This is a genomic window from Acidovorax lacteus, from assembly GCF_039540375.1.
Lineage (GTDB): Bacteria > Pseudomonadota > Gammaproteobacteria > Burkholderiales > Burkholderiaceae_C > Acidovorax_G > Acidovorax_G lacteus.
In genome coordinates, this window is sequence record NZ_BAABEX010000029.1 from 56815 (window position 1) to 169705 (window position 112891).

Genomic DNA, 112891 nt, shown 5'->3' on the forward strand with positions numbered 1-112891 from the left:
TGGCACCTGTGCGGGCCAGCACCTGCTGCACCTCGCTGCGCAAGAACTCCATATGCTCTTGCGCCGAGGTGCGGCCGGCCTGCGGCTTGGCGTCTTCGTCGCGCGCCAGCGGGTAGGGCAGGTCGATGGCATGCAGGCGTTCGCGCGGCCAGCCGTTGCTTTCAAAGCGCCACAGGGTGGTCTGCCACAGCGCGGCGGTGTCGCCATTGCCGTGCACGAACACGATGGGCGGATAGGCGTCGGCTGAGGGCAGGCCGGACGTGCCCAAGTGGCCACAGCCCGAAAGAGCGAGGCCCGTGGCCGCGGTGGCCGCAAAAAGCCAGCGGCGGCGGGACAGGTGCAAGGTCATGAAAGTCTCCTGGTTCGGGCACCGGGACGGTGCGGGGGAAGGACGCTCTTGGGCGGCGCCTGAACAGAAAACGCCCGTGAACCTCACGATCCACGAGCGTTGCATGCGGGTGTGACCTGCGGATATCAGGTCAGTGGGTCAGGCGAACACGCCTGCGGTGTCCTGCATGCGGGCCGACACTTCGCCCAGGTGGTGCAGGGTGTCGCCGAAGACCATTTCCATCTGCGTGAGCTTCTTGAAGTAGTGGCTCACGATGTACTCGTCCGTCACACCGATGCCGCCATGCAGTTGCACGGCCTGCTGGCCCACATAGCGCATCGACTGGCCGAGTTGCACCTTGGCGCGAGCCAGGGCGGCGCGGCGTTCCTCGGGTTCTGCGCCGAGCTTGAGGCTCGCGTAGTAGCTCATCGAGCGGGCCAGCTCCAGTTGCATCTTCATGTCGGCCACGCGGTGGCGCAGGGCCTGGAAGTTGGCAATTGCTACCCCGAATTGCTTGCGCTGGTTCATGTAGTCCACGGTGATGGCCAGGGTCTGGTCCATCACGCCCACGGCTTCGGCGCAGGTGGCGGCAATGCCGGTGTCCACGGCCAGCTCCAGCGCGCTCTGGCCCTCGGTGGTCACAAGCGTGGCCGGGGCGTTGTCGAACCGCACCTCGGCCGCGCGGCTGCCGTCCTGCGTGACGTAGCCGCGCGTTTGCACGCCCGCAGCCGTACGCTCCACCAGGAACAGCGCCGTGGCACCGCCCAGGCGGGCGGGCACCAGAAAGGCGTCGGCCTGGTCGCCCGCGGGCACCACGCTTTTCAGGCCGCTCACAGTGTGGCTGCCGCCATTGGCTATGGCGGTGGCCTGGCAGCGGTCCAGGTGGTAGCGGGCGCTGCGCTCCTGGTGGGCGAGCACCACCAGCACCTCGCCCGAGGCGATGCGTGGCAGCCAGGCCGCCTGCACCGACGCCGGGGCATGGGTGCTGAGCACGGCGCTGGCGATGAAGGTGTGCGCCAGCGGCTCCAGCACGATGCCGCGGCCCAGCTCTTCCATCGCCACCATGGCGCTCACAGCACCTTGGCCCAGGCCATCGTGGGCTTCGGGCACCATCAGTGCGGTCAGGCCGAGTTCGGCCAGTTCGTTGTAGGCGGCGCGGTCAAAACCGCCGGCCGCCACGGCCGCACGGCGGCGGTCAAAGCTGTAGCCCTTGTCCACCCAGCGGCGCACGGCGTCGCGCAGTTGTTCCTGGTCGTCAGAAAAATCGAAATCCATGTGTCTCTCCTGGTGCGGGCTTGTCGCGCCGAGGCGTATTCAGACAAGCCGCGAAGCTCTTGTTGGCCCCCCTCGCGCAGACGCACGGGAAGCCGTCCTGTTGCGCAGCGCGCAGGCGGCGGTCGGCGTCAGCCGAGAACCGTCTGCGCGACGATGTTGCGCTGCACCTCGTTGGAGCCGCCGTAGATCGTCGTCTTGCGCAGGTTGAAGTAGGTCGAGGCCAGCGGGGCGTTGCCCACCACGCCACCCGGGAAGCCCCCGAGCGCACCGGCGGCGGCATCGCCCTGCCAGCCAGCCTCCATGGCTTCTTCAATGAAGGGCAGGGCGTAGGGCCCGGCGGCCAGCATCATCAGCTCGGAATAGCGCTGCTGGATTTCGCTGCCGCGGATCTTGAGCAGGCCGGCGATGTCCAGCGAGTTCTTGCCGCTCTTTTCGGCCGACAGCACGCGCAGCACGAGCATTTCGAGCGCAACGATGTCCACTTCGAGCAGCGCGATCTGGTCACGGAAGCGCAGGTCGTCCCACACGCCTTCGGCCTTGGCGATGCGCTTGAGGCGTTCGAGCTCGCGCTTGGCGCGGTTCACGTCGGCGATGTTGGTGCGCTCGTGGCTCAGCAGGTGCTTGGCGTAGGTCCAGCCCTTGTTCTCTTCGCCGATCAGGTTCTCGGCCGGCACCTCGACGTTATCGAAGAACACTTCGTTGACTTCGTGGTCGCCATCAAGCAGCTTGATGGGCCGCACCGTCACGCCGGGCGACTTCATGTCGATCAGCAGGAAGCTGATGCCCGTCTGCGGCTTGCCTTCGTTGCTGGTGCGCACCAGACAGAAGATCCATTCGCCGTACTGGCCGAGCGTGGTCCAGGTCTTCTGGCCGTTGACGATGTACTTGTTGCCCACGCGCTCGGCACGGGTCTTGAGCGAGGCCAGATCCGACCCCGAGCCCGGTTCGCTGTAGCCCTGGCTCCACCACACTTCGCCGCTGGCGATGCCGGGCAGAAAGCGCTGCTGCTGCTCGGCGTTGCCGAAGGCCATGATGACCGGGGCCACCATCACGGGGCCGAAGGGCACGACGCGCGGCGCACCGGCCAGCGCACATTCTTCTTCGAACAGGTGCTTTTGCACCGCGTTCCAGCCCGGGCCGCCAAATTCCTTGGGCCAAGCGTGGCCCAGCCAGCCTTTTTTGCCCAGGATCTTGGCCCAGCGCTGCATGTCGTCACGCGACAGGCGCAGGGCGTTGTGCACCTTGTGCGCGATGTCCTGGGGGAGGTTGCTGCGGACCCATGCGCGAATCTCTTCGCGAAAGGCCTGCTCTTCGGGGGTGAATGCGAGGTCCATGCGGTGCGTCTCCTGTGAATGCACAGGTTGTAGCACGGTCGTGCTTTTTACGCCTGTCCGGGTGGCGACAAGCCCCGCCGGGCCTCGGGTTGCCGCGCTTTCAGGCCGCAGGCAGACGGGCTTCGAGCGCCTGCACCCGTGCCTCCAGGGCCTCGATGCGGGCGATCAGTTCGGCCTCGCGCGGGGCGGTGTGGCTGGCGCTGGCTGCGGATGCACTGGCCATTGCTTCGGCCTGCGCAGCCGCGGCCTGCGGGCCGCAGAGCAAGTGGGCCCAGCGCGCCTCGCGGGCGCCCGGGGCGCGCGGCAGCAGCACGACCAGCGGGCCGCCCTTGTCGGCGGGGCGGTCGCGCAGTTCTTCCAGGAAGGCCTCGACCGACGAAATGTCGGCAAAACGGTGCCAGCGCTCGGCGTTGATGCGCAGCTCGCCCGCCGTTTGCGGGCCGCGCAGCATCAGCAGGCCCAGCAGCGCGGCCGACTGGTCCGGCACGGCCAGTACGCGCTGGGCGTTGTGCTCCCAGCGCGCGGCGCGGCCGCCGCTGGTTTCAAACACCAGGGCGCGGTGGCGCAGCGCATCCAGGGCCTCTTGCACCTCGGCTTCGCTGAGCTGCATCACCGGGTCCCGGCTGGTTTTCTGGTTGCAGCCGGTGACCAGACCGTTGAGCGTCATGGGGTAGCTGTCGGGCACGGTGCGGGCTTTTTCCATGAGCGTGGCGAGCACGCGGGCTTCGGTGGCGGCAAGGGGCTGCAGGGCGGGATCGAAGGGCATGGGAAAATTCGTGGCAATGAAAAACATCGTCATTCTCATCTCGGGCGGTGGCTCGAACATGGCCGCCATCGTGCGCACTGCCGAGCGCGAGGACTGGGCGCGCCGCCTGGGCGCACGCGTGGCCGCGGTGGTGAGCAACAAGGCCGACGCGGGCGGGCTGGCGTTTGCGCGCGAGCACGGCATTGCCACCGAGGTGCTGGACCACAAGGCCTACCCCTCGCGCGAGGCGTTTGACGAGGCGCTGGCAGCGGTCATCGACCGCCATGCGCCCACACTGGTGGTGCTGGCGGGCTTCATGCGCATCCTCACGCCGGGGTTTGTGCAGCGCTACGCGGGGCGGCTGCTCAACATCCATCCCTCGCTGCTGCCGGCCTTCAATGGCCTGCACACGCACCAGCGCGCCATCGAGGCCGGTTGCCGCTACGCCGGGGCTACGGTGCACCAGGTGACGGCCGAGCTGGACGTGGGTCCCATCCTCGATCAGGCCGTGGTGCCGGTGCTGCCGGGCGACACGGCCGATACGCTGGCGGCCCGGGTGCTGACGCAGGAGCACCTGATCTACCCGCGTGCCGTGCGCCGCTGGCTCGAATCCCAGGCGTAGGCTTTGGGCATGGGCCCCGGGCGTGGGCCTTGTCAGCGAACGGGTCGCAGGCGCGGGCGGAGGGCGCTCCTGGCCCTTGTTCCATGCACCCCGTGCGTCATCCAGTTGCTATTAAATTAATAGCTGGTCGTGCTCTACTTTGCTAGGCTTGGGCCCAAAAGCACTATGAATCGGCAGCCCCGGTGCCCAGCGCTGCGAACTCAGGCGCGATGCGCTGCCGGGTCAGCCGCGGTGCCGGGCGGCAGCCGCTCGAAACGCGGGCGCTGCACGCCATCGATCTCCACCGTTTCGGCAAACATGGCAGCCGGGCGCACCCACAGCCCGCGCTCGCCATACAGGGCGCGGTACACGGTCATGGGCTCCAGGCTTTCGCTGTGGCGGGCGGTGTCCACCACCTCGTACAGCCCGCCTTTGTAATGGCGGTACAGGCCGGGCGGGGTGGGGTGCAGCGGGGGCAGGTCGGACACGGTGGGTTCCTCAGTGGGTAGGATGCGCGGCGGAGAGGGCAGTATGCGCCACGCGCTGCCGCAGGCGAACACCAGTCTGCGCTGTGGACGCGGGCGAACCTTGGGCACGGGCACGCATCCCGGCCCCCGGGAGGAACCACACGGTGGAACACGCGGATTTCGTACATCTGGTGCGGCTGAGCGAATTGGCCAGCGCCGACAACAGCCGCGCCTACCGGCGCAAGGTGGCCGCCTTTGCTGCGCTGGGCTACGCCTGGGTGCTGGGCTGTGCCGCGCTGGCGGTGGCGCTGCTGGCCTGGGCGCTGCCGCCGCTGCTGCAAGGGCGCTTTCGCTTCGTCTGGTTCGGCGTGGCGCTGGGCGGTGCGGCGTTGCTGTGGTCCAGCTTGCGTGCGCTGTGGCTGCGCTTGGAGCCACCCGCGGGCCTTGAGATCACTGCCGCCGACGCGCCGGAGCTGTTCGAGGCTCTGGAGCGCATCCGCCGCAAGGTCAAAGGCCCGCCGCTGCATCGGGTGGTGCTCGACGGCGAGTTCAACGCCAGCATCCAGCAATTGCCCCGGTGGGGGCTGCTCGGCGGATCGATCAACCATCTGAGCCTGGGCTTGCCGCTGGTGCTGGCGCTCGACCGCGCGCGGCTGCTGGCGGTGCTGGCACACGAGTACGGCCACCTGCGCGGCGACCACGGCCGCTTTGCCGCCTGGATCTACCGCACCCGCCTGGCCTGGATGCGCCTGCACGACAGCATGGAGGGCGACGCCGGGCTCACGGCCGTGGCCACGCAGGCGTTTTTCCGCTGGTACTTTCCGCGCTTTGCTGCGCGCAGCTTCGCTGTGGCCCGGCAGGACGAATACGAGGCCGACCGCATTGCGGGCAAGCTGGTGGGCCGTGACACCGTGGCCGCCGCCCTGGCCGAGATCGAGGTGCGCGGCCGCTGGCTCGACACCGTGTATTGGCGCGACCACTGGGCCCGTGCCGCCACTGAGGCGCTGCCCGTGGGGCCGTACCGCGCCATGCGCCGCGCGCTGGCGCAGCCACCCGAGCCGGCCTTCGCCAACGACGCCCTGCGCCAGGCCATGAAGCGCCTGAGCCAGTTCGATGACACCCATCCGGGGCTGCGCGACCGGCTCGAAGCGCTGGAGGCGGGGCCGCCGCTGCCCACCTGGTCGCGTGGCTCGGCCTTCGTGCTGTTGGGCGAGGGCGCACGCAAGTTCATCGAACGCCTGGACGCCGACTGGTGCCGCGACCACGCCAGCGGATGGAAGCAGCAGCACCTGCGGTTGCAGCGGGTGCGTGAACGGGTGGACGTGCTGGCACAGCGCCTGCCCCAAGCGTCGGCCGACGAGTGCGTGGAGCTGGCGCAGCTGCAGCGGCAGATCGACCCGCGTGCCGACGTGCGCGCACTGTACGAGAAGGCGCTCGCGGCCAGCGCCGAGCATCCAGACGCCCTGCGCGGCCTGGCGGGCACCCTGCCCGATGAGGACCGCGCAGGCAAACTCGCCTGCCTGGATCGCTTGTGGGACGCGGGCAGCGACCACCGCTGGTGGGCTGCGCGCGCCGCGCTGGCCGAGCTGGAGACCCCTCGCCCTGGCATGGAGCATGACGCCGCGACCTTCAAGCAGTGGCGCAAGCGCCTGGAACGCGCGCAGGAAAGCGAGGAGCGCGCGTGGGAGGAACTGTCGGGAACGCCGTTCTTCAGCCAGATCGGGCGGCATGGCCTGGGGCCGCTGGCACTGACGCTGCTGCAAGACGACCTGCAGCGCTGCCGACCGGTGACCCGCGCCTGGCTGGTGCGCAAGCAGCTGCGCGAGGTGCCCCGCCGTCGGGCGTATCTGCTGTTTCTGGAACTGCCCGACCTGGACGACGCCGAGCGATTCCGGCTGTGCCGCTGGATCGAGCGCCAGATCGATCTGCCCGGGCCTGTGCTGGCGCTGTGGGCAGGCGAGTCGCCCACGCTGCGGGACATTGAGCGCCATGCGCAGGAGCCGGTGTACCGGCGGGGTGAACCGGCAACGGCGCCGTGACGGCGTGCGCGGCGGGCCAGCCGAGACCGCGACGGCGGGGCGAGGTGGGACAATCGGGGCCATGCATCCCAAAGCCCTTCTCGATTCCTGTGCCGAACTGGTGCGGCTGACACTGACCTTTGAACACCCGGCCGACGCCGTGGTGTCGCGTTACTTCCGCGACCACCGAGGCCTGGGGCCGCGCGAGCGGGCCACGCTGGCCGAAACCGTGTACACGGTGCTGCGCAAGAAACTGTTGTTTGACCACCTTGCCCCATCGGGCAGCGGCCCGCGCGAGCGGCGCATGGCCATCCTGGGCTTTGCCCACAGCCAGGACGAGGCCGCGCGCCGCCAGGGGCAATCCCGTGCGTCCCGCGACTTCCTCAAAAGCGCGCTGACGGACGCCGAGAAGAACTGGCTCGACCAGTGCGACGCCATCGACCCGGCGGATCTGCTGGACCGCCATCGCCACAACCTGCCGGAGTGGATTGCCGAGCCCCTGCGCGTCCAACTGGGCGCGGGCTTTGCCGCGCTGGCGGAAAGTCTCACGCAATCGGCACCGCTGGACTTGCGCGTGAACCAGTTGCAAGCCAAGCGCGAAGACATCCGCAAGGAGCTCAAGCAGTCAGGCATCGACAGTGCGCCCACGCCGTATTCGCCCTGGGGGCTGCGCCTGGCAGGCAAGCCTGCGCTCACCCGCCATGAGGCTTTTGTGCGTGGCGCCATCGAGGTGCAGGACGAAGGCTCGCAACTGCTGGCCCTGTTGCTGGACGCGCGGCGCGGCGAAATGGTCACCGACTTCTGCGCGGGTGCGGGCGGCAAGACGCTGGCCATCGGCGCCAGCATGCGCAGCACCGGTCGGCTGTATGCGTTTGACGTCTCGGCGCACCGGCTGGATGCGCTCAAGCCCCGGCTGGCCCGCAGCGGCTTGTCGAACGTGCACCCCGCGGCCATTGCGCATGAGCGCGACGACCGCATCAAACGCCTGGCGGGCAAGATGGACCGCGTGCTGGTCGATGCCCCGTGCTCCGGTCTGGGCACGCTGCGCCGCAACCCCGACCTGAAATGGCGGCAGTCGCCCGAGGCGATTTGGGAACTGGTGGCCAAGCAGACGGCCATCCTGGAAAGCGCGGCGCGCCTGGTCAAACCCGGGGGACGACTGGTGTACGCCACCTGCAGCATCCTGCCCGCCGAAAACGAAGGCATTGCCGAGGCCTTTGCCGCGGCGCACCCTGACTTTGAGGCGCTGGACGCGGGTGAGCTGCTGGAGCAGGCCCGCGTGCCCGAGGCGCGCAGCCTGTGCGCGGGCGCTGCCAGCGGCACTGGCTATCTGCGTCTGTGGCCCCACCTGCACCAGACCGACGGTTTTTTTGCCGCCGTCTGGACGCGCAAGCGCTGACTTGCTGACATTGGTCAAACCTGCCTAAAAACTGTGGTTACCCCTGTGGTGCAACCCGGGGTGCGTCCTAGAATCGTTCCACGGGAACGAATGCGCAGGGGCGTGCTCTCCCGCTTCTTGTAAGGCTTTCCGAATATGTTGTTACCCGATTGGGCGATCCTCAACGCTGCCATTGACTGGCTGGGCCATGGTCTGTGGAACCTCGCCTGGTGGCAGATCGTCCTGTACACGCTCGCGACCACGCACATCACCATCGCGGCCGTGACCATCTTCCTGCACCGCTCTCAGGCCCACCGGGCGCTCGATCTGGGACCGGTTCCCTCGCACTTCTTCCGCTTCTGGCTGTGGATCGGCACGGGCATGGTCACCAAGGAATGGGTGGCCATTCATCGCAAGCACCACGCCAAGTGCGAAACGGCGGACGACCCGCACAGCCCGCAAACGCGGGGCCTCGACACCGTGATGTGGAAGGGCGCCGAGCTTTATCGCGCCGAGGCCAAGAATGCCGAGACCATCAAAAAGTTTGGCCACGGCACGCCCGACGACTGGATGGAGCGCAACGTGTACAGCCGCTTCACCTGGCAAGGTGTGGGTCTGATGCTGGTGCTGAACCTTGCGCTGTTCGGAGCTGCGGGCGCCGCCGTATGGGCCGTGCAGATGCTCTGGATTCCGTTCTGGGCCGCCGGTGTCGTGAACGGTGTGGGTCACTACTGGGGCTACCGCAACTTTGAAGCCCAGGATGCGAGCACCAATCTGGTGCCCTGGGGCCTGATCATTGGCGGCGAAGAACTGCACAACAACCACCACACCTACCCGACAGCGGCCAAGTTTTCGGTGAAGCCCTACGAGTTTGATGTGGGCTGGGTCTACATTCGGCTGTTGAGCAAGCTGGGCTGGGCCCATGTCAAGAAGGTGCCGCCCAAGCTGCGTTTGGGCGAAGTCAAGCCGGTGGCCGACGAGCACACGCTGGAAGCGCTGATCGCCAACCGCTATGAGGTCATGGCAGGGTATGCCCGCGGTGTCCGCGCGGCCTGCAAGCAGGAGCTGGCCGCGCTCAAGGCCCGCAATGCCGATGTTTCTGTGCTGCAAACAGCCAAGCGCTGGTTGCACCGCGATGCTGAGAAGGTGCCCGCACGCGCCCAGTTACAACTGGCCGAAGCCCGCGCAGCCTTCCCGACGCTCGACACCATGGTGGTGATGCGCGAGGAACTGCGCCAGCTGTGGATGAATACGCACCAGTCCCGTGAGCAACTCACGGCCGATTTGCAGGCCTGGTGCCGTCGCGCCGAAGAAAGTGGCATTGCTGCGCTGCGCGACTTCTCGATCCGCCTGCGCGCCGCTCGCGCCTGAAGCGTACCTCGGTCTGGCGTCCCGCGCCCAAAGCGGGGCCGCTCGTCCACCACGGCCACCCTCCCGGGTGGCTTTTTTCATGGCGTGTCGTACAGGGCTGTCCTTTGCCGCAATGCGTAGTCGTTATAGGGTGGTCATCGCCCGGATGGTGGAAGGCCTGCGCGGGGCTGATCGTGCGGGGGGGCGGCAATGTCTGTCCGCAGTGGACGCATGGCCCGGCGAGGGGGATGCCGCAACGCCTGGCGTGGTCAGCGGGTGGATGGCCCGCCCGGAGGGGGCAAGCCTGTGATACCCCCAAAAGAAAACCGCCCGGCGCGAAAGCGCGGGGCGGTTCAGGCCTCCGTGGCGGAGGCGGAAACGGCTGCTGAAGGATTACTTCAGCTTGGTTTCCTTGTATTCGACGTGCTTGCGAGCCTTGGGATCAAATTTCATGATCAGCATTTTCTCGGGCATCGTCTTCTTGTTCTTGGTCGTCGTATAGAAGTGGCCGGTGCCTGCAGTGGACTCCAGCTTGATCTTGTCGCGTCCGCCTTTGCTTGCCATGGTGCTACTCCTTAAGCCTGGCCACGTGCACGCAGGTCGGCGAGCACAGAGTCGATGCCGTTCTTGTCGATCAGGCGCAGTGCAGCGCTCGAGACGCGCAGGCGCACCCAGCGGTTCTCGCTTTCGACCCAGAAACGGCGGTATTGCAGGTTCGGCAGGAACCGGCGCTTGGTTTTGTTGTTGGCGTGGGAAACGTTGTTCCCGACCATGGGCTTCTTGCCCGTGACGTCGCAGACGCGTGCCATGAGGACACTCCGATATCAAATAACAGCGGCCCGTCAGGGAACCCATGGTGCATGGGGTGGCGGACCGCCTCACCTCGCCAGAAAGGGTGGCGGTAACCCAATTGGTGCGCCCGCGACATCAGGGCGTTGCCTGAAGGCCTGCGCAGCAAAGCTCGCCATTGTAGCCGATCGCTGCCCAGCCTGTCGAGCGCGGTGTCCTTCAGGCTTCCTGTTCCAGAAAGCGCTGGGCATCCAGCGCCGCCATACAGCCCGTTCCGGCGCTGGTGATCGCCTGGCGGTACACATGGTCTTGCACGTCGCCCGCGGCAAACACGCCGGGCACGCTGGTCTGCGTGGCAAAGCCCTTGAGCCCGCCCTGGGTGACGATGTAGCCGTTCTCCATGCTGAGCTGGCCCTGGAAGATGTCGGTATTGGGGGCGTGCCCAATGGCGATGAAGCAACCCTGCAGCGCGATGTCCTGCGTGCTGCCATCTTGCGTGCTCTGGATGCGGATGCCCGTGACGCCGCTCTGGTCGCCCAGTACCTCGGCCAGGGTATGGAACAGCTTGAGCTCGATCTTGCCTGCGGCCACTTTCTCCATGAGCTTGTCCACGAGGATGGGCTCGGCCTTGAACTTGTCACGGCGGTGCACCAGCGTGACCTTGCGCGCGATGTTCGACAGATACAGCGCCTCTTCCACGGCGGTATTGCCGCCTCCGATCACGCACACGTCCTGGTCACGGTAGAAGAATCCGTCGCAGGTGGCGCAGCCCGACACACCGCGGCCCATGAAGGATTGCTCCGACGGCAGGCCCAGGTACTTGGCCGATGCGCCGGTGGCGATGATCAGCGCATCACAGGTGTAGGTGCCACTGTCGCCCGTGAGCGTGAACGGGCGCTGCTTCAGGTCTACGGTGTGGATGTGGTCGAACACGATCTGGGTATTGAAGCGCTCGGCGTGCTGAAGAAAGCGCTGCATCAGGTCAGGGCCCTGCACACCGTGCACGTCGGCCGGCCAGTTGTCCACTTCGGTCGTGGTCATGAGCTGGCCACCCTGCGCCATGCCGGTGATCAGCACCGGCTTGAGGTTGGCACGTGCGGCATACACGGCCGCGGTGTAGCCAGCCGGTCCGGAGCCGAGGATCAGAACTTTCGCGTGAAGAGAGGTCGCCATGGTAAAAGCCTGTGTGGGCATGCGCCGCGGGCGGCGCGTGTGCGATTGCAAGTGGAGAATGGAACAGCCCTTGAGTATCCTCCGCAGTGGGAGGCGAGGGGAGGCCCCGGCATCAATCGCAGCGATTGTAAGAACCCATGAAAAGCCTGCCCGCCCACGGGCTGTCCACCGGAGGAGAACTTGTCCACCACCATGCTCACCAACCTTGACCTGCTGCGCCGTGTGCCGCTGTTCTCACCTCTGACGGCCGCGCAGGCCGAGGCCCTGCAAGGCGCAGTGGTCAAGCAGCGCTTGCGGCGTGGGGAGGTGCTGGTGCAAGAGGGCCACAAGTCGCAGGCCCTGTTCATCCTGCTCAACGGCCGGGCGCGCGTGGTCAAGGCCGACGCACGCGGTCGCGAAGTCATCCTGGCCACGCTGGGGCCTGGGGACCACATCGGTGAGATGAGCATCATCGACAACGAGCCGCATTCGGCCACGGTGCGCGCCGAGGTGCAGACCGATGTGCTGCTGCTCGGCCGGGCCGAGTTTGCGCGATGCCTGTCCGAAAACACATCTATGGCGCTGGTGCTGATGCGTGGCCTGGTCAAACGGCTGCGCCACGCCGACCGGAAGATCGAGTCTCTCGCCCTGCTGGACGTCTACGGACGGGTTGCGCACGCGTTGCTCGACATGGCCGCCGAAGACGCCCAAGGGCGCCCCTGGATCCGCGAGCGCATCTCGCGCCAGGACCTGGCCAAGATGGTGGGCGCCTCGCGCGAGATGGTTAGCCGCGTGATGAAAGACCTGGAGGACAGGGGCTTCATTGAGGTGGCACCCAGTGGCGGTACGCTCCTCAAAGATCGGCTGGGTGCGCTAGGCTTATAGCAGGCGGAGAGCGTTTGGTTGTTTAACTGGTGCGTGTTTGCCACATGCCCTCGATGGCAGCCTCCAGATGGCGGGCAAATCTTGAGGCATTGAAAAGAGGCGACTGCTGAACCTGCTGACGAAGCTCGCTGCGCAACTGGGAGAGTCCAGGGAGATCTCGGGCGAACGCGGCCGCTTTAGAAACATAGTCCTCCGGCGTTTGGGCTACCCAGTCGCGCAGCCCTGCTGCATGCAGCAGCCCTGCCCCCTGGCGTGATAGCAGGGTCGAGCCCTCTAGGGTCAGAACCGGTACCCCCATCCAAAGACTCTCGGCTGTAGTTGTACCTCCGGGATAGGGAAAGGGGTCGAGGCAAAAGTCGACTCGGTGGTAGGTCCTGAGATAGTCCTGCCGAGACTGTGGTGGTTCGATGATCAGACGGTCTGCGGTAATGCCCTGCCTCGCGAACCTGTCACGCAATCGTGCCGCTGCGACGGGGTCCTTCAGCTGTTTGGCCTGTACCAGCAGCTTGCTGTCAGGGATCGCATTGAGAACGCGAGTCCAAAGCGCAATCACGCCGTCATTGACCTTAAGCAGATTGCTCAAGCAGCCCAGCGTCAATGGCTGTCCACTCAGAGCAGGAAGCGGCTGTACAGGATCGGATGGTTCCGGGGCTGTGAAGCAAAGCCTGGTCTCTGGCAAGCGCCAAATGCGTTCCGTGAACTGCCATTCGATCTCAGGGGGTACTGTTACCGGATCGGCGATCAAGTAATCCATTTCGGCCAATCCGGTGGTTGCAAAATAGCCCAGCCATGATGTCTGTACGGCTGCCACCCGATGGGCGAACAAAGACAAACGATTTCCGGCGGTGTGACCCGATAGGTCTATTGCGACATCCAGCCGCAACAACCGTATCGTTTCGAGCGCTCGCAGGTCAGGGGCCGCGGCGACGCAAATCCATTCGTGAAAGTAAGGGCGGATGCGTTGGGTCAAATCGTCTTCGAACTGCTGCGTACTGATTGCGATCAGTTCTATGCGGTTGCGGTCAATCTCCTTCAGGACGGCTTCCAGGAAATGCCCCACAGGGTGTTGGCGTAAGTCGCCTGATACCAGTCCGACGCGAAGTCGGCGCTGCGCAAGCGCTCTCGCTGGGAGCGGGCGTGTTTCTCCGGCTTCTTTAGCGCAGACGGCACCAAATGCGCGTGCACAGTCGAGCGTCTCCCGCGGCGATACGGTCGGCAGATAGCTCGACACCATCAGCAGGCTGCTGTACAGCTCCAAGCGCGTTGGCGCCAACGTCAGCGCTTGCTTGTAGCAAGCTACAGCCGCGGCAGGATCGTCTTGAGCCAGGCGAATCTCTGCCAGCTTGGCATGTGCTTCGGCCATTTGAGGCTCGCGCTCGAGCACTCTGCGCACGGACGCCTCGGCCTCTTCTAGCTGGCCCAAATCGACGAGTACATCAGCACGGTTGTAGTGCAGGCCAGGATGCGAAGGGCTCAGTGCCAACGCACTGTCGTACAGCGTCAGCGCCTCCTCAGGACGCCCCATATCGTGCAGCAAGTGAGCCAGATTGCTCATGGTTTCTACATGGGTCGGTTCAAGCTCGAGCGCTCTCCGGAAGCTCTTTTCCGCCAGTGAGTGCTGCCCAGCTTCGTGCTGCATATTGGCCAAGTGGAAGAACCCATGCGGTAAATCGGCCCGAATTTTCAAGGCCCGCCGGTAGTACTGAGCTGCCTCCTCGGGGTAAAACAGATCGCGAAGTGCATTGGCCAAATTGAATTGGATTGCAGCATCGCGTGGCGCGAGTTCTGCTGCTTTGCGCAGGTAAGGCAGTGCCTCCTCGTGTTGCTGGCGCGCCCGCAGCACCGCGCCAGCAATGCGCCATCCCAACGGATGCTGCGGAAAACGTTGCGTCAAGGACTTGGCTTTGCCAAGGGCCGACGCAAAGTCGCCAGCCTGAAAAGCCTCTAACGTATCTTGGCTTTCTGCCGGTGAAGGGGAGAGAGCGCCGAACAGCTTTACGGCCATAGTCGCGAAGGGGTGGGTGAAAACAAGAGGGACCGCAAGAGGCTGTGAGCGCAACCCATGCCGTGATTCCGAGCCGCCGCCAAAGTTGCTTCGTGGCGCACCCGATTATCTCGTCGAGCACGGCCTGGATGACGTGGCGTGAGTGCAGTCCCAGCACCAGAATGGGTTGCGTTAAGCTTGCGTGTGCATTTATGAGCTATTCCCTCCACACCCTCCAGGGGTCAGACTCTCCCAAGCCTAGCAATCGGCTCACTGTCACACGAATAGGCTACGAAATCGGCCTTGTCCTTGGGCTCGTGGCGCTGTTGTTCTGGCTGCTGGCCCTGCTCAGCCATTCACTGCAAGACCCCGCCTGGTCCACCTCGGGCGCGGTAGACCGCATGCGCGCGGCCAACTGGGCCGGGCGGGTGGGGGCCTGGCTGGCCGATGTGAGCTATTTCGGGCTGGGCTTTTCGGTCTGGTGGTGTGTGGCGGCGGCAGTCCGGGCCTGGCTGGCGTCGCTGGCGCGCTGGCTGGGTGGAGGGGAGGCGGTCCCGGTCGCTGCCGCGCCCTCCCGGGTGCCTCCGCGACTGATCTTCTGGCTGGGACTTGCGCTGTTGCTGGTGGCCAGCACCATGCTCGAATGGTCGCGTCTGTACCGCTTTGAGTCGGCCCTGCCTGGCCATGCGGGCGGCGTGCTGGGCTACCTGCTGGGGCCTCTGGCCATGCAGTGGCTGGGCTTTACGGGCTCGGGGCTGTTGGGCATTGTGCTGCTGGTGCTGGGCGCTGGCTGGGTGTTCCGTTTCTCCTGGGGCCGTGTGGCGGAGTCGCTGGGAGCGCGCATTGACGGGCTGGTGCAGTCCCGCCGCGCGCAGCGCGAGGCCGCCAAGGATGTAGCGGCGGGTCGCCGCGCCGCCCGCGAGCGCGAGGTGGTGCTGCAGGAGGAGCGCGTCGAAACCGAAGAGCATCCACCGCAGCCGGTTCAGATCATCGAGCCGGCCAAGCCCGAGGTTCCACAGAGCGCGCGTGTGGTGAAGGAGCGCCAGAAGCCCTTGTTCACCGAATTGCCCGACAGCAAGCTACCGCAGGTGGATCTACTCGACGGCGCACTGCAGCGCCAGGAAACCGTCTCGCCCGAGACGCTGGAGATGACCAGCCGCTTGATCGAGAAGAAGCTCAAGGACTTTGGCGTGGAAGTGCGCGTGGTGGCGGCCATGCCGGGCCCGGTGATCACGCGCTACGAGATCGAGCCCGCCACAGGCGTCAAGGGCTCGCAGGTCGTGAACCTGGCCAAGGACCTGGCACGTTCGCTGTCGCTGGTGTCCATTCGCGTGGTGGAGACCATTCCGGGCAAGAACTACATGGCGCTGGAGTTGCCCAATGCCAAGCGGCAGACCATCAAGCTCTCGGAAATCCTGGGCTCGCAGGTCTACCACGAGGCCAAGAGCCTGTTGACCATGGGCCTGGGCAAGGACATCGTGGGCAATCCGGTCGTGGCCGATCTGGCCAAGATGCCGCATGTGCTGGTGGCCGGCACCACGGGGTCGGGCAAGTCGGTGGGCATCAACGCGATGATCCTGTCGCTGCTCTACAAGGCCGAGGCGCGCGACGTGCGGCTCTTGATGATCGACCCCAAGATGCTGGAAATGTCGGTGTACGAAGGCATTCCTCACTTGTTGGCTCCGGTGGTCACGGACATGAAACAGGCGGCGCACGGCCTGAACTGGTGCGTAGCCGAGATGGAGCGGCGCTACAAGCTCATGAGCAAGATGGGCGTGCGCAATCTTGCGGGCTTCAACGCCAAGATCGACGAGGCCAAAGGCCGCGGCGAATTCGTCTACAACCCGTTCAGTCTCACGCCCGAATCGCCCGAGCCGCTGGAGCGCCTGCCCCACATCGTGGTGGTGATCGACGAGTTGGCCGACCTGATGATGGTCGTGGGCAAGAAGATCGAGGAACTGATCGCGCGCCTGGCGCAAAAGGCGCGTGCAGCCGGTATTCACCTGATTCTGGCCACGCAGCGGCCCAGCGTGGACGTGATCACCGGCCTGATCAAGGCCAACATTCCGACGCGCATTGCGTTCCAGGTCAGCAGCAAGATCGACAGCCGCACCATCCTCGACCAGATGGGGGCCGAAGCGCTGCTGGGTATGGGCGACATGCTCTACATGGCCAGTGGCACCGGGTTGCCGATCCGCGTGCACGGTGCGTTTGTCAGCGATGACGAGGTGCACCGCGTCGTCAGTTACCTCAAGAGCCAGGGCGAGCCCGACTACATCGAGGGCGTGCTCGAAGGCGGAACTGTGGACGGCGACGGCGATCTGTCCATGGACGGCCTGGGTGGCGGCGAAGGGGGTGGCGAGAAAGACCCGATGTACGACCAGGCCGTGGAAGTGGTGCTCAAGGACCGCAAGGCCAGCATCTCGTATGTGCAGCGCAAGCTGCGCATTGGCTACAACCGCTCGGCGCGGCTGCTGGAAGACATGGAAAAAGCCGGCCTGGTGAGCGCGCTCACCACCAGCGGCCAGCGCGAAGTACTGGTGCCCGCTCGGCCCGAATGACACGGCCCGCGGCCCCTGGCCGCGGCGCGCCCTGCGCCCGGCTCCAACCGCTGCAAGGCTTGATGATGAAACACTGGATTGCTACGTTTTTAATAGCTGGTTGTGCTTGTTCTGCCTGGGCGGACGGCCTGAAAAGCCTGGAATCTTTCATGAAGGGCGCGCAGGCGGGGCGGGCCGAGTTCACGCAGGTCGTGACCTCGCCCGCGCGTGAGGGCCAGGCTGAGCGCACCCGCCAGTCCAGCGGCGTGTTCGAGTTCCAGCGTCCCGGGCGCTTCAAGTTCAGCTACCGCAAGCCCTTTGAGCAGACCATCGTGGCCGACGGGCAAACGCTGTGGCTGCACGACCCCGATCTGAACCAGGTCACCCAGCGCACCCAGGCGCAGGCGCTGGGCAGCACGCCCGCGGCGCTGCTTGCGTCGGCGGCCGATTTGTCGGCCCTGCGTGCCGACTTCACGCTGGAGAACGCGCCCGACCAGGATGGCCTTCAATGGGTGCTGGCCACGCCCAAGGCGCGCGACGGGCAACTGCGCAGCGTGCGTGTGGGCTTTGCGGGCGACCGCCTAGCCGTACTCGACATCGTGGACGGCTTCGGCCAGCGTTCGGTGCTGCGCTTTCAGGCCATGCAGGTGCAAGCGTCGCTGCCGGCCTCGACCTTCCAGTTCCGGCCGCCGGCCGGGGCCGACGTTCTCAAGCAATGAACGCGTGGCCCCTCAGGCCAGCGCCACCAGAGCCAGGCCGATGCTGGCCGGCACCGCCTGGATGAACAGGATCTTGCGGCTGGCGGTCGCCGCACCGTACAGACCGGCCACCAGCACGCATAGCAGAAAGAACACTTGCACCGCACGGCCTGCATCGCCCAGCCACACGCCCCACAGCAGCCCCGCCGCCAGAAAACCGTTGTACAAGCCCTGGTTGGCTGCCAGCGTGCGGGTGGCCGCGGCAAACTCAGGCGTGAGGCCGAACGCCTTGCGACCGGCTGGTTTGTCCCACAGGAACATCTCCAGCACGAGGATGTAGATGTGCAGCAGGCCGATCAGGCCGATGACGATGTGCGCCGCTAGACTCATGGTGATACTCCCGGTTTCAAGAAGCATCGCACGATAGCAGGGGCTTGCCGGGGGGTGTCTGTCGGGCAGGCGACTTGCGCGCGTCGGGCCCACGATTTCTCCAGCGATGGCCAGCCACCGCGGCGGCTTGTTGTCCACTCGTTTCGGTGTGTTTCGGGCCTCGACAGCCCTTCATGGCCCGCGCGGTGTGCGGTGTCCGACCTGGAATCTTCTGATGGCCGACCTTTTCTTCACAGAACCCATGCCGCCCCTGGCCGAAGCACTGCGGCCGCGTCACCTGGACGAGGTCATTGGCCAGTCGCACCTGCTGGGCGAGGGCAAACCGCTGCGCCTGGCCTTCCAGTCGCGCAAGCCACATTCGATGATCTTTTGGGGCCCACCGGGTGTGGGAAAGACCACGCTGGCGCGGCTCACGGCCCAGGCCTTCGATGCCGAGTTCATCGCGCTGTCGGCCGTTTTTTCGGGAGTCAAGGACATCCGCGCGGCCATGGAGCAGGCGCAGCACAACTTGGCGCGGGGGCGGCACACGCTGTTGTTTGTGGACGAGATCCACCGATTCAACAAGTCGCAGCAGGATGCGCTGCTGCCGTACGCCGAGTCCGGGCTGGTCACCTTCATCGGCGCGACGACGGAGAACCCATCCTTCGAAGTCAACGCGGCGCTGATGTCGCGCGCCCAGGTGTATGTGCTGCAGCCGCTGAGCGACGACGAACTGCGCCAGCTGCTCGAACGTGCGCGTGCCCATGGGGTGGGCGATCTGCAGTTCGACGAAGCCGCCGTTGCCACGCTGGTGGGCTATGCCGACGGCGATGCGCGCCGGTTCCTCAACCTGCTGGAGCAATGCCGCAATGCGGCGCAAGCCGCAGGGCGTACGCAGATCGATGGCGACTTCATGCGCGATGCGCTCACGCTCAACGCCCGGCGCTTCGACAAAGGGGGCGACCATTTCTACGACCAGATTTCGGCCCTGCACAAGTCGGTGCGCGGCTCGCATCCGGATGCGGCGCTGTATTGGCTGTGCCGCATGCTCGACGGCGGGGCCGATCCGCGCTACCTGGCCCGGCGCATCGTACGCATGGCCTGGGAGGACATCGGCCTGGCCGACCCGCGAGCCCTGCAGTTGGCCAACGACGCTGCCACGACGTATGAACGCCTGGGCAGCCCTGAAGGTGAACTCGCGCTGGCGCAGGCGGTGCTCTACCTGGCTGCTGCGCCCAAGAGCAACGCGGGCTACAACGCCTACAACCGGGCCCGGGCGTTTGTGAAGCAGGACAAGAGCCGGGAGGTCCCGGTGCATCTGCGCAATGCCCCCACACAGCTCATGAAGGAGCTGGGCCATGGCCGCGCCTACCGCTATGCGCACGATGAGCCCGAGGCCTATGCCGCCGGAGAAACCTATTTGCCCGAGGGCATGGAGGAGCCGGGCTGGTACCAGCCGGTGGAGCGCGGGCTGGAGCTCAAGATCGGCGCCAAGCTGGCGCATCTGCGCACGCTGGATGCGCAGGCCCCTGGCCGCTTGCCTGCAGACGACTGAGGCGTGCCCCGGCGTCCATCGGGGGTGGGGGGAGGGCTCCGCACGCGTCGCAACCCCGCGATCCCCGGGCGCTGCAATCGAGCCGACGGAATGGGTTATGCTGATTTTGCATGTGTCAGGTAATAAGCAATCAAAGCATTAATCCTGCATCTATCAAAAGGCCTAATGCGATGTGCGGCTCTCTGATGCAGCGCGAATCCTCGGGAAAACCCCGCCAGACGCGGCAAAGGCGATTTCAGGCGACTCGCTACAATCCGTGACGCAAACCCGCACAGCAGTTTTCTGGCGGGTTTTTTGCTAGATGGCAGTCGGGCCCACAAGGCTGCACCGATCCCGGTGCCTGCTGGTGGGCGCGTTACAAACGAAGGACTTCTCTTATGGACATCTTGCTGCAGCAGATCATCAACGGTCTGGTTCTCGGCAGCATGTACGCCTTGATAGCCTTGGGCTACACCATGGTGTACGGCATCATTCAACTGATCAACTTCGCCCACGGTGAAGTGCTGATGATCGGCGCTCTCACCAGTTGGAGCTGCATCGGCATGATGCAAGGGGCCATGCCAGGGGCACCTGGTTGGGTCATCCTCCTGCTGGCCACGTTGATTGCCTGCGTGGTGGCCGCCACGCTGAACTTCACGATCGAAAAGATTGCCTACAAGCCGCTGCGCAACAGCCCGCGGCTGGCACCCCTGATCACTGCCATCGGCATGTCCATCTTGCTGCAGACGCTGGCGATGATCATCTGGAAGCCGAACTACAAGCCGTATCCGACGCTGCTGCCCAGCGCACCGTTTGAAATCGGCGGCGCCTTCATCACGCCCACGCAGGTGCTGATTCTGGGCGTGACGGCGGTGTCCCTGGCTTCGCTGGTCTATCTGGTGAACTACACCAACCTGGGCCGCGCCATGCGCGCCACGGCCGAGAACCCGCGCGTTGCCTCGCTCATGGGCGTGAAGCCCGACATGGTGATTTCCGCCACCTTCATCATCGGCGCCGTTTTGGCCGCCATCGCCGGCATCATGTGGGCCTCCAACTACGGCACGGCCCAGCACACCATGGGCTTCCTGCCGGGCCTGAAGGCCTTCACGGCGGCTGTGTTCGGCGGCATCGGCAACCTCGCCGGTGCCGTGGTCGGCGGCATTCTGCTGGGCCTGATCGAAGCCATTGGCTCCGGCTACATCGGCACGCTCACGGGCGGCCTGCTGGGCAGCCACTACACCGACATCTTCGCCTTCATCGTGCTGATCATCGTGCTCACGCTGCGTCCTTCGGGCCTGCTGGGCGAACGTGTGGCCGACCGCGCCTGAGGAGCTTTTCATGAAGAACAACAAAATCCAGTGGATCCTGGGCGCCATCGCGCTGCTGGTGCTTCCGCTGATCCTGCAGTCCTTCGGCAACGCCTGGGTGCGCATTGCCGACCTGGCCTTGCTGTATGTGATGCTGGCCCTGGGCCTGAACATCGTGGTGGGCTATGCCGGCCTGCTGGACCTGGGCTACGTGGCGTTCTACGCCGTGGGCGCCTACATGTTTGGTCTGATGGCGTCTCCGCACCTGTCGGACACCTTTGCCTGGTTTGCCGCCAGCTTCCCCAACGGTCTGCATACACCGCTGTGGATTGTGATTCCGTTGGCGGCGCTGCTCGCGGCGGTGGCGGGGGCGTTGCTCGGGGCACCCACGCTCAAGTTGCGAGGTGACTACCTCGCCATCGTGACACTGGGCTTCGGTGAAATCATCCGCATCTTCCTGAACAACCTGGACCACCCCGTCAACCTGACCAACGGCCCCAAGGGCATCGGCCAGATCGATTCCGTGGAAATCTTCGGTTTGAACCTGGGCCGTCCGCTGGAAGTCATGGGCTTTACGCTCAACTCGGTGACCCTGTACTACTACCTGTTCCTCTCGTTGGTGGTGGTGAGCATCATCATTTGCTACCGCCTGCAGGATTCGCGCATCGGCCGCGCCTGGATGGCCATCCGTGAAGACGAGATTGCCGCCAAGGCCATGGGCATCAACACCCGCAACATGAAGCTGCTGGCCTTCGGCATGGGCGCATCGTTCGGTGGCGTCTCGGGTGCCATGTTCGGCGCGTTCCAAGGCTTTGTGTCGCCCGAATCCTTCAGCCTGATGGAGTCGGTGATGATCGTGGCCATGGTGGTGCTCGGCGGTATCGGCCACATCCCCGGCGTGGTCCTGGGGGCCGTGCTGCTGGCTGCGCTGCCCGAAGTGCTGCGCTATGTGGCCGGTCCGCTGCAGGCCATGACCGATGGCCGCCTGGATTCCGCCATCCTGCGCCAGCTGCTGATCGCACTGGCCATGATCGTCATCATGCTGATGCGCCCGCGTGGCCTGTGGCCCACGCCTGAGCACGGCAAGAGCCTGACGCAGAAGACTTGAACACCACCGAGAGCGACAACATGGCAGAGAACAACAACGACGTGGTGCTGAAAGTTGCCGGGATCTCCAAGCGCTTTGGGGGTCTGCAGGCGCTGTCCGATGTGGGCATCACCATCCGCCGGGGCCAGGTCTATGGCCTGATCGGCCCGAACGGCGCGGGCAAGACGACGTTCTTCAACGTGATCACCGGGCTGTACACGCCCGACAGCGGTAGCTTCGAGCTGGCGGGCAAGCCCTACGAGCCCACCGCCGTGCACGAAGTGGCCAAGGCTGGCATCGCCCGCACGTTCCAGAACATCCGGCTGTTTGCCGAGATGACCGCCCTGGAAAACGTGATGGTGGGCCGCCATATCCGCACGCAATCGGGCCTGCTGGGCGCGGTATTCCGCACCAAGGGCTTCAAGGCCGAAGAGGCTGCGATTGCCAAGCGTGCGCAGGAGCTGCTCGACTACGTGGGCATTGGCAAGTACGCCGACTACAAGGCGCGCACGCTGTCGTACGGCGACCAGCGCCGCCTCGAAATCGCCCGTGCACTGGCCACCGACCCGCAGGTGATTGCGCTCGACGAGCCCGCTGCCGGCATGAATGCCACCGAAAAGGTGCAGCTGCGCGAGCTGATCGACCGCATCCGCAAGGACAACCGCACCATCCTGCTGATCGAGCACGACGTGAAGCTCGTGATGGGGCTGTGTGACCGCGTCACGGTGCTGGATTACGGCAAGCAGATCGCCGAAGGAACGCCCGCGGAAGTGCAGAAGAACGAAAAAGTGATCGAGGCCTATCTGGGCACCGGAGGACATTGAGCATGGCCGAAAAATCCAACAAAGTGCTGCTGAAGGTCAAGGGCCTGAAGGTGGCCTACGGCGGCATCCAGGCCGTCAAGGGCGTGGACTTCGAGGTGCGCGAGGGCGAGCTGGTTTCGCTGATCGGCTCCAACGGTGCCGGCAAGACGACGACGATGAAGGCCATCACGGGCACGCTGCCCATGAACGATGGCGACATCGAGTACATGGGCGAGAGCATCCGCGGCAAGGGCGCGTGGGACCTGGTGAAGAAGGGCCTGGTGATGGTGCCGGAAGGCCGTGGCGTGTTCGCGCGCATGACCATCACCGAAAACCTGCAGATGGGCGCCTACACCCGCCGCGACAAGGCGGGCATTGCGGCCGACATCGAGAAGATGTTCACCATCTTCCCGCGTCTGCGCGAGCGCAAGGACCAGCTTGCGGGCACCATGTCGGGCGGTGAACAGCAGATGCTGGCCATGGGTCGCGCGCTGATGAGCCAGCCCAAGGTGTTGCTGCTGGACGAGCCCTCCATGGGCCTGTCGCCCATCATGGTGGACAAGATCTTTGAAGTGGTGCGCGACGTGTACGCCACCGGCGTGACCATCGTGCTGGTGGAGCAGAACGCCAGCCGCGCGCTGGCCATTGCCGACCGCGGCTATGTGATGGAGTCGGGTCTGATCACCATGACCGGCTTGGGCAAGGACTTGCTGAGCGACCCCAAGGTGCGCGCCGCTTACCTGGGCGAGTGAGCCTGCGCCACGGTGCGTGGCCTTTGGCTGCGCACCGGCGGCACACGGGGATAGAGCACTGCTTCGGCAGTGCTTTTTTTTGGCCCCAGCGCAGTGCGGGTGGGCGCAGGGTGCGCTGTGGTCCGGGGCAGAGCGCTGCGGGGCCGCGCCGTGCTGGGCAGCGCCCTGGGCTGTCGGTTGCTATCATTTGCATAGCTGCTCGTGCTGGATTCTTAAGCACAAGCCCCCGATTTGACCCAAAAGAAAGCCCCATGCCATGAGCCTGCTGCAGAACCTGCCTGTGCCGCTGCAAACCGTGTTGCTGCTGCTGGCCAGCAACGTGTTCATGACCTTTGCCTGGTACGGCCACCTTAAAAACCTGGCGACGGCGCCCTGGTACACGGCGGCGCTGGTGAGCTGGGGCATCGCGCTGTTTGAGTACCTGCTGCAGGTGCCGGCCAACCGCATTGGCTATACGCAGTTCAGTCTGGCGCAGCTCAAAATCCTGCAGGAGGTGATCACGCTCGGCGTGTTCGTGCCTTTTGCCGTGTTCTACATGGGGCAGCCGCTCAAGTGGGACTACCTGTGGGCCGGTCTGTGCCTGGTGGGCGCGGTGTACTTCATCTTCCGCTCCTGAGCGTCCATCCCGCGAGCGATTTGGGTCGGGGCACGCACTGCGATGGGGCGGGCCTGTGGGGCCGGGCGTGTGCCCGCCTGCTTGGCCGGCCCGCCGCGCTGCGGTTCACGCCAGAGCGGCCGCACGCTCTGCCACACCCTGGCGGTTAAACTCCCTGTTTGTTATAGGGGTTTCACGGCCATGAAACCTCTTGTTGTTAGGCGATCAAGGCATTCCAGGAGAGCGCATGCTGTTTGGCAAGCTGTTGCCCCGCGAGGGCAATTTTTTTGAGATGTTCAACCAGCATGCGGACCGCATCGTGGAGGCCGCGCGCGCCTTCTCGCAGCTGGTGGCCAACTACGCCGACCCGCACCTGCGCGACAAGTACAACCAGGACGTGGACAACGCCGAACGCGCTGCCGACCGGGTGACGCACGAGGTCAACAAGGCGATCCACAAGACCTTCATCACGCCCATCGACCGCGAGCAGATCCACACGCTGATCAACACCATGGACGACGTGGCCGACCTGATCCAGGATTCGGCCGAGACCATGGCGCTGTACGACGTGCGGCACATGACCGAGGAGATCACGCGCCTGACGGACCTGAGCGTGCGCTGCTGCGAGCGCCTGCGCGATGCGGTGAAGCTGCTCGACAAGATCGCCGACCCCGAGGCGGCCGAGGCTGCGCTCAAGACCTGCGAGGAAATCGACCGTCTGGAAAGCGACGCCGACCGTGTGATGCGCGCCGCCATGAGCAAGCTCTTCCGCGAAGAGCCCGATGTGCGCGAAGTCATCAAGCTCAAGGCGATTTACGAGCTGCTTGAGACCATCACCGACAAGTGCGAAGACGTGGCCAACACGATCGAAGGCATCGTGCTCGAAAACTCCTGACGCCCGAGGCCTTTCCATGGAAACCGCACAGGCCGCCCTCTGGGTGGTGATTCTTCTCGTGGCGCTGGCGTTGCTGTTCGACTTCATGAACGGCTTCCACGACGCGGCCAACTCGATCGCAACGGTGGTCTCGACCGGCGTGCTCAAGCCGGCGCAGGCGGTGCTGTTTGCCGCCTTCTTCAACTTCATCGCGATCTTTGTCTTTCACCTGTCGGTGGCCGCCACCGTGGGCAAGGGCATCGTAGAGCCCGGCGTGGTCGACACGCACGTGGTGTTCGGCGCGCTGGTGGGTGCGATCACCTGGAACGTGATCACCTGGTACTACGGCATTCCGAGCAGCTCGTCGCATGCGCTGATTGGCGGCATCGTGGGCGCGGTGATTGCCAAGGCGGGCGTTGGGGCGTTGATTTCCAAGGGCATTCTCAAGACGGTGGCCTTCATCTTCGTGTCGCCGTTGCTGGGCTTCTTGCTGGGCTCGTTGATGATGGTGGCGGTGGCCTGGATCTGCCGGCGCAGCCGCCCCGGCAAGGTGGACAAATGGTTCCGCCGCCTGCAGTTGGTGTCGGCCGGGGCCTACAGCCTGGGCCATGGCGGCAACGACGCGCAGAAGACCATCGGCATCATCTGGCTGCTGCTGATTGCCACCGGCTACACCGCCGCCAGCGACGCCGCACCGCCCACCTGGACCATCGTATCGTGCTACGTGGCCATTGGCCTGGGCACCATGTTCGGCGGCTGGCGCATCGTCAAGACCATGGGCCAGAAGATCACCAAGCTCAAGCCTGTGGGCGGCTTCTGCGCCGAAACTGGTGGGGCGATCACGCTGTTCTTGGCCACTACGCTGGGCATTCCGGTGTCCACCACCCACACCATCACGGGGGCCATCGTGGGCGTGGGCTCCACACAGCGCGCCAGCGCCGTGCGCTGGGGCGTGGCGGGCAACATCGTCTGGGCCTGGGTGCTGACCATTCCGGCCAGCGGCTTTGTGGCAGCGATTGCGTACTGGCTGAGCCTGCAGCTGTACTGAGTTAGACGTCGGCCGTCGGGCCTCTTGGCCTTGCGCAGGCAGACAGGCGACTGGTGGCGTTGCGGCAGCGCCGGGCCGCACCACTGCGCCAGAGTCGCACTGGCGTGGCTGCAACGCCTGTGGTGCACCGCAGGCGTCTGCCGCTACACCGCTTCAAGTGCTATCGAATTAGTAGCTGCTCGTGCTTGATTCGCCAGCACAAGCGGCCGATTTCATTGCGAAATCTTGCGTGCTTCCTCGATCTGGTATTCGAAGTAGTGCTGGAAGCTGAAGGCCAGGCTGGCCATCAGAATGCCGGTGCCCAGCAGCAGCGACACCACCATGGCCCCGATCGTCAGCCACTGGGTGCGGCCCGCGGGGGCGTCCTCGGGCAGGCTGGGGTTGTAGCGCGCGTTCCACTTTTCTTTGGTGGACAGCCCGAACAGGATCGCCTGCAGCGCACACCCGGCAATCGTGAACCCCAGGAAGGGGATCAGCACCCAGCTCAACTGGTCGTCTTGACCGAATTGCTGCATGCGCTGGATGCCGTACAGCCCAAGCGCGGTAGGAATCGGCAGCGCCCAGCCCAGCATGTCGCCGATGCCGTGCAGGTAAAAACGGTGCAGGCCCAGCGGCCCGCCGACAAAGGCCAGCCAGGTGGCGACGGTCTTGTTCTTGGTCATGGGCGCGATTATTCCGGGGACGTTGTATCCCCAGCGCCCAAGGTCTTTTCCATGAGCACGATGTCGCGCCAGGCACCGAACTTCCAGCCGACCGAGCGCATCACGCCCACGTCGGTGAAGCCGAGCGTGCGGTGCACCCCGATCGAGCCCGCGTTGGCCGAGTCGCCAATCACCGCCAGCAGCTTGCGCACACCGCGGCGTTCGCACTCGTCCACCAGGGCCTGCAGCAACAGCCGCCCGACGCCTTTGCCGCGTGCAGCGTCTGCGATGTAGATCGAGTCTTCGGCCGAGAAGCGGTAGGCCGGGCGCGGCTTGAACCAGTTGGCATAGGCAAAGCCCAGCACCTGGCCGTCCTGCTCAGCCACCAGCCAGGGCAGGGCGCGGCCCAGCACGTCGGCGCGGCGGGTGGTCATGTCGGCCAGACTGGGCGGGTCGATCTCGAAGGTGCCCGTGCCGTGCAGCACATGGTGGGCGTAGATGGCGGTGATGGCCGGCAGGTCGGAGTCGTGGGAGTCGCGGATCTGGATCATGGGAGAAAAGCGAAGCGCCTGAGAAGGGGCGGGGCTGCAAAAGGAGAAGACGCTATAATCGCAGGCTTTGCAGCGTGTCGCTGGCCGGGTGGCCAGTCGCGTGTCTCAAACGTTGCGAAAAAACCGGGCTGGCTACAACTGCGCTGGCCCAACCACCCGAAGGATAAATCATGGTCGTGATTCGACTCTCCCGCGGCGGCTCCAAGGGCCGTCCGTTCTTCAACATCGTCGTGGCCGACAAGCGCGAGCGCCGCGATGGCCGCTTCATCGAGCGTCTGGGCTTCTACAACCCCACGGCCCAAGGTGCTGCTGAAGGCCTGCGCATCGCCCAGGACCGCCTGACCTACTGGAAGAGCGTGGGCGCGCAAACCTCCCCCACCGTGGACCGTCTGATCAAGCAAGCCGCCAAGTCGGCCGCCTGATCGAGCGATCTGCCAGGGCGGGCTCCGTTGGCTGGACCGACGGACCCCGCCCTTTTTGTTTTGGAGCCCCAGGAGCCCGACATGACGTCTCTGTCTGCACTCGACGCCGCCGACCTGCCTGCCGACGCCATCGAGGTCGGGCGCATTGCCGACGCCTGGGGCGTCAAGGGCTGGTTCAAGGTCCAGCCCTACAGCGCCAGCCCCGAGGCGCTGTTCTCGTCCAAGCGCTGGTACCTGCAGCCCCCCGAGCGGGGTGCCCGGCATTTCGAGGGCACGGTGCTTATGCCCGTGCGGCAGGCGCGCGAACACTCGGATTCGGTGGTTGCCTGCTCCGACGGCGTGCCCGACCGCAATGCGGCCGAGGCCCTGCGCGGCGCGCGCATCTTCGTGCCGCGGTCGAGCTTTCCCACCGCTGGCGATGACGAGTACTACTGGGTGGACCTGATCGGCCTGGCGGTCGCCAACCGCGAAGGCGTGGCCCTGGGCGTGGTGCGTGAATTGCTGTCCACCGGCCCGCAGACCGTGCTCGTGCTTGAAGAGACCGTGGACGGCAAGCCGCGTGAGCGGATGATTCCGTTTGTGGCGGCCTACATCGACCGCGTAGATCTGGCGGGCCGCACCATCACGGTGGACTGGCAGCCCGACTACTGAGCCGCTGCCCATGCCGCGTGTGCCGTACGGCCGGTTGGTTGGTGGCCGTTCACGCACCCCTCGTCTTCTTGTCAGCGTTTCGGGCCTTGTTCATGCGCTTTGACGTCATCACCCTGTTCCCCGAGCTGTTCGGCCCGTTCTTGGCCAACGGAGTGACGCGCCGCGCCTACGCCGGCCCGATCGAGGTGCACCTGTGGAACCCGCGCGACCACGCCGAGGGCAACTACCGGCGTGTGGACGATCGGCCCTTTGGCGGCGGCCCGGGGATGGTGATGATGGCCGAGCCGCTGGAGCGCTGCCTGGCGGCCGTTCAGGCGCAGCGGGCCGCGCCAGCCCCGGTGGTGCTGTTCTCGCCCATCGGCACGCCGCTGCGGCATGCGGTGGTGCAGCAGTGGTCGCAGGGCGAGGGAGCTGTGCTGCTGTGCGGGCGCTATGAAGGGATCGACCAGCGTTTCATCGACCGGTATGTGGACGTGCAGCTCAGCCTGGGCGACTTTGTGCTCTCGGGCGGCGAGATCCCGGCGATGGCGCTGCTCGATGCCGTGGCGCGGCTGCAGCCCGGCGTGTTGCACGACGAGGGCAGCCACCAGTTCGACAGCTTCAACCCGGCGCTGGACGGCCTGCTCGACTGCCCGCATTACACCCGGCCCGAAGTGTGGAGCGGCACGCCCGTGCCGCCCGAGCTCATGTCGGGCCACCATGCGCGCATCGAGGCCTGGCGACGTGCGCAGCGCCTGCAGACCACGGCGCGGCACCGGCCCGAGCTGATCGAGCAGGCCCGTGCGGCCGGCCGCCTGACCCCCGCCGATGAGAAGCTGCTGCAGTCTGGCGACGGCTTGCTATAATGGCAGGCTTTTGATCCTCTGATCGGCCGTCGTGCGCTGCGTGCTGCACGACCCAACCGCCAATCCCGGCGATGCCATTTCCGGCGCGATCAAGATCGATGGATACCGACATGAACCTGATCCAGATTCTCGAAGCGGAAGAAATTGCCCGCCTGAACAAGTCCATCCCCGAGTTCGCCCCTGGCGACACCGTGGTGGTGAACGTGAACGTGGTGGAAGGCAACCGCAAGCGTGTGCAGGCCTATGAAGGCGTGGTGATTGCCAAGCGCAATCGCGGCCTGAACAGCGGCTTCACCGTGCGCAAGATCTCCAGCGGCGAAGGCGTGGAGCGTACGTTCCAGACCTACAGCCCGCTGATCGCCAGCATCGAAGTCAAGCGCCGCGGCGATGTGCGCCGCGCCAAGCTGTACTACCTGCGTGACCGCAGCGGCAAGTCGGCTCGCATCAAGGAAAAGCTGCCCTCGCGCGTCAAGGCTGCCGCCGCCGAATAAAAGGCCGGCACTGCCCGACACCCGCCGCTACCGCGTCAGCCGTAGCGGCTTTTTTGTTTTGGGGCCTACCCGCCCGCCATCCCGCCCAACCCACCAGACAACTGTTGCATTTCCATGAGCCCTGCTGGCACCGTGTCCTCTGTGATCGCCCCCGTGAAGAACCTGCCGGGCTTTGACCCCCGGCAGGTGCCGGTGGTGCCAGAGCCGCACGCTCTGCCTGCCGTGCCGCGGGAGCGGCTCACGCCTGCGGCACTGCGCCAGCGCTTTGTCCACCCACCGGTGTGGGCACCCGAGGTGGTGCTGGAAAAGCGCTTCACCGACCGCGACCCGGCGCACGCTTCAGTGCTGGTGGGCATCGTGCTGCGCGACGAGCCCACCGTGCTGCTCACCGAGCGCACCGCGCACCTGTCCACCCATTCGGGGCAGATTGCGTTTCCGGGTGGGCGGGCCGATCCGGAAGACGCGACGCCTGCGGCCACCGCATTGCGCGAAGCCGAGGAAGAGGTGGGCCTGCCCGCCAGCGCTGTCGAGGTGCTGGGGGTGTTGCCGCACTACGTCACGGGCACGGCGTTCATTGTGTCCCCCGTGGTGGCCTTGATCGCCCCCGACGCACCGCTCACGCCCAACCCGTACGAGGTGGCCGACGTGTTCGAGGTGCCGCTGGCCTTCCTGATGGACCCGGCCCACCACCGCCGCCATGTGCTCGAATGGGAGGGCGTGCGGCGCGAGTGGTTCTCGATGCCCTATGCCGATGGCGACAAGGAGCGCTACGTGTGGGGCGCCACCGCGGGTATGCTGCGCAACTTCTACCGCTTTTTGCAGGCCTGACAGGGCCGGGCGCCGCCCGCTCTAACGCCTGAGGCCCACGGCCGTGCTGCGCGGCTATGATTGCCCGCTATGAGTTTCTTCGCCATCCTGTTCGCTCTGTTGATCGAGCAGGCGCGCCCTCTGGCGCGCGGCAATCCCGTGCACGCAGGCCTTCGGGCCTGGACGCTGTCGGTGAGCCGCAATTTCGACGCAGGCAAGCCGCACCATGGCTGGGTGTGCTGGGCGCTGGCGGCGCTCGTACCGTCTCTGGTGGCCCTGGGGGTGCATTGGGCGCTGCTGGTCTGGCTCGGCTGGCCGTTTGCGCTGGTGTGGAGCGTGGCCGTGCTCTATCTCACGCTCGGATTTCGCCAGTTCAGCCACCATTTCACGGGTATCCGCGATGCGCTGGAGGTCGGCAACGAAGAACTGGCGCGCGAACGGCTGGCCAACTGGCAGCAGGTGGACGTGGTCGCCTTGCCGCGCAGCGAAATCGTGCGCCATGTGATCGAGTACTCGGTGATCGCTGCGCACCGCCATGTGTTTGGTGTGCTCGCATGGTTCTCGGTGCTGGCCGCGTTGGGGCTGGGGCCAGCGGGTGCGGTGCTGTACCGCATGTCGGAGTTTGTGGCCCGCTATTGGGCCTACAAGCAGCGCACCGGCCTGCAGCCTGTGAGCGAAGCCGTGCGTGACGCATCGGAGCGCGCCTGGACCTGGATCGACTGGCTGCCCGCCCGCCTGACGGCGTTGAGCTTTGCGGTGGTCGGCAGTTTCGAGGAGGCGATTGAGGGCTGGCGTTTCCATGCCCAGCGTTTTCCCAACGACAACGACGGTGTGGTGCTGGCCGCCACGGCGGGCGCCATCAACGTGCGCCTGGGCGGCGAAGCCTTGCGCGCCCGCCCCCGTGGCTTGCCCGGTCCGGGGATGGAGCAGGATCAGGACGTGGCCGACAGCGACGCCACACCCGGCCGCGAGCCCGAGGTGGGGCACCTGCGCAGCGTGGTGGGGCTGGTGTGGCGCTCGGTCGTGGTCTGGATGCTGCTGCTGGCACTGCTGACCATGGCGCGTTTGCTGGGCTGATGTGCCGCCAGTGCAGCGCCCGCAGGGTGCCACGGTACTTGGCGACGCGTCGATCGCTCACAATTTAATAGCGAACTTTCGAGCGTTGATGAGCACGAGCTGCCAAAAAGGCTGGACACCCGGCAGCCCTCAGTAGCGCGTTTCGCTCAGTTCTGCGAACAGTTCACCGTAGATGCGGTAGCGCGAGGGGCTGATCGCGTCTGGCGCGTCGTCTTCGCGCACCTGGGCCTGCACCGCGCAGCCGGGCTCGTGCAGGTGCGTGCAGTTGTAGAAGCGGCAGCCGCCTGCGTAGGCGGCGATGTCGGGCATGCAACGGGCCAGATCAGCGGGGGCCAGGTGGCGCAGCCCGAATTCCTGAAACCCTGGGGAGTCGATCAACGCGGTTTGGCGCGCTTCGTCCACCCAGTACCAGGTGGTGCTGGTGGTCGTGTGGCGGCCTGAGTTCAAGGCTTGCGAGATCTCGCCCGTCTGGGCTGTGGCACCCGGCACCAGCAGGTTGATAAGGGTGCTCTTGCCCGATCCTGAAGGGCCGAGTACGAGCGTGGTCTTGCCCGCCAGGCGCTCGATCAGGGCAGCGCGGTCGGCGTCGGCTGTGGCGGTGAGGGCCAGCGGCAGCACTTCGTAAGCGCGGCGGGCGGCAGCGTCCCCGGCAGTGCTGGCCATGTGGCGGTAGGGGGCCAACCGTTGCCAGGCGCGCTCAAACGGTTCGGCCAGGTCGCGCTTGTTCAGGCCGATGAGCGGCGGAATGCCCGCGGCTTCGGCCGCGATCAGCGCGCGCGCGAGCTGGCTTTCCGAGAACACCGGCTCTGCCGCGATCAGGATCAGCACCTGGTCGAGGTTGGCCGCAAACGACTTGGTGCGGATCTCGTCCTGCCGGTAAAACAGGTTGCGCCGCTCCAGCACCTTCTCGATGGTGCCTTCATCGCCCTGGCCGGGCGGCGGAGGCTGCCACAGCACCCGGTCGCCCACCACCGCCTGGCTTTTCTTGCCACGCGGGTGGCAAATACGGCGCTGACCATCGGCCGACTCGACCAGACAATGGCGGCCGTGGCTGGCCACCACCAGGCCCGTTTGCTGCGCAGGCGTGCCCATGCAGGGCTCAGTGGGCTGCGTTCAGCAGCGCGTCAAAGCGTGCAGCGCAGTCGAAGTCGGACTCCGAAATGCCCTTCACGTCGTGCGTGTTCAGGCGTACCACACAGCGGTTGTAGTGCACCGACAGGTCAGGGTGGTGGTCCTGCGCATTGGCGATGAAGGCCACGGCGTTCACGAACGAGATGGTCTCGTAATAGTTGGCGAAGTGGTAGGTCTTGGCCAAGGCCGTGTCGTCGCCATCGCCACTGAGCGCCCAGCCATGCATGGTGCCCAGGCGGGTCACGATCTCGGTCGGGCTCAGGGCGCGGCGGGGGTGCTGCGACCAGTCTTTCTTGGCAAGCATCGATGCGGTCATGGTGTGGACGGGGTCAGGGGCAGGGGCATCCGGGCCAGGCGTTCCGACGCCGGTGGATGGGAGTAGTAAAAGCGTGCGTACACCGGGTCTGGCGTGAGCGTGGACGCGTTGTCTTCGTAGAGCTTGAGCAGTGCTGAGGCCAGCGCGCGGCCGTCGGCCTGGGCCATGGCATAGGCGTCGGCCTCAAACTCGTCGCGCCGAGAAGCCTGGGCCATCAGCGGCCCGATGAAGAAGCTGAACACCGGCGCAGCCAGCATGAACAGCAGCAGCGCCAGCGCATCGTTGGGGGCGCTGGCCAGTGTGGGGTCGAGCGAGACGGAAGGCCGCACGCCCAGACCGGTGTAGAACCAGACCTGCCCCGACAGCCAGCCCAGCAACGCAAACCCCGCCAGGCTGAATGCGAACATGAGCGCCATGCGCTTGAGGATGTGCCGGTGCTTGAAGTGGCCCAACTCATGGGCCAGTACCGCCTCGACTTCATCGGGGCTCAGCTGGCGCAGCAGCGTGTCATAAAACACCACGCGCTTGGCTGCGCCAAAGCCGGTGAAATAGGCATTGGCATGCGCGCTGCGTCGGCTGCCGTCCATCACGAACAGGCCGCGCGCCGAAAAGCCGCAGCGTTGCATGAGTGCCGTGACGCGGGCACGCAGGCTGTCGTCGGTCAAGGGTTCGAAGCGGTTGAACCAGGGGGCGATCACGGTGGGATAAATCACCATCAACAGCAGGTTCAGGCCCATCCAGAACAACCAGGCCCACAACCACCACAGCGCCCCTGTGCTGGCCATGAACCACAGGATAGCGGCCGCCACAGGCAGGCCCAGTGCTGCCGCGAGCACGGTGGACTTGACGAGGTCGGTTAGCCATAGGCGCGGGGTGGTCTGGTTGAAACCGTAGCGCTGTTCCAGGCGAAAGGTCTGGTACAGCGACAGGGGCAGCTCGATCACCGCTCCGATCACGGTAAAGCATGCGATCAGCGCCAGCTGCTGCACCATGCCGGGCCCCAGGGCTTCGAGCAGGGCCTGATTGAGCGCGTCCAGCCCGCCCAGCAACGTCCAGCCCAGCAGCACGGCAGGGCCCAGGGACAGCTCCAGTAAGCCCAGACGGGCCTTGGCCACGGTGTAATCAGCCGCTTTCTGGTGTGCGGCGAGCGGAATTCGCTCCTGGAAGGGCGCAGGCACGGCGTGGCGATGGCGCATGACGTGACGGATCTGGCGGGACGCGAGCCACGCTCGCAACGCCCATCCGGCCACCAGCGCGGCCACAAACACGAGCGTGAACGCCAGCGAGGGGGAGAGGGAAGCCGACTCTTGCATGCGGCGCGAGTGTAGGCCATCGGAGACAATCGGCCCATGTCCGACCTCCACAACCCCACTACCGCCGTGCTCTCCAAATCCGACCAGAACCTCGTCTGGCTCGACTGCGAAATGACGGGGCTGCAGCCCGATACTGACCGCATCATCGAGATTGCCGTGGTGGTGACCGGGCCGAACCTGGAGCCGCGCGTGGAAGGCCCAGTTCTGGCCATCCATCAGAGCGATGACGTGCTGGGTCGCATGGACGCCTGGAATCGCGGTACGCATGGCAAAAGTGGGCTGACCGAGCGCGTTCGGGCATCGACCATCACGGAGGCCGACGCCGAAGCGCAGGTCTTGGCCTTTTTGCAGCAGTACGTGCCCAAGGGCGTTGCACCGATGTGTGGCAACAGCATCGGGCAGGACCGCCGATTCTTGGTCCGCTACATGCCTAAGCTCGAAGCCTTCTTTCATTACCGCAACGTGGACGTAAGCACGCTCAAGGAGTTGGCCAAGCGCTGGAAGCCCGAGGCCTACACCAGCTTCAAGAAAGCCCAGCGCCACACCGCACTGGCCGACGTGCACGAATCCATCGACGAACTGGCCCACTACCGCGAGCATCTGCTGCGCGTGTGAGTGCGATGCGCTAGTTGCGGGAAAACCCTGAGCGTGCGACAATGGCGGGCTTGGCGAACGGCACCCACGTGCATGCCAAGCTTTTGCGCATCTCCTTCACACACCGGACGCGCGATAGTGCTGACGCACAGATCGCCCACAACGTCCCTCCATGGCACGCCATGGCGCCCGTTTGATGGTTGATGTTTTTTGAACCATCGACGGAGCATGCAGGCCCTGCAGGCTGTGCATTCGCCGTGTGAGATCACCATGACCGACACCATTGCAGTGCAAGGCACTGAAGCCGCCGCATCCCTGAACGAAACCCCCATCGCCGCTGAAGCGGTGGCCACCACGCCGAACGCGTTTGCTGCACTCGGCCTCGCGCCCGAACTCGTGCAGGCCGTGACCGACCTGGGCTATACCCAGCCCACCCAAGTCCAGTCCAAGGCCATTCCGCTGGCCATGGGTTTGGATGGCCAATCTGACCGCTTCATCGATCTGATGGTGTCGAGCCAGACGGGCAGCGGCAAGACCGCCGCTTTCCTGTTGCCCGTGCTTCACACGCTGTTGCGCCAGCAGGCCGAAGCGGCTGCCGAAGCCCAGGCCGAGTACGACCGTGCAGTGGCAGAAGCGACTGCCCGTGGCGAGCCCGCACCCAAGCGCGCGCGCCGCAAAGACCCGACCAACCCCCGCAACTTCCAGGCCGCCGTACCAGGTGCGCTGATTTTGTGCCCGACGCGTGAGCTCGCCCAGCAGGTGGCGCACGACGCCATCGACCTGGTGCGCCACTGCCGCGGTTTGCGCGTGGCCAACGTGGTGGGCGGTATTCCGTACCAGATGCAGATTGCGCGCCTGCAGAACGCCAACCTTGTGGTGGCCACCCCGGGCCGCCTGCTGGACCTGCAGCGCTCGATGCAGATCAAGCTGGACCAGGTGCAGTTTCTGGTGGTGGACGAAGCCGACCGCATGCTCGACCTGGGCTTTTCGGACGATCTGGCCGAGATCAACCAACTCACCAGCCAGCGCAAGCAGACCATGATGTTCAGTGCCACGTTCGCGCCGCGCATCCAGCAACTGGCCATGCGCGTGATGCACGACGGCGGTGCCGCGGTGCAAAAGGTGACCATCGATTCGCCGCAAGAAAAGCACGCCAACATCAAGCAGGTGCTCTTCTGGGCCGACAACGCGCAGCACAAGCGCAAACTGCTCGACCACTGGCTTCGCGACACGTCGATCAATCAGGCAATTGTGTTCGCCAGCACCCAGGTGGAGTGCGACGGCCTTGCCAACGACCTGCAGCAGGATGGCTTCTCGGCCGTGGCGCTGCACGGCGCACTGAGCCAAGGCCTGCGCAACCGTCGCCTGATGGCGCTGCGCAATGGCCAAGTGCAGATCCTGGTGGCCACCGACGTGGCCGCCCGCGGCATTGACGTGCCGACCATCACCCACGTGTTCAACTTTGGTCTGCCGATGAAGGCTGAGGACTACACCCACCGCATCGGCCGCACCGGCCGCGCGGGCCGGGATGGCTTGGCCGTGACGTTTGCCGAGTTCCGCGACCGCCGCAAGATTTTCGATATCGAGGGCTACAGCCGCCAGCCGTTCAAGGCCGAAGTGATTCCGGGCTTGGAGCCCACCCAGCGCGCCCCGCAAGGCGGCCGCGGCGACTTCGGTGGCCGCGGTGGTCCGCGCGGCGGTGCGGGCCCGCGTGAGGGCTTCGGGCGTGATCGCCGGGATTTCGGTGGCCGTGGTGCCCCGGCTCCGCGTGACCGGTTCGAGCGCAGTGACCGTGCTCCGGCCTTCGGCGGCCGCCGCGACGGCGACGGTTATGGCCGCAAGTCCGGCTTTGGTGATGCGGGTCGAGTACCCCATGGCGCAGGGCGCAGCGACGCTGGTCGCATGGAGTTCGCGCCGCGCCGCCCTGCAGGCCAGGCACCGGCCGGCCGCGGCTTCGTGCCGCACGGCGGCGCTGGCAAGCGCCCCACGCGTCCTGCGCGCTGAGGCCGCGTCGAGGCCGCGCTGGCGCGGCTCAGCGCACGGCATGTTCCAAGGCCTCCCGCTCGGAGGCCTTTTCTTTTGCTGCGCGGCGCAGGAGGGCTCTGGCTTGGCGGAATAATGCAAGCCAAGGAGAGCGTATCCATGACCACCACAAGCCAGGCCGCCGATTTCGAGTCGATGTTCGAGTTGGCCCCCGTATCCCTCTGGCTTGAGGACTACAGTGCGTTGCGCCGATTGTTCGACCAGTGGCGTGCCGAAGGCGTAGAAAACCTACGCGCTCACCTGACGGACGATCCGGAACGGTTGCAGGCCTGCAGTCGCAGCCTGCAGGTGTTGCGCGTGAATCGCCGCACGCTCGATCTGTTTGCTGCCAGCTCGCAACAACAACTGGTGTCGCAGTTGCATCAGGTGTTTCGTGACGACATGCATCACACCCTGGTGTACGAGCTGGAGCAGCTCTGGAACGGCCACCTGGAGGTGGCCAACCAGACGGTGAACTACACGCTCGATGGCCGACGACTGGACGTACACGTACGCATTCGAGTCTTGCCAGGTCACGAGCAGGCATGGGACCGTGTCCTGGTGTCGCTGGAAGATGTGACCCAGCAGACGCAAGGTGTGCGCCGGCTGCAGCGCAGCGAGCGCTATGCCCGTGATCTGTTCGAACATTCCCCCGTGTCGCTTTGGGTGGAGGACTTCAGCGTCGTCAAGCACTTGCTCGATGGGGTGCGTGCCCAGGGCATCACCGACTTCCGGACCTTCCTGCAAGTGCATCCCGAATTCGTCACGCGCTGCATGCAGGAGATCCGGGTGATTGACGTGAACCAGCTCACCCTGCGCATGTTCGGGGCCCAGAGCAAGGACGAGCTGCTTGGCAACCTGGGCCGCGTGTTCCGCGGCGAGATGCACGAGTCGTTCTCGGAGCAGTTGCTGGATTTGTGGGAGGGCAAGACGTTCCAGCAGCGAGAGGTGGTGAACTACGCGCTGTCTGGGGACGCCGTGCATATCCACATGCAGTTTGCCGTCCTCGCCGACCACCAGCACGACTGGGGGCTGGTGCTGCTGTCGCTGGTGGACATCACGGCGCGCAAAAAGGCCGAGGCCTATCTGGAGTACCTGGGCAAGCACGATGTGCTCACGCAGTTGCGCAACCGCGCGTACTACGCAGAAGAGCTCAACCGCATCAAGCGCAAAGGGCCCTGGCCGTGTTCGGTGATTGCGATCGACCTCAATGGTTTGAAGATCGTGAACGACGAGCGGGGCCATGCGGCCGGGGATGCCCTTCTGCGCCGTATTGGCGAGGTGCTGGCCAAGGCTGTGGACGCGCCCGCCTGCGCCGCCCGCATCGGCGGCGATGAATTTGCCGTACTGCTACCTGGCATCGATGCCCGGGGGGCGCTGGGAGTGCAGGAGCGCATCCTCTCGCTGCTGGAGTTGAACAACCAGTTTTATCCTGGACACCCCATCAGCCTCGCCATGGGAGTGGCTACCTGCGACACCAGCGAGCAGGTGGATGCTGCCTTGCACCGTGCTGACCAGGCGATGTATGCCGAGAAATCGCGCTACTACCAGGAGGCGGGCTCAGACCGGCGACGGGGCTGAACTGCGGCGCTGCAGCCGCTGGTCGGGCCGGTCAGGTGTGCGCAGCTGCGTGGCCGATCTCAGGCCAGCGGCGGCGCAGGTACATCCAGGACACCATGCCCACGCTCATCATCAAAAGCGATGTGGCTGCGAGCCACAGCGTCGAGTGCATGACCAGCGGGGCGATGACCCCAGCCACCAGTCCGTTGGCCGTCGAGCCCACGCAAGCCTGCATGGACGACGCCATGCCGCGGCGCGTGGGGTTCAAGTCGAGCACCAGCAAGGTGACTACCGGCACCATCAACGCCCAGCCAAACGAAAACACCGCGATCGGGATCAGGGCCCAGGACACATGGGCGGTGAACAGGGCATTGGCCACGAGATTGGCCACGCCCACGGTGCCCATGATCCAGAAGCCATAGCGGATCTGCTGGTACGGGCGGATACGGCCCGCGAGCCGCCCGCTGAGCCATGCGCCGCCCATGATCCCCGAGATCGTGAGCACGAAAAACCAGAAGAACTGCGTAGGTCCGAGCGCCAGGTGCTCGCCCAGAAACGCCGGCGCCGCCAGCACGTACAGAAACATGCCGTTGAAAGGCACACCACTGGCCAGCGCCAGCAATACAAAGCGCGCGCTGGAGCCCAGGGCCCAGTAGCCCTGCATCAGATTGCGTACGTTGAAGGGCTGGCGATGCTCGACGTGCAGCGTCTCGGGCAGCAGCCGGTAGTTGGCCACCCACAGGGCCACGCCGATGGCAGTCAGGAACCAGAAGATCGTATGCCAGTCGGCATGCACGAACAGCCAGCCGCCCACGATGGGCGCCACCGCCGGTGCCACGCCGAAGTAGATGGTCACCTGGCTCATCACCTTCTGCGCCTGGGCGGGCGGAAACATGTCGCGGATCACGGCACGCGAGACCACGATGCCCGCGCCGGTCGACAGCCCCTGCAGTGCCCGGAAGAAGATGAGTTGCCCGATGCTTTGCGACAGCGCGCAGCCTGCCGAGGCCAGCGTGAACATGGCGATGCCGGTGAGCACCACCGGGCGGCGCCCGAAGCTGTCGGCCAGCGCTCCGTGGAACAGGTTCATGAACGCGAAGCCGAACAGGTAGGCCGACAGCGTCTGCTGCATCTGCACCGGACTCGCGTTCAGCGACTGGGCGATGCCAGCAAACGCAGGGATGTACGTGTCGATGGAGAACGGCCCGAGCATGCCCAAAAGGGCGAGCAGGACCGCCAGGGCCCAGCGCGGTGCGCGCCAGAGCGTGGAGGCGTCAGGGTTCATGGAAATGCTAAGTGTGCATGCATTATGGCCACGGCGGCGTGCACTCGTGTGGAAGCGCCCGCGGGCCCGTTGCACCGCGCACGGTGCGGCCAAAGCAAAACGCCCGACCAGCGGACTGGTCGGGCGTCGGTGTTTGGTGGGTCCTGAAGGATTCGAACCTTCGACCTACGGATTAAGAGTCCGCTGCTCTACCAACTGAGCTAAGAACCCAAACTCTCTGACTGCGCTGCAGCAGAGCCTCGAATTATGCACCATTTTTCGATAGGCGCGCAAGTGGTGCCGCCATCCAGGCTTCTAGGCAGGGTCAGGACATCGCATTGCGGCTGGCCAGTTCCACAAACAGGCCGCTGTGGTCGAGTTCGCCCAGGCCATGGTCCACACCCTCGGCATACAGCCGCTCAAACAGGGCGGTGATGGGGGCGTCGAAGCCGATCTCGCTGGCCGTGGCCAGTGCGTTGCGCATGTCCTTGAGCTGCACGGCCATGCGGCCGCGCGGCGCGAAGTCGCGCTCGACCATGCGCTCGCCGTGGAGCTGCAGGATGCGGCTGTCGGCAAAGCCTCCGGTGATGGCCTCGCGCACCTTGGCCATGTCGGCGCCGCCCTTGGCCGCGAACAGCAGGGCTTCGGCCACGGCGCCGATGGTGATGCCGACAATCATCTGGTTGGCCAGCTTGGTGAGCTGCCCTGCGCCGTGCGGCCCCACGTGCGTGGCGCGCCCCAGGGCCGCAAACACGGGCTGTGCGGCAGCAAAGTCTTCGGCGCGGCCGCCGACCAGAATGGCCAGCGTGCCGTTCTCGGCGCCCACCGTGCCGCCGGAGACGGGGGCATCCAGGTGCCGAACGCCCAGCTCGCCCAGGCGCGCTGCGTGGTCGCGCGCCTCGCGGGGCTGGATGGAGGCCATGTCGATGACCAACGCGCCTGCACGCAGCGCCTGCGCTACGCCCAGCCCAAACAACACATGGCCCACCACTGGGCCGTTTTCCAGCAGGCTGACGACCACATCGGCCGAGCGCACGGACTCAGCGGCGTCGTCGGCCACGAGGATGCCCTCGTCCTGCAAGGGTTCGGCCTTGGCGCGCGTACGGTTCCACGCCGTCACTTGGTGACCAGCGGCTTGTAGCCTGCGCGCCATCGGAAAGCCCATCATGCCGATGCCCAAGACGGTGATGCGAAGCGGAGAAAGACTCATGGTGGCATGCGGTCGAAGATAAGAAGGGCGAGGCTCGGGTGGGGCCACGCGCAGGGGAACATGATCGGCATTTTCAGGCCCGCAGTCTGTCACGGAGCTTGCAGGCGGGCGGCCCCGGCCCGATGATGCGGCCCCATGGCTTTGCACACCCCCTTGCCGCCGCTGGCCGGCACCCCCGACGCTGCCTCCGATCCTGCTTGGCTCGAGCGCATGTACAACAACCGGGCCCTGGTGCCTGACCATGCCGAGCGGCTGAGCGGCTGGGCCGAGCGCTCGGTCGCGGTGCGGGCGTCGCAGCCTGCGGCGCTGGATCTCCGGTACGGTCCTGCAGCGTCCGAGACGCTGGATGTGTTTCCTGCGGCCACGGCCGGGCCTGCTCCGGTGCTGGTGTTCCTGCACGGCGGCTACTGGCGTGCGCTCGACAAGGCGGATCATTCCTTCATCGCCCCGGCTTTCACCCAGGCCGGTGTGTGCGTGGTGGTGCCCAACTATGCGCTGTGTCCGGGCACAGAAGTGGCGCCCGTCGGGATCGGCACCATCGCCCGGCAGATGCAGGCCGCGCTGGCCTGGGTGCAACGCCATATCCATGCGCACGGCGGCGATCCGGCGCGTGTGACGGTGGCCGGGCATTCGGCCGGCGGGCAACTCGCGGCCTGGCTGCTGGCGCAGAACCCCTTCGGGGTGCGCAACGCCGTGTCGGTCTCGGGGCTGCACGATCTGGAGCCGATTCGGCACACAGCGTTCTTGCAGCAGTACTTGCGACTGGACGCCGCCCAGGTGCAGGCTTTGAGCCCGGCCCGGCTGCCCGTGCCTTCGCAGGGTACGCTGGTGGCCGTGGCGGGCGGCGATGAGAGCGCCGAGTTTTTGCGGCAGGCGCAGCTGGTGCAGGACGTGTGGGGCGCACAGCGCGTGCCGCGGGTCGAGGTGCTGCCCGGGCGCAACCACTTCACGGTGCTGGAGGCGCTGGCGGAGCCGGACCATGCCCTGCACCGCCTCGCGCTGGAGCTGCTGCGCAGCGCGTGACGCCGCGGGTCTGGCCGCCGCTGTGGCGGGGGGCAGCGTTGCGCGGCGCAGGCATGGCCCGCGCGGCCTGCGGGGCTGCGTGCGCCGCCTTCGGCTTACATCAGCAGGTGTTCGCCCGCGTTGTCACCGCCCAGGATCACGTAGTTGACCTTGCGGATGTCCATCAGCTTCTTGCCACCCGCGTAGCTGATGGAGCTTTGCACGTCCTGCTCCATCTCGATCAGCGTGTCGGCGAGCTTGCCCTTGACGGGTTCGAGGATGCGCTTGCCTTCAACATGCTTGTACTCGCCCTTGTTGAAGTCGCTGGCCGAACCGTAGTACTCCTTGTAGAGCTCACCATCGACCTCGACGGTCTTGCCCGGTGATTCTTCGTGGCCTGCGAACAGCGAGCCGATCATCACCATCGAAGCACCGAAGCGCACGCTCTTGGCAATGTCGCCGTGGCAGCGGATGCCCCCGTCGGCAATGATGGGCTTGGTGGCCACGCGGGCGCACCACTTGAGCGCGCTGAGCTGCCAGCCGCCCGTACCGAAGCCCGTCTTGAGCTTGGTGATGCAGACCTTGCCGGGCCCGATGCCTACCTTGGTCGCATCGGCGCCCCAGTTTTCGAGGTCGATCACGGCTTCGGGCGTGCCCACATTGCCAGCAATCACAAAAGACTGCGGCAGGTGCTGCTTGAGGTAGCCGATCATGTTCTTCACGCTGTCGGCATGGCCGTGGGCAATGTCGATGGTGATGTATTCGGGCACCAGGCCTTCGGCCTTGAGGCGGTCTACCGTGTCGTAGTCGGGCTGTTTCACGCCCAGCGAAATCGAGGCATAGCAGCCCTTGGCATGCATTTCGCGCACGAACTGCACGTTGTCCAGGTCGAAACGGTGCATCACGTAGAAGTAGCCGTTCTGCGCCAGCCAGGTGCAGATCTTTTCGTCCACCACCGTCTTCATGTTGGCTGGCACCACCGGCAGGCGGAAGGTGCGCGAACCCAGCTGCACGCCGGCATCGCATTCCGAGCGGCTTTCCACGCGGCACTTGCGCGGCAGCAGCAGGATGTTGTCGTAGTCGAAGATTTCCATGAGATTCCAAGCTCCTGTAGAAGGCGCTGCCGAACCATTTCGGCAGCGTGGGGCGCTTGGCTTGGGCTCCGGCTTTGCGGGCGCGGGCGTGATGGCCCGTGCCGAACCCTGCAGTGCGCAGGCACAAAAAAACCGGGCGTCAAGAAACTTGGGCCCGGTGATTGATTCTACTCCCCCCGGCCGCCTTGCGGTGCGCAGGGGCGCCAGGCGGCGCTACTCGCAATGCGCACGCGCGGCGGCCACCAGGCGACCCTCGGCATCTTGCACCCAGCCGGCCACGCCCAGGCGCGTGGCCTGGGCGCCCTCGGGCATGCGCATGCCGCGCAGGTCTTTGAGCGGGCGTCGGCCATCCCAGTCGGCGGTGGTGGCGGCCCGTACCAGCACACGCGCAACCCCAGCGCCTTCGGTGCCCGCGGGCAGGTGCTCCACCAGGGCCAGGGTGGTGCGGTAGGCCCCCGGCGGCAGCGGGCTGCCGCGCCACTCCAGCATCACGCCCAGGTAGCCTGCAACCGGCCGGCCGTACACCACGCGCAGCGCCTGTGGGCCGCGCCGTTCCAGGGCTGCCACGTGCACGGCCGTGGGGGCCGGGGTGCTGCGGCCCAGCGCCTGCAGGCGGTCCGTGGTTTCGACCATGGCGGCGGCGGCCAGCGGTGCCTCGTCGCCCTGGGGGCTGGGGGCGATCCAGTCGAGCAGCAGGGCCGACGGGCCTGGTGCCGGCGTGCGCGGGTCGCTCCAGCAGGTGTCGCAATCGGCGCTCAGAAAGCGCTCGAACAGTGCGGCGGGCGCGGGCTGGCCGTCGCTGCGGCAGCCGATCTGGGCCTGGGCAGGCAGGGTGGCGGCCACCAGCAAAGGCAGTGCGGTCAGTGGGCGCAGGGCAAGGCGAGGGGCGAGGCGCAAGAGGGGCTGCAAGGGCATTTCCGGCTCCAGGTGCGCGGGCTGTCGGCGCCGCGCGGGGGGCTGTGGGGGCCGCGACCTACGCGACCGCGGGGGGCTTTCTACAATGCCCGGATGTTCCCACACGACCTGTTCGCCGAGCCGCCCGCGCCGGCGGAACCCCCGCAGTCCGCTCCACCATCGGCCTCGCCTCTGCTGGCCCACCTCAACCCCGAACAACTGGCCGCCGTCACGCTGCCGCGCGGCCATGCGCTGATCCTGGCCGGTGCGGGCTCGGGCAAGACGCGCGTGCTCACCACGCGCATCGCCTGGCTGCTGCAAAACGGCTACGCCACGCCCGGCGGCATCCTGGCCGTCACCTTCACCAACAAGGCGGCCAAGGAAATGGTCACGCGCTTGTCGGCCATGCTGCCGATTCAGGTGCGCGGCATGTGGATCGGCACCTTCCACGGCCTGTGCAACCGGCTGCTGCGCGCGCACCACAAGACGGCCGGGCTGCCGCAGAGCTTTCAGATCCTGGACACGCAAGACCAGCTCTCGGCCATCAAGCGCCTGTGCAAGCAGTTCAACGTGGACGAGGAGCGTTTTCCGCCCAAGCAACTGGCTTATTTCATTGCCGGTTGCAAGGAAGAGGGCATGCGCCCCGGCGACGTGCCCGCGCACGACGCCGACAGCCGCAAGAAGGTGGAGATCTACCAGCTGTATGAGGAGCAATGCCAGCGCGAAGGCGTGGTGGATTTCGGCGAGCTGATGCTGCGCAGCTACGAGCTGCTGCGCGACAACGACGCCGTGCGCGCCCACTACCAACGGCGTTTTGCGCACATCCTGGTCGATGAGTTTCAGGACACCAACCGTCTGCAGTACCTGTGGCTCAAGCAGATGGCGGGCGACGTGGTGGACGGCCGCCTGCACACCTACGGCAGCGTGATGGCCGTGGGCGACGACGACCAGAGCATCTACGCGTTTCGCGGCGCGCGGGTGGGTAACATGGCCGACTTCGTGCGCGAGTTTGCGGTGGAGCAGCAGATCAAGCTGGAGCAGAACTACCGCAGCTACAGCAACATCCTCGACTCGGCCAACGCGCTGATCAGCCACAACAGCCGCCGCCTGGGCAAGAACCTGCGCACCAACCAGGGCCCCGGCGAGCCGGTGCGCGTGTACGAGGCCCCGACCGACCTGGCCGAAGCCCAGTGGATGGTGGACGAGATCAAGCAACTGGTGCGCAACGACGGCCACGCGCGGCGCGAGATCGCGGTGCTCTACCGCAGCAACGCGCAAAGCCGCGTGATCGAGTCGGCGCTGTTCAACGCCAGCGTGCCCTACCGCGTGTACGGCGGCCTGCGCTTTTTCGAGCGCGCTGAAATCAAGCACGCGCTGGCCTACCTGCGGCTGCTGGAGAACCCGCACGACGACACCAGCTTTCTGCGCGTGGTGAACTTTCCGCCCCGCGGCATTGGCGCGCGCACGCTCGAAGTGCTGCAAGACGCCGCGCGCCAGGCTGGGTGCTCGCTGCACGACGCCGTAAGCGCCGTGCCCGGCAAGGCCGGGGCCAACCTGGGCGGTTTTGTGGCCATGGTCGATGTGCTGCGCGAGCAGACCCAAGGCCAGAACCTGCGCTCCATCATCGAGCAGATGCTGCACGCCAGCGGCCTGGTCGAGCACTACCGCGCCGAAAAAGAAGGCGCCGACCGCATCGAGAACCTCGAAGAACTCGTGAACGCGGCCGAGAGCTTTGTCACGCAGGAGGGCTTTGGCCGGGATGCCGTGGCGCTACCCATCGATGAGCACGGTGCGCCGCTCACGCAAAGCCCGGCCAGCCAGGGGCTGGACCCGAACGCGCCGCTGCTCGATGCGCCGCTGCCCGGCCCCGCGGGCATCGTGGACGCCGACACGGGTGAAACCCTGTCGCCGCTGGCGGCCTTCCTCACGCACGCGGCGCTGGAGGCCGGGGACAACCAGGCCCAGGCGGGCGAAGACGCGGTGCAGCTCATGACCGTGCACGCCAGCAAGGGGCTGGAGTTCGACTGCGTGTTCATCGGCGGCATGGAAGAAGGCCTGTTCCCGCACGACAACGCCGCCAGCGACCGCGACGGCCTGGAGGAAGAACGCCGCCTGATGTACGTGGCCATCACGCGCGCGCGCCAGCGCCTGTACCTCAGCCATTCACAGACCCGCCTGCTGCACGGGCAGACGCGCTACAACGTGCGCAGCCGCTTTTTTGACGAATTGCCCGAGGGGGCGCTCAAGTGGCTCACGCCGCGCCAGGGCGGGTTTGGCTCTTTTGCTCCTGATTCAGGAGCTGCTCGTGGTTATCCAGCCAAGGCCGCAGGCGGATTTGGCTTCAAACCTGAGACCTTTGCCAGCCCGCCCGTGCCGCCGCAGAAGGCCGCGCCCTCGCACGGTCTGCGCGTGGGGCTGGCCGTGTTCCACACCAAGTTTGGCGAAGGCAAGGTGCTGGCCATTGAAGGCACGGGCGACGATGCGCGCGCGCAGGTGAACTTTCCGCGCCACGGTACCAAGTGGCTGGCGCTGTCGGTGGCCAAGCTCACCGTGGTGGAGTAGCCGGCGACGGGGCGCGGGCCACGCGGCGCCCGCCAGCCCTGGCGCGGCTGTCATCGCGCCGACACACAAGCGTCACGGCCGCGTCATGGCCGGTTTCTACGCTGCGAGGGTTTTGTTTGAACCCCCACGAGGAACCCCATGACCCATCGCGCCGATGCGGCTGCGCCTGCAGCCATCGACTTCAACAACGAGAACGCCAACACCAGCGCCAACCCCACGTTCGAGGCTGTGCTGGACGCACGCCTGTCGCGCCGCGGTCTGCTGCGCGGCGGCGTGGGCAGCGTGGGTGCGGCCGTGCTCGGCGGCTTCAGCCTGTCGGCCTGTGGTGGCGGCAGCGACCCCGCCCCTGCGCCCGCACCGGCCCCGGCGCCTGGTCCCAAGCTGCTGGGCTTTGACGCCGTGCCCAAGAGCCTGGCCGACAACGTGCTCGTGCCCGCCGGCTACACCGCCAGCGTGCTGTTCGCGCTGGGCGACCCCATGGCCGCTGGCGTGGCCGCCTTCAAGAACGACGGCACCGACACCGGCTTTGACCAGCGTGCGGGCGACCACCACGACGGCATGGAATGGTTTGGCCTGGGCGCCGACGGCCGCCGCAACGACAGCGCCACCGAGCGCGGCCTGCTGGGCATCAACCACGAAGCCACCACCGACGAAAAGCTCTCGTCCTTCTTCCTGCACGCCGATGGCGGCACCAGCACGCTGCCGCGCCCGGCCGCCGAGGTGGACAAGGAAGTGGACATCCACGGCGTGGCCGTGATCGAAGTCGCCAAGACCGCAGGCAAGTGGGCCTATGTGCCGGGCTCGGCCCTGAACTTCCGCCTGACGGCGCTCACGCCCATCGACATTGCCGGCCCGGCCCGCGGCCATGCGCAACTGGTCACCAAGTATTCGCCGCAGGGCACCGCCACGCGCGGCACCCTCAACAACTGCGGCACCGGCAAGACGCCGTGGGGCACCTTCCTCACGGGCGAAGAAAACTGGTTCGGCTACTTCACCCGCAGCGCCACCGACGACGCCGCCCGCGGCAACGACAAGAGCGTGACCTCGCTGCGCCGCTACGGCCGCAACCAGGGTGCGGCCTCGCGCCACGGCTGGGAAACCGGCGGCACGGCCGACAAGTACCAGCGCTGGAACAACAGCAAGACCGGCACCTCTGCCGACGGCAGCGACGACTACCGCAATGAGATGAACGGCTTTGGTTACATCGTCGAAGCCGACCCCTACGACAAGACCCGCCGCGCCAAGAAGCGCACGGCCCTGGGCCGCTTCGCGCACGAGAGCGCGGCCTTCGGCAAGGTGGTGGCCGGCCAGCCGCTGACGGTGTACATGGGCGACGACTCGCGCGGCGAGTACATCTACAAGTTCGTCTCGAACGCGCTGTGGAGCGACGCCGACGCCAACGCGGCTGACCGCCTGGCCGTGGGCGACAAATACCTCGACAGCGGCAAGCTGTACGTGGCCAAGTTCAACGCCGACGGCACGGGCCAGTGGGTGGAACTGAGCCTTGCCAACAGCGCCATTGCCAACTACAGCGCCTACAAGTTTGCCGACGCCGGCGACATCGCCATCAACACCCGCCTGGCCGCCGACGCCGTGGGCGCCACCAAGATGGACCGCCCCGAGTGGAACGCCGTGAACCCCGCCAACGGCGAGATCTACTTCACGCTCACCAACAACAGCAACCGCAGCGTGAACCCCACCGGCAGCCAGTACCTGCCCGACGCTGCCAACCCGCGCGCCTACACGGACATGAAGGGCACGAGCGCTCAAAACGGCAACCCCAACGGCCACCTGGTGCGCCTGAAGGACGGTACGGCCAACAACTTCACCTGGGACGTGTACCTGTTCGGCGCGGAAGCCGGTGCCGACGGCGGCATGGTCAACATCTCGGCGCTCACGGCCGAGAACGACTTCTCCAGCCCCGACGGCCTGGTGTTCAGCAAGGCCACCGGCATCTGCTGGATCCAGACCGACGATGGCGCCTACACCGACGTGACCAACTGCATGATGCTGGCGGCCATTCCCGGCCAGGTGGGCGACGGTGGCAAGAAGACGTTGAGCTACACCAAGGCCGACGGCAGCAAGCTGGACGTGACCACCTACGTCGGCAAGGCCGCCACGCCCAGCACGCTCAAGCGCTTCCTGGTTGGCCCCAAGGGCTGCGAAATCACCGGCATGGCCGAGACGCCCGATGGCAAGGCGATCTTCGTGAACATCCAGCACCCGGGCGAAAGCACGCCGATGGCGAGCGTGACCGACCCGACCAAGTACCAGAGCCAGTGGCCTGCCAATGCGGGCTATGGCGCTGGCAAGCGTCCGCGTTCAGCCACCATCGTCATCACCAAGAACGATGGCGGCGTGATCGGCTCCTGATGCCCTGGCCCGCCCTGCGGCATGGACCGCGGGGTGTGGCGGGTCACATGCTTGGGGCGTGTGGCCTTTGCAACCCGGCGGTGCTTGCACTGGCCGGGTTTTTTTTGTGGGTGTGGGGAGGGTGGGCTTGAGGTGTTTTGGGCTGTTCGTGCTTGTTTTTGAAGCACGAGCAGCTATCAAATTCATAACAATTGGCTCGGTTGGGCTGGTTGGCGGTGGTTGTCCGCTGTTCTTGTGCTGTGGTCCGGAGCCGGGCGCACGTCCCGGCTCCGGACCACAGCATTAACAAGCGGCAACTACCGCCACCAACAACCAAATGCTATGGATTTCATAGCTGCTCGTGCTTGCCTACTAGGCACGAGCAGCCCAAAACCCTTCGAACCCAACCCGCTGCAATTTCACCTGCGAGCTCAAAACAGGCCTGGCTCCGTCACCGAGAGCCAGCCCTGCAAGGCCATCAGGCCACCGGGCCGTCCGGCCCATCGAGCCGATCGGTCATCCCCGCGCTGCCCGGTGCGTAGGGCGCCTCGAAGCAGTCGCGGAAGGTGTAGACCACCGAGGTCAGGAACATTGCGGCCAGCATCATCGCGGCGGCCACCATGATGCTGCCGGCCATCATCGGCGGCAGGCCTACCAGGGTCAGCAGGGTCGAGGCCACGCTGATCACGATGCCTGCGGCCATGAACACGCCAAACCAGGTGAAGCCGAACGCGAGGAACGCACGCCAGTTGCGCCAGCAGGCCACCAGGCTGAAGAACAGGCTCTTGACCGGCGGCACGCCGTGCCAGTGCACCAGCCCCGGCGCGTGCCAGAACAGCAGCGACAGCGGCACGTACAGCAGCATGGCCGCCCACATCGCGTACTGGAAGGCGGGTTCCGCCGCCGTCTCGGGCGTGAGGCGCTGGCCGCCCAGGTACACGTTGGCAAAGGTGCCGCCGTCGATCAGCGCCGACACACCCACCAGGCCCAGAAAACCCACCGCATAGATGGCACCGAGCGTGAGCATGGCGCGCAGGCGCTGTTTGCCGGTGCGAAACGCCACCAGCAGCAGCGCCGGGGTGGGAAACCGGCCCTCCGAGGCCTCGGCCGCAGCCACCATCATGGCCAGCGTGGCCGAGGGCAGCAGCGCCAGCGCCAGGGCCGGGCCCACCAGCGGCACCATGGTGGCGATCGACATGGCAGCCATGGTCATGAAGAACAGGGCGGCCAGGGCCAGGGGCTGGCGCCAGAAGGTCCGGGTGCCGAGCTTGACCCACTCGAGGCCAGCGCGCGCGGGAACGATGCGGAGTTTCATGGATGTGTGGCGGAAAAGCGGGGCACGCGCTGCGGCGTGCCTGCGGCCAGACTGTACCCGAGCCCCCATGGCCCGGGGCGTGGCGGGTGCTTGGGGGCGGGTGGGCGGCGGGGCCCTCAGGCCAGGCGCAGCGGGTGCGCAATGCGCTGCTGCAGCACGCGCTCGAAGTGCGTGGGGTCGTGCGGCTTGAGCATCGAGGCTTCGCGCGGCAAATAAAAGTCCCACAGCCGCGAGATCCAGAAGCGCAGCGCCCCCGCACGGGCCATGGCGGGCAGCAGTTCGCGTTCGGCCGCGGTGAGCGGGCGCACCGCCTGGTAGGCGTCGATCATCGCCTGGGCGCGGGGGGCGTCGTGTACCCCCGTGGGCAGGTCGATGCACCAGTCGTTCAGGCACACGGCCAGGTCGAACAGCCAGGTGTCCACGCCCGCAAAGTAGAAGTCGAAGAAGCCCGTAAGCGTCTCGCCCTCGAACATCACGTTGTCGCGGAACAGGTCGGCGTGCACCGGGCCGCGTGGCAGCGCCGCGTAGGCGGGAGAGGCCGCCACATGGTTCTGGTAGGCCAGTTCCGCGCGCAGCAGGGCCTGCTGGGGCTCGCCGATGTGCGGCAGCACCACGGGCACGGTGTCGTTCCACCAGGGCAGGCCGCGCAGGTTGGGCTGCTGGCGGTCGTAGTCGCGTCCTGCCAGGTGCATGCGCGCCAGCATGCCGCCCACCGCCGCGCAGTGCACGGCCTGGGGCGCGAGCTGGCTGCGGCCGCGCAGCTTGTTCACCACCGCGGCGGGCTTGCCACACACGGTGTGCAGGATCTCGCCATGCTTGTCGGCGCACGGGTCGGGCACTGGAATGCCGCTATGCGCCAGGTGCTTCATCAGGTGCAGGTAAAACGGCAGCTGCTCGGCCGTGAGGCGTTCGAACAGCGTGAGCACGTACTCGCCGCGGTCGCTGGTGAGGAAGTAGTTGGTGTTCTCGATGCCGCCCTCGATGCCGCGCAGCTCCACCAATTCACCCAGCTGCAGGGTGCGCAGCAGTTCTCGGGCCTGGGGGTTGGAGACTTCGGTAAAGACGGCCATGGCAGGGCAGCAGGATCAGGTCAGACAAGGGGCGAGGGATTGGCACGCCCCAACGAGCGGCATGCGGGTGGCCCCTGCGGTCTGCAGGGGCGCGGTGTGTCAGAACTTCATCACGTTCCACACGCGCGGGGCGGTGCTGGTTTCGGCCCCGTTGAGGCTGCCGCTGCGGCCGCGCGCGCCGTCGGACGACTGCACTTCGTATGCGGGCAGGTCGCCGGTCTTGGGCTGTACGGTGATGGTCTGCGTCTGGCCGCCCACGCGCAGCTCGTCGACGCGGCTGCCGCCGTCTTCGATCTGGATGCGCTGGGTGCGTTGGTTCAGGCGCCCCGGCTCCTGATCTGCAACGGCCAGCGGCTCACGCCCGCTGGCTGCGCCCTGGGGGGCGGTCGGGCTGGGGTTTTGGGCCAGTGCGGGGCTGCTGGCAAGGGCCAGCAGCATCAGGGTGTGGACAAAGGAGTGGGCAGCGCGCATGGGGCCGATTGTAGGCGGCGTGCCTAGGCGGCTTGCCGGTCGCGGGTGGCCGTGCGGGGGGCGGCCGGGGCGGCAGCGGGGCGCGGCACGCCCTGCGCGCCCGGGCCTGGGCGCGCGCCCGTCACGGGTTACTTCTTCTGCGCTGCCTCGTCGTCCACGGCTTTCTGCACGGCCTTGTAGAAGGCCTCGCGCGCCGGGAAGGCCACCGGGTCGCTGGCACCGCCCGCCCAGTTGGCATTGGAGGCAATCACCAGCTTGCGGGCCGGGTCGATGAAGATGCCCTGCCCAAAGATGCCGCGCGCGGCAAAGCTGCCGTCGTCGTACGTCCACCACTGGTAGCCGTAGCCGCGGCCCGCCTGGCCAATGTCGGCCTGCCGGGTGGTGGCCTGCTGCAGCCAACCCTCGGGCACGGTGCGCTGGCCGCTTGCGGTGGCGCCGTCCAGGATGAACAGCCCGAACCGGGCGTAGTCGCGGGCAGCCGCCTGGATGCAGCAGCCGCTGATTTCCTGCCCCGTCTTGCTCAGGATCCAGGTGGCCTGCTGCTCCATGCCTGCGGGCTTCCAGATCTTTTCTTCGAGGTACTGCGACAGCGGCTTGCCCGTGGCCTGGCTGATCAGAATGCCCACCAGGTTGGTCTCGCCGGTGCTGTAGAGCCAGCGCTCGCCTGCAGGCGCGGCGCGCGGCAGCTGGCGCAGGTAGCTCACCAGTGCGTCCACTCCGGGCTCGGTCGGCTTGTGGTTGTTGAACTTCGCCACGTCGGAGTTGGGATCGCCGTAGTCTTCGTTCCAGCGCACGCCCGAGGTCATGGTCAGCAGCTGGCGCACGCTCACGTCGTCATAGGCCGATCCCTTCATCTGCGGGATGTAGACGCTGACCTTGTCGTCCATGCTCTTGATATGGCCGTCGGCAATGGCCGCGCCGACCAGCGTGGAGGTGAAGGACTTGGCCACCGAAAAGCTGGTCCAGCGGCCTGCGGCGTCAAAGTCCAGGCCATAGCGCTCCAGGCGCAGCTTGCCGTCGTGCACGATCAGCAGCGCACTGCTGCGCTGGGCGGCCATGTAGGCGTCGATGTCGGGCAACTGCGCCAGCGGCGGGCCCGGCGGCAGCGGGCGGGGCGTGCTGCTCGGCTGCACGGAGCGCCACTTGGCCAGCAGCGCAATGCGGTCCAGCGCGCGGAAGGCGGCGTCGCGCTGCGGCACGCTCCAGAACAGCAGGTCGCGGTTGGTGGGCACGGTCTTGAGCAGGCCGCGGGTTTCCTTGTCCAGGCTGAACCAGCCGGCCGTACCGGCCACCACCACGGCCAGCAGCGCGCCCAGCGCGAATTTTTTCAGGGGCTTCAACAGATGACTCCTCAGACGGTATGCGATGCAGGCGCCCATTGGACACAAGCAGCGGTGGGCGGTGTGAGCGGGCTAACCCGCGCGACCCGTGGGTCTGTGCACAATCCGGCCATGAGCAAACCCAAGACCCTGGTGCTGGTGGACGGCTCCAGCTACCTGTACCGCGCCTACCATGCCATGCCCGACCTGCGGGCCGTGCCCGGCGATTCGTCCAGCCCGGCCACGGGGGCCATCCGCGGCATGATCAACATGATGCAGGCGCTGCGCAAGGAACAACCGGCCGACTACGCCGTGTGCGTGTTCGACGCCAGCGGCCCCACCTTCCGCGACGCGCTCTACCCCGACTACAAGGCCCACCGCGCGCCCATGCCCGATGACCTGCGCGCGCAGATCGAGCCCATCCACGAGGTGGTGCGGCTGCTGGGCTGGTCGGTGCTGGCCGTGCCCGGTGTGGAGGCCGACGATGTGATCGGCACCCTGGCCGTGACCGCAGCCACGCAAGGGGTGGAAGTCATCATCTCCAGCGGCGACAAAGACCTGTCGCAACTGGTCAACCCGCACATCACCGTGATCGACACCATGAGCGGCAAGCGCCGCGACGTGGCGGGCGTGACGGCAGAGTTTGGCGTGCCGCCCGAGCGCATGGTGGATTTTCAGACCCTGGTGGGCGACACCGTGGACAACGTGCCCGGCGTGCCCAAGGTGGGCCCCAAAACCGCCGCCAAGTGGCTCAATGAATACGGCTCGCTGGATGCGCTGATCGCCCGGGCGGGCGAGGTCAAGGGGGCCGCCGGTGAAAACCTGCGCGCCACGCTGGGCTGGCTGCCCACGGGTCGCACGCTGGTCACCATCAAGACCGATTGCGACCTGGCCGAGCACGTGCCCACCTTGCCCGCGCTCGATGTGCTGGCCCTGGCAGAACCCCAGCCCGAGCCGCTGCGTAGCTTTTACGAGCGCTATGGTTTCAAGGGCCTGGCGCGTGCCATTGCGGCCCCGGCGGCGCGCAGCGGTGACACGGCATCGGGCACATCGGGCGATCTGTTCTTCAGTGCGGACGCGCCCGAGGTCGATGCCTCGGCCGTGGCCGTACAGGCGCAGGCGCGCGAGGTGCGCTACGACACCATCCTCGACTGGCCCACGTTCGAGCGCTGGTTCGCACGCCTGCAGGCCGCCCCGCTGGTGGCGCTGGACACCGAAACCGACTCGCTTGATGAAATGCGCGCACAAATCGTGGGCCTGTCGTTCAGCGTGGAGCCCGGCGAGGCCGCGTACATCCCGCTGCGCCACGAAGGGCCGGACGCACCCGCCCAGTTGCCGCTTGCCGAGGTGCTGGCGCGCCTCAAGCCCTGGCTCGAAGACGCCCGCGCCGCCAAGCTGGGGCAGCACATCAAGTACGACCAGCATGTGTTTGCCAACCACGGCATCACAGTGCGCGGTTATCAGCACGACACCATGCTGCAAAGCTATGTGCTCGAAGTGCACAAGCCCCACAACCTGGCCAGCCTGGCCGAGCGCCACACCGGCCGCAAGGGCCTGAGCTACGAAGACCTGTGCGGCAAGGGCGCGCACCAGATCCCGTTTGCCCAAGTGGCGGTGGACAAGGCCGCTGCCTACTCGTGCGAAGACTCCGACCAGACGCTCGATGTGCACCGCGTGCTGTGGCCCCAGCTGGAGGCCGACGAGCGCCTGCGCCACATCTATGCGCTGGAGATGCAGACCAGCGAGGTGCTGTTCCGCATCGAGCGCGAAGGCGTGCTCATCGACGCGGCCACGCTGGCACAGCAAAGCCACGACCTGGGCCAGCGCATCCTGCAGCTCGAAACCGAGGCGTACGAGATTGCGGGCCAGCCCTTCAACCTGAGCAGCCCCAAGCAACTGGGCGAGATCTTCTTCGACAAGCTGGGCCTGCCCGTGGTCAAGAAGACCGCCACCGGCGCACGCAGCACCGACGAAGAGGTGCTGGAAAAGCTGGCCGAAGACTACCCGCTGCCCGCCAAGATCCTGGAGCACCGCAGCCTGGCCAAGCTCAAGGGCACCTACACCGACAAGCTGGCGCAGCTTGCGCTGCCGCGCACGGGCCGCGTGCACACCCACTACGCGCAGGCCGTGGCCGTCACGGGCCGGCTGTCGAGCAACGAGCCCAACCTGCAGAACATCCCGATCCGCACGGCCGAAGGCCGCCGCGTGCGCGAGGCCTTTGTGGCCGCGCCCGGCCATGTGATCGCCAGCGCCGACTACAGCCAGATCGAGCTGCGCATCATGGCGCACCTGAGCGGCGACACCTCGTTGCTCGACGCCTTCCGCCACGGGCTCGACGTGCACCGCGCCACCGCCGCCGAGGTGTTTGGCGTGGCGGTGGACCAGGTCAGCAGCGAGCAGCGCCGCTATGCCAAGGTCATCAACTTCGGGCTCATCTACGGCATGAGCAGCTTTGGCCTGGCCAAAAACCTGGGCATCGAAACCAAGGCCGCCGCCGCGTACATCGACCGCTACTTCCAGCGCTACCCGGGCGTGCGCCACTACATGGACGAAACCAAGGCCTCTGCCAAGGCGCGCGGCTATGTCGAAACCGTGTTCGGCCGCCGCCTGTACCTGCCCGAAATCAACTCCCCCAACGGCCCCCGCCGCGCCGGGGCCGAGCGCGCCGCCATCAACGCGCCCATGCAGGGCACCGCGGCCGACCTGATCAAGATGGCCATGGTGGCCGTGCAAAAAACGCTGGACGCCGAAAAACCCCAGATCCGCATGGTGCTGCAGGTGCACGACGAACTGGTGTTCGAACTGCCCGAGGGCGAGGTGGACTGGCTCAAGACCCACATCCCGCGGCTCATGGCGGAAGTGGCGCAACTGCAAGTGCCGCTGCTGGCCGAGGTGGGGGTGGGGGCGAATTGGGAAAAGGCGCACTGAGGCGGCCTGAACGCAAGGCTGCCCGACGGCCTTTGCGTGCGGCTGGCGCGGTGCGCTCTGCGGCCCGTGGCTGCCACGGGGCGTGGCGTGCACGGTGGTGCGCAGCGCTCTCTGCGGCCAGCGGCCATCCTCGCTAAACTCGTTGCGCAATCGCAGGCAGCAGGCCTGCGGTGCTTCATTCATCTGCCTGGATCAGCGCATGTCCACCCCCTACACCCCCCCCGCCATCTGGCAATGGAACAAAGAAAACGGCGGCCAGTTCGCCAGCATCAACCGGCCCATTGCCGGGGCCACGCACGATAGGGAGCTGCCGGTGGGTAAGCACCCGCTGCAGCTGTATTCGCTGGGCACGCCCAACGGCGTGAAGGTGACGGTGATGCTCGAAGAGCTGCTGGCCCTGGGCCATGCCGGGGCCGAGTACGACGCCTGGCTGGTGCGCATCAACGAGGGTGAGCAGTTCGGCAGCGGCTTTGTATCGGTCAATCCCAACTCCAAAATCCCGGCGCTGCTCGACCGTACCGATCCCGCCCAACCGGTACGCGTGTTCGAGTCCGGCGCCATCCTCATGTACCTGGCCGAAAAGTTTGGCAGCGCCTTCTTGCCCCAAGACGGCGCAGCGCGCGCCGAATGCCTGTCGTGGCTGTTCTGGCAGATGGGCAGCGCGCCCTTTGTGGGCGGCGGGTTCGGGCATTTCTATGCCTATGCGCCGGTCAAGATCGAATACGCGATCGACCGTTACGCAATGGAAACCAAGCGCCAGCTCGATGTGCTGAACCAGCGCCTGGCCGAACACGAATACGTGGCGGGCAGCGACTACACCGTGGCCGACATCGCCATCTGGCCCTGGTACGGCCTGCTGGTGAAGGGCCAGGCCTACAACGCGGCCGAGTTTTTGCAGGTGCACGAATACACCCACGTGGTGCGCTGGGCCGAGCAGGTGGCGCAGCGCCCGGCAGTGCAGCGCGGGCGCAAGGTGAACCGCGTGGTGGGCGACCCGGCCAGCCAGTTGCGCGAGCGGCACGACGCGAGCGACTTCGACACCAAAACCCAGGACAAGCTGGAGGCCGCCGCGCAAGCCGCAGGCGCCGCCCCCGCCCGCTAACCCTTTTGCAAGGCCCCGGGATGATCACCCTCTACGACTGCGCTACCGCCCCCAGCCCACGCCGCGCGCGCATTCTGCTGGCCGAAAAAGGCATTGCCCACGCCACCGTGCAGGTGGATCTGAAGAACGGCGAGCAACTGGGCGAGGCCTACCGCCGCATCAACCCGCAGTGCACCGTGCCGGCGCTGCGCACCGAAGACGGCCTGCTGCTGGCCGACAACGCGGCCATTGCCGCCTACGTGGAAGCGCGCTGGCCCGAGCCGCCCCTGCTGGGCACCACCCCGGCTGAAAAGGCCGAGGTGGCCAGTTGGCAGTGGCGCATGGAGTTTGAAGGCCTGATGGCCATTGCCGAGGCACTGCGCAACAGCTCGCCTGCCATGGCCAACCGTGCGCTGCCCGGCGCGGTGAACTACCCGCAGATTCCGGCGCTGGCCGAGCGCGGGCTGGCCCGGCTGGGCCAGTTCTTTGCGCTGCTCAACGAGCGGCTGGAGGGCCGCGAATTCATCGCCACCGACCGCTTCAGCATCGCCGACATCACCGCCGCGGTGGCGGTGGACTTTGCCCGCGTGGTCAAGCAAAAGCCCGGCGAGCAGCACCCGCACCTGCTGCGCTGGCGAGCGGCCATGGGCGAGCGGCCGTCGATGGCGCTGTAAGGGCGCCCGCTGCCGACCAACGGGCGACATGGATCGGCTGAGTGTGGTGACTGGGTTGCTATTGAATTAATAGCTGCTCGTGCTTGATCTGAAAGCACGAACTGGCGATTCGGCTTGATGCCAGCCGCTTGCCACGCCAGCAGATGGCCCGCATGCACGCCATCGGCATCACTGCGGAGGCTGCAATCGCGGGCTTGCGCCGCGCATCAAGATCCATACCGCAGCACCACGCCCCTGCTACCGCCAGGCCGCCGCCACCAACCGGCTGTGGTGCGTCCCGGTGCGCCCGATCAGGCGCTCGAACGCGCTCGGGTCGCCCACGTTGTCGCTGCCCAGCAGTTGCAGCGCCTCGGTGCACCAGGGTACGCCGGGCACGGCGTCGCCCATGCGGGCGCTCAGGCGCGTGAGCAGGTCGGGCAGGCGCAGCACGGCGGCGCTGCCGTGGCCGAGTTGTGCGCGAAGGCTGGCCACCAGTTGGGCAAAGGTCAGGGCCTCGGGCCCGGCGCAGACCACGGTGCCAGTGGTGCCCTGCGCGCTGCCCAGCAGCGCCGCCACGGCGTCGGCCAGGTCGAGCACCGATACCGGCTGCACCCGCGCCGTGAGCATGGGCCCGGGCATGACCAGCAGCGGCAGGCGCGCCAGGTTCATGAACAGCGCACTGCTGTCGCCGCCACGGCCAAACACCACGCTGGGCCGCAGTATGACGGGCTGCAGTTCACCACGCGCGGCCAGGCCGCGCAGGTGGTCTTCGGCGGCACGCTTGGTGGTGGCGTAGCGGGTGGGGCTGCCGTCGATGCCCAGGGCCGACACCTGCACCACGCGGCGCACACCCATTTGCGCGCAGGCGTCGAACAGGGCCGCCGGGGTGGCGTGGTGCACGGCGTCAATCGGGCGCGCGCCGCTGTCGCGCAGCACGCCCACGGTGTTGACCACCGCGTCAATGCCTTCAAGCCGCGGCCGCCATGCGGCGGGGGTGGTGTCGCGCGCAAAGTCCATGGGCACGCCACCCGGCTGGCGGCCCTGGCTGCGGGGCGATACGCCGCCGTGCACGGTGTGCCCCGCGCGTTGCAGGGCTGCGGCCACGGTGCGGCCGATGAAGCCGGTGGAGCCTGTCAGAAGCACATGCATGGTGATCTCCGCTGTGGGCGGCCGGGGGAATACCCGGCCCGGCCCCGTTGCGCCGAGTGTGGCAGAGCCGCCCGGGCGCTGCGCACTGCGGGGCCAAAACCGGGCAGCGTTGTGGGGCAAGGCAGCGCAGGCGTGGCCGGGTGATGCCGTTGGCGGGTCGCTGGCGTGGCACCCGCGGCGCCGCCCGCGCCATTGCGACCGCGGGCCGCAGGCGCATGGCATGGGGCAGGGCGGAAGGGCGGAAGGGCGGAAGGGCGGAAGGGCGGAAGGGCGGAAGGGCGGAAGGGCGGAAGGGCGGAAGGGCGGAAGGGCGGAAGGGCGGAAGGGCGGAAGGGGCCGCGCGTGGGCGTACCGCTTGCAGCGCGGCCCGGGCCTGCTGGCCCCTGCCGGGCGCGCGCTGCGCGGCGTTCCGCTGCCATCCGAAGCCGTGCCCGCACCGCAACCTCTTGACACGATTGCTAAGATTTCTACACACGAAGCCTTCGTGTCGGACCACCCCCTGCGGGTGGCGTGTTCACAGGTGCCGCGGGGCGCATCCCGGCGGGGCCACCCGTCTGGGTGCGGCCTGCGGGTCGATGGCCTGCCCAGCCGGGGCCGCGCGTGCGCCCCGGGTCACGGCGGCCCTTTTGCAGATCGGTTTTGGAATGACTCTTTTGGCAATTCTTCTGGCCACCCTGACGGCAGGCATTGGCAGCGTTTGGCTGGCCGCGCTGTTGCTGCGTCTGGGGATGGACGGCAAAGGCGGCGCTGGCCGCGTGGGCTCGCAGCACCTGCTGAGCCTGGCCGCGGGGGCGCTGCTGGCCACGGCGTTCATGCATTTGTTGCCCGAGGCCTTCGAGAGCCACGCGGGGGCGCACGACCTGTTCCTGACGCTGCTGGTGGGCGTGGTGTTCTTCTTTCTGCTCGACAAGGCCGAGCTGTGGCACCACGGGCACGAGCACGGGCACGGCCCCGAGCCCGCCCAGATGCCGGGCCAGCACGCAGCGCACGACGGGCACCACCACAGCCACGCACACCACGGCCACCACCACGATCACGCGCATGGCAAGAAGGGCTCGGGCGGCTGGGCCATCCTCACCGGCGACAGCGTGCACTGCTTTGGCGACGGCATCCTGATCGCGTCGGCCTTTGTGGCCGACATGCGGCTGGGCGTGATTGCCGCCCTGTCGGTGCTGGCGCATGAGGTGCCGCACCACATGGGCGATCTGGTGGTGATGCGCCAGACAGGCGCGTCGCGCCGCACGGCGCTGGTCAAGGTGTCGCTGGCCGGGGCGGTGACAGCCTTGGGCGGGGTGCTGGGCTACTTTTTGGTGGCGCAGTTGCAGGACTGGCTGCCGTACTTTTTGGTTGTGGCCTCCAGCAGCTTTGTGTACGTGGCGCTGGCCGATCTGATCCCACAACTGCAAAGACGCTTGAGCGCACGCGAAACGGTGGCGCAGATCTTGTGGCTGGTGGCCGGTATCGTGGTGGTGTCGCTGGTCAGCGGCCTAGCCCACGCGCACTGAGCGCTTGGCACGGAGCCTTTGCACTCTGATTGCTATCATTTTTATAGCTGCTTGTGCTTGGTTTTCAAGCACGAGCAGCCTGTTTGGGCAGAGATCACAGCAGCGTGCCACCACCCGGCAAGGCGGGCGGGACAAGGCATGCGCGGCCCGTGGTCAGAGTGCTGCGCGGCTCAGCGCGTGAGCTCTTCGCGCACGGCCGCCACCTGGCGGCGCGAGACGGCCAGCAGCTCTGTGAGCCCCTGCAGCCGCACGGCCCAGCCTTCGCCCTCGTCGGGGTCGTAATGCTTCTCCAGTGCGCGCACGGCGCGGCGCGCCACCAGGGCGTTGCGGTGCACGCGCATGAAGTGCTCTGCGTAGCGCGTTTCCAGTTCGCTGAGCGTGCCGTCCAGGATGTAGCTGCGTGTGACGGTACGCACCGTCACGTATTTCTGTTCGGCCTTGAAGTACAGCACCTCGGCCAGCGGCACACGCTCGGTGCGGCCGCGGTCCTGGATCAGCAGCGCCTCGCCCGGGGCCAGCCCGGCGGCGGGCAGCACCGGCGCGTCGGGTCGCGCCGTGCGCAGGGCCTTGCCCAGCGCCTGCTGCAGCCGCTCGCGCCGCACCGGCTTGGTGAGGTAGTCCACGGCGTCTAGTTCGAAGGCGCTCACCGCATGGTCGGCGTGCGCGGTCACGAACACGATGGCCGGCGCGTGCGGCAGGCTGCGGATGGCGTGCGCGAGCTGCAGGCCGTCCTGGCCAGGCATGTGGATGTCCAGCAGCACCACGTCCACCGGGCGGCCGGTGCCCGACTGCAGGTGCGCCATGGCCTCGCCCGCATGGGCGGCTTCGCTCAGCAGCAGCGGTGTGGGCAGGCTGCAGTCGGCCAGCAGGGTGCGCAGGCGGCTGCGCGCCAGGGTTTCGTCGTCAACGATCAGGATGTGCATGGTCGTCCGTGGTCTGGGGGCGCGCGGCGCGCGTGCGGTCGGTGCGCGTCCGGGCAGCCCGGTCGCGGGTTTTCTTGCGGTGGCGGGGGGGCGGCGTGTCGGGCCGCCGCGCAAGGCCGTGGGCGGGCAGGGTGATGCGCACCTGGTACAGGCCGTCTTGCACCCCGGCGGTGAATTCGGCCTCCACGTCGTGCAGCAGCGCCAGCCGCGCGCGCACATTGGCCAGCGCAATGCCGTGGCCGCGGGGCGCACCGTCGTCCGGCGTGTCGCGCGGCGGCAGGGTGTTGGTGATGCGGATCAGCACGCGGCTGCCGCGCAGCTCGGTCGTCACGCGCAGCTTGCCGCCGCGGGGGCTGGGCTCCACGCCGTGCTTGACCGCGTTTTCCACCAGCGGCTGCAGCAGCAGCGGCGGCAGCACGGCTTCGTCGCAGCGCGGGTCGATGGACCACTGCACCTGCAGCCGCGGGCCGAAGCGCACCTCTTCGATCGCCAGGTAGCGCTGCGCAAGGCGGATCTCTTCGGCCAGGATGACGGATTCGCCTTGCTCCACCAGCGCGTGGCGGAACAGGTCGCTCAGGTCTTCGAGCAGCGATTCGGCCTTGGCCGGTTCGTCGCGCACCAGGGCAATCGCGCTGTTGAGGGTGTTAAACAGAAAGTGCGGCCGGATGCGCGACTGCAGCTCCGTCAGGCGCGCGGTGGTGGCCGCCGGGGTGCGCCCCCGGGCGCGCAGCACCAGCGCCGTGACCAGCATGGCCGCCAGCAGCGCGCCGCTGGCCGCGCTGGCGGCCCAGGGCGGCTGTTCCAGCACACCCGTCAGCACGAGCATGGCACAGGCGTAGCCGCCCGCCACTGCGCCCAGCGCCACGCCGGCCGTGTATTGCAGTGCGGTGGACGCCCGCTGCAGCAGCCGCTTGAGGCTGCAGGCCACCACCAGCCACAGCAAGGTGGCGGGCAATGCGCCGCCCGTGATCATGGCCATGGTGCCCAGCCATTCCAGGGGAGTCGTGGCGCGGTACATCGCGCCCACGCCCACCACGGTTTCGACAAACAGCACCGCGCGCAGCACCACGCCGACATGGCAGGCATCGAACACCAGCGCACGCCCTTGCAGCCGCGCGGCGCGCAATGCCGCAGCCGGCGAGTCGGTCACGCCGGGGCGGGTCGATAAAATTTGCGTGCTATGCATTGCGGCATCCGGGCGGTCCGGGTGTCTGAACCACCGGATTATTGCCCCCTCATGTCCACCAGCCAACCCACGCAACCGTCCCACAACCAGCTCGACACCAAGGCCCAGGCCTGGTCGGCCCTGTTCTCCGAGCCCATGAGCGAGCTGGTCAAGCGCTACACCTCGAGCGTGTTTTTCGACAAGCGCCTGTGGCTGGCCGACATCACAGGCAGCCTGGCGCACGCCGAGATGCTGGCCGCCCAGGGCATCATCGCCACGGCCGACTACGAGGCCATCCAGCGCGGCATGGCGCAGATCCGCAGCGAGATTGAGGCCGGCCAGTTCGAGTGGAAGCTGGACCTGGAGGACGTGCACCTGAACATCGAGGCGCGGCTGACGCAGCTGGTGGGCGATGCAGGCAAGCGCCTGCACACCGGCCGCAGCCGCAACGACCAAGTGGCCACCGACGTGCGCCTGTGGCTGCGCAGCGAGATCGACCTGATCACCGACCTGCTCAAGGAACTGCAGACCTCGCTGGTCGAGGTGGCCGAGCAGAACGTGGATGTGATCCTACCGGGCTTCACCCACCTGCAGGTGGCCCAGCCCGTGAGCTTTGCGCACCACCTGCTGGCCTATGTGGAGATGTTTGCGCGCGACGCCGAGCGCATGCAGGACGTGCGCCGCCGCACCAACGTGCTGCCGCTGGGCTCGGCCGCGCTGGCCGGCACCACCTACCCGCTGGACCGCGAGCGTGTGGCCCGCACGCTGGGCATGGACGGTGTGTGCCAGAACAGCCTGGACGCCGTGAGCGACCGCGACTTCGCCATCGAATTCACGTCTGCCGCCAGCCTGTGCATGGTGCACGTGAGCCGCTTGAGCGAGGAGCTGATCATCTGGATGAGCCAGAACTTCGGCTTCATCCGGATTGCAGACCGCTTCACCACCGGCAGCTCGATCATGCCGCAGAAGAAGAACCCCGACGTGCCCGAACTGGCCCGCGGCAAGACCGGCCGCGTGGTGGGGCACCTCATGGGCCTGATCACGCTGATGAAGGGCCAGCCGCTGGCCTACAACAAGGACAACCAGGAAGACAAGGAGCCGCTCTTCGACACCGTGGACACACTCAAGGACACGCTGCGCATCTTTGCCGAGATGGTGGGCGGCCAGGTGAACCCTGCCACGGGCAAGAAGGAAGGCGGCATCACCGTCAACGCGCAAGCCATGGAGGCCGCCGCGCAAAAGGGCTATGCCACCGCCACCGACCTGGCCGACTACCTTGTCAAGAAGGGCCTGCCCTTCCGCGACGCGCACGAGACCGTGGCCCACGCCGTGAAAGCCGCGCAAAGCCATGCCTGCGACCTGTCGGAGCTGCCGCTGAATGTGCTGCAGGGCTTCCACCCCGCCATCGAAAAGGACGTGTACGAGTGCCTGAGCCTGCGTGGCTCGCTGGGTGCGCGCAACACGCTGGGCGGTACGGCACCGGCCCAGGTGCGCGCGCAGCTGGCGCGCCACCGCGCCCGCCTGGGCTGAGTGGGCCCCGGGCCCCGCGGCACTGCGGCCCCGCGGGTCGGGGCCTTATCGGGCGACAAGGCCGTGTGGGCGTTATCGGCGGGGGCTGTTGCGGACGTGCGTCTCGCGCGCACAGCGCCGTTGGGCCGCTGCCGGTTTGCAGGTAATCTCTGGCGCCCATGTCCCAACGTCTTCCTTCGCACTGGATCCGCCACCGCCTGCTGCCCCTGGCCGTGGGGGTGTGCAGCGCCGCGCTGGCCGCCGCCCTGGTGTGGGTGGTGATCGACATCTCCCACGCCAAATCCCGCACGCAGATCCAGGCCCAAGCGCAAAGCCATCTGCTGCAGATCCGCGACCGCCTCGACCGGCAACTGCAGAGCACGCTGTCGGTGCCCGAAACCGTGGCGGCCTTCATAGCTGCGCAGGGCGGCATGTCGCAAGAGGTGTTTTCCACCGTCGTCGGCCGACTGTTGGAGCACCAGCGCAACATCCGCAACCTGGCCCTTGCGCCGGACAACGTCATCAGCGACGTGTATCCGCGCGTGGGCAACGAGCGCGCGCTGGGCCTGCGCTACATGGACAACCCCCAGCAGCGCGGTGCGGTCGAGCGCGCCATCCAGACCCGCCGCACCGTGGTGGCCGGGCCGATTCCGCTGGTGCAGGGCGGGCTGGGCATCATCAGCCGCACCCCGGTGTTTCTGGCACACCCACCGGGCAAGACGCCCGAGGGCGGCCCGCGGTACTGGGGCATCGTGTCGCTGACCGTCAACGCAGACACCTTGTTTGCCGATGTGGGCTTGCAGACCGAGCAGATGGGCTTCCAGATTGCGGCTCGCGGGCTGGACGCAACGGGCTCGCAGGGTGCGGTGTTCATCGGCAAGCCCGAGACCTTCGAGCAATCGCCCGCCACGCTCGACGTCCCCTTGCCCGGCGGCGGCAGCTGGACGCTGGGCGCTGTGCCCGTGGGCGGCTGGAAGGACGCTGGCCGCGCGCCGGCGCTGGTGGTGACGCTGGCCTACGCCTTTGCCCTGTTGCTGGGCCTGCTCAGCGCGCGGCTGGTGCGCTCGCACCAGCAGGTGCTGGCCCTGGCCACCCACGACCGGCTGACCGGGCTGCCCAACCGGCGGCTGTTTGAAGACCGCTTGTCGCAGGCCGTGCTGGCTGCGCACCGCGACCACCGCCCGGGTGCGCTGCTGCTGGTGGATCTGGACGGCTTCAAGGCCATCAACGACGAATGGGGCCACGCCTGCGGCGACCAGGTGCTCATGCGCGCGGCGCAGCGCCTGGCCAGCGTGGCCCGGGCCAGCGACACCGCTGCGCGGCTGGGCGGAGACGAGTTTGCGCTGGTGCTCAATGTGGTCGAGTCGCGCGACGCCGCGCGAGATGCGGCCCAGCAGGTGCTGGCTGCCTTGCTGGCCCCCATGGGGCTTGACAACGGGCAGCACGTGCTGGTGGGGGCGAGTGTGGGCGTGGCGCTGTTCCAGGGACCCGCGCTGGAAGGTATCGGGCCACTGATGGACCGCGCCGACCGCGCGCTGTACGCCAGCAAACGCGAGGGCAAGGGCGTGGTCACGCTCGCCGACGATGCAGGCCGTACCGACGGCCTGGCAGCGGCCACGGGCGTGTAGGGCCGGCGGGCACGCAGCCTGTATTCCGCTTCTGCCCTGTGCCTTGTGCCTTGTGCCCTGATCGCCGACACCGGCCGCAACCGCAGTCCAGCGCTGGCTTGGAGTCGGCGGCTGCGGTGTGCTGTTTCTGTGCAACAGGGCCGGGGGCTGCGGCGCGATGAGGCGCCGCGGCGCGCGTAAGGGCTTGCAACCGATGCTCCACCGGCGTTGGCATTTGCTAGGCTGTGGAACCATCGAGAGGGAATACACCATGACAACACGCGCACACAGCGTGCTGGCCGCTGCTGCGGCCTGGGGAATGCTGCTGGCCGCGCCTGCGGCGCAGGCCCTGCAGATCAGCAGCCTGTCGCCGCAGGGCGAGGTGGCGCAGGTGCGCCAGGTGGTTGTGAAGTTCGACACTGCGGCCACCACGTTTGGCGACGCGCGTGCGCCCGCCCCGGTGGCGGTGCAGTGCAGCGACGCCCAGGCCTCGCAGGGCAGCGGCCGCTGGACGAGCGAGCGCGAATGGGTGTTCGACTTCGCCAACGACCTGCCGCCGGGTGTGCGCTGCACGGTGGCCGCGCGCGCGGGCTTCCAGTCGCCCGCGGGCGAGGCGTTGCGTGGCACGACCAGTTTTCGCTTCCAGACCGGTGGGCCGTTCGTGCGCCAGATCCTGCCTGGCAGCTGGACCCCCATCGAAGAAGAGCAGTTCTTCCTGTTGCAGCTCAACGGCCCGGCCACGGCCGAGAGTGTGCAGGCCAACGTCTGGTGCACGTTGCAGGGCGTGGGCGAACGCATTCCGGTGCGCCTCATCGACGGCCCGCAGCGCAAGGAACTGCTGCGGGCGCAAGGGCTGGAGGCGCTTGCGGCCAAGGAGCCGCTGGCCCTGCACGCGCTGGCCTGCAACCGTCGCCTCACGTCGGGAGCGCAGATGCACCTGGTGTACGGCAAGGGCGTGACCACGCCCAGCGGCCTGGCCAACAGCGTGGAGCGCCGCACCACCTACAAGGTGCGCGAGGCCTTTGCGGCCGAGTTTGCGTGCGAGCGTGAAAACGCCCAGAGCGCCTGCCTGCCGATCCGGCCGCTGCAGCTGAGCTTCAACGCGCCGGTGCCACGCAAGCTGGCGCAGGCCGTTCGCCTGCAGGGTGGCGGGCAAAGCTTCAAGCCCCAGCTGGAGGGCGACCCGGAACCCGGCAGCAGTGGCAAGCCGGCCGACCCCGAGGGCTTGGTACACAGCCTGCAGTTCAAGGCGCCGCTGCCGCAGGACACGGCCTTCACCATCGAGCTGCCCAAGGACTTCAAGGACGCCTCGGGCCGCTCGCTGCGCAATGCAGGCAGCTTTCCGCTGCGTGTGAGCACGGCGGGCATGCCGCCGCTGGCCAAGTTTGCGGCGGCGCCCTTCGGTATCGTCGAGCGCCTGGCTGAAGGCCCGGGCGGGCCGGCGCTGCTGCCCGTCACGCTGCGCAATGTCGAGGCTGCGCTGCGCGTGCAGGGCCTGGCCCCGGTGAATGGGCAGGTGCGCACGCTGCAGCCGGGCAGCGACGCCGAGATCATTGCCTGGTGGTACCGGGTGCAGCGCTTTGACCGTTTCACGCTGCCGCGCCGCGACGTGCAGCGCGAGGTGCAGGGCCCCCTGCCCAAGCGCTTGCCCGACGACGAATCGGGCGATGTGCAGACACGCATGGTGTCGCTACTGGCCGGGCGACCGGGTGTGGCAGCGCTCACGCTGCCCGAGCCTGCCAAGGGCGATGGCAAGGCTGGCGCCGGCGGCGAGGCCATGCGCCCGTTCGAAGTGGTGGGCATTCCGCTGCCGCCGGGTTTCCATGTGGTCGAGATCGCCTCGCCGCGGCTCGGCCTGTCGCTGCTCGACGAGCGCCATGGCGCGCCGCGCACCATGTATGTGCGCACCTCGGCGTTGGTGACCAACCTGGGCGTGCACTTCAAGCTCGGGCGCGAGAACGCGCTGGCCTGGGTGACCACGCTTGACAAAGGCCAGCCGGTGTCGGGTGCGCAGGTGCGCGTGTCGGACTGCAGCGGCAAGGAGCTGGCCACTGCGCGCACCGACGCGCAGGGCGTGGCGCGCATCGAAGGCCTGTCGCCCGACCCACAGCGCTGTGGTTATGGCGGTGAGGGCAGCGGTTACTTTGTCAGCGCGCGCGCCGCCGGCCCGGACGGCGTGCAGGACCTGGCCTTCACCTGGAGCGACTGGCAGCGCGGCATCGAGCCCTGGCGCTTCAACCTGCCCACGAGCAGCGATCCCGCGCCCGATGAGCGCGCCCACACGGTGATGGACCGCATGTTGCTGCGCGCGGGCGAAACCGTGTCGATGAAGCATGTGCTGCGCACCGAAACCGGGCGGGGTCTGGGCCTGCCCACGGCACGCCCTGAAAGCCTGGTCATCACCCATGTGGGCAGCGGCCAGCAGTTCACGCAGCCTTTGGTATGGCGCAGCACGGCCAGCGGCGGCCTCAGCGCGCACAGCGAGTTTGCGATTCCGCCGGCCGCGCGCCTGGGCGAATACACGGTGCAACTGCAGCGCTCTGCCCGGCCCGAGCGCTTTTTTGACACCGGCCGCTTCCGTGTGGAGGAGTTCCGACTGCCGGTGCTGGAAGGGCGGATTGCGCCCCAGCAAAAGCAGCCGCTGGTGCGCCCCAAGGCGGTGCCGACCGAGGTACAGGTCCACTACGTATCGGGTGGCCCCGCCGCGCAGTTGCCGGTGCGCATATCGGCCCTGGTGCGCGGCAAGGCGCTGGGTTTTGCAGACCACGAGGGCGTGAGCTTCCAGCCTCCGCGGGCCCCGGGTCAGCCGGGCAGCGGCGCGGGCGACAACGAAGAAGCCGCAGCTGGCGACGAGTCCAAGCTCGTGGCCGACAAGCTGCCGCTGCAGCTCGACCGCCAGGGCCAGGGCCGCATCACCATTGAGAACCTGCCGGTGGTGCGCCAGCCGCGGGAGCTGGTGCTCGAAGCCGCCTACGCCGACCCGAACGGCGAAATGCAAACCCTGCGCAGCGTGCACACCCTGTGGCCCGCGCAGGTGGTGGCGGGCATCAAGGCCGACGGCTGGGCCTCGGCGCGGCAGAAGGTGCGTTTTCAGGCGCTGGCGCTGCAACACAGCGGCAAGCCCGCGCCCGAAGTGGCACTCAAGGTCAAGGCGGTGGCGCGCATCACCACCACGGCGCGCAAGCGCATGGTGGGGGGCTTCTACAGCTACGACCATCACACCGAAACGCGCGACCTGGGCGTGGTCTGCTCGGGCCGTAGCGACGCGCGTGGGCTGATGCTGTGCGAGGCCAGCCTCAAGGAGGCGGGTGAGGTCGAACTCGTGGCCACCGCCACCGACCGCGACGGCAACACCAGCGAGGCCGCGACCACGGTCTGGGTCACGCGCCAGGGTGAGCTGTGGTTCGGCGGCGAAGACCACGACCGCATCGACGTGCTGCCCGAGAAAAAGCAGTACCGCGCGGGCGAGGTGGCCCGCCTGCAGGTGCGCATGCCCTTCCGCCAAGCCACGGCCCTGGTGGCGGTGGAGCGCGAGGGCATTTTGGAGACCCAGGTGGTCACGCTGCAGGGCGACGATCCAACCGTGCAGGTCAAGGTGCAGCCCGAATGGGGGCCCAATGTGTACGTCAGCGTGCTCGCGCTGCGCGGGCGCCTGCGCGAGGTGCCCTGGTACAGCTTCTTCACTTGGGGGGTGCGCGCCCCACGCGAGTGGTGGAATGCCTTCTGGTACGAAGGCCGCGAGTACGTGGCCCCCACGCCGCTGGTGGATCTGAGCAAGCCCGCCTACCGCCTGGGCGTGGCCGAGATCCGTGTCGGCACTGAGGCCCACCGGCTGGACGTGCAGGTGCAGGCCGACCGCGAAAGCTACCCGGTGCGCGGCAAGGCGCAGGTCACCATCACCGCCCGCCTGCCAGACGGCCAGCCCGCGGCCGGCGCCGAGGTCGCCGTGGCCGTGGTGGACGAAGCGCTGCTGGAGCTGATGCCCAACACCAGCTGGGATCTGCTGGACGCCATGCTGCAGCGGCGCAGCTGGGGCGTGCAGACAGCCACCGCGCAGATGGAGATCATTGGCCGCCGCCACTACGGCCGCAAGGCCGTGCCCGCCGGCGGTGGCGGGGGGCGTGGCGGCACGCGCGAACTGCTCGATACCCTGCTGCTGTGGCAGCCTGCGGTATCGCTCGATGCCAAGGGCCAGGCGCGCGTGGTGGTGCCGCTCAACGATGCGCTGACGCGCTTTCGCGTCGTGGCCGTGGCCGACAGCGGAGCGGCCCGCTTTGGCACGGGCACGGCCAGCATCCGCACCACGCAAGACCTGCAGATCATCAGCGGCCTGCCGCCGCTGGTACGCGAGGACGACCGCTTCCGTGCGCAGATCACGCTGCGCAACACCACGGCGGCTGCCATGAAGGTGCAGGTCAGCCCGCGGGCCACGCTGCTCGAACTGCCCGCGCAGACCATCGAACTGCCAGCCGGCGAGTCGCGCGAGGTGGCTTGGGACGTCACCGCCCCCGCGCAACTGGCCTTCACCCGTGCTGAGGCGCTGCTGTGGGAGATCGAGGCGCGCGACACCCTGGGCGGTGCGCGCGACGCGCTCAAGCTGCGCCAGCGCATCGTGCCGGCCGTGCCGCTGTCGGTACAGCAGGGCACGCTGGTGCAGCTCGACGGCCCGCTGAGCCTCGATGTCAAGGCCCCGGCCGATGCGCTGCCCGGCCGCGGCGGCGTGCGCGTGGCGCTGCAGCCCCGCCTGGCCGAAGGCCTGCCGGGCGTGCGCGACTGGTGGGCCCGCTACCCGTTTGCCTGCCTGGAGCAAAAGGCCAGCAAGTCCATCGGCCTGCGCGACGCGGCCCTGTGGCAGGGCGTGGCCGCGCAACTGCCCACCTACCTCGATGCCGACGGCCTGGCCAGCTACTTCCCGCCGCGCGCGGGCGAGGGCAACCGCGGCAGCGACACGCTCACGGCCTACCTGCTGGCCGCCACGCACGAGGCCAGCCAGATCAACCCGGCCTTTGCGCTGCCCGACGCCGCGCGCGCCGCCATGGAGCAGGGCCTGACCGCGTTTGTGGAAGGCCGCATCCAGCGCGAGGTGTGGAGCCCGCGCAAGGACCTGGACCTGCGCAAACTCGCGGCCATCGAGGCCTTGTCGCGCTACGGCCGGGCGCAGCCGCGCCTGCTGCAGAGCATCACCATCGCGCCGCAGCAATGGCCCACGCATGCGCTGATCGACTGGCTGCAGATCCTGCGCCGCATGCCCGACCTGGCCGACCGCGACAAGCGCCTGGCCGAGGTGCAGCAGACGCTGCGCGCGCGGCTGTCCTTCCAGGGCACGCGCCTGGTGTTCAGCACCGAGCGCGACGACTACTGGTGGTGGCTCATGCAAAGCGGCGACGTGAACAGCGCGCGCCTGCTGCTGGCGGTGATGGACGATCCGGCCTGGAAGGACGACCTGGGCCGCATGGCCTCGGGCTTCATTGCGCGCCAGCAGGGCGGGGCCTGGCACACCACCACGGCCAACCTGTGGGGCGGCCTGGCGCTCGAGCGCTTCTCGGCGCGTTTCGAGTCGGCCCCCGTCACGGGCAGCACCCGTGCCACGCTGGCCGGCCAGGCCGCAGCGGTGGACTGGGCGCGCGTGGAGCGCGTCAAGACCACCGATGCCGCCGGTGCGCCGCACCAGACCACGGCCTTTGGCGCACCCGCGGCCGTGGGCATGCTGCGCAACAACAGCGTGCTGCTGCCCTGGCCCGCGCAGCCGGTGGCCGAGCCGCTGGTGGTCACGCACCAGGGCACGGGACGCCCCTGGGCCACGCTCCAGTCGCTGGCGGCGGTGCCGCTCAAGGCGCCGTTTGCTGCGGGCTACACAGTGCGCAAGACCGTCACCCCGGTGGACGGCCCGGCCGCCCCGGCCGGCGGGCCGTATGCGCGCGGTGAGGTGCTGCGCGTGACGCTGGAGATTGCCGCCACCACCGACATGAGCTGGGTGGCCGTGACCGACCCGATTCCGGCCGGTGCCACCATCCTGGGCAGCGGTCTGGGCCGCGATTCGGAGATCGCCACGCGCGGCGAGCGCAAGGAGGGCAGCGGCTGGCTGGCCTTTGAGGAGCGGAGCTTCGAAGCCTTCCGCGGCTACTACGAATACCTGCCGCGCGGCACCACCCGGCTCGAATACACCGTGCGCCTGAACAACGTGGGCGAGTTTGCCCTGCCGCCCACGCGCGCCGAGGCCATGTACGCGCCCGAGGTGTACGGCGAAACGCCCAACCCGCGTGTGCGCGTGGTGCCCGCACGCTGAGCCCGGAGCGGGTGGCCTGAGCATGCGTACGCACCCCCTTACAGCCCGGGCGGGCGTGCACGTCTGCCGCGGCCTGGTGCTGCTCGGCTGGCTGGCCTGCGCGCTGCCCGCGCTGGCGCTGCCCAGCTTTCACGAGGTGCGGGAGGACTTCCGCTCGTCGGAAACCCGCGTGCTCGACCGCCATGGCCAGCTGGTGCAGCGCGTGCGCACCGATGCCAGCGTGCGCCGCGGCGACTGGGTAGCGCTGGCCGATGTATCGCCCGCCTTGCGCACGGCGCTGGTGTTCAGCGAAGACCGGCGCTTTTACGAGCACAGCGGTGTGGACTGGCGCGCCGTATCGGCAGCCGCCTGGGGCAACCTCTGGAACCAGCGCACCCGGGGTGCCAGCACGCTGACCATGCAGCTTGCCGGTCTGCTGGACGACGACTGGCGCCGCGCGCCCGGCGGGCGCAGCGTGGTGCAGAAGATCGGCCAGGCCGCCGCCGCCCAGGTGCTGGAGCGCCGCTGGCGCAAAGACCAGATCCTGGAGGCCTACCTCAACCTGGTGCCGCTGCGCGGCGAACTGGTCGGTATCGACGCACTGTCGCGCACCTTGTTCGGCAAGGCCCCCCACGGGCTGGACGCACGCGAAGCCGCCGTGGCCGCAGCCCTGGTGCGCGCGCCCAACGCCCCGGCGGCGCAGGTGGCGCGGCGTGCCTGCGGGGTGCTGCGCGAGCTGGAGTCCGCGCCTGCCACGCCCGTCGCCCGACTGGCGGATTGCGAGGCGCTGGACCTGTTCACCGCCGCTGCCTTGCAGCGCCGCGCCTACCGCCCGGCCGAAGGCATGGCACCGCACTTTGCGCGCCAGCTTTTGCGCGAGCAGGCCGCAGGCCACCCGGAGGCGGCCCCGCCGCGCACCGTGACCAGCAGCCTGCGCGCGCCGCTGCAGCGCTTTGCCGCGCAGGCGCTGGAGCAACACCTGCGCGAGCTGCGCGGCCGCCAGGTGGAAGACGGTGCGCTGGTGGTGCTCGACAACGCCACGGGCGAGGTGCTGGCCTGGGTGGGCTCGTCCGGCAGCCTGAGCCAGGCCAGCGAGGTGGACGGCGTGCTGGCCTGGCGTCAGCCGGGCTCCACGCTCAAGCCTTTTCTGTATGCGCAGGCGCTGGCCGAGCGGCGGCTCACGGCGGCTTCGCTGCTCGAAGACTCGCCCGCCCATATTCCTACGGCCAACGGCCTGTACATCCCGCAGAACTACGACCGGCAGTTCAAGGGCTGGGTGTCGGTGCGCACGGCGCTCGCGTCGTCACTCAATGTGCCCGCGGTGCGCACGCTGGTCATGCTCTCGCCCGACGCGCTGGCCGAGCAGTTGCGGGCCCTGGGCATCGCCCTGCGCGAATCGGGCGGCTACTACGGCTTCAGCTTGGCGCTGGGCAGTGCGGAGGTACCGCTTTTGCAGCTGACCAATGCCTACCGCGCGCTGGCCAATGGCGGGCGGCCCGGGCCGGTGCGCCTGACCCCGGCGGCCCGGCCCGCGCCACCGGCTACGCAGTCGGGTGGGCCCGTGCTCGACCCGCTGGCAGCCTTCATCGTGGGCGATATCTTGTCCGACCCGCACGCGCGTGCGCCCACCTTCGGGCTCGACAGCGTGCTGGCCACGCGCTTCTGGACGGCGGTGAAAACCGGCACCAGCAAGGACATGCGCGACAACTGGGCGGTGGGCTGGTCGGCCCGCTACACGGTGGGCGTGTGGGTGGGCAACGCCAGCGGTGCGCCCATGCAGGCCGTCAGCGGCACCAGCGGCGCCGCGCCCGTGTGGGCGGCGGTGATGGGCTTTCTGCATGCGCGCGAGCCCAGCCGTCCGCCGCGCCCGCCTGCCGCGCTGGTGGCGCAGGCCGTGCGATTTGGCCCAGGGCCAGACGGCGCGGCACTCGACGCAGCGCGGCGCGAATGGTTTCTGCCCGGCACGCAGCAGGCACTGTTTGCGGTGGACGATGCTATCAATTCAGGAGCTGCTCGTGCTTATCAAACAAGCACGAGCAGCCAAAAAGGCTTGAATCCTCAGGCCCCCGCTGCGCGGGATGCGGCTGCGATGGCGCGCATCCTGGCCCCGGCACCTGGCACCGTGGTCGCGCTGGACCCGGACATTCCGCCCGAGCGCCAGCGCCTGCGCTTTGAGGCGGCGCATGCGCCGCCGGGTGCGCAGTGGCGCATCGCGGGCCAGCCTGTGGGGCGGGGCAACCCCTGGCTCTGGCTGCCCTGGCCCGGACGCCACCGGGTAGAACTGCTGGACGCGCGCGGCCAGGTGCTTGACAGCCTGGCGATCGAGGTGCGCGGAGCGAGTGCAGTGCCCAGGGCTGCGGCGTCTGCGGGCGCTGCGGTTCGCCCACTGGCGCTGGGGAGTTCCGGCGTGGCCCGGCCGTAGAATGGTTACAAATTGTCGCCATGCAGTCCGTTCGCCAGTTCTTCTCCCATCGCCTCGTGTGGCTGGCGCTCGTGGTGTCGCTGGGCATAGGGGCGCTGTTCGCCCGTGCGATCTGGACAATCCGCAGTGACGAGTGGAACTACGCCACCCAAACGAATGCCAACCTGGCCAGTGCGCTGGAGCACAACCTTTCGTGGACGCTGCGTACGCTGGATGACACGCTGCGCGGTGTTGTGACGGAACTGGAGCGTGCCGACCTGGACCGACTGGCCCCCGCATTGCGCAAGCGGCTGCTGTTTGACACCACGCTGCGTGTGCCAGGTGTCGGGTCGGTGCTGGTGATCGACGCCCAGGGGCTGGTGCGCTACGACTCCGAGGGCCGAGGCACCGACACGGCCTCGGGTGCGCCGCGGTCTTTTGCAGACCGCGACTACTTCAAGGCATTCGCGGCAGGGCAGCACGACGGAGTGTTCATCGGCACCCCCGTGCCCTCGAGGCTCACGGGGCTGTACATCCTGCCCGTGGCACACGCCTGGAAGACCCCCGACGGGGCATTTGCCGGCGTGGTGGTGGGGGCCATCCAGCTGGGCTATCTCAAGGAGCTTTTCGGCACGCTCGACCTTGGGCCCAACAGCGGCGTCAACCTGTTCCACGCCGATGGCACCGTGATCGTCCGCTTTCCGTACGGCGATGCGGATGTGGGCACCAGCCTGTCGGGCAGTGAGAACATGCGGCAGTTTCAGTCTGCGCCCGAGGGTGTGACGATGGGCCGTGCCTCGATCGACGGCGTGGAGCGGCTCTATGCATGGCGCCATGTGTCGGGCTATCCGCTGATCCTGAACGTGGCCCAGTCCACCGATGCGCTGCGGGCGCAGTGGTACCGCAACGCGCTGGTGCTGGGCGGCTTTGCGCTCTTCCTGATGGTGGCGAGCGTGGGGCTTGCAGGCCTGTTCGTGCGCGAGCTGGTGCGCCGCCAGCAGGCCGATGCGCAGCTGCGCGATGCCGAGCGAGATCTGCGCACCATCCTGCACAGCTTGCCATCGCTCGTGAGTTACTGGGACATGGGGCTGCGCAACCGTTACGCCAACAGCGCCTACCTTGACTGGTTCGGACACACGCCGGAACAGCTGCGGGGCATGCATATCCGCGATCTGCTGGGGCCGGAGCAGTTCGCCATCAGCGAGCCCTTCCTGCGCCACGCGCTGATGGGCGAGCGCCAGATCTTCGAGCGCACCTACCCCGACCGCAAAGGTCGCCTGCGCCATGTGATCGTGTCCTATGTGCCCGACCGGGAGGCAAACGAGGTGCGTGGTGTGTTCGTGCAGGTCACCGACATCACCGACCGCAAGCGCATGGAGGACGAGCTGTTCGAGGAGAAAGAGCTCGTGCGCCTGACACTGCAGTCGATTGGTGACGCCGTGGTATGCGTGGACGAGCGTGGTCACATCACGTACCTGAACCCGGTGGCTGAGCGGCTGACCGGCTGGCAGGGCTTTGACGCCGCCGACCGGCCGGTGGATGAAGTGCTGCAGGTACGCCAGCCCGATGGCAGTGTGCTGGCCGCCGGTCCGTTGCGCCGCGCGCTTGAAGAAGGCGTGTCGGTGGAGCCCACGCGGGGCATCGTGCTGGGGCGAGAGGACAGCGTGCGGTACGTGGTGGAAGAATCGGCCAGCCCCATTCTGGACCGGCACGGACACATCAAGGGAGCCGTGGCCGTGCTGCGCGATGTGACCGATGCGGTGGCCATGGCCGAGCGCATGGAGCATCTCGCGCAATACGACGCGCTCACCGATCTGCCCAACCGCGTGCTGCTGCAAGACCGTGCGCGCCAGGCCATGGCCCAGGCGCGGCGCGATGGCAAGACGCTGGCCGTGGTGTACCTGGACCTGGACGGCTTCAAGGCGGTCAACGACACGCGCGGCCACGAGGTGGGTGACCAGCTGCTGGTGCAGTTTGCGCGGCGCCTTGCGGCGGCGGTGCGACAGTCCGACACCGTGTGTCGCCAGGGAGGTGACGAATTTGTGCTGCTGCTGCCGGGACTGGAGAGCGCCGAACTGTTGGGCGCAGTAGCGGCCAAGCTGCTGGCGGTGTGCGATGAGCTGTTCGAGCTGCCAGGGGGCACGGTGCGCGTGGGCTTGAGTGCTGGTGTGAGCCTGTTTCCGCAGCACGGGCAGACGCTGGACGAACTGTCTCGGCACGCGGACGCCGCCATGTACGCTGCCAAGCAGGCCGGCCGCCAGCAGGTGCGTGTGTACGTCGGGGAGGGGCAGTCCCCGGCGCTGTTGGCGCAGGCCCAGAATCGCAACGAGCCGGACCCCGGCGTCATGATCTGACCGCTGATACTTCGGTACCGTGGGGGCTGCAAATTTGTTGCAGGCCCACGAAATAAATTTGATGGTCGGCTGGGCCGCGCCGCCCTACGATGCGGCGCTGTTGCTGTTCGACCGGAGCCTCTTGTGCCTGACCTCTCCAAGATCACCTGCATCGAAGACCTGCGCCGTGTGGCCCAGCGGCGTGTGCCGCGCATGTTCTACGACTATGCCGATTCGGGCTCCTACACCGAAGGCACCTACCGCGCCAACGAGACCGATTTTCAGCGCATCAAGCTGCGCCAGCGGGTGGCCGTGAACATGGAAGGCCGCAGCACCCGCACCACCATGGTGGGCCAGGCGGTGGCCATGCCGGTGGCGATTGCGCCCACAGGGCTCACCGGCATGCAGCATGCCGACGGCGAGATTCTGGCTGCGCGTGCGGCCAAGGCCTTCGGCGTGCCGTTCACGCTCTCGACCATGAGCATCTGCTCCATCGAAGACGTGGCCGCGCACACCGACCGCCACCCTTTCTGGTTCCAGGTGTATGTGATGCGCGACCGCGATTTCATTGAACGCCTGATCGACCGCGCCAAGGCCGCGAACTGCTCGGCGCTGCAGCTCACGCTGGATTTGCAGATCCTCGGCCAGCGGCACAAGGACATCAAGAACGGCCTGTCCGCACCGCCCAAGCCCACGCTGCGCAATCTGGTCAACCTGGCGACCAAGCCGCGCTGGTGCCTGGGCATGCTGGGCACGCCGCGGCGCACCTTCGGCAACATCGTGGGCCATGCCAAGGGCGTGGGCGACCTGTCCTCTCTGTCGTCCTGGACGGCCGAGCAGTTTGACCCCCAGCTCAACTGGAAGGACGTGGAGTGGATCAAGAAGCGCTGGGGCGGCAAGCTGATCCTCAAGGGCATCATGGATGCCGAGGATGCGCGCCTGGCCGTGGACAGTGGCGCCGATGCGCTCATCGTCAGCAACCACGGGGGCCGTCAGCTTGACGGTGCGCCCTCGTCGATTGCGGCGCTGCCCGCGATTGCCGAGGCCGTGGGCCGCGACATCGAGGTTTGGATGGACGGCGGCATCCGCAGCGGGCAGGACGTGCTCAAGGCCCGCGCGCTGGGCGCGCAGGGCACGCTGATCGGCCGGGCCTTTCTGTATGGCCTGGGGGCGTACGGCGAGGCCGGTGTCACCCGGGCGCTACAGATCATCCAGAAAGAGCTCGATATCACCATGGCGTTTTGCGGCCACACGCAGATCGACCGGGTGGACCGCAGCATCCTGCTGCCGGGCACCTACCCCACGGCCTGACAGGCTGCGCGGCGGTCGAACGAAGGGTCAGGCTCAGCGTGGCGGTGTCCGCGCAGGGTCGCGCAGCGTGGCCAGGTAGGCCACCACGTCTTCGCGGTCCTGGGCGCTTTCCAGCCGCACGTCCATCAGCTGGCCCGGGATCAGGGCCTCCGGGTCTTCGAGCCAGGCCTTGAGCGTGGCCCGGGTCCAGAGCACGCGGCTGCTGCGCAGTGCGGGCGAATAGTCGTAGTCCTTCAGCGCCCCGGCGCGCCGCCCCAGCACCCCGCGGTGCCGCGGGCCGTCCATGTGGCGGTCGGGGTGGTGGCACATGGCGCATTCGGCCTGGTACACCGCACGCCCGCGTTCCACCGAGCCGGTGCGGGTGGCAGCCGTCTGCGCGGTGGCTGGCAGCGCCAGCAGCAAGCCCCACACCAGCGCGCTGTACCCCGCCCAAACCGCCCGTCGCAGGGCAGGGCCGCTGGAGGCTGCCGTGGCGGCCGCGGCAGACCACCGCGGGCTGCTGCGCAGAACGGTGGAAACGGTGGGTGTGCTGGCGGTGCGGCACGGGGTCATGGATCGCGCTTTCCTGGTGGGGCGGAGGCTGGCCCGGACACATCGCCCAGGCTGCAGGCCCTCCTGCGCAGGATACGCAACGCCGCGGATTTTGGATGCAGCCTCCTGTGGCACTCGGGTACTGCATCTGCGCGCTGCAAGGCCGCGTACTCGGAACAAGGCCGACTGTCCCTGTCAGGCCGACACCCTGCCGCACAATGGGCGCATGAGCACCCGCAACCCCGACGAAGAGCTGATGACCTTGATCGACCGCGTGGCCGCCCGCGAGGAGCGCGCCCTGCAGGAGCTGTACGAGCGCGTGTCTTCGCGCCTGTATGGCCTGGCGCTGAAGGTGGTGCGCGAGCGCAACCTGGCCGAAGACGTGCTGCAGGAGGCCTTCGTCACCATCTGGCGCAGCGCGGGCAGCTATCGTGCGGCGCTCAGCCCGCCGCTGGCCTGGATGGGCCTGATCGTGCGCAGCCGTGCGCTCGATGCGCTGCGACGCCGCACGGCCGAGCGCGCCGACGTGACCGACGCGTTCGACGACTCCCATGCCGAGCAGTTGCACGCCGACGAGGCCTCGCCGCAGGACGCAGCCGAGGCCAGCCAGCAGGCCGTGGTGCTGCACCAGTGCCTGGGCCGGCTGGAGCAGCGCCAGCGTGAGGTGGTGAGCCTCGCCTATCTGCGCGATATGAGCCATGGCGAGCTGTCCGAGCAGCTCAAGCTGCCGCTGGGCACCGTCAAGAGCTGGATCCGCCGCGGGCTGGAACAACTGCGCCAGTGCATGGCGCGCTACGCCTGAGGAGCGCACCATGGCCTGGTACCAACACCCTGAACTGCTCGACCGCCTGGCAGCGGCCTACGCGCTGGGCACTCTGCGCAGCGGCGCGCGCCGCCGCTTTGAAACCGTGGCCCGCGACTATCCGCACGTGCGCGCCGCCGCCTGGCGCTGGCATGCCCACTTTGCGGGCCTGGCCGAGCTGCAGACCGCCGTGGCGCCCGACCCGCTGGTGTGGCAGCGCATCCAGATCCAGTTGCGCAACGAGGGCGCTGCCGAACGCCAGCGCCTTGCGGCGCAGGCCCCGGCCGCGCCCACCGGCTGGTGGCACCGGCTGGGCTGGTGGCGTGGCGCGGCGGCCACAGGGGCGTTTGCCACGGTGGTGGCCGTGGTGGCGGGCGTGCTGGCCACCCAGCAGGTGCGCGACCTGGGGGCCGCGCAGATTGCGCAGCTGCAGCGCGAACTGGCTGCCACGCCCAAGATTCAGTACGTGGCCGTGCTGCAGGACGAGCAGGACGCGGCCTCGATGCTGGTGACCTTTGACGAGCGGCGCGGCCAGTTGGAGCTGCAGCGCGTGGGCAGCTTCCGCGAGGCCAGCGATCGTTCCTTGCAACTGTGGGCGCTGCCGCCTTCGGGCGCACCGCGTTCGCTGGGCGTGCTGGGCGAAGACCGCGTGCTGCGCTTGCCGGCCACACCGGGCGCGGTGCGCGAAGTGCCGGCGCTGGCCATCAGCCTGGAGCCCCGAGGCGGCGTGCCCAGCGAGCGCGGGCCCACCGGGCCGGTGCTGTTCAAGGGCGCGCTGATCGAGCGCATGCTCTGATCCGGTCGGGTCGGGTCGGGTCGGGGCTGGGCCGCCGCGCCGCGGCGAGCGGGCATGTCCGCGGCCCGGGCATAGGCCGGTACGGGCCAATAGCCGAGCAGCCTTCTCGGGTAATTGCATCCAAATGTTCGCGGGTCTGCGTATCCACGGTGGAATGACTTCAACATCCACCCACGCTTGCGAAAGACCCCTTATGACGACCCCTCACCTTCTGGCCCTGTGTGCCAGCCTGGCGCTGTGTGCTGCGGGCACGGCCCACGCCGACTCCGGAAAACTGCTGCTCACGGGCGGCGTGAGCACCATTGGCGGTTCGGCCGGTGGCGGCCTCACCCCCTGGGCCGTGACGGGCACCTATGCCACCGAAGGCCAGGTGGGCGGTAGCGCCTACCTGACCCGGGCGGGCACGCAGGACTACAGCCTCACCGGCTACGGCGCGGCGCTGTCGCTGCATGACCGCGTGGAGCTGTCGCTGGCGCGCCAGGATTTCGACGCGTCGCCCGCCATCGCCCTGAACGGCATTGCACCCTTTGGCGTGACGCCGGGCCAGCACATCAAAATGGACATCGTGGGCGTGAAGGTCAAGGTGGCAGGCGACGCCATCCTGGACGCCGACACCTGGATGCCGCAGATTGCCGTGGGGCTGGAGCACAAGCGCGTGCGTCCGGGCTCGCTGCAGTCGGTGCTTGATTTTCTGGGCACGCGCACTTCGGGCACCGACGTGTACGTGAGTGCGACCAAGCTGCTGCTCGACAAGAGTCTGCTGCTCAATGGCACGCTGCGCTACACCCGCGCCAACCAGAACGGCTTGCTGGGCTTTGGCTCGGCCGCTCCGGGGCGCGACCGCTACAGCCTGCAGCCCGAGTTCTCGGTGGCTTACCTGCTGCGCAAAGATCTGGCCGTGGGGGCCGAGTACCGCTTCAAGCCCAACAACCTCGAAGCCCTGGGCGCTGCCGCCGGGCTGGGTGGGGCGCTGCGCGAAGACGACTGGAAGGACTTGTTCATCGCCTGGGCGCCCAACAAGCATGTCTCGCTCACGCTGGCCTACGTGGACCTGGGGCGCATCGTGCCCGGTATCACCAACCAGCGCCGCCAGACCGGCTACTACCTCTCGGCCCAGGTGGCCTTCTGACCCCGTACCAGCCTTTGATTCGCGAGATTTCTGCCATGACCCACTTCCTCCGATCCCTGGCCCTGGCTGCGCTGTGTGCGGCCGCGCCTGCTGCATTTGCCCAGACCGCACCCGCAGCCCCTCAGACCAGCTCTGCCGCGCCCGCGGGCCTGTACCAGGCCCTGGGCGAAAAAGCGGGCATTGCCCGGCTGATGGACGACTTCGTCAACCGTGTGGTGCAGGACGCCCGTATCCGCGACCACTTCAAGGACACCAAGCCCCAGGCGCTCAAGGAAAGCCTGACCGACCAGATCTGCGAGCTGACCGGTGGCCCCTGCAAGTACGAAGGTGCTGACATGAAGTCCGCCCATGCCGACATGCAGATCAACAAGGCGCACTTCAATGCGCTGGTCGAAGTGCTGCAGGCGGCCATGGATGCGCAGCGCATCCCGTTCGCACAGCAGAACCGGCTTCTGGCGCTGCTGGCGCCCATGCACCGCGACATCATCACGGTGCGGTGACGGCATGCGAAACGCTATTATTTTGATAGCTGCTTGTGCTTGGATATCCAGCACGAGCGCCGGAAATGTCCAAGTCCAGGTGCTGGACCGCGACGGCCGGCCGGTGCAGGATGCCGTGGTGGTGGTGTACCCCACGGGCGCAGCGCCTGCGCCCGCAGCGCTGCTGCCGGCCGCACCCGTGATCGAGCAGGAGCGCATGCGCTTCGTGCCCCAGGTCACGGTGGTGGCCCCGGGCACCACGGTGCGTTTCACCAACCTGGACCGCTGGGACCACCACGTGCGCGGTACCTCGGCCAGCGCCCCGGGCGCGCCCGAGCTGGCGGGCTTTGAGCTGCGTCTGGCCGGCAAGGTAGACGGGCGGGCGAGCGACCAGGCCGAGGTGCGCTTTGACCAGGCTGGCGTGCTGCTCCTGGGTTGCCATCTGCACGGTTCAATGCGGGGCCACGTGTTCGTCACCGACTCGGCCTGGACGGTGAAGACCGACGCCGACGGCATTGCGCGCCTGAGCGGTGTGCCCGATGGCCCCGCGCAGCTGCGGGTGTGGCAGGCCGACCAACTCGTGGACTTGCCTCGGCGCGCGGTGCAGGTGTCGGCCACCCCGGTGCTGGAGAGCGTGCAGCTCAGCGTGGTGCCGCGCCGCCGCCGCTGACGTCGGAGCGCAGCCTCAGCGCTGCGACGCGTGCATCCGCATGGGCTGACCCAGTCCCGTGGCGTTTGCCGTGTCGTGCTGAGCCGCTGACCAGGTGATGGGCCAGACAGGCCCGCAATCGCTGCAAGGCAGGGCCAGTCCGTCTGGCGTGGTCATGGATGCCATGGCGCTGGCACTGGCACTGCGTGCGGGCGGGCGGCGGTGGTCGATGCGCGCCGCGGCATCCGTGTCCCAGCCCAGGCCATAGCGCACGCGCTGTACCAGTGGCCATTGCACCACGGCGGCCTCGCCGGGCGCAGGCGGCAATTGCCGCAGGTACGACACCAATGCCGACAGCTCGTCCATGCTCCAGCCGTGGTAGCGCTCGCTCGGCATGGCCAACACGGGCCGCCCATTGGGCTTGACGCCATGGCGGATCGCGCTGTTCCAGTCCTCGGGCTGGTAGCGGGCCACGGCCCCAGCGGGTGTCAGGTTGGGGGCCACCAGCCGCAAGCCTGCTCCGCTTGCAAACTCTTGTCCGCGCCCATCGGCTCCGTGGCAGTGCACGCAGCCCGCATCCAGGTACAGGCGCCGGCCGCGCTCGATGGTGACCGCATCGGTGGTGTAAGCCACGGCACGCGACTTCACCGCCACGTCGCGTTGCATGCGGGCGTCGGCCTGCTGCAGCGCCCAAGCCAGCCCTGCCAACGCCGCCACGCCCAGGCCTGCAGTCGCCAGCGCCAGCGACGCCACCCAGCGGGGCGGCCGGGAGCGCTTTGGGGACAGGGGCGGCGAGACGGCAGACAACACGAGCGAAGCAGGCGAGGAACAGGCAGCGGCATTACCACGCACCACTGGTGCCGCAGCATGGGGCTCTGCGGCTGTAGCGGGGCGCAAGCGCCGGATTCTGCGCACGGTTCGTGACAGCGGCATGCAACAAATCGCAACCGTGCCGACGATTGGTGACATTTCGCACGGCGCGGGCAGCGCGTGCACGGCGCGGCGGCCAGCGCTATGCTGGCTGCCTCGTACTTCGGGGCTGGGCCGCGCACGGTGGCGAGCCAGCCCGCCGACTTCTGCATTCCATGACCCCTACCCACACCCACTCCCGCACTGGCGGCCAGATCCTCGTCGACCAACTCATCGCGCACGGCGTGCAGCAACTGTTCTGTGTGCCGGGTGAAAGCTTTCTGGCCGTGCTGGATGCGCTGCACGACGCCGACATCGCCGTGACCGTGTGCCGCCAGGAGGGCGGGGCCGCGATGATGGCCGAGGCCCAGGGCAAGCTCACCGGCCGCCCGGGCATTTGCTTCGTCACGCGCGGGCCCGGGGCCACCAACGCAGCGGCGGGCATTCACATCGCGCACCAGGATTCAACCCCGCTGATCCTGTTCGTAGGCCAGGTGGCCCGCAACGCTCTGGGGCGCGAGGCCTTTCAAGAGCTGGATTACGGGGCCGTGTTCGGCACCATGGCCAAGTGGGTGGTGCAGATCGACGACCCGGCGCGGGTGCCCGAACTGGTGTCGCGGGCCTTCCACGTGGCCACCTCGGGCCGCCCCGGGCCGGTGGTGGTGGCGCTCCCTGAAGACATGCTGGTCGAAGCAGCCGAGGTGGCCGACGCCTTGCCCTACCGTACGCCGCCCACCCACCCGGCGCCTGAGGCGCTGCACGAACTGACGGCCCGCCTGGCCGCGGCCGAGCGCCCGGTGCTGGTGCTCGGCGGCAGCCGCTGGACGCCGCAGGCCGTGGCCGACATCACGCGCTTTGCCGAGGCCTGGTCGCTGCCCGTGGTGTGCTCGTTCCGGCGACAGATGCTGTTTCCGGCGGCGCATGCCTGCTACGCGGGCGACCTGGGGCTGGGCGTGAACCCCGCGCTGCGTGCGCGCATTGCGGGGTCTGATCTGGTGCTGCTGCTGGGCGGGCGCCTGTCTGAAGTGCCCTCGCAAGGCTACGAGCTGCTGCAGATTCCCAACCCCGCCCAGCCGCTGGTGCATGTGCACGCCGACGCGGACGAACTGGGTCGCCTGTACCGCGCGGCCTTGCCCATCCATGCCACGCCCGAGGCCATGGCCGCCGCCCTGGCCGCCACGGCGCCGCACGCCAGCCCCCCGGGCTGGGCCGCCCACACTGCGCAGGCGCGGGCGGAATACCTGGCCTGGAGCGACCCTGCGGCCATCCGCATTCCGGGCGCTTTGCAGATGGGCGCGGTGATGCAGCACCTGCGCGAGGTGCTCCCGGCGGACACAGTGTTCTGCAACGGCGCGGGCAACTTCGCCACCTGGGTGCACCGCTTCTGGCGCTTTGGCGGGCATGGCACGCAGCTCGCGCCCACCAGCGGCTCCATGGGCTATGGCCTGCCCGCGGGGGTGGGGGCCAAGCGGTTGTGGCCGCAGCGCGAGGTGGTGGTGTTTGCGGGCGACGGCGACTTCCTGATGCACGGCCAGGAGTTCGCCACCGCCGTGCAGTACGGGCTGCCCATCGTGGTGGTGCTGCTCGACAACGGCATGTACGGCACCATCCGCATGCACCAGGAGCGCGAATACCCGGGCCGCATCAGCGCCACGCAGCTGCGCAACCCGGATTTCTGCGCCTACGCGCAGGCCTTCGGCGGCCATGGCGAGCGGGTGGAGCGCACCGAAGACTTTGCCCCTGCGCTGGCCCGGGCACGCGCGAGCGGTCTGCCCAGCCTGCTGCACTGCCCGATCGACCCGGAGGCCATCACCCCCACCGGCACCTTGTCGGGCATCCGGCAGGCCGCGCTGGCGCGGACCTGACCGGGACGGCCCCAGGCCCCGGCGGGAGGGACAATCGGCGGGTGACCGATCTGCCAGCCCCCGCAACCTTGCCCATCGAAGCCCCTGCGGCTGCGCTGCCGCGCCGTATCGCGCATCTGGACATGGACGCCTTCTATGCCAGTGTGGAGCTGCTGCGCTACCCGCAGCTCAAGGGTCTGCCCATCGTCATCGGTGGGGGACGCAGGCGGCTGGACGAGGCGCTGGCGCAGGATTACGCAGACGTGCCGCCGCACGAGATCCCGGTGGCGGCCTTCCCGCGCCTGGCCGACTACACCGGCCGCGGCGTGATCACCACCGCCACCTATGCGGCGCGCGCGTTTGGTGTGGGCTCGGCCATGGGGCTGATGAAGGCGGCGCGCCTGTGCCCGCAGGCCATCCTGCTGCCGGTGGACTTTGACGCCTATCGGCGCTGCTCGCGTCAGTTCAAGGCCGTGATCACCAGCATTGCCCCGGTGATGGAAGACCGGGGTGTGGACGAGGTGTACATCGACTTCACCCAGGTGCCCGGCGGGCAGCGCGAAGGCGGGCGCGTGCTCGCGCGGCTGATCCAGAAGAGCATTTTCGAGGCCACGGGTCTGACCTGCTCGATCGGCGTGGCCCCGAACAAGCTGCTGGCCAAGATGGCCAGCGAGTTTGACAAGCCCAATGGCATTTCCGTGGTCTGGCCGGACGACCTGGGCACGCGCATCTGGCCGCTGGCCTGCCGCAAGATCAACGGCATTGGCCCCAAAGCCGACGCGCGCCTGCAGTCGCATGGTATCCACACCATCGGCGATCTGGCGCAGAGGCCGCTGGCCTGGCTGGTGCAACACTTCGGCAAGGCTTATGGCGCTTGGCTGCACGATGCGGCCTGGGGGCGCGACGAGCGGCCGGTGGTGACCGAGAGCGAACCCGTGTCCATGAGCCGTGAGACCACCTTTGAGCGCGACCTGCACGCGGTGCACGACCGTGCCGAACTGGGCCGCATCTTCACCGCGCTGTGCGAGCGTGTGGCCGAAGACCTGCAGCGCAAGGGCTATGTGGGCCGCACCATCGGCATCAAGCTGCGCTACGACGACTTCCGCACCGCCACGCGCGACCTGACCCTGTCCGAGCCCACGCAGGACGCCGCCGTCATCCGCCAGGCGGCGGGGCAGTGCCTCAAGCGCGTGCCGCTGCAGCAGCGCCTGCGTTTGCTGGGCGTGCGGGTGGCGGCGCTCGAGAAGCCGGGCGCTGCGCCGGTGCCACCGGGTCGTATGCCAGCGCCGCGCCGCAGCCGCGGCACGGCGCTGTCCGATCCGCACACGGTCCCGTTGTTCTGACGGTTTTCCCGCATACGGCGCAGCCGGCGTCCGCTTAGACTGGGGCGCATCAGTTTTGTCCCTCTGGTGCCAGCCATGCGCGTGAATCTGCCGGTCTCTCAACACGAATTCGACTACCCGGGTGACGAGCTGCTGGTGTCCACCACCGACACTCGAGGCGTCATCACCCACTGCAATCTGGCGTTCATCCGGGTGAGCGGCTACGAGTATGAGGAGCTGATTGGTCAGCCGCACAACCTGATCCGCCACCCGGACATGCCTGCCGAGGCGTACAAGGACATGTGGCGCACCATTGGGCGCGGACAGCCGTGGACCGGCATCGTCAAGAACCGGCGCAAGGACGGCGACCATTACTGGGTGCGCGCGAACGTCACGCCGATCATGGAAGGCGGAAAGCCGCGCGGCTACATGTCGGTGCGCACCAAGCCCACGGCGGCCGAGGTGCAGGCGGCCGAAGCGCTGTACGCCCAGATGCGCGCCGAGGCCGCTTCGGGTCGGCCCACCCTCGACCTGGAGGCGGGCGTGGTGTACCACCGCGGCCTTCGGGGCTGGTGGGCGCACCTGCGCAACCTGCCGCTGCTGCCGCGCCAGGCGGTGTTGCTGGTGGTGCTGGGGTTTCTGGTCATGCTGCCCGACCTGCTGGGCTTGCAGGGAGCGCTGGCCTGGGGGCTGCGCTTGCTGGCGCTGTTTGCCGGGGGCGCATGGCTGCTGTGGCGGCAGCAGGCCACGCTGCTGGACGGCGTTGCGCAGGCCAACCGCTTCGCGGCCGACGTGTCGGGCTGCAACTTGTCGACGCAGATTCGCACCGACTTCCCGGAGCCCCTGGGCACGCTGATGCAGCGGCTCAAGCAGGTGCAAATCAATCTGCGTGCAGTGGTCGGCGATGTGCGCTCGGAGGTCCATCTCTTCACGCGCACGGCGGGTGAGATCGCGCAAGGCAGCCTGGAGCTGTCGGCGCGCACAGAGTCGCAGGCCAGCAGCCTCGAGCAGACGGCTGCCTCCATGGAGCAGCTGGCCGGGACCGTCAAGCACACGGCCGAGGCCGCCGCCCAGGTGTCTGTGGAGAGCGACCAGTGCAGCCGGATTGCCGCCGAAGGCGACAGTGCGGTGCAGCAGGCAGGCTCTGCAATGGCCCAGATGAAGCATTCCTCGGCCAAGATCAACGAAATTGTCGGCATGATCGAAGGCATTGCCTTCCAGACCAACCTGCTGGCGCTGAACGCCGCCGTGGAAGCAGCCCGTGCGGGCGAGCAGGGCCGGGGCTTTGCCGTGGTGGCCGGAGAGGTGCGCGCGCTGGCCCAGCGCAGCGCTGCAGCCGCCAAGGAGATCAGCGGCCTGATCCACGGCACGGTGGAGCAGATCGCGGGCGGGGCGCAGCAGATGGAGCATGCGCGCGCCACGATCCAGGAAGTCGTCAACGCCGTGCAGCGCGTGAGCGGGTTGGTCGCCCAGATCAGCAATGCCACCCGCGAGCAATCCCTGGGCATTTCTCAGGTCAACCAGGCCGTGGCCCAGCTCGACGTGGTCACCCAGCAGAACGCGGCCCTGGTGGAAGAGTCCACGGCCTCTGCGCGCAGCCTGCGCGCTAACGCCGAGACACTTGGGCACTCGGTGGAAGTGTTCCACCTGCCCTGAGCACCTGGCCCGGCGCAGCGCATGCGAGGGCGACGCGGAACCCCGGTGGCACCGTGTGCCGCTGCATGCTGGTTGACCTGCGGGCCGGGCACTGCCCGGCGCCCCGACCAAGGCGTTTGATATCGGTCAATGCGCTTGCTGCGGCCCCCGGATACCGTATGGTCGGCTTGGCACCGCGACCGACACCACGGGCGGCGGACCAGGCAGACGCCGTGGAGGGCGGTCATGCGAACAAATCTTCCTGTCACCCAGCGGGAGTACCTGTTCCCCAAGGAACAACTGCTGGTTTCGACCACCGATGCGCAAGGGCGCATCACGCACTGCAACACGGCTTTTGCCGAGGTCAGTGGCTACGGCTACGACGAGCTCATGGGCCAGCCGCATAACCTGATCCGGCATCCCGACATGCCACCAGAGGCCTTTGCCGACATGTGGTCCACCATTGGCCGCGGGCGGCCCTGGACGGGCATCGTCAAGAACCGCCGCGCGAACGGCGACCATTACTGGGTAGAGGCCAATGTCACGCCCATCATGGACAACGGCAAGCCCGTGGGCTACATGTCGGTGCGCTTTCAGCCCTCGCGCGAGCAGGTGGCCGCGGCCGAGGCCCTGTATGCCCGTATCGCGCAGGAGCGTGCCTCGGGCCACCGCACCATCAAGCTGCATGCAGGGCGTGTACGGCGTCTGGGCTGGCGCGACCTGCCCGGGCGTGTGCACCGCATGACGGTGTCGCAGCGCCTGGCCCTCGGGCTGTCGCTGCTCACGGGCCTGGGCCTGCTGCCTGGGCTGCTGGGTATGGCAGGCGGCGCAGCGCTGGCGGCGCAGGCCGCGCTGCTGCTGCTGGGCAGTGGCGCCCTGCTGGGCTGGTTTTATGTGACGGTGGCGCGGCCGATGGAAGACCTCGACGAATTCGCGGCGTCTCTGGCGGCTTGCAATCTCAAGGCCGATGTCACCAAACTGCATCCGCACGTGCTCAGTTCGCTGATCCGCAGCGTCTGGCAGGTACAGATCAACCTCAAGGCCGTGATCTCAGACGTGCGCGCCGAGGTGGACGTGTTCAGCCATGCCAGCGGCGAAATTTCTGCCAGCGCGGCCGAACTCTCGGCCCGCACCGAAGACCAGGCCAGCAGCCTGGAGCAGACGGCCGCCTCAATGGAGCAACTGGCCAGCACCGTGCAGCACACGGCCGATGCAGCGCGCCAGATCGCCAGCCAGAGCCAGAACAGCAGCGACATTGCGCACCAGGGCAGCGCCTCGGTGGGCAGCGCCAACGAGGCCATGCAGGCCATCGCCGGCTCTTCGCGCCGTATGGCCGACATCATTGGCATCATCGAAGGCATTGCGTTCCAGACCAACATCCTGGCGCTCAACGCGGCGGTGGAGGCCGCGCGGGCCGGTGAGCAGGGCAGGGGCTTTGCGGTGGTCGCGTCCGAGGTGCGTGCCCTGGCCCAGCGCAGCGCCACAGCCGCGCATGAGATCCGTGATCTGATCAGCAATTCCACCGACCAGGTCGAATCGGGTGCGCGCTACGCGGCCGAGGCCCAGGCCACGATCTCCAGCGTGGAGAAATCGGTGCGCGATGTTTCGCGGCTGATGCGCGAGATCACGAATGCCACCGGGGAACAATCGGTCGGCATTTCGCAGGTCAATGAAGCCGTGGTGCGGCTCGAAACCGTGACCCAGCAGAACGCCAACATGGTGGACGAAACCGCGCAGTCGGTGGCAGTGCTCAACGAGCGCACCAAGACGCTGCGCCGCGCCGTGGACGTGTTCCACATGTGAGGTGTGCCGGGGCACGGCGCCCCGGCCGCTGGCGGGCGGTTACTGCCGCGCCGTGCGTACGTTGGGCGGCAGGGCCTGCGGGTGGCTGGTGCGCCAGGGGTTGATGTCCAGCCCGCCACGGCGGGTGTAGCGCGCATACACCGTGAGCTTGACCGGGCGGCAGCGCGTCCACACGTCCATGAAGATGCGTTCCACGCACTGCTCATGGAATTCATTGTGGTTGCGAAAGCTCACCAGGTAGCGCAGCAGCCCTTCCTGGTCGATCTGCGCGCCGCTGTACGCGATCTGCACGCTGCCCCAGTCGGGCTGGCCCGTCACGAGGCAGTTGCTCTTGAGCAGATGACTCACCAGCACTTCGGTCACCGGCGCTTCGTCGTGCCGGGCGTGCAGCAGTTCGGGCGCGGGCTGGTAGTGCGTGCATTCCACATCCAGCCGGTCCAGGTCCAGGCCCTCGAGCTCCTGCACCCGCTCGCTGCCGAAGGCTTCGGGCAGCACCAGACGCACGCCCACCGTGCCGGTGCGCTCGCTGCCGCGCCACACGGCCTCGCTCAGGTCGGTGCGCAGGCGCGCCTGCACCTCGGCCGCATCGGCAAAGCGGGTGTTGTTGTAGCTGTTGAGGTAGAGCTTGAAGGACTTGCTCTCCACGATGTTCGGCGTCTCGCAGGGCACCGTCACGTGGGCCAGCGCCACCTGCGGCTTGCCGCGCGGGTTGAGCCAGGACAGCTCGAACGCCGTCCACAGGTCGGCCCCGAAGAAGGGCGCGTCGCCCGCGATGCCGATCTCGGCGCGCTTGCCAGCGCGCGGAATCGGAAACAGCAGCGAGGCGTCGTACTGGTCGGCATAGGCCGAAGCCTTGCCCAACTGCGATTGTTCAGGCGTGTTCATGGAAGATGACCGGTTGGTTTGCTATCAAAATAGGAGCTGCTCGTGCTTGATTTTGCTGGTTGATATGCCAATATGCTTCAAATCTGCATCGCACGGCATGGTCTGGGGCAGGCTGCGTCCTCGCCACGGGGCCCGCGCACTGCGCCGAGCGTCTTTGCGGGGCAGGGCGCATGCCCGCTGTCGGGAGTCAGCGGAACTCGCGCTCGCGCAGCCACTTGGTGGCAATCCACTTCTCCCCGGCAATCACGGGCGCGCCGCCGTGCAGCGTGCGCGTGCTCGGGTGCGGGCGCTCGTAGCTGAAGAACACCGCATGGCCGCGCTGCGGCGCGACTTCAAGGTGGATGTCGGGGAAGGTGGTGCCGCCGCCTTTTTCGGGCGTGTTCAGGTACATCACCAGTGTGCCCACGCGCTGCCCGCCGCGTTTGAGGATGGTGGGCGTACCGGGCTCGGCCGGGTCAAAGTAATCGTAGTGGGGCTTGTATTCGGCCCCGGGGCGGTAGTGCAGCACCTGCAAGCCCTCGCCGTTTTCCACGGGCCAGCCCAGCAGGCGCGCAATGCGCGCTTCAATGCGCTGTACCAGTTCGGTTTCACCGCGCTGGAAGAACATGCCGTCGCTCGTGCGGTCGTCGTTCACCTCTTCGCCGCCGGTGCGCGTGGCCACCGTGAGCGAGCGCGCCATGCGCGGCCGGGCCGCTTCGATCAGCGCGTCGCATTCCTCTGGCGAGAGCAGATTGCCCAGCACCACTACGCGCGGCATGGCCAGGGCCATGAGCACCGACACCGCGCGGTCGCCTGCGTCGAGCACGGTGGGCGAGTCGTCGATGGCCAGGTCGGGCACGGGCACGGCCGGAGGCAGGCCCTGCTCGCGCGCCACGCCTTCCAGGTGTTCGCGCAGTGTAGATTCCATGGCCTCGGTGGCCACGGCTTCGTCCCAGCCCGCGTCCAGCATGGACTGCAGCACCACTGGGGCTGAATGCCCGGCCTGCGCCTGCTCGACGATCCAGCGCCGCAGTTCCGGCGTGATGGCCTGTGCGGCCGCCTGCTTGCCCATCATGCGTCTCCTTCGGTGCGGCGGCGGAACACCAGCCGATCGGGTGCGCTGGCACCCGGTGCGAAAGCGTACCCTTCCAGGTCGAAGCCTTCCAGTGCCTGGGGCGACTGCGCGCGCTGCGTGATGGCATAGCGCGCCATCAGCCCGCGGGCCCGCTTGGCATGGAAGCTGATGATCTTGTAGGCACCGCCCTTCCAGTCCTCGAACACACATTCCACTACGCGGGCCCGCAGGGCCTTGCGGTCCACGGCCTTGAAGTATTCCTGCGAGGCGAGATTCACCACCACCGGCGCTGTATCGCCCTGCTGCAGCGTGTTCAGATGCTCGGCAATGGCCGGGCCCCAGAACTGGTAGAGGTTGTTGCCGTGTGCCGTGGGCAGCCGGGTGCCCATCTCCAGGCGGTAGGGCTGTAGCCAGTCGAGCGGGCGCAGCACGCCGTACAGGCCGCTCAGGATGGCCACATGGTCCTGGGCCCAGGCCAGGTCGTCGTGGCTCAGACTGCGCGCGTCCAGCCCCTCGTACACGTCACCGTTGAAGGCCAGCACCGCTTGCCGGGCGTTGCGTGCCGTGTGGCGGGGCTTCCAGGTGGCATAGCGGGCCACGTTCAGCGCCGCCAGCGCATCGCTCAGCGACATCAGCGAGGCGATGTCCTGCGGGGCGTAGGCGCGCAAGGTGTCGATCAACTCGGCGGGTTGGGTTGAAAACACCGGCTGCGTGGCCGGCAACCCCTCAGGCACGGGGGTGTCGTAGTCCAGGGACTTGGCAGGAGACAGCAGGAACAGCATGGCCGGCAAAAAAGCTCGATGGTGCCCCCAACGCGGCACGCTCGCAGGCGCCGCGGGGTCAACCCGCCGGGGCGCGGGGGCACCCCGGGGGCATGGCTCAGGCGCTGTGCCCGGCCTGTTCGAACGGCAGGCGGAAGTTCGCCAGATCGCGGCGGGTTTCGACCAGCACCAGCGGGCCTTCGTCGATCACCACCACCGGGGGCCGTTCACGCGGCACGTGCACGGGCTTGGGCTCGGCCGCAATCGCAGCCTGCACCGCCGCCACCTTGTCGGCGTCCGAGTTCACCCACTGCAGGCCCGAGGCCTCGGCCAGCTGCTGCAGGGCACTGACGGGCAGCTGGTACGGCTGCACCTTCGGCATGCCGGCCACAGCCGGTGCGGGCGCTGCCGGTGCCTGCGGTGCGGGAGCCGGTACCGGTGCTGCCGCCGGAGCTGCGCTGGGCACTGCGGCCTCAGGCGCCGGGGCTTCGGCCGGAGCGCTGGCGGCCGGAGCCGGTGCGGGGCTATCGGCCTGCGGCGCAGCCGCCGTGTTGCTGAAGTAGCTGCGGCGTTGCGGCGTGCCTTCGGCATCGGCTTCTGCTGCAGGGGCCTGGGCAGGCGTCTCTTGGCCGGCTTCTGCCGAAGCGGCTTGCGCATCGCCCTCGCGGCCGGCGCGGTCACGGCGGTCGCGGCCATAGCGGTCGCGTGAGCGGCGCTCACGGCGCTCACCGTTGGGTGCAGCGTCGGCCGGGGCGGCTTCGTTGCCCGTCAGATCGAGGTCGGGCAGGTGGGACAGCGGCGCCGTATCGGCAAAGCCGGTGGCCGGCGGCAGCTCGGGCATGGACGCAGCGCTGTCGCTGCGCGGGCCACGTTCGCCACGGCCTTCGCCGCGCTCACGCCGGCCTTCACCACGCTCGCGGCGCGGGCCGCGCTCGCCACGCGGTGCACCGGCTTCGGTGCCCTCCGGCGTGGCGGTGCCGGGGGCTGCTGCTGCTGCTGCCGGGTCGGTGCCGGGCTGGCGTGCCTCGGCATCGCGGCGACTGCGGCCGTTGCGGCCTTCGCCCTCGCGGCGCGGACCCTGACCGTTGCCGTTCGTGGGGGCGCTGGTGCCCTCGGCCGTGCGGCCTTCATTGCGGCCCTGGCCTTCGCTGCGGGCGTCGTTGTTGCGACCTTCGTTGCCGCGGCCTTCGCCGTTGCGGCCTTCGCCGCGGCGACCACGGCCTTCACCGTTCGGGGCACCGTCGCGGCGCTCGCCGTTGCGGCCTTCGCCACGTCGGCCACGGCCGTCGCGGCGGCCATCACCCCTGCCACTGCTGGCGGATTCATCGGCCGCCACAGCCGGCACCGCAGGTGCTGGCGCTGCCACGGGCGCGGGCGCTGTGCTGCCCAGGCCGAACAGGCGCTTGAGCCATGCGAAGAACCCGCGCTCGGGCGGTGCCACCGGGGCCGGGGCGGGCGCCACCACCGGAGCGGGGGCGGGCACGGCCGCGGCCGGCGTGCGCTGGCCTTGCGGCTGGCGCGGTGCACGGGCCGCCGGTTCGGGACGCGGCTCGGCCACCGGGGCGGGTGCGTCGGGCAGCACGCCCTTGATCACGGGGGTCTGCTTGTTGGTGGGCTCTTGCGAGCGGCGCGTCACGGCCACCGGGTCTTCGAATTCTTCGGCCAGCTTGTAGCTGGCGTCCAGATGGTCCAGTCGCGGGTCGTCGTGCTTGAGGCGCTCGAGCTTGTAGTTGGGCGTCTCCAGCGTCTTGTTGGGCACCATCAGCACCGCCACGCGCTGCTTGAGCTCGATCTTGGCGATCTCGGTGCGCTTTTCGTTGAGCAGGAACGAGGCCACTTCCACCGGCACCTGGCAGTGCACGGCGGCCGTGTTGTCCTTCATGGACTCTTCCTGGATGATGCGCAGGATCTGCAGCGCAGAGCTTTCGGTGTCGCGGATGTGGCCCGTGCCGTCGCAGCGCGGGCAGCGGATGTGCGCACCTTCCGACAGCGCAGGCTTGAGGCGCTGGCGGCTCATTTCCATGAGACCGAACTTGCTGATCGTGCCGAACTGCACGCGCGCGCGGTCGTGGCGCAGTGCGTCGCGCAGGCGGTTCTCGACCTCGCGGCGGTTCTTGCTCTCCTCCATGTCGATGAAGTCGATCACGATCAGGCCACCCAGGTCGCGCAGGCGCATCTGACGGGCGACCTCATCGGCCGCTTCGAGGTTGGTACGCGTGGCGGTTTCCTCGATGTCGCCGCCCTTGATGGCGCGGGCCGAGTTCACGTCCACCGACACCAGGGCTTCGGTGTGGTCGATCACGATGGCGCCGCCGCTGGGCAGCTGCACGGTGCGGGCGTAGGCAGACTCGATCTGGTGCTCGATCTGGAAGCGCGAGAACAGCGGGGCGTCGTCGCGGTAGCGCTTGACCTTACCGGCATGCTCGGGCATGACGTGCTGCATGAACTGCTGCGCCTGCTCGTAGATGTCGTCGGTGTCGATCAGGATGTCACCGATGTCGCCGTTGAAGTAGTCGCGGATCGCGCGGATCACCAGGCTCGACTCCTGGTAGATCAGGAACGCACCCTTGCCGGCCTTGCCCGCGCCGTCAATGGCGTTCCAGAGCTTGAGCAGGTAGTTCAGGTCCCACTGCAGTTCGGGCGCGGTGCGGCCAATGCCGGCGGTGCGCGCGATGATGGACATGCCCTTCGGGTATTCGAGCTGGTCCATCGCCTCCTTCAGCTCGGCACGGTCTTCGCCCTCGATGCGGCGCGAAACACCGCCGCCGCGCGGGTTGTTGGGCATCAGCACCACGTAGCGGCCGGCCAGGCTGATGAAGGTGGTCAGCGCTGCGCCCTTGTTGCCGCGCTCCTCTTTCTCGACCTGGACCAGCAGTTCCTGGCCTTCGCGGATCACGTCCTGGATCTTGGCCTGGCTGGGCGACACGCCTTCAGCAAAGTACTGGCGGGAGATCTCCTTGAAGGGCAGGAAGCCGTGGCGATCTTCGCCGTAGTCGACAAAGCAGGCCTCCAGGCTGGGCTCCACGCGCGTGACCACCGCCTTGTAGATGTTGCCCTTGCGCTGCTCGCGCCCCTCGATCTCGATCTCGTAGTCGAGGAGCTTTTGTCCGTCGACGATGGCCAGGCGGCGTTCTTCTGCCTGCGTGGCGTTGATCAGCATCCGCTTCATGATGCGCTTCCTTTTCGTTTCATGCGCACAGCCGTGCCTCCCGCAGGAGGTCTCGGAGCGCGCTCAGCTACCCATAAACAGGCTCGCAAGGAGCCGTGAATGCCGGGGCTGACGGACTGAAACGAAAGGAATTGCCGAAAACGCCCACCGGCGGCTGAGCCCTAGCTCAGACCGGGTGGACAGGGCGCGTGGATGGGGGCGAGTGGGGGTGCGCGCAAGCGGGCCGCCAGAGGGGCGGCGGGATGCTCAGGCCAACGGGGTGCTGCGGGCGCGCTTGCTCTGCCGGATGGGGGCACGAGCCGCCACCACAGGTTCAGCAGGAAAGCCAACAGCAACCACATGCTCGCTTAGATCCGCCAGCAGGCCCCGCTCGGGTGGAGCAGGTCTGCAGGCATGGGAGATTCCGTCTCGGTGTTTCAGACTGTCAGTCCGACGCCGCGGACCGCTGCCACCCCAGGCTCTGGCCTGAGGTCTGCAGCCGCGCCGCAGCGCTGGCATCGACCGGCCTACGCCGCAGGCAGGGTTGCGTGGACTAAACTCCAGACAAATCAACCACTTACACAGCGTCGCGCAGGTGAAACACATTATAGGGGCCAAACCGCCCGCCGCACGTCCGGCAGCCGAGTCTGCGCCGGCCGTGCGCCAGATCGCGGTGGACGCCGATTCAAGCGGGCAGCGGCTCGACAACTTTCTGCTGCGCCACCTCAAGGGTGTGCCCAAGACGCACGTCTATCGGATCATCCGCAGCGGCGAGGTCCGTATCAACAAGGGCCGTGCGCAGGCCGATTCGCGCGTGGCAGAAGGCGATCTGGTGCGTGTGCCGCCGGTGCGCGTCTCCGAGCGCATGCAAGAGAAGGCGGCCAACCCTGCGCCCGGGCGGGAATTTCCGGTGTTGCTCGAAGACGAGCATCTGATTGCCCTGGACAAGCCCGCAGGCGTTGCTGTGCACGGTGGCAGCGGCGTGAGCTTTGGCGTGATCGAGCAATTGCGCCAGGCCCGGCCGCAGGCGAAGTTTCTGGAACTCGTGCACCGCCTCGACCGCGAAACCTCGGGCATTCTGCTGGTGGCCAAGAAGCGCTCGGCGCTCAATCATCTGCAAGACCAGTTCCGCGAACGCGAAACCGGCAAAACCTACCTGGCGCTGGTACAGGGCGCCTGGCCCGCACGCCTGAAAGTCATCGACCAGCCGCTGCACAAATACCTGTTGCCCGATGGAGAGCGCCGCGTGCGCGTGACCACGCCGGACGATCCGGACGGCATGCGTTCCATCACCTTGGTGCGAGTGCGCAGCCATTGGGCAGCGCAGCCCGAGCGTGGCCTGCCAACCATGTCGCTGTTGGAGGTGACGATCAAAACCGGTCGTACCCACCAGATCCGGGTGCACCTTGCGTCGCAGGGCCATCCGATCGCCGGGGATGACAAGTACGGCGACTTCGACTGGAACAAACGGTTGCAAAAGCAAGGCTTGCGGCGCATGTTTTTGCATGCATGGCGATTACAGTTCGCGCACCCCGCAACGGCCGAGCGGCTGGAATTGCGGGCTGAGCTGCCGCCTGAGCTCGCGGACTTCGTACCTGCCACTGCGTCGGCAGGTGGTGCGGCGGCTCTCAAGCACCCCAACACATCAGAATAAAGCGCCCCGGTACGCAAATCTGTGGGCCGCAGGGAGGAAACTGCATGACCCGCAGGGAGTGGCGGCTGGCGCTGCCCATCTTGGCGCTGCTGGCGCTGTGCGCATTCGGCTATCTGCGCGGCATGCGGATGGAGATGTCGGTGGATGGTCACATGGCCTTGCGCACTGCACGGGCGGCTGGCCAGCCGGAGCGCCTGGCCCTGGTGGCTGACGGCGCGCTGCATGTGCTGGACGCCCAGGGGCAGCGGCTGTCGCGCCAGCCCTTCAGCATGCTGGGCCTCGCAGAGAGTCCCAGCGACATCGACTGGGCGCTCGATCCGCAAACACAGCGGTGGCAGCTCTGGCTGTATGAAGACAGGGGCCCCAGCGTGTTGCGCTGCTGGTGGGACGAGGCGCTGCACCGACTGCTCGATTGCAGTACCGCCATCTCGGGCAGCCATTTGAAGATCACTCCGCGGTCGCGGGCAGTGCATATCGCGGTGGACCCGGCCGGGCCCCGGCTGTTCGTGGCCGACGCGCAGGGTCACGCTGTGCAGGTGTTCGACGCGCAAGGGCGCCTGTTGGGTCGGTCAGACCCGACCAGCGCCGCGCTGTGGTATCCCAACCGTTTGCGCTATCTGGGCAACCAGCAGTTGCTGGTGGCTGACAACGACCATCGGCGGCTGGTGTGGTTGCAGGTGCCATCCCAGGGGGCTGTGGTCATGCAGCGCAGCCTGTACAGCCGCAGCCATCCGCAGGCGCGGACCGACCGTGGCAAGGTGGCCGACGCGGCGGAGGCCCCCGATGGAACGCTGTGGATGCTGGCCGTCGCGCAAGGGCAGCGCCGTGGCGATATCCTGATCTTTGACCGTGCCCAGCGACCCGTAGCCCGGGCGGCCTTGCCAACAGGTGCCGATCCGCTGTTGCTCGATACCCTGGGGGGCGTGGCCGTGGTGGGCGATTTTGCTGGGCTGGACCTGTACCGCGTGGACGGTCAGGGCCAATGGCTGGGCCGGTTTGGCGATACCGCCCTGCACGCCGAACTGCAGCTTCTACGCGACCAGCGCCGTTACGGTGCCTGGTGGAAGCGGGCCAGCCTTGCTTTGGGCGGGCTGGTCATGCTGGCAGGCTTCGGACTGGCACTGCGCTACGGCCAGCCGCTGTCGTCGTCTCCGGCTGCGGTGGCAGGGCGGAGGCTGCAGGAGGCCTGGTGGGCCGATATCGACGCGCAGGCCGCCGACCACGGCGAGCTGCACTATCCGGTGGTGCTGGCGGTGCGTCCGTCGTTCTGGCGGCTCATGGTGGGCAGCGCTGTTGCAGGTGCCGTGTTGCTGCCAGCGGCAACGGGCCTGTGGCTGTGGGGTGGTCCCGGTGGTATCTCGCCTGAGCGGCTGAGCCCCGGGCTGATGCCGCTGCTGTGCCTGTGGCTGGGTATCCTGGGCATATTGCAGTACCTTTGGCGGCTTCGGCAACGCAGCCTGCGCATTACCGAGCGGCGCGTGGGCTGGTTTGACGGTCAACGCCTGCTCGCCCAGGCGCCCCTGGACGAAGTGCGGGCCAGTCCGCAGGGCATGCTGGTGGGGGCCTACCGGATTCCACTGGGGCCCGGAACGTCCAACCCGCGCTGGACTCCGTGGAACACGCCTCTGCTGGCGGCAGCGCTGTTGGCGCGCCTGCCGGCCCAGGCGCGGGTGAGCGACCTGCAGCTCACGCGGCTGTGGTGGCAGCGCCAGCCCGTGGCCGCGCGCGCGGTGCTGGTGCTGCTGCCTGCGCTGCTGCTGGCGGGGCTTTGGTGGACCTGAACAGCATGCGCTCCCTAAAGGCCCAGGCCGGCAGGCTGTCATCGTGGCCCGGGATAATCCGGCCATGACCGAATTCCGCCCCCGCCGCTTCGACCTGATCGCCTTCGACTGGGACGGCACCTTGTTCGATTCCACCGCCATCATCGTGCGCTGCATCCAGGAGGCGGTACGCGACGTGGGCGGTACCGTGCCCAGCGACGAAGCCGCCTCGTACGTGATCGGCATGGGGCTGATGCAGGCCCTGGCCCATGCGGCCCCCGATGTGCCCACCGACCGCTACCCCGAGTTGGGCAACCGCTACCGTTACCACTACCTGCGCCACCAGGACGACCTGAGCCTGTTCGACGGCGTGCTGCCCTTGCTGGAGGCGCTGGGCGAGCGTGGCCACTGGCTGGCCGTGGCCACCGGCAAAAGCCGCCGCGGGCTGGACGAAGCCCTGCATTCGGTCGCGCTGCGCGGCGTGTTCCATGCGTCGCGCACGGCCGACGAAACCGCAGGCAAGCCGCATCCGCTGATGCTGCAGGAACTGATGGCCGAGTTCGACGTGCCCCGCGAGCGCGTGCTGATGATCGGCGACACCACGCACGACCTGCAGATGGCGGTGAACGCGGGCTGCGCCAGCGTGGGCGTGAGCTATGGCGCGCACGAGCCCGACGCTTTTCATGCCCTGGGGCCGCTGCACATTGCCCATTCGGTGCACGATCTGCAGCAGTGGCTGCTCGCCCATGCCTGACCCGCAGCCATCTTGCAAGCCGGAGACCCTCCATGACCGCTCCTGAATCTGATGCCGTGCCCATCCCGCTGTGCCAGAGCGCCGATCTGGCTGAGCGCGGAGAGGCCGTGCCCTTCGACGTGGTGTACGCGGGCCAGACCTGTCGCGCCTTCGCCATCCGCTACGAAGGCCAGCCCCATGCCTACCTCAACCGCTGCACCCACGTGGCCATGGAGATGGACTACCAGCCCAACCGTTTTTTCGACGACACCGGCCAATGGCTGTTGTGTGCCACGCACGGCGCGGCCTACCTGCCTGAAACCGGCCAGTGCGGGGCTGGCCCCTGCCGCGGCGGGCTGGTGAAGATTCCCTTGTCCGAAGAAGACGGCGTGGTGCGCTGGCATACTGCCCACAACCTCCAACCCGTCGTGTTCTAGCCTCCTGCGGCCCGCGCCGGGCCTGCCGACCGAAAGATCCTGATGAGCGATTCCGACCAACGCCCTCCGGGCTTTGACCCCCAACGCAACCCGGCCCCCGACCTGTGGGCCGCGGGTGCCCCGGCATCCGCGCCCGCGCCCGCCGCCGCACCGGCTGCAGCGTCCGAGCCCGGCTGGGAGCGCGCGGCCCTGGAAGGCCTGGCCCGCTCGGTGCTGGCCGAGCAGCGCTCCGCTCGCCGCTGGCGCATCTTCTTCCGCCTGGCCTGGCTGCTGCTGGCCGTGGCGGTGGCTTGGGGCTTGTTCTACCAGTCGGCGACCACCCCGAGCAAGAGCGCACCCCATACGGCGGTGGTGGACATCAAGGGCGAGATTGCGGCAGGCGCCGAGGCCAGCGCCGAGCTGGTCGTGGCGGCCATGCGCAGTGCTTTCGAGGACGAGGGCTCGCTGGCGGTGGTGCTGCTGATCAATTCGCCCGGCGGCAGCCCGGTGCAGGCCGGCATCATCAACGACGAGATCACGCGCCTGAAGGCCAAGTACAACAAGCCGGTGTACGCCGTGGTGGAGGAAACCTGCGCCTCTGCGGCTTACTACATTGCCGCGGCGGCCGACGACATCTATGTGGACAAGGCCAGCATCGTGGGCAGCATCGGCGTGCTGATGGACGGCTTTGGCTTCACCGGCACCATGGAAAAGCTGGGCATTGAGCGACGTCTGCTCACCGCGGGGGAGAACAAGGGCTTTCTCGACCCGTTCAGCCCGCAGACGGAAAAGCAGCGCGAATACGCGCAGGCCATGCTGGATCAGATCCACCAGCAGTTCATCGCCGTGGTCAAGGCCGGCCGGGGTGACCGCCTCAAGCCCACGCCCGAGACCTTCAGCGGACTGTTCTGGACGGGCCAGCAGGCGGTGGAGCTGGGCCTGGCCGACAAGCTCGGCAACCTCGACTACGTGGCGCGTGAGGTGGTCAAGGCCGAGGACATCATCGACTACACCCGCCGCGACAACGTGGCCGAACGCCTGGTCAAGCGGTTTGGCGCATCGATCGGGGCCGGCATGGCCAAGGCCTTGTCGTCGAGCGCGCCGCAACTGCGCTGACCGCCGCGGGAAGCCGGCCGACACCGTCTGCCAGGTTTCGGGTCAAATGGGCTTCTCGTGCTTGGAAATCAAGCACGAGAAGCTATTATTTTGATAGCAACGCCAGATCAGCTGCCGAGCGCGAACACCGCCGGGGTGCGGTTATCTACCGGGCATTCGGCGCTGCGCCACTGTTGCACGGTCTGGCTGTCCAGGCGCATTTGGGGCAATGTCAGGCCCGAGGCCACGGCGAGCCGCGTGGTCGGTTGCAGTCCTTGCAGCAGGCCCGCCCACAGCGCCGCGTTGCGGTAGGGCGTCTCGATGAACAGCTGCGTCTGGCCGCTGCGCAGCGCGTGGGCCTCCAGCTGGCGCAGGCGTTCTGCGCGTTCGCGCGCATCCTGCGGCAGGTAGCCCACAAACGCGAACTGTTGCCCGTTGAGCCCGCTGCCCGCCAGCGCCAGCAAGAGCGACACAGGCCCCACCAGCGGCACCACGCGCAGCCCCAGTGCGTGCGCCGCGCGCACCACCGACGCGCCGGGGTCGGCCACGGCGGGCATGCCCGCTTCGCTGACCAGGCCCATATCGTGCCCGGCCAGGGCCGGGGCCAGCAGCGGGCGGGCGTCCCATGCGGCCGCGCCGCGCGCGCCATGGTCGCCCTGCTTGTGCACCTGGCGCGGCAGCTCCTGCAACTGCTGCTGCTGCAAGGGCAGGGCCAGCGGGTGCAGGGCGTCGACGCGCTTGAGGTAGGCGCGGCAGCTCTTGGCGTTCTCGCAGATCCAGTGCGTCAGGCGCGCAGCCTGCACCAGCGTGGCCTCGGGCAGCGTGTCGCGCAGGGGCTGAGGGGGCTCACAGCCAAAGTCGAGCGGCGCGGGCACCAGGTACAGCGTGCCGCGGGTGACGGGGGCGTTCATGGCAGCGTGAGCCCGGCTTCGCGCAGCAGGCGGCAGGTGCGGATCAGCGGCAGCCCCACCAGCGCCGTGGGGTCGTCGCTCACGATCGCATCGAGCAGCGCAATGCCCAGGCCCTCGCTCTTGGCGCTGCCCGCGCAGTCGTACGGGGTTTCGGCGCGCAGGTAGCGCTCGATGGCGCCGTCGTCCAATGCGCGGAACTTCACTTCCACGGCGGCCAGGTCCACGGCTTCAAAGCCAGTGGCCTGACAGACCACGGCCAGCGCGGTCTGGAACACCACCGTGCGCCCGCGCATGCGCTGCAACTGCGCCACGGCGCGCTCGTGCGTGCCGGGCTTGCCCAGGGGCTCGCCGTCCAGGTCGGCCACCTGGTCGGAGCCGATCACCACCGCCTCAGGGTGCTGCGCGGCGACGGCCCGGGCCTTCGCCAGTGCCAGCCGCAGCGCGAGGTCGCGCGGGGCCTCGCCGGGCTGCGGGGTTTCGTCCACATCGGGGGCCGCCACGGTGAAGGGCACCCGCAGCCGTTCGAGCAGTTCGCGGCGGTAGCGGGAGGTGGAGCCCAATACCAGCGGGCGGGGAAGGGGGGAGGAAAAAGCCATGCGCCGATTCTCTTACACTGCCCCCATGACCAAGGAATTCGTTGCGGACCGGCTGGACGTCAAGGCGTTTGCCCAGGCGTCTGGCACGCTGGAGGGCCACGACACGCTGCTGCGCTACGAACGTCTGGCGCAGGAAGCCCGTGGTCTGCACCCCGACTTGCATGTGGACTGGATCGCCCGGGCAGAGCTGCGCAGCCCCGTGGGCGGCAGCCCATCGATCTGGCTCTGGCTGGACGTGCAGGCCACCTTGCCCATGGAATGCCAGCGCTGCCTGACGCCGGTGGACGTGCCGCTGCAGGTGCAGCGCTGGTTCCGCTTTGTAGCCGACGAGGCCACGGCCGAGGCGCAGGACGACGACAGCGAGGAAGATTTGCTCGTTATCAGCCGAGAGTTCAACCTGCGCGAACTGATCGAAGACGAGTTGCTGATGGCGCTGCCCGTGGTGCCGCGGCACGACGAGTGCCCGCAGGAATTGCCGCTGGCGTCGTCGGACGAGGACTTCGAGGCTGCCAGCCAGGAAAAACCCAATCCGTTCGCGGCCCTGGCCAGCCTCAAGCTGGGCAGCGGCAAGCCCTGACCCGGTGCTGGAGGCCGCCCGCTGCGGCCACCCGGGCCTCGCCATCCTTGATGGCACCCTGCAAGGCCACCTGGCCAGTTCGCAGACCGCAAAAGGGTGCCTGAAGGACTTGGGATATAATCGAGGGCTTCGCGCGAAACCCCCTCGTGTCTTATTGGGCTGATCGCGTACTTTTACCAACCCTTTCAAGACCAGGAGCCATCATGGCCGTTCAGCAGAACAAAAAGTCTCCTTCCAAGCGCGGCATGCACCGCTCGCACAACGCCCTGACGGTGCCCGGCATCGCTGTGGAACCCACCACCGGTGAAGTGCACCTGCGCCACCACGTCAGCCCCAACGGTTTCTACCGCGGCCGTCAGGTGCTGAAGAACAAGTCCGAAGCCTGATTGGCGCTTCGCCCACGAGGCCCGTTGCTACCCCCGTAGCACGGGCCTTTGTTTTGCCCGTTGCCAACGCAAGCCGCCCAGGCCTGCGCGTCATCCATGATCATTTTGGCCGTTGACTGCATGGGGGGCGACCATGGTCCCCGCGTCACGCTCCCCGCGTGCCGCCAGTTTCTCGACAACCATCCCGACGCCCGCATCCTGCTGGTGGGGCTGCCCCAGGCCCTGGAGGGCTTCACCCATGAGCGCGCCACCGTGGTGGCCGCGTCTGAAGTGGTGGCCATGGACGATCCGGTGGAGGTCGCCCTGCGCAAGAAGAAGGATTCGTCCATGCGCGTGGCCATCCAGCAGGTCAAGGACGGTCAGGCTGCAGCGGCGGTGTCGGCCGGCAACACCGGCGCGTTGATGGCGATTGCGCGCTACCTGCTCAAGACGCTGGACGGCATTGACCGGCCGGCCATTGCCACGCAGATGCCCAACGCTGCGGGCGGGGCGACCACGGTGCTTGACCTGGGGGCCAACGTGGACTGCAGCGCCGAACACCTGCTGCAGTTCGCTGTCATGGGCTCGGCCCTGGTGAGCGCGCTGCGCGAGCAGGGCGACCCGACGGTGGGCCTGCTCAACATCGGCGAAGAAGTCATCAAGGGCAATGAAGTCATCAAGAAAGCTGGCGAACTGCTGCGATCGGCTGCCAACTCCGGTGATCTGAACTTTTATGGCAATGTCGAAGGCAACGACATCTTCAAGGGCACGGTGGACATCGTCGTGTGCGATGGCTTTGTGGGCAATGTCGCACTCAAGGCCAGCGAAGGCGTGGCCTCGATGATCGTTGGCGCGCTCAAGCAGGAGTTCGGGCGCGGCATCTTCACCAAAATGGCGGCCATCGTCGCGTATCCGGTGCTCAAAGCCCTGATGAAGAAGATGGACTACCGCCGCTACAACGGCGCAGCGCTGCTGGGCCTGCGCGGGCTGGTGTTCAAGAGCCACGGCTCGGCCGACGTGCTGGCGTTCGAGCAGGCGTTGAACCGCGCGTATGATGCAGCCCGCAACAACCTCTTGGACCGTGTCCGGACCCGGATTGCGCATGCAGCGCCCCTGCTGGCGCCTGCGGATGCCCAGCCCACGCCCGGTGCTGCGGCCCCCGCCATCGAATGACACGCTATTCCCGCATCACCGGCACCGGCAGCTACCTGCCTCCGCGCCGGCTGACCAACGATGACTTGGTGGCAGAACTGGCCACCCGGGGCATCGAGACTTCCAACGACTGGATCGTCGAGCGCACCGGCATTCGCGCGCGCCACTTCGCCGCGCCCGATGTGACAGCGAGCGACCTCGGTGCCGAGGCCGCACGCCGTGCGATCGAGGCCGCCGGTTGCACCGCCCGGGACATTGACCTCATCATCGTCGCCACCTCTACTCCGGACATGGTGTTCCCGTCGGCTGCCTGCATCCTGCAGGACAAGATCGGCGCGCATGGCTGCCCGGCGTTTGACGTGCAGGCCGTTTGCAGCGGCTTTGTGTATGCGCTGACCGTGGCCGACGCGATGATCCGCTCGGGTAGCGCCCGCCGTGCGCTGGTCGTCGGGGCTGAGGTCTTCAGCCGCATTCTGGATTTCAACGACCGCACCACCTGCGTGCTGTTTGGCGATGGCGCTGGCGCGGTGGTACTGGAGGCGTCTGACGAGCCCGGCCTGCTCGCGTCCGATCTGCATGCCGATGGCCGCCATGTGGGCATCTTGTGCGTGCCGGGCCATGTCTCGGGTGGCCAGGTGCTGGGTGATCCGCTGCTCAAGATGGACGGCCAGGCCGTTTTCAAGCTGGCCGTGGGCGTGCTGGAGAAGGCGGCCCATGCGACGCTGGCCAAGGCCGGCCTGACCGAGGCCGACATCGATTGGCTGATTCCCCACCAGGCCAACATCCGCATCATGCAGGGCACGGCCAAGAAGCTGAAGCTGCCGCTCGACAAGCTGGTTGTGACGGTGGACCAGCACGGCAACACCTCAGCGGCGTCGATTCCCCTGGCGCTCGACCACGCCGTGCGCGCTGGCCAGATCCAGCGCGGCCAGCACCTCATGCTCGAAGGTGTGGGCGGTGGCTTCACCTGGGGTGCAGTGCTATTGAAATGGTAGCTGCTCGTGCTTGAATAATGGCGCTCTGCGCCGTTTTTCATTCCGATTTCAGTTCAACGAACCTTCCATGAAAACTTTTGCATTCGTCTTTCCGGGCCAGGGCTCGCAGTCGGTGGGCATGCTCGATGCCTGGGCCGATCACCCGGCCGTGGCCGAAACCCTGCGCGAAGCGTCCGACGCCCTGGGCGAGGACGTCGCCCGCCTGATCCAAGAAGGCCCCAAAGAAGCCCTGGCGCTGACCACCAACACCCAGCCCGTGATGCTGGTGGCTGGTGTGGCCGCTTGGCGCGCATGGCGGGCCGAGGGTGGTGCGCTGCCCGCGGCCGTGGCAGGGCACTCTTTGGGCGAGTATTCAGCGCTGGTGGCGGCCGGTGTGCTCACGCTGGCCCAGGCGGCGCCGCTGGTGCGCCTGCGCGCTGCGGCCATGCAGGAAGCCGTGCCCGTGGGCACGGGTGCGATGGCCGCCATCCTCGGGCTGGAGGCTTCCAAAGTCATCGCTGGCTGCGCCGAGGCGGCGGCTGTATTGGGCGCTGGCGAGGTGGTGGAGGCCGTGAATTTCAACGATCCGGTGCAGACCGTGATTGCGGGTACCAAGGCCGGGGTGGACAAGGCCTGTGAGGTGCTCAAGGCCGCGGGGGCCAAGCGCGCGCTGCCGCTGCCGGTGTCGGCGCCCTTCCATTCGAGCCTGATGAAGCCCGCTGCCGACAAGCTGCGCGAAGCCCTGGCGGGCCTGAGCCTGCAGGCGCCGCAGATTCCGGTCGTGAACAACGTGGACGTGGCGGTGCGTGAGAGCGCCGATGACATCCGCGATGCGCTCGTGCGCCAGGCGTTCGGCGCTGTGCGCTGGGTCGAGTGCGTGCACGCGCTCAAGGCGCGTGGCGTGACCCACGTTATCGAATGTGGTCCCGGCAAGGTGCTGGCGGGCCTGACCAAGCGCATCGACCCCGAACTGGTGGGCGCAGCCGTGCACGACCGCGCGACTTTGGCCGAAACCCTGGAGCTTCTGGCATGACGACGACTTCCTCCGCCCCTTCGACCCCCCAGGTGGCCCTGGTCACCGGCGCATCCCGTGGTATCGGCGCCGCCATCGCCCGCGAACTGGCGGCCCGCGGCTACCAGGTGGTCGGCACCGCCACCACCGACGACGGTGCGGCCCGCATCAGCGAGGCGCTGGCCGCCTACCCGGGCAGCCGTGGCGTCATGCTCAACGTGACCGATGCGCCCGCTGTGGAGGCCCTGATCGACCAACTCGTGAAGCAGGGCGGATTGCATGTGCTGGTGAACAACGCCGGCATCACCCGCGATACGCTGGCCATGCGCATGAAGGACGAGGACTGGGATGCAGTGCTCGACACCAATCTCAAGGCGGTGTTTCGCGTGAGCCGCGCGGCCATCCGTCCGATGATGAAGCAGCGCTTTGGCCGCATCATCAGCATCACCAGCGTGGTGGGCGCCTCGGGCAATCCGGGGCAGGCGAACTACGCGGCAGCCAAGGCTGGCGTGGCCGGCATGACACGCGCCCTGGCCCGCGAGCTGGGCAGCCGTGGCATCACGGTGAACTGCGTGGCACCGGGTTTTATCGCCACTGACATGACGGCCTCGTTGCCAGAAGAGCAGCAAAAAGCGCTCAATGCGCAGATTCCGCTGGGCCATATGGGCACGCCCGACGACATCGCGCACGCGGTGGCCTACCTCGCATCGCCTGGTGCCGGCTACGTGACGGGCCAGGAGTTGCACGTCAATGGCGGCATGTACATGTAATTAGCGAAAGTTAACGCCGGTTCATCCGGGCGGCGGGCCGTTTAGAGTTGATTCCTTAACCGGCTAGAATCGCGGATCCATTCACAACCCCCAGAGGGAAACCATGAGCGATATCGAAGCACGCGTCAAAAAGATCATTGCCGAGCAACTCGGTGTGGAAGAGTCCCAAGTGACCAACGAGAAGGCTTTCGTGGCCGATCTGGGCGCTGACTCGCTCGACACCGTGGAGCTGGTGATGGCCTTGGAAGACGAGTTCGGCATCGAGATCCCGGACGAAGACGCCGAGAAGATCACGACCGTGCAAAACGCGATCGACTACGCACTCGCCCATCAAAAGGCCTGAAGGCGCCAGTCGCCTTCTGCGATCCACAGAGGTTTTTCCGCATGAGCCGTCGTCGCGTCGTCGTGACCGGCCTGGGTTGTATCAGTCCCGTGGGCAACACGGTGGCGGATGCCTGGGCCAGCCTGCTTGCCGGACGCTCCGGCATCGATCGCATCACCAAGTTTGATGCGTCGAACTTCTCCTGCAAGATTGCGGGCGAGGTCAAGGGCTTTGATCTGGAGTCCTACATCAGCGCCAAGGAAGCGCGCTCGATGGACACCTTCATCCACTACGGCATTGCCGCGGCCAGCCAGGCCGTCCAGGACGCGGGCCTTCCGACCGGGGAGGCACTGGGCGAAGACCTGGCCACGCGCATCGGTTGCGTGATCGGCTCCGGCATCGGCGGCCTGCCCCTGATCGAGGACACGCACGCCGAGCTTGTGCAGCGTGGGCCTCGTCGGATCACCCCATTTTTTGTACCCGCTTCCATCATCAACATGGTGGCGGGGCATGTTTCCATGCGGTTTGGCTTCAAGGGGCCGAACCTGTCGGTGGTGACGGCCTGTACCACCGGGCTGCATTGCATTGGTGAGGCCGGCCGCCTGATCGAGTACGGCGATGCCGATGTGGTGGTCGCCGGCGGCGCGGAGTCCACGGTGTCGCCCTTGGGCATCGGCGGCTTTGCAGCCATGCGCGCCTTGTCCACCCGCAACGACGATCCCCAGGCCGCCTCGCGTCCCTGGGACAAAGAGCGCGATGGCTTCGTGCTGGGCGAAGGCGCGGGAGTGCTGGTGCTGGAAGAGTACGAGCATGCCAAGGCCCGCGGTGCCAAGATCTATGCCGAACTGGCGGGCTATGGCATGAGTGCTGACGCCGGCCACATGACGGCCCCCAACATGGACGGACCTCGCCGCGCCATGCTCAACGCCCTTCGCAACGCCGGCATCAATGCCGACCAGGTGGACTACCTGAATGCGCACGGCACCTCAACCCCGCTGGGCGACGTGAACGAAACCAACGCTATCAAGGCGGCGCTGGGTGAGCACGCACGCAACATTGTGGTGAGCTCCACCAAGTCCATGACCGGGCATCTGCTGGGTGGTGCCGGTGGCGTGGAAAGCGTGTTCACCGTGCTCGCCCTGCACCACCAGGTGATCCCGCCGACCATCAACCTCACTAATCCAGACCCTGAGTGCGATCTGGACTACTGTGCGAACACCGCGCGTGAGCAAGCCCTGCAGATCGCGGTGAAGAACAATTTCGGTTTTGGTGGCACCAACGGTACGCTGGTGTTCAAGCGCGCCTGAGCAAGGCGCTGCCATGCCGCTGTGGCCGGCGTGCGCGCGTGCGCGGGCGCCGTCGCAGGTGCCATGATTCCCCCTGTGTTGTACGCACCGCCAGCGGTGCGCTTTCCTGTGGGGCGGGGGAGTCTCTTCCTCGCCTTTCTGTGCGTGCCTGCTGCGCTCTCTGCGCTGCTATCGGCTGCCTGGTGCTGGTGGGGCGCACGCCAGTGGCCCTGGACGGCAGCCGGCCTGGCGCTGGCTGCGTGGCTGTGCGCCGCTGCCACAGCGGCCAGGGCCTGGCACCGCCACCCGAGGGGTTGGCTTGGCTGGGATGGGGCGGAGTGGCGCTTCTATCCGGCCGTGGGTGCAAGCGAAGCAGCAGTCGATGGATGGCCGCTGCAGCGGCCCCCGGAATGCGTCTGGGATGGCCAGTCGTTCATGTGGGCTGCGCTCTGGATGGGGAGTGGTTTTCGCGTTTGGTGTTTGCTGGACTGTCGTGCGGATCCGCAGCGCTGGATGGACCTTCGCCGTGCGTTATATTTCCGCCCCAAGCTGGGCATGCCTGCAGATGCCACGGCGGTGGCCCGCGGGCCTGGGGCCTTGCCCCCCTGATTCATGACCGAACCTTCGCCCCCCACCCCTGCCGATACCGACCACCAACTGGTCGAGCGGACCGTCGCTGGCGACCAGCGGGCGTATGAGTTGCTGGTCATCAAGTACCAGCGGCGCATCGAGCGCCTGATTGCCCGCATGGTGCGCGATGCGGATCTGGTGCAAGACATCGCCCAGGAGACCTTCATTCGGGCCTACCGGGCCTTGCACCAGTTCCGGGGGGAGGCGCAGTTCTACACCTGGCTCTACCGGATTGCTGTCAATACGGCCAAGAAGGCGCTGCTGGAGATGAAGCGCAATCCCGTGGTGTCAGAGAACGCGCTCCGCTCGGCCGACGACGAAGATGAAACTTCCCGTCTTGGACACGAACTAACCAGCGACGAGACACCGGAGACGGTGTTGGCGGCCCAGGAAATCGCCCAGGCCGTGAACGCTGCCATGGAGGCGTTGCCCGAGGATCTGCGCCAGGCCGTGACGCTGCGCGAGATCGAAGGTTTGAGCTATGAGGAGATCGCCACCGCCATGGGATGTCCCATCGGCACCGTGCGGTCGCGGATTTTTCGGGCCCGGGAAGCAATTTCGGCCCGGGTGCGCCCCCTGCTGGAGAACCAGTCGGGCAAGCGCTGGTAAGTGTGCTCTGCCTTCGCAGAGCCCTCGTGGATGTGGTGACGAAGATGGACGATCTAAGCAAGCGCGAACAACTGTCAGCCTGGATGGACGGCGAACTGCCCCCTGCCGAGCATGGCCAGGCGTGGGAAGCCCTGCGCGATCCGGAAGCCGTCCGAACCTGGGAGATGTACCACCTGATCGGGGACGTGATGCGCTCTGATGACTTGGCACGGCGACCGGATGTGAGCTTTGTGCTGGGCCTGCGCGAGCGTCTGCAGAAGGAAGCTATTCCGCCTTCGGCCTTGCCAGTGGCTGAGACTGCAGCCATGACCCCGACGACAGAGGCTGCCAATGCCTCGGTGTTTCGCTGGAAGTTCATCGCGGGTCTGGCGTCTGTGACGGCGGTGGCCGTGGTCGGATGGGCCGCATGGGGTCTTCAGGGAGCATCGTCCGGTGCCGGTCCGGCCATGGCCTCAGCGACCCCGGCAGCAGCCCCGACCGCCGCTCCGCCAGCGACGGTGGCCGTGGCGGAAGGCCCTGACGGTCAGCAGGTCATGCTGCGCGATCCGCGCCTGGATGAACTCCTGGCTGCTCACAAGCAGTTCGGCAACACCAATACGCTGCAGATGCCCGCCGGTTTCCTGCGCAACGCAACGTTCGATTCGTCTGGTCGCTGATCTGGAGACGACAGAAATGCAATGTGTGCGCCGTTTTCGCACACTGGCTTGGGTGGGGGCGCTGTGGGGCCTGCTGATGCCCGTCGGCGCTTCAGCGCAGTCCCCGCAGTTCGGACCGGCTTCATCCCCCCAAGGGATCGAGCGAACCCTCCCCAAGCTCGATGCTGCCCAGTGGGTAGAACGTATGCGCGCAGACCCATGCGCCCGGACCTATACCGGTGCGCTGGTGGTGTCTGCGGCGTCCGGGGCCATGACCAGTTCGCGCATGTGGCATGCATGCATCGATGGCCTGCCGGTGGTGCGTGTCGAGCCGCAGACTGGTGTGCCACGGGTGGTGTTTCGCCATGGCGACGAGGTTCGTACGTTCAATTTGCAAGCGCGCACCGTGCGCGTAGAGCCGAGAGAGCCTGCGCGCGGATTTCCGGCGGTACCCCTGTTGTCTGGGGCGGCGGTGTCTCAGCATTACGGCGTCAAACTGCTGGGAAGCGAGCGCGTGGCCGGTGCCATCGCAGATGGGGTAGCGTTCGTGCCGCAGGATGCGTGGCGTTTTGGGTACCGCTTCTGGATTGAGCGCGATAGCGGCCTCGTTCTCAAGCTACAGACGGTGGGGCCGGATGGGCGGATGCTAGAGCAAACAGCCTTCTCGCAACTGGATCTGAAATCGCCAGTGCGTGCGGAAGAGTTGCTGCAATCTGTCCAGAGCTTTCAAGGCTTTCAGATCGAGATGCCCAGCATCCGCCGCACAGCGGCCGAGGCAGAAGGCTGGGTGTTGCGCCAGATCCCTCCGGGATTTGTGTCTCTGGGGTGCTTCCTGCGCCAAGCTTCCCCAAAGGGCGATACGGCACCCGTACTGCAGTGCGTGTATTCGGACGGCCTGGCTTCGGTGTCGGTGTTTCTGGAAGACCTGTCGCCGCAGCGGCCTGCAGACAAGGCGCAGACTGCGTCCATCGGGGCCACCCACTTGTGGGCGCAGCGGGTCAAGGGCGATGCCTGGACGACCGTGGTGGGGGAGGTGCCGCTTGCCACGCTGCGCGCTTTTGCCCATCACATCGAGCGACTGCGCTGACGAGTCGTGCCATCGTGCACGGCGGGAACCAAACCTGCCGAGTTCTCTTCTCAGACACATCGTGTTGCAAGGCGGGCTGGTACCGCCATTTATGAAAGGTAAGCGATGCCCTGGTACAAATGGAATGCGTTGCCTGCCGCGTTGCTGGCGGGCGTGCTGGCAGGTACGGCAGCTCTGGCGCCCGTGACGGCTGTACAAGCTCAAACCCCGATGGTGCGCGGCCTGCCTGATTTCACCGAACTGGTTGAGCAAGTCGGGCCCTCGGTGGTCAACATCCGCACCATCGAACGAGGCGCGACTGGCCGTCAGGGGGCGGGCGCGGTGGACGAAGAGATGCTGGAGTTTTTCCGGCGTTTCGGTGTGCCGATTCCGAATGTGCCGCGTCAGCAAAGGCCTCAGCGCCCGGATGACGAGCAGCCGCGTGGTGTCGGATCTGGTTTCATCCTCACGGCCGATGGTTATGTCATGACCAATGCCCACGTCGTTGAGGGGGCGGACGAGGTCATCGTGACGCTGGCCGACAAGCGTGAGTTCAAGGCCAAGATCGTCGGCGCGGACAAGCGCACCGATGTGGCCGTGGTGAAGATTGAAGCAACCGGCTTGCCTGCCGTGCGGGTCGGTGACGTCAGCCGGCTGAAGGTGGGTGAGTGGGTGATGGCGATCGGTTCGCCGTTCGGCCTTGAAAACACCGTGACGGCGGGCATCGTCAGCGCCAAGCAGCGTGATACGGGGGACTACCTGCCGTTCATTCAAACGGACGTGGCCATCAACCCGGGCAACTCTGGTGGCCCGCTGATCAACATGCGCGGCGAGGTTATTGGTATCAACAGCCAGATCTATTCG

At 67.5% G+C, this 112891-nt stretch carries 97 protein-coding genes and 1 tRNA gene (2 of these 98 running past the window's edge); 63 read left to right on the plus strand and 35 right to left on the minus strand.

The window, feature by feature from the left end:
- The 4 genes from ABD866_RS13115 to ABD866_RS13130 form a co-directional block, all read right to left on the minus strand.
- A protein-coding gene (locus ABD866_RS13115) for an alpha/beta fold hydrolase (protein ID WP_345065847.1) crosses the window boundary here: on the minus strand, window positions 1–349 show its 5' end (the start). The gene continues 1055 nt to the left of window position 1, outside the view; 349 of the gene's 1404 nt are visible here — the first part of the coding sequence; the start codon lies at window positions 347–349; its stop codon lies beyond the left edge, outside the window.
- Window positions 350–487: 138 nt separating this feature from the next.
- Window positions 488–1603, minus strand: coding sequence for an acyl-CoA dehydrogenase family protein (locus ABD866_RS13120; protein ID WP_345065850.1), 1116 nt, complete (start codon window positions 1601–1603; stop codon window positions 488–490).
- A 128-nt stretch (window positions 1604–1731) separates the two neighbouring features.
- A complete protein-coding gene (locus tag ABD866_RS13125; RefSeq protein WP_345065853.1) occupies window positions 1732–2937 on the minus strand; it encodes an acyl-CoA dehydrogenase family protein in 1206 nt (401 codons plus the stop codon).
- 100 nt (window positions 2938–3037) lie between these two features.
- A complete protein-coding gene (locus ABD866_RS13130; protein ID WP_345065855.1) occupies window positions 3038–3703 on the minus strand; it encodes a YceH family protein in 666 nt (221 codons plus the stop codon).
- Between the two features lie 16 nt (window positions 3704–3719).
- Between ABD866_RS13130 and purN the strand changes: the two genes are divergently transcribed.
- Window positions 3720–4304 carry a phosphoribosylglycinamide formyltransferase gene (purN, locus tag ABD866_RS13135; protein ID WP_345065858.1) on the plus strand — a complete coding sequence of 195 codons (585 nt, stop codon included), beginning with the start codon at window positions 3720–3722 and terminating at the stop codon, window positions 4302–4304.
- Between the two features lie 200 nt (window positions 4305–4504).
- Here the strand turns inward: purN and ABD866_RS13140 are convergent, their stop codons facing one another.
- The gene (locus tag ABD866_RS13140; RefSeq protein ID WP_345065861.1) at window positions 4505–4771 is read right to left on the minus strand and encodes a DUF1653 domain-containing protein; all 267 of its coding nucleotides are present in this window, start codon (window positions 4769–4771) and stop codon (window positions 4505–4507) included.
- Window positions 4772–4914: 143 nt separating this feature from the next.
- On the opposite strand from ABD866_RS13140, the gene ABD866_RS13145 reads away from it, so the two are divergent.
- From ABD866_RS13145 to ABD866_RS13155, 3 genes are all read left to right on the plus strand, one after another.
- Window positions 4915–6789 carry a M48 family metalloprotease gene (locus tag ABD866_RS13145; RefSeq protein WP_345065863.1) on the plus strand — a complete coding sequence of 625 codons (1875 nt, stop codon included), beginning with the start codon at window positions 4915–4917 and terminating at the stop codon, window positions 6787–6789.
- A gap of 61 nt (window positions 6790–6850) precedes the next feature.
- Window positions 6851–8167, plus strand: coding sequence for an RsmB/NOP family class I SAM-dependent RNA methyltransferase (locus ABD866_RS13150; protein WP_345065866.1), 1317 nt, complete (start codon window positions 6851–6853; stop codon window positions 8165–8167).
- A gap of 135 nt (window positions 8168–8302) precedes the next feature.
- Entirely contained in the window at window positions 8303–9517 is a 1215-nt protein-coding gene (locus tag ABD866_RS13155; protein ID WP_345065869.1) for a DesA family fatty acid desaturase, read from the plus strand.
- Window positions 9518–9889: 372 nt separating this feature from the next.
- On the opposite strand, the gene rpmG is transcribed toward ABD866_RS13155, so the two are convergent.
- From rpmG to trxB, 3 genes are all read right to left on the minus strand, one after another.
- Complete coding sequence (gene rpmG / locus ABD866_RS13160) at window positions 9890–10060, minus strand: 50S ribosomal protein L33 (protein ID WP_345065872.1); 171 nt, start codon at window positions 10058–10060, stop codon at window positions 9890–9892.
- Between the two features lie 11 nt (window positions 10061–10071).
- A complete protein-coding gene (gene rpmB / locus ABD866_RS13165) occupies window positions 10072–10305 on the minus strand; it encodes a 50S ribosomal protein L28 (RefSeq protein WP_005797187.1) in 234 nt (77 codons plus the stop codon).
- A 199-nt stretch (window positions 10306–10504) separates the two neighbouring features.
- Window positions 10505–11458, minus strand: a complete 954-nt coding sequence (gene trxB / locus ABD866_RS13170) for a thioredoxin-disulfide reductase (protein WP_345065915.1) — start codon at window positions 11456–11458, stop codon at window positions 10505–10507.
- Between the two features lie 192 nt (window positions 11459–11650).
- On the opposite strand from trxB, the gene ABD866_RS13175 reads away from it, so the two are divergent.
- A complete protein-coding gene (locus ABD866_RS13175; RefSeq protein ID WP_345065917.1) occupies window positions 11651–12322 on the plus strand; it encodes a Crp/Fnr family transcriptional regulator in 672 nt (223 codons plus the stop codon).
- A gap of 22 nt (window positions 12323–12344) precedes the next feature.
- Here the strand turns inward: ABD866_RS13175 and ABD866_RS13180 are convergent, their stop codons facing one another.
- Window positions 12345–14327 carry an O-linked N-acetylglucosamine transferase, SPINDLY family protein gene (locus ABD866_RS13180; RefSeq protein ID WP_345065918.1) on the minus strand — a complete coding sequence of 661 codons (1983 nt, stop codon included), beginning with the start codon at window positions 14325–14327 and terminating at the stop codon, window positions 12345–12347.
- Window positions 14328–14518: 191 nt separating this feature from the next.
- Between ABD866_RS13180 and ABD866_RS13185 the strand changes: the two genes are divergently transcribed.
- Together ABD866_RS13185 and lolA are read left to right on the plus strand one after the other, a co-directional pair.
- A complete protein-coding gene (locus ABD866_RS13185; protein WP_345065920.1) occupies window positions 14519–16867 on the plus strand; it encodes a DNA translocase FtsK in 2349 nt (782 codons plus the stop codon).
- A gap of 65 nt (window positions 16868–16932) precedes the next feature.
- Window positions 16933–17565: an outer membrane lipoprotein periplasmic chaperone LolA gene (lolA, locus tag ABD866_RS13190; protein ID WP_425549593.1), complete on the plus strand. Its 633-nt coding sequence runs from the start codon at window positions 16933–16935 to the stop codon at window positions 17563–17565.
- Between the two features lie 12 nt (window positions 17566–17577).
- Here the strand turns inward: lolA and ABD866_RS13195 are convergent, their stop codons facing one another.
- Entirely contained in the window at window positions 17578–17934 is a 357-nt protein-coding gene (locus ABD866_RS13195; RefSeq protein WP_345065924.1) for a DUF1304 domain-containing protein, read from the minus strand.
- A 214-nt stretch (window positions 17935–18148) separates the two neighbouring features.
- Between ABD866_RS13195 and ABD866_RS13200 the strand changes: the two genes are divergently transcribed.
- The 8 genes from ABD866_RS13200 (at window position 18149) to ABD866_RS13235 (ending at window position 25913) form a co-directional block, all read left to right on the plus strand.
- Window positions 18149–19468 carry a replication-associated recombination protein A gene (locus tag ABD866_RS13200; protein WP_345065926.1) on the plus strand — a complete coding sequence of 440 codons (1320 nt, stop codon included), beginning with the start codon at window positions 18149–18151 and terminating at the stop codon, window positions 19466–19468.
- 377 nt (window positions 19469–19845) lie between these two features.
- Window positions 19846–20775: a branched-chain amino acid ABC transporter permease gene (locus tag ABD866_RS13205; RefSeq protein ID WP_345065928.1), complete on the plus strand. Its 930-nt coding sequence runs from the start codon at window positions 19846–19848 to the stop codon at window positions 20773–20775.
- 10 nt (window positions 20776–20785) lie between these two features.
- A complete protein-coding gene (locus ABD866_RS13210) occupies window positions 20786–21862 on the plus strand; it encodes an ABC transporter permease subunit (protein WP_345065931.1) in 1077 nt (358 codons plus the stop codon).
- Window positions 21863–21882: 20 nt separating this feature from the next.
- A complete protein-coding gene (locus tag ABD866_RS13215; protein WP_345066841.1) occupies window positions 21883–22665 on the plus strand; it encodes an ABC transporter ATP-binding protein in 783 nt (260 codons plus the stop codon).
- A gap of 2 nt (window positions 22666–22667) precedes the next feature.
- Complete coding sequence (locus tag ABD866_RS13220; protein ID WP_345065933.1) at window positions 22668–23396, plus strand: ABC transporter ATP-binding protein; 729 nt, start codon at window positions 22668–22670, stop codon at window positions 23394–23396.
- A gap of 256 nt (window positions 23397–23652) precedes the next feature.
- Window positions 23653–24012 (plus strand): DMT family protein, encoded by a 360-nt coding sequence (locus ABD866_RS13225; protein ID WP_345065935.1) that lies wholly within the window; start codon window positions 23653–23655, stop codon window positions 24010–24012.
- A gap of 226 nt (window positions 24013–24238) precedes the next feature.
- Window positions 24239–24886 (plus strand): DUF47 domain-containing protein, encoded by a 648-nt coding sequence (locus ABD866_RS13230; RefSeq protein WP_345065937.1) that lies wholly within the window; start codon window positions 24239–24241, stop codon window positions 24884–24886.
- A gap of 16 nt (window positions 24887–24902) precedes the next feature.
- The gene (locus tag ABD866_RS13235; protein WP_345065939.1) at window positions 24903–25913 is read left to right on the plus strand and encodes an inorganic phosphate transporter; all 1011 of its coding nucleotides are present in this window, start codon (window positions 24903–24905) and stop codon (window positions 25911–25913) included.
- Window positions 25914–26125: 212 nt separating this feature from the next.
- On the opposite strand, the gene ABD866_RS13240 is transcribed toward ABD866_RS13235, so the two are convergent.
- Together ABD866_RS13240 and ABD866_RS13245 are read right to left on the minus strand one after the other, a co-directional pair.
- Window positions 26126–26575 carry an NINE protein gene (locus ABD866_RS13240; RefSeq protein ID WP_345065941.1) on the minus strand — a complete coding sequence of 150 codons (450 nt, stop codon included), beginning with the start codon at window positions 26573–26575 and terminating at the stop codon, window positions 26126–26128.
- A gap of 8 nt (window positions 26576–26583) precedes the next feature.
- Window positions 26584–27105 (minus strand): GNAT family N-acetyltransferase, encoded by a 522-nt coding sequence (locus tag ABD866_RS13245; protein WP_345065943.1) that lies wholly within the window; start codon window positions 27103–27105, stop codon window positions 26584–26586.
- A 170-nt stretch (window positions 27106–27275) separates the two neighbouring features.
- Here ABD866_RS13245 and rpsP point away from each other — a divergent pair, with 170 nt between their 5' ends.
- The 6 genes from rpsP to ABD866_RS13275 all read left to right on the plus strand — a co-directional run bounded on the left by rpsP (window position 27276) and on the right by ABD866_RS13275 (window position 31398).
- A complete protein-coding gene (rpsP, locus tag ABD866_RS13250; protein ID WP_345065946.1) occupies window positions 27276–27527 on the plus strand; it encodes a 30S ribosomal protein S16 in 252 nt (83 codons plus the stop codon).
- Window positions 27528–27608: 81 nt separating this feature from the next.
- A complete protein-coding gene (rimM, locus tag ABD866_RS13255; protein ID WP_345065948.1) occupies window positions 27609–28178 on the plus strand; it encodes a ribosome maturation factor RimM in 570 nt (189 codons plus the stop codon).
- 92 nt (window positions 28179–28270) lie between these two features.
- Window positions 28271–29023: a tRNA (guanosine(37)-N1)-methyltransferase TrmD gene (gene trmD / locus ABD866_RS13260; RefSeq protein WP_345065951.1), complete on the plus strand. Its 753-nt coding sequence runs from the start codon at window positions 28271–28273 to the stop codon at window positions 29021–29023.
- A 110-nt stretch (window positions 29024–29133) separates the two neighbouring features.
- On the plus strand, window positions 29134–29514 hold the full coding sequence (gene rplS / locus ABD866_RS13265; RefSeq protein WP_345065954.1) for a 50S ribosomal protein L19: 381 nt from the start codon (window positions 29134–29136) through the stop codon (window positions 29512–29514).
- Between the two features lie 114 nt (window positions 29515–29628).
- The gene (locus ABD866_RS13270; protein WP_345065956.1) at window positions 29629–30342 is read left to right on the plus strand and encodes a CoA pyrophosphatase; all 714 of its coding nucleotides are present in this window, start codon (window positions 29629–29631) and stop codon (window positions 30340–30342) included.
- A gap of 69 nt (window positions 30343–30411) precedes the next feature.
- Window positions 30412–31398, plus strand: a complete 987-nt coding sequence (locus tag ABD866_RS13275; protein ID WP_345065959.1) for a CobD/CbiB family protein — start codon at window positions 30412–30414, stop codon at window positions 31396–31398.
- A 129-nt stretch (window positions 31399–31527) separates the two neighbouring features.
- On the opposite strand, the gene rsgA is transcribed toward ABD866_RS13275, so the two are convergent.
- The 3 genes from rsgA to ABD866_RS13290 are packed head-to-tail and all read right to left on the minus strand — an operon-like array spanning window position 31528 to window position 34158.
- A complete protein-coding gene (gene rsgA, locus ABD866_RS13280) occupies window positions 31528–32490 on the minus strand; it encodes a ribosome small subunit-dependent GTPase A (protein WP_345065962.1) in 963 nt (320 codons plus the stop codon).
- Between the two features lie 7 nt (window positions 32491–32497).
- Window positions 32498–32845 (minus strand): 4a-hydroxytetrahydrobiopterin dehydratase, encoded by a 348-nt coding sequence (locus ABD866_RS13285; RefSeq protein WP_345065964.1) that lies wholly within the window; start codon window positions 32843–32845, stop codon window positions 32498–32500.
- A complete protein-coding gene (locus tag ABD866_RS13290; protein ID WP_345065967.1) occupies window positions 32842–34158 on the minus strand; it encodes a M48 family metallopeptidase in 1317 nt (438 codons plus the stop codon). The genes ABD866_RS13285 and ABD866_RS13290 overlap by 4 nt, the downstream gene beginning before the upstream one ends.
- Window positions 34159–34194: 36 nt before the next feature.
- Here ABD866_RS13290 and orn point away from each other — a divergent pair, with 36 nt between their 5' ends.
- The 3 genes from orn to ABD866_RS13305 all read left to right on the plus strand — a co-directional run bounded on the left by orn (window position 34195) and on the right by ABD866_RS13305 (window position 38355).
- Complete coding sequence (orn, locus tag ABD866_RS13295) at window positions 34195–34773, plus strand: oligoribonuclease (RefSeq protein ID WP_345065970.1); 579 nt, start codon at window positions 34195–34197, stop codon at window positions 34771–34773.
- Between the two features lie 249 nt (window positions 34774–35022).
- Window positions 35023–36756, plus strand: coding sequence for a DEAD/DEAH box helicase (locus ABD866_RS13300; protein ID WP_345065973.1), 1734 nt, complete (start codon window positions 35023–35025; stop codon window positions 36754–36756).
- 138 nt (window positions 36757–36894) lie between these two features.
- Window positions 36895–38355, plus strand: a complete 1461-nt coding sequence (locus ABD866_RS13305) for a sensor domain-containing diguanylate cyclase (RefSeq protein ID WP_345065975.1) — start codon at window positions 36895–36897, stop codon at window positions 38353–38355.
- Window positions 38356–38386: 31 nt separating this feature from the next.
- Here the strand turns inward: ABD866_RS13305 and ABD866_RS13310 are convergent, their stop codons facing one another.
- From ABD866_RS13310 to ABD866_RS13320, 3 genes are all read right to left on the minus strand, one after another.
- Complete coding sequence (locus ABD866_RS13310; protein WP_345065978.1) at window positions 38387–39619, minus strand: multidrug effflux MFS transporter; 1233 nt, start codon at window positions 39617–39619, stop codon at window positions 38387–38389.
- Between the two features lie 134 nt (window positions 39620–39753).
- A tRNA-Lys gene (locus ABD866_RS13315) sits at window positions 39754–39829 on the minus strand.
- Window positions 39830–39923: 94 nt separating this feature from the next.
- Complete coding sequence (locus tag ABD866_RS13320; protein ID WP_345065982.1) at window positions 39924–40808, minus strand: NAD(P)-dependent oxidoreductase; 885 nt, start codon at window positions 40806–40808, stop codon at window positions 39924–39926.
- A gap of 135 nt (window positions 40809–40943) precedes the next feature.
- Between ABD866_RS13320 and ABD866_RS13325 the strand changes: the two genes are divergently transcribed.
- A complete protein-coding gene (locus ABD866_RS13325; protein WP_345065985.1) occupies window positions 40944–41831 on the plus strand; it encodes an alpha/beta hydrolase in 888 nt (295 codons plus the stop codon).
- Between the two features lie 95 nt (window positions 41832–41926).
- Here the strand turns inward: ABD866_RS13325 and ABD866_RS13330 are convergent, their stop codons facing one another.
- Window positions 41927–42904: a GMP reductase gene (locus ABD866_RS13330; RefSeq protein WP_345065988.1), complete on the minus strand. Its 978-nt coding sequence runs from the start codon at window positions 42902–42904 to the stop codon at window positions 41927–41929.
- 213 nt (window positions 42905–43117) lie between these two features.
- Window positions 43118–43819 (minus strand): hypothetical protein, encoded by a 702-nt coding sequence (locus tag ABD866_RS13335; RefSeq protein ID WP_345065991.1) that lies wholly within the window; start codon window positions 43817–43819, stop codon window positions 43118–43120.
- Between the two features lie 93 nt (window positions 43820–43912).
- On the opposite strand from ABD866_RS13335, the gene ABD866_RS13340 reads away from it, so the two are divergent.
- Both ABD866_RS13340 and ABD866_RS13345 read left to right on the plus strand, forming a co-directional pair.
- Entirely contained in the window at window positions 43913–46360 is a 2448-nt protein-coding gene (locus ABD866_RS13340) for a UvrD-helicase domain-containing protein (RefSeq protein ID WP_345065994.1), read from the plus strand.
- Between the two features lie 138 nt (window positions 46361–46498).
- Complete coding sequence (locus ABD866_RS13345; RefSeq protein ID WP_345065997.1) at window positions 46499–48733, plus strand: PhoX family protein; 2235 nt, start codon at window positions 46499–46501, stop codon at window positions 48731–48733.
- 457 nt (window positions 48734–49190) lie between these two features.
- On the opposite strand, the gene ABD866_RS13350 is transcribed toward ABD866_RS13345, so the two are convergent.
- The 4 genes from ABD866_RS13350 to ABD866_RS13365 form a co-directional block, all read right to left on the minus strand.
- Window positions 49191–50027 (minus strand): BPSS1780 family membrane protein, encoded by an 837-nt coding sequence (locus ABD866_RS13350; RefSeq protein ID WP_345066000.1) that lies wholly within the window; start codon window positions 50025–50027, stop codon window positions 49191–49193.
- 116 nt (window positions 50028–50143) lie between these two features.
- Window positions 50144–51097 carry a homoserine kinase gene (locus ABD866_RS13355; protein WP_345066003.1) on the minus strand — a complete coding sequence of 318 codons (954 nt, stop codon included), beginning with the start codon at window positions 51095–51097 and terminating at the stop codon, window positions 50144–50146.
- 99 nt (window positions 51098–51196) lie between these two features.
- Window positions 51197–51568 carry a hypothetical protein gene (locus ABD866_RS13360; RefSeq protein WP_345066005.1) on the minus strand — a complete coding sequence of 124 codons (372 nt, stop codon included), beginning with the start codon at window positions 51566–51568 and terminating at the stop codon, window positions 51197–51199.
- 128 nt (window positions 51569–51696) lie between these two features.
- Entirely contained in the window at window positions 51697–52908 is a 1212-nt protein-coding gene (locus ABD866_RS13365; protein ID WP_345066008.1) for a serine hydrolase domain-containing protein, read from the minus strand.
- Between the two features lie 111 nt (window positions 52909–53019).
- Here ABD866_RS13365 and polA point away from each other — a divergent pair, with 111 nt between their 5' ends.
- From polA to ABD866_RS13380, 3 genes are all read left to right on the plus strand, one after another.
- Complete coding sequence (gene polA / locus ABD866_RS13370) at window positions 53020–55815, plus strand: DNA polymerase I (protein ID WP_345066010.1); 2796 nt, start codon at window positions 53020–53022, stop codon at window positions 55813–55815.
- 199 nt (window positions 55816–56014) lie between these two features.
- The gene (gene yghU, locus ABD866_RS13375; protein WP_345066013.1) at window positions 56015–56917 is read left to right on the plus strand and encodes a glutathione-dependent disulfide-bond oxidoreductase; all 903 of its coding nucleotides are present in this window, start codon (window positions 56015–56017) and stop codon (window positions 56915–56917) included.
- A 20-nt stretch (window positions 56918–56937) separates the two neighbouring features.
- Window positions 56938–57570, plus strand: coding sequence for a glutathione S-transferase family protein (locus ABD866_RS13380; RefSeq protein WP_345066016.1), 633 nt, complete (start codon window positions 56938–56940; stop codon window positions 57568–57570).
- Between the two features lie 237 nt (window positions 57571–57807).
- On the opposite strand, the gene ABD866_RS13385 is transcribed toward ABD866_RS13380, so the two are convergent.
- Window positions 57808–58698 carry an NAD-dependent epimerase/dehydratase family protein gene (locus tag ABD866_RS13385; RefSeq protein ID WP_345066018.1) on the minus strand — a complete coding sequence of 297 codons (891 nt, stop codon included), beginning with the start codon at window positions 58696–58698 and terminating at the stop codon, window positions 57808–57810.
- A gap of 644 nt (window positions 58699–59342) precedes the next feature.
- Between ABD866_RS13385 and ABD866_RS13390 the strand changes: the two genes are divergently transcribed.
- Window positions 59343–60203, plus strand: coding sequence for a ZIP family metal transporter (locus ABD866_RS13390; protein ID WP_345066020.1), 861 nt, complete (start codon window positions 59343–59345; stop codon window positions 60201–60203).
- A 170-nt stretch (window positions 60204–60373) separates the two neighbouring features.
- On the opposite strand, the gene ABD866_RS13395 is transcribed toward ABD866_RS13390, so the two are convergent.
- Together ABD866_RS13395 and ABD866_RS13400 are read right to left on the minus strand one after the other, a co-directional pair.
- Window positions 60374–61126, minus strand: a complete 753-nt coding sequence (locus ABD866_RS13395; RefSeq protein ID WP_345066023.1) for a LytR/AlgR family response regulator transcription factor — start codon at window positions 61124–61126, stop codon at window positions 60374–60376.
- The gene (locus ABD866_RS13400; protein ID WP_345066026.1) at window positions 61107–62312 is read right to left on the minus strand and encodes a sensor histidine kinase; all 1206 of its coding nucleotides are present in this window, start codon (window positions 62310–62312) and stop codon (window positions 61107–61109) included. Before ABD866_RS13400 ends, ABD866_RS13395 begins: the two co-directional genes overlap by 20 nt.
- Window positions 62313–62363: 51 nt before the next feature.
- On the opposite strand from ABD866_RS13400, the gene argH reads away from it, so the two are divergent.
- From argH to ABD866_RS13430, 6 genes are all read left to right on the plus strand, one after another.
- The gene (argH, locus tag ABD866_RS13405) at window positions 62364–63821 is read left to right on the plus strand and encodes an argininosuccinate lyase (RefSeq protein WP_345066029.1); all 1458 of its coding nucleotides are present in this window, start codon (window positions 62364–62366) and stop codon (window positions 63819–63821) included.
- Between the two features lie 158 nt (window positions 63822–63979).
- Entirely contained in the window at window positions 63980–65428 is a 1449-nt protein-coding gene (locus tag ABD866_RS13410) for a diguanylate cyclase domain-containing protein (RefSeq protein WP_345066031.1), read from the plus strand.
- A 250-nt stretch (window positions 65429–65678) separates the two neighbouring features.
- Window positions 65679–71693: an alpha-2-macroglobulin family protein gene (locus ABD866_RS13415; protein WP_345066034.1), complete on the plus strand. Its 6015-nt coding sequence runs from the start codon at window positions 65679–65681 to the stop codon at window positions 71691–71693.
- 22 nt (window positions 71694–71715) lie between these two features.
- Window positions 71716–74094 (plus strand): penicillin-binding protein 1C, encoded by a 2379-nt coding sequence (pbpC, locus tag ABD866_RS13420; RefSeq protein ID WP_345066037.1) that lies wholly within the window; start codon window positions 71716–71718, stop codon window positions 74092–74094.
- A gap of 20 nt (window positions 74095–74114) precedes the next feature.
- Window positions 74115–76427 (plus strand): bifunctional diguanylate cyclase/phosphodiesterase, encoded by a 2313-nt coding sequence (locus ABD866_RS13425; RefSeq protein WP_345066039.1) that lies wholly within the window; start codon window positions 74115–74117, stop codon window positions 76425–76427.
- Window positions 76428–76550: 123 nt separating this feature from the next.
- Window positions 76551–77717, plus strand: a complete 1167-nt coding sequence (locus tag ABD866_RS13430; RefSeq protein ID WP_345066042.1) for an alpha-hydroxy acid oxidase — start codon at window positions 76551–76553, stop codon at window positions 77715–77717.
- A gap of 33 nt (window positions 77718–77750) precedes the next feature.
- On the opposite strand, the gene ABD866_RS13435 is transcribed toward ABD866_RS13430, so the two are convergent.
- Window positions 77751–78269 carry a c-type cytochrome gene (locus ABD866_RS13435; protein ID WP_345066045.1) on the minus strand — a complete coding sequence of 173 codons (519 nt, stop codon included), beginning with the start codon at window positions 78267–78269 and terminating at the stop codon, window positions 77751–77753.
- A 205-nt stretch (window positions 78270–78474) separates the two neighbouring features.
- On the opposite strand from ABD866_RS13435, the gene ABD866_RS13440 reads away from it, so the two are divergent.
- The 5 genes from ABD866_RS13440 to ABD866_RS13460 all read left to right on the plus strand — a co-directional run bounded on the left by ABD866_RS13440 (window position 78475) and on the right by ABD866_RS13460 (window position 82124).
- Window positions 78475–79050, plus strand: coding sequence for an RNA polymerase sigma factor (locus ABD866_RS13440; RefSeq protein ID WP_345066048.1), 576 nt, complete (start codon window positions 78475–78477; stop codon window positions 79048–79050).
- Between the two features lie 10 nt (window positions 79051–79060).
- Window positions 79061–79846 carry an anti-sigma factor gene (locus tag ABD866_RS13445; RefSeq protein ID WP_345066051.1) on the plus strand — a complete coding sequence of 262 codons (786 nt, stop codon included), beginning with the start codon at window positions 79061–79063 and terminating at the stop codon, window positions 79844–79846.
- Between the two features lie 193 nt (window positions 79847–80039).
- Window positions 80040–80975: a DUF3034 family protein gene (locus ABD866_RS13450; protein WP_345066053.1), complete on the plus strand. Its 936-nt coding sequence runs from the start codon at window positions 80040–80042 to the stop codon at window positions 80973–80975.
- 35 nt (window positions 80976–81010) lie between these two features.
- Window positions 81011–81475 carry a group I truncated hemoglobin gene (locus ABD866_RS13455; protein ID WP_345066056.1) on the plus strand — a complete coding sequence of 155 codons (465 nt, stop codon included), beginning with the start codon at window positions 81011–81013 and terminating at the stop codon, window positions 81473–81475.
- A 79-nt stretch (window positions 81476–81554) separates the two neighbouring features.
- Window positions 81555–82124, plus strand: coding sequence for a cupredoxin domain-containing protein (locus tag ABD866_RS13460; RefSeq protein ID WP_345066059.1), 570 nt, complete (start codon window positions 81555–81557; stop codon window positions 82122–82124).
- A 15-nt stretch (window positions 82125–82139) separates the two neighbouring features.
- Here ABD866_RS13460 and ABD866_RS13465 read toward each other — a convergent pair whose 3' ends face one another.
- Window positions 82140–82913 (minus strand): c-type cytochrome, encoded by a 774-nt coding sequence (locus ABD866_RS13465; protein ID WP_345066062.1) that lies wholly within the window; start codon window positions 82911–82913, stop codon window positions 82140–82142.
- A 275-nt stretch (window positions 82914–83188) separates the two neighbouring features.
- Between ABD866_RS13465 and ABD866_RS13470 the strand changes: the two genes are divergently transcribed.
- The 4 genes from ABD866_RS13470 (at window position 83189) to ABD866_RS13485 (ending at window position 89616) form a co-directional block, all read left to right on the plus strand.
- A complete protein-coding gene (locus ABD866_RS13470) occupies window positions 83189–84877 on the plus strand; it encodes a thiamine pyrophosphate-binding protein (RefSeq protein WP_345066065.1) in 1689 nt (562 codons plus the stop codon).
- 122 nt (window positions 84878–84999) lie between these two features.
- The gene (gene dinB / locus ABD866_RS13475; protein ID WP_345066844.1) at window positions 85000–86199 is read left to right on the plus strand and encodes a DNA polymerase IV; all 1200 of its coding nucleotides are present in this window, start codon (window positions 85000–85002) and stop codon (window positions 86197–86199) included.
- Between the two features lie 75 nt (window positions 86200–86274).
- Window positions 86275–87834: a methyl-accepting chemotaxis protein gene (locus ABD866_RS13480; protein WP_345066068.1), complete on the plus strand. Its 1560-nt coding sequence runs from the start codon at window positions 86275–86277 to the stop codon at window positions 87832–87834.
- Between the two features lie 225 nt (window positions 87835–88059).
- Window positions 88060–89616: a methyl-accepting chemotaxis protein gene (locus tag ABD866_RS13485; protein ID WP_345066071.1), complete on the plus strand. Its 1557-nt coding sequence runs from the start codon at window positions 88060–88062 to the stop codon at window positions 89614–89616.
- Window positions 89617–89655: 39 nt separating this feature from the next.
- On the opposite strand, the gene queF is transcribed toward ABD866_RS13485, so the two are convergent.
- From queF to ABD866_RS13505, 4 genes are all read right to left on the minus strand, one after another.
- A complete protein-coding gene (gene queF, locus ABD866_RS13490) occupies window positions 89656–90501 on the minus strand; it encodes an NADPH-dependent 7-cyano-7-deazaguanine reductase QueF (protein WP_345066074.1) in 846 nt (281 codons plus the stop codon).
- Window positions 90502–90688: 187 nt separating this feature from the next.
- Window positions 90689–91555, minus strand: a complete 867-nt coding sequence (locus ABD866_RS13495) for a 2OG-Fe(II) oxygenase (RefSeq protein WP_345066077.1) — start codon at window positions 91553–91555, stop codon at window positions 90689–90691.
- Entirely contained in the window at window positions 91552–92337 is a 786-nt protein-coding gene (gene yaaA, locus ABD866_RS13500) for a peroxide stress protein YaaA (protein WP_345066080.1), read from the minus strand. Before yaaA ends, ABD866_RS13495 begins: the two co-directional genes overlap by 4 nt.
- A 97-nt stretch (window positions 92338–92434) precedes the next feature.
- The gene (locus ABD866_RS13505; protein WP_345066083.1) at window positions 92435–95485 is read right to left on the minus strand and encodes an Rne/Rng family ribonuclease; all 3051 of its coding nucleotides are present in this window, start codon (window positions 95483–95485) and stop codon (window positions 92435–92437) included.
- A gap of 574 nt (window positions 95486–96059) precedes the next feature.
- On the opposite strand from ABD866_RS13505, the gene ABD866_RS13510 reads away from it, so the two are divergent.
- The 5 genes from ABD866_RS13510 to ABD866_RS13530 all read left to right on the plus strand — a co-directional run bounded on the left by ABD866_RS13510 (window position 96060) and on the right by ABD866_RS13530 (window position 101143).
- Window positions 96060–97118 carry an RluA family pseudouridine synthase gene (locus ABD866_RS13510; RefSeq protein WP_345066086.1) on the plus strand — a complete coding sequence of 353 codons (1059 nt, stop codon included), beginning with the start codon at window positions 96060–96062 and terminating at the stop codon, window positions 97116–97118.
- A 44-nt stretch (window positions 97119–97162) separates the two neighbouring features.
- Window positions 97163–98899 carry a YncE family protein gene (locus ABD866_RS13515; protein ID WP_345066089.1) on the plus strand — a complete coding sequence of 579 codons (1737 nt, stop codon included), beginning with the start codon at window positions 97163–97165 and terminating at the stop codon, window positions 98897–98899.
- A 64-nt stretch (window positions 98900–98963) separates the two neighbouring features.
- Window positions 98964–99632, plus strand: coding sequence for an HAD family hydrolase (locus ABD866_RS13520; RefSeq protein WP_345066092.1), 669 nt, complete (start codon window positions 98964–98966; stop codon window positions 99630–99632).
- A gap of 32 nt (window positions 99633–99664) precedes the next feature.
- Window positions 99665–100048 (plus strand): Rieske (2Fe-2S) protein, encoded by a 384-nt coding sequence (locus ABD866_RS13525; RefSeq protein WP_345066095.1) that lies wholly within the window; start codon window positions 99665–99667, stop codon window positions 100046–100048.
- Window positions 100049–100090: 42 nt separating this feature from the next.
- Window positions 100091–101143: a S49 family peptidase gene (locus tag ABD866_RS13530; RefSeq protein ID WP_345066098.1), complete on the plus strand. Its 1053-nt coding sequence runs from the start codon at window positions 100091–100093 to the stop codon at window positions 101141–101143.
- A 107-nt stretch (window positions 101144–101250) separates the two neighbouring features.
- Here ABD866_RS13530 and ABD866_RS13535 read toward each other — a convergent pair whose 3' ends face one another.
- Together ABD866_RS13535 and ABD866_RS13540 are read right to left on the minus strand one after the other, a co-directional pair.
- Window positions 101251–102033, minus strand: coding sequence for an SAM-dependent methyltransferase (locus ABD866_RS13535; RefSeq protein WP_345066101.1), 783 nt, complete (start codon window positions 102031–102033; stop codon window positions 101251–101253).
- A complete protein-coding gene (locus tag ABD866_RS13540; RefSeq protein ID WP_345066104.1) occupies window positions 102030–102629 on the minus strand; it encodes a Maf family nucleotide pyrophosphatase in 600 nt (199 codons plus the stop codon). Before ABD866_RS13540 ends, ABD866_RS13535 begins: the two co-directional genes overlap by 4 nt.
- A gap of 25 nt (window positions 102630–102654) precedes the next feature.
- Here ABD866_RS13540 and ABD866_RS13545 point away from each other — a divergent pair, with 25 nt between their 5' ends.
- The 12 genes from ABD866_RS13545 to ABD866_RS13600 all read left to right on the plus strand — a co-directional run.
- Complete coding sequence (locus ABD866_RS13545; protein WP_345066107.1) at window positions 102655–103206, plus strand: YceD family protein; 552 nt, start codon at window positions 102655–102657, stop codon at window positions 103204–103206.
- 203 nt (window positions 103207–103409) lie between these two features.
- Window positions 103410–103592 carry a 50S ribosomal protein L32 gene (gene rpmF, locus ABD866_RS13550; protein WP_345066110.1) on the plus strand — a complete coding sequence of 61 codons (183 nt, stop codon included), beginning with the start codon at window positions 103410–103412 and terminating at the stop codon, window positions 103590–103592.
- A gap of 96 nt (window positions 103593–103688) precedes the next feature.
- Window positions 103689–104744, plus strand: a complete 1056-nt coding sequence (plsX, locus tag ABD866_RS13555; protein ID WP_345066113.1) for a phosphate acyltransferase PlsX — start codon at window positions 103689–103691, stop codon at window positions 104742–104744.
- Window positions 104741–105718, plus strand: a complete 978-nt coding sequence (locus tag ABD866_RS13560) for a beta-ketoacyl-ACP synthase III (protein ID WP_345066116.1) — start codon at window positions 104741–104743, stop codon at window positions 105716–105718. The genes plsX and ABD866_RS13560 overlap by 4 nt, the downstream gene beginning before the upstream one ends.
- 67 nt (window positions 105719–105785) lie before the next feature.
- Window positions 105786–106730 (plus strand): ACP S-malonyltransferase, encoded by a 945-nt coding sequence (gene fabD / locus ABD866_RS13565; RefSeq protein WP_345066119.1) that lies wholly within the window; start codon window positions 105786–105788, stop codon window positions 106728–106730.
- Window positions 106727–107479, plus strand: coding sequence for a 3-oxoacyl-ACP reductase FabG (gene fabG, locus ABD866_RS13570; protein ID WP_345066122.1), 753 nt, complete (start codon window positions 106727–106729; stop codon window positions 107477–107479). The genes fabD and fabG overlap by 4 nt, the downstream gene beginning before the upstream one ends.
- A 103-nt stretch (window positions 107480–107582) precedes the next feature.
- Window positions 107583–107822, plus strand: a complete 240-nt coding sequence (acpP, locus tag ABD866_RS13575) for an acyl carrier protein (RefSeq protein WP_200789322.1) — start codon at window positions 107583–107585, stop codon at window positions 107820–107822.
- A 41-nt stretch (window positions 107823–107863) separates the two neighbouring features.
- Window positions 107864–109108 carry a beta-ketoacyl-ACP synthase II gene (fabF, locus tag ABD866_RS13580; RefSeq protein ID WP_345066130.1) on the plus strand — a complete coding sequence of 415 codons (1245 nt, stop codon included), beginning with the start codon at window positions 107864–107866 and terminating at the stop codon, window positions 109106–109108.
- 591 nt (window positions 109109–109699) lie between these two features.
- Window positions 109700–110326, plus strand: coding sequence for an RNA polymerase sigma factor RpoE (gene rpoE / locus ABD866_RS13585; RefSeq protein WP_345066133.1), 627 nt, complete (start codon window positions 109700–109702; stop codon window positions 110324–110326).
- Between the two features lie 44 nt (window positions 110327–110370).
- On the plus strand, window positions 110371–110982 hold the full coding sequence (locus ABD866_RS13590) for a sigma-E factor negative regulatory protein (RefSeq protein WP_345066136.1): 612 nt from the start codon (window positions 110371–110373) through the stop codon (window positions 110980–110982).
- A complete protein-coding gene (locus ABD866_RS13595) occupies window positions 110882–112048 on the plus strand; it encodes a MucB/RseB C-terminal domain-containing protein (protein WP_345066139.1) in 1167 nt (388 codons plus the stop codon). Before ABD866_RS13590 ends, ABD866_RS13595 begins: the two co-directional genes overlap by 101 nt.
- 105 nt (window positions 112049–112153) lie before the next feature.
- Window positions 112154–112891 carry the 5' portion of a DegQ family serine endoprotease gene (locus ABD866_RS13600; RefSeq protein ID WP_345066142.1) on the plus strand. 720 nt of this gene lie beyond the right edge of the window, so 738 of the gene's 1458 nt are visible here — the first part of the coding sequence; the start codon lies at window positions 112154–112156; its stop codon lies off the right edge, out of view.

What these genes read in the sequence shown, in the direction of transcription:
- fabG (WP_345066122.1), top strand. Translation starts at nt 106,727, where the DNA reads ATGACGACGACTTCCTCCGCCCCTTCGACCCCCCAGGTGGCCCTGGTC.
- plsX (WP_345066113.1), top strand. Translation starts at nt 103,689, where the DNA reads ATGATCATTTTGGCCGTTGACTGCATGGGGGGCGACCATGGTCCCCGC.
- ABD866_RS13360 (WP_345066005.1), bottom strand. Translation starts at nt 51,568, where the DNA reads ATGCGCGCTGCCCACTCCTTTGTCCACACCCTGATGCTGCTGGCCCTT.
- ABD866_RS13560 (WP_345066116.1), top strand. Translation starts at nt 104,741, where the DNA reads ATGACACGCTATTCCCGCATCACCGGCACCGGCAGCTACCTGCCTCCG.
- fabF (WP_345066130.1), top strand. Translation starts at nt 107,864, where the DNA reads ATGAGCCGTCGTCGCGTCGTCGTGACCGGCCTGGGTTGTATCAGTCCC.
- ABD866_RS13300 (WP_345065973.1), top strand. Translation starts at nt 35,023, where the DNA reads ATGACCGACACCATTGCAGTGCAAGGCACTGAAGCCGCCGCATCCCTG.
- queF (WP_345066074.1), bottom strand. Translation starts at nt 90,501, where the DNA reads ATGAACACGCCTGAACAATCGCAGTTGGGCAAGGCTTCGGCCTATGCC.
- ABD866_RS13270 (WP_345065956.1), top strand. Translation starts at nt 29,629, where the DNA reads ATGAGCCCTGCTGGCACCGTGTCCTCTGTGATCGCCCCCGTGAAGAAC.
- ABD866_RS13330 (WP_345065988.1), bottom strand. Translation starts at nt 42,904, where the DNA reads ATGGAAATCTTCGACTACGACAACATCCTGCTGCTGCCGCGCAAGTGC.
- ABD866_RS13210 (WP_345065931.1), top strand. Translation starts at nt 20,786, where the DNA reads ATGAAGAACAACAAAATCCAGTGGATCCTGGGCGCCATCGCGCTGCTG.
- ABD866_RS13595 (WP_345066139.1), top strand. Translation starts at nt 110,882, where the DNA reads ATGAACTCCTGGCTGCTCACAAGCAGTTCGGCAACACCAATACGCTGC.
- ABD866_RS13530 (WP_345066098.1), top strand. Translation starts at nt 100,091, where the DNA reads ATGAGCGATTCCGACCAACGCCCTCCGGGCTTTGACCCCCAACGCAAC.
- ABD866_RS13350 (WP_345066000.1), bottom strand. Translation starts at nt 50,027, where the DNA reads ATGAAACTCCGCATCGTTCCCGCGCGCGCTGGCCTCGAGTGGGTCAAG.
- ABD866_RS13205 (WP_345065928.1), top strand. Translation starts at nt 19,846, where the DNA reads ATGGACATCTTGCTGCAGCAGATCATCAACGGTCTGGTTCTCGGCAGC.
- ABD866_RS13455 (WP_345066056.1), top strand. Translation starts at nt 81,011, where the DNA reads ATGACCCACTTCCTCCGATCCCTGGCCCTGGCTGCGCTGTGTGCGGCC.
- ABD866_RS13220 (WP_345065933.1), top strand. Translation starts at nt 22,668, where the DNA reads ATGGCCGAAAAATCCAACAAAGTGCTGCTGAAGGTCAAGGGCCTGAAG.
- ABD866_RS13445 (WP_345066051.1), top strand. Translation starts at nt 79,061, where the DNA reads ATGGCCTGGTACCAACACCCTGAACTGCTCGACCGCCTGGCAGCGGCC.
- ABD866_RS13480 (WP_345066068.1), top strand. Translation starts at nt 86,275, where the DNA reads ATGCGCGTGAATCTGCCGGTCTCTCAACACGAATTCGACTACCCGGGT.
- pbpC (WP_345066037.1), top strand. Translation starts at nt 71,716, where the DNA reads ATGCGTACGCACCCCCTTACAGCCCGGGCGGGCGTGCACGTCTGCCGC.
- orn (WP_345065970.1), top strand. Translation starts at nt 34,195, where the DNA reads ATGTCCGACCTCCACAACCCCACTACCGCCGTGCTCTCCAAATCCGAC.
- ABD866_RS13200 (WP_345065926.1), top strand. Translation starts at nt 18,149, where the DNA reads ATGGCCGACCTTTTCTTCACAGAACCCATGCCGCCCCTGGCCGAAGCA.
- ABD866_RS13310 (WP_345065978.1), bottom strand. Translation starts at nt 39,619, where the DNA reads ATGAACCCTGACGCCTCCACGCTCTGGCGCGCACCGCGCTGGGCCCTG.
- ABD866_RS13120 (WP_345065850.1), bottom strand. Translation starts at nt 1,603, where the DNA reads ATGGATTTCGATTTTTCTGACGACCAGGAACAACTGCGCGACGCCGTG.
- rpmG (WP_345065872.1), bottom strand. Translation starts at nt 10,060, where the DNA reads ATGGCAAGCAAAGGCGGACGCGACAAGATCAAGCTGGAGTCCACTGCA.
- ABD866_RS13130 (WP_345065855.1), bottom strand. Translation starts at nt 3,703, where the DNA reads ATGCCCTTCGATCCCGCCCTGCAGCCCCTTGCCGCCACCGAAGCCCGC.
- ABD866_RS13305 (WP_345065975.1), top strand. Translation starts at nt 36,895, where the DNA reads ATGACCACCACAAGCCAGGCCGCCGATTTCGAGTCGATGTTCGAGTTG.
- rpsP (WP_345065946.1), top strand. Translation starts at nt 27,276, where the DNA reads ATGGTCGTGATTCGACTCTCCCGCGGCGGCTCCAAGGGCCGTCCGTTC.
- dinB (WP_345066844.1), top strand. Translation starts at nt 85,000, where the DNA reads ATGGACGCCTTCTATGCCAGTGTGGAGCTGCTGCGCTACCCGCAGCTC.
- ABD866_RS13355 (WP_345066003.1), bottom strand. Translation starts at nt 51,097, where the DNA reads ATGGCCGTCTTTACCGAAGTCTCCAACCCCCAGGCCCGAGAACTGCTG.
- yaaA (WP_345066080.1), bottom strand. Translation starts at nt 92,337, where the DNA reads ATGCTGTTCCTGCTGTCTCCTGCCAAGTCCCTGGACTACGACACCCCC.
- rpoE (WP_345066133.1), top strand. Translation starts at nt 109,700, where the DNA reads ATGACCGAACCTTCGCCCCCCACCCCTGCCGATACCGACCACCAACTG.
- ABD866_RS13450 (WP_345066053.1), top strand. Translation starts at nt 80,040, where the DNA reads ATGACGACCCCTCACCTTCTGGCCCTGTGTGCCAGCCTGGCGCTGTGT.
- rpmB (WP_005797187.1), bottom strand. Translation starts at nt 10,305, where the DNA reads ATGGCACGCGTCTGCGACGTCACGGGCAAGAAGCCCATGGTCGGGAAC.
- ABD866_RS13435 (WP_345066045.1), bottom strand. Translation starts at nt 78,269, where the DNA reads ATGACCCCGTGCCGCACCGCCAGCACACCCACCGTTTCCACCGTTCTG.
- ABD866_RS13230 (WP_345065937.1), top strand. Translation starts at nt 24,239, where the DNA reads ATGCTGTTTGGCAAGCTGTTGCCCCGCGAGGGCAATTTTTTTGAGATG.
- trxB (WP_345065915.1), bottom strand. Translation starts at nt 11,458, where the DNA reads ATGGCGACCTCTCTTCACGCGAAAGTTCTGATCCTCGGCTCCGGACCG.
- ABD866_RS13225 (WP_345065935.1), top strand. Translation starts at nt 23,653, where the DNA reads ATGAGCCTGCTGCAGAACCTGCCTGTGCCGCTGCAAACCGTGTTGCTG.
- argH (WP_345066029.1), top strand. Translation starts at nt 62,364, where the DNA reads ATGTCCACCAGCCAACCCACGCAACCGTCCCACAACCAGCTCGACACC.
- ABD866_RS13325 (WP_345065985.1), top strand. Translation starts at nt 40,944, where the DNA reads ATGGCTTTGCACACCCCCTTGCCGCCGCTGGCCGGCACCCCCGACGCT.
- rsgA (WP_345065962.1), bottom strand. Translation starts at nt 32,490, where the DNA reads ATGGGCACGCCTGCGCAGCAAACGGGCCTGGTGGTGGCCAGCCACGGC.
- ABD866_RS13240 (WP_345065941.1), bottom strand. Translation starts at nt 26,575, where the DNA reads ATGACCAAGAACAAGACCGTCGCCACCTGGCTGGCCTTTGTCGGCGGG.
- lolA (WP_425549593.1), top strand. Translation starts at nt 16,933, where the DNA reads ATGAAACACTGGATTGCTACGTTTTTAATAGCTGGTTGTGCTTGTTCT.
- yghU (WP_345066013.1), top strand. Translation starts at nt 56,015, where the DNA reads ATGTCCACCCCCTACACCCCCCCCGCCATCTGGCAATGGAACAAAGAA.
- ABD866_RS13345 (WP_345065997.1), top strand. Translation starts at nt 46,499, where the DNA reads ATGACCCATCGCGCCGATGCGGCTGCGCCTGCAGCCATCGACTTCAAC.
- ABD866_RS13485 (WP_345066071.1), top strand. Translation starts at nt 88,060, where the DNA reads ATGCGAACAAATCTTCCTGTCACCCAGCGGGAGTACCTGTTCCCCAAG.
- ABD866_RS13520 (WP_345066092.1), top strand. Translation starts at nt 98,964, where the DNA reads ATGACCGAATTCCGCCCCCGCCGCTTCGACCTGATCGCCTTCGACTGG.
- ABD866_RS13385 (WP_345066018.1), bottom strand. Translation starts at nt 58,698, where the DNA reads ATGCATGTGCTTCTGACAGGCTCCACCGGCTTCATCGGCCGCACCGTG.
- ABD866_RS13440 (WP_345066048.1), top strand. Translation starts at nt 78,475, where the DNA reads ATGAGCACCCGCAACCCCGACGAAGAGCTGATGACCTTGATCGACCGC.
- ABD866_RS13195 (WP_345065924.1), bottom strand. Translation starts at nt 17,934, where the DNA reads ATGAGTCTAGCGGCGCACATCGTCATCGGCCTGATCGGCCTGCTGCAC.
- ABD866_RS13245 (WP_345065943.1), bottom strand. Translation starts at nt 27,105, where the DNA reads ATGATCCAGATCCGCGACTCCCACGACTCCGACCTGCCGGCCATCACC.
- fabD (WP_345066119.1), top strand. Translation starts at nt 105,786, where the DNA reads ATGAAAACTTTTGCATTCGTCTTTCCGGGCCAGGGCTCGCAGTCGGTG.
- ABD866_RS13150 (WP_345065866.1), top strand. Translation starts at nt 6,851, where the DNA reads ATGCATCCCAAAGCCCTTCTCGATTCCTGTGCCGAACTGGTGCGGCTG.
- ABD866_RS13235 (WP_345065939.1), top strand. Translation starts at nt 24,903, where the DNA reads ATGGAAACCGCACAGGCCGCCCTCTGGGTGGTGATTCTTCTCGTGGCG.
- ABD866_RS13155 (WP_345065869.1), top strand. Translation starts at nt 8,303, where the DNA reads ATGTTGTTACCCGATTGGGCGATCCTCAACGCTGCCATTGACTGGCTG.
- ABD866_RS13340 (WP_345065994.1), top strand. Translation starts at nt 43,913, where the DNA reads ATGTTCCCACACGACCTGTTCGCCGAGCCGCCCGCGCCGGCGGAACCC.
- trmD (WP_345065951.1), top strand. Translation starts at nt 28,271, where the DNA reads ATGCGCTTTGACGTCATCACCCTGTTCCCCGAGCTGTTCGGCCCGTTC.
- polA (WP_345066010.1), top strand. Translation starts at nt 53,020, where the DNA reads ATGAGCAAACCCAAGACCCTGGTGCTGGTGGACGGCTCCAGCTACCTG.
- ABD866_RS13470 (WP_345066065.1), top strand. Translation starts at nt 83,189, where the DNA reads ATGACCCCTACCCACACCCACTCCCGCACTGGCGGCCAGATCCTCGTC.
- ABD866_RS13380 (WP_345066016.1), top strand. Translation starts at nt 56,938, where the DNA reads ATGATCACCCTCTACGACTGCGCTACCGCCCCCAGCCCACGCCGCGCG.
- ABD866_RS13540 (WP_345066104.1), bottom strand. Translation starts at nt 102,629, where the DNA reads ATGGCTTTTTCCTCCCCCCTTCCCCGCCCGCTGGTATTGGGCTCCACC.
- ABD866_RS13395 (WP_345066023.1), bottom strand. Translation starts at nt 61,126, where the DNA reads ATGCACATCCTGATCGTTGACGACGAAACCCTGGCGCGCAGCCGCCTG.
- rimM (WP_345065948.1), top strand. Translation starts at nt 27,609, where the DNA reads ATGACGTCTCTGTCTGCACTCGACGCCGCCGACCTGCCTGCCGACGCC.
- ABD866_RS13390 (WP_345066020.1), top strand. Translation starts at nt 59,343, where the DNA reads ATGACTCTTTTGGCAATTCTTCTGGCCACCCTGACGGCAGGCATTGGC.
- ABD866_RS13410 (WP_345066031.1), top strand. Translation starts at nt 63,980, where the DNA reads ATGTCCCAACGTCTTCCTTCGCACTGGATCCGCCACCGCCTGCTGCCC.
- ABD866_RS13415 (WP_345066034.1), top strand. Translation starts at nt 65,679, where the DNA reads ATGACAACACGCGCACACAGCGTGCTGGCCGCTGCTGCGGCCTGGGGA.
- ABD866_RS13525 (WP_345066095.1), top strand. Translation starts at nt 99,665, where the DNA reads ATGACCGCTCCTGAATCTGATGCCGTGCCCATCCCGCTGTGCCAGAGC.
- ABD866_RS13125 (WP_345065853.1), bottom strand. Translation starts at nt 2,937, where the DNA reads ATGGACCTCGCATTCACCCCCGAAGAGCAGGCCTTTCGCGAAGAGATT.
- ABD866_RS13180 (WP_345065918.1), bottom strand. Translation starts at nt 14,327, where the DNA reads ATGGCCGTAAAGCTGTTCGGCGCTCTCTCCCCTTCACCGGCAGAAAGC.
- ABD866_RS13215 (WP_345066841.1), top strand. Translation starts at nt 21,883, where the DNA reads ATGGCAGAGAACAACAACGACGTGGTGCTGAAAGTTGCCGGGATCTCC.
- ABD866_RS13285 (WP_345065964.1), bottom strand. Translation starts at nt 32,845, where the DNA reads ATGACCGCATCGATGCTTGCCAAGAAAGACTGGTCGCAGCACCCCCGC.
- purN (WP_345065858.1), top strand. Translation starts at nt 3,720, where the DNA reads ATGAAAAACATCGTCATTCTCATCTCGGGCGGTGGCTCGAACATGGCC.
- acpP (WP_200789322.1), top strand. Translation starts at nt 107,583, where the DNA reads ATGAGCGATATCGAAGCACGCGTCAAAAAGATCATTGCCGAGCAACTC.
- ABD866_RS13320 (WP_345065982.1), bottom strand. Translation starts at nt 40,808, where the DNA reads ATGAGTCTTTCTCCGCTTCGCATCACCGTCTTGGGCATCGGCATGATG.
- ABD866_RS13515 (WP_345066089.1), top strand. Translation starts at nt 97,163, where the DNA reads ATGACCCGCAGGGAGTGGCGGCTGGCGCTGCCCATCTTGGCGCTGCTG.
- ABD866_RS13535 (WP_345066101.1), bottom strand. Translation starts at nt 102,033, where the DNA reads ATGAACGCCCCCGTCACCCGCGGCACGCTGTACCTGGTGCCCGCGCCG.
- ABD866_RS13400 (WP_345066026.1), bottom strand. Translation starts at nt 62,312, where the DNA reads ATGCATAGCACGCAAATTTTATCGACCCGCCCCGGCGTGACCGACTCG.
- ABD866_RS13275 (WP_345065959.1), top strand. Translation starts at nt 30,412, where the DNA reads ATGAGTTTCTTCGCCATCCTGTTCGCTCTGTTGATCGAGCAGGCGCGC.
- ABD866_RS13335 (WP_345065991.1), bottom strand. Translation starts at nt 43,819, where the DNA reads ATGCCCTTGCAGCCCCTCTTGCGCCTCGCCCCTCGCCTTGCCCTGCGC.
- rplS (WP_345065954.1), top strand. Translation starts at nt 29,134, where the DNA reads ATGAACCTGATCCAGATTCTCGAAGCGGAAGAAATTGCCCGCCTGAAC.
- ABD866_RS13185 (WP_345065920.1), top strand. Translation starts at nt 14,519, where the DNA reads ATGAGCTATTCCCTCCACACCCTCCAGGGGTCAGACTCTCCCAAGCCT.
- ABD866_RS13505 (WP_345066083.1), bottom strand. Translation starts at nt 95,485, where the DNA reads ATGAAGCGGATGCTGATCAACGCCACGCAGGCAGAAGAACGCCGCCTG.
- ABD866_RS13175 (WP_345065917.1), top strand. Translation starts at nt 11,651, where the DNA reads ATGCTCACCAACCTTGACCTGCTGCGCCGTGTGCCGCTGTTCTCACCT.
- rpmF (WP_345066110.1), top strand. Translation starts at nt 103,410, where the DNA reads ATGGCCGTTCAGCAGAACAAAAAGTCTCCTTCCAAGCGCGGCATGCAC.
- ABD866_RS13495 (WP_345066077.1), bottom strand. Translation starts at nt 91,555, where the DNA reads ATGATGGGCAAGCAGGCGGCCGCACAGGCCATCACGCCGGAACTGCGG.
- ABD866_RS13590 (WP_345066136.1), top strand. Translation starts at nt 110,371, where the DNA reads ATGGACGATCTAAGCAAGCGCGAACAACTGTCAGCCTGGATGGACGGC.
- ABD866_RS13425 (WP_345066039.1), top strand. Translation starts at nt 74,115, where the DNA reads ATGCAGTCCGTTCGCCAGTTCTTCTCCCATCGCCTCGTGTGGCTGGCG.
- ABD866_RS13290 (WP_345065967.1), bottom strand. Translation starts at nt 34,158, where the DNA reads ATGCAAGAGTCGGCTTCCCTCTCCCCCTCGCTGGCGTTCACGCTCGTG.
- ABD866_RS13545 (WP_345066107.1), top strand. Translation starts at nt 102,655, where the DNA reads ATGACCAAGGAATTCGTTGCGGACCGGCTGGACGTCAAGGCGTTTGCC.